A 113067-nucleotide genomic window follows, 5' to 3' on the forward strand; every position below is an offset into this window, starting at 1 on the left:
ACCCTCCGGTGTGCGAGAGCCTGAGCCGGCCCTCGTCGTCGTAACTCACGTTCCAGCCCAGGCCGTAGAAGCCGGTCCGCCCGGCCGGGGCGTGCGGCGGGTTCGACACCGACTCGGGCCAGTGGGTGCGCTCCAGGGCGTCGGCGTTGATGATCTGCTTGCCGTCGAGCTTGCCGTTGCCGAGCTGCAGCTTCAGCCAGGTGGTCATGTCACGGGCACTGGAGCTGACTCCGCCGGCGGGGGACTGGGCGTCCGGCTGCCGTACGAACTCGGCCTTCCAGGCGCCGTCGACCTTGGCGTGGCCCCAGGCCCGGTCGGTGGCGTTCGCGAAGTCGTCGAACCGGGAACTGGTGGAGTTCATGCCGGCCGGCTTGTAGAGCGTGTCGTCGGAGAGCTTCTCCCAGGACACGCCCTTCTCGTTGGCGACCGCCTGAGCGGCGGCCGTGAGGCCGAAGTTGGTGTATGCGTAGCTGGCACGGAACGGGGTGAGGGGCTCGTAGCGCAGATGGGACAGGACGTACGCGCGGTCGTAGCCGAGGTCTTCGAGCAGGTCCCCCGCGTGGTCGGGGAGGCCGCTGCGGTGCGCGAACAGGTCGGCGGCCGTCACGTGGGAGGTGACCCACGGGTCCTTGAGCGCGAAGTCCGGCAGGTTCGGGGCGACCGGCTTCGCCCAGCCGTCGACACCGATGGCTCCGGCCATCACGGTGGAGGCGACCGGCTTCGACACGGAGGCCAGCTGGAACACGGTGTCGGCGTCGACGGTGGCGCTCTCGCCGACCTTCCGCACGCCGAAGCCCTTCAGGTAGATGACCTTGCCGTCGTGGACGACTCCGACGGCGACACCCGGCACGCCGGTGCGCTGCATGGCCTCCTTGACGACTCCGTCGAGCTGGTCGACGGCACGTTGCACGTCCGCGTCGTCGAGCTGGGGCGGGGGTTGCGGGGGAGGCGGCGTGGGGCTGGGTGCTGCGGCGCCTACAAGAGCTGCCGCCAGTCCTGCCGCGGCAAGCCATCGAACGGTGCTCATACTTCCATTCAAAGCTCTGCGGGGACGCCTGTCGCGCTGCCGGTCGGGGTCGCTCCGTGGCCGGCGGTAGACTCGACGACCGTGGCGGATACCCAGTACGAAGACTTGTTGAAAATGGTGCTCACCTCCGGAACGGCCAAGGCCGACCGAACGGGCACAGGCACCCGGAGTGTCTTCGGGCACCAGCTCCGCTACGACCTCTCGCAGGGCTTCCCGCTGGTCACCACCAAGAAGGTGCACCTCAAGTCCATCGTGTACGAGCTGCTGTGGTTCCTCCGCGGCGACTCGAACGTCGGCTGGCTCCAGGAGAACGGCGTCAGCATCTGGGACGAGTGGGCCGACGACAAGGGCGAGCTCGGCCCCGTCTACGGCGTGCAGTGGCGCTCCTGGCCCACCCCCGACGGCCGGCACATCGACCAGATCAGCCAGCTCCTCGACACCCTGAACCGCGACCCCGACTCCCGCCGGATGATCGTGTCCGCCTGGAACGTCGCCGAGCTCGACCGGATGGCGCTCGCCCCCTGCCACGCCTTCTTCCAGTTCTACGTCGCGGACGGCAGGCTCTCCTGCCAGCTGTACCAGCGCAGTGCGGACCTCTTCCTCGGCGTCCCGTTCAACATCGCCAGCTACGCCCTCCTCACCCACATGGTGGCGCAGCAGACCGGCCTCGAACCGGGCGACTTCATCTGGACCGGCGGCGACTGCCACATCTACGACAACCACGTGGAGCAGGTCACCGAGCAGCTCTCGCGCACGCCGTACGAGTTCCCCGAGCTGAAGCTGCACAAGGCCGACTCGCTGTTCGACTACGCCTACGCCGACGTGGAGATCGTGGGCTACCAGCACCACCCGGCGATCAAGGCTCCGGTCGCCGTATGAGCGAGCGCATGCACGACCGTACGGCCATCGGGCTCATCTGGGCGCAGACCACCGACGGGGTGATCGGCGCCGACAACGCCATCCCGTGGCGGCTCCCCGAGGACATGGCGCACTTCAAGGCGACCACCCTCGGCCACCCCGTGATCATGGGCCGCAAGACCTGGGACTCGCTGCCCCCGCGCTTCCGCCCCCTCGTCGGCCGCCGCAACATCGTGGTGACGCGCGACGCGGAGTGGACGGCCGAGGGCGCGGAGCGCGCCGGGTCGATCGAGGCGGCGCTCGACCTGGCGGCCGGGTCGCAGGAGCCGGGCGGCGGTGCCGCCTGGGTGATCGGCGGTGGCGAGATCTACCGAGCCACCCTGCCCCACGCCACGACGCTCTCGGTGACGGAGGTCGACAGCCCGACGGCCGGCGACACCTACGCCCCGGCCCTCGACGCCGACTGGCGGCTCTCGGAGGACACCGGCTGGCAGGACTCCACGACGGGCCTGCGGTACCGGATCCGCCGGTACGACCGTCCGTAATCAGCCGTTACGCCCCTTTGTGGGCCAGGGGGTCGCCCTGGCCGTCAGCGTTCCTCGCGAATCCCGAGGACGTACGTGGCGGTCAGCGCGACCGCGCGGTCCTCGTCCTGGGACAGGTCCGCGAGGGCGTGGGACGCCGTGCTTCCCGGGATGTCCGCGAGGGCCTGAACGAGGCGGAGGCGCGCGGGCGGCAGCGTGTCCTCGTGGGCGAGGCGGTCCACGAGCAGGCCGGTGATCCGGTCCGCGCGCGCGGGACGGCTCGCCAGGGCGCCCAGCGCGTCGGCCGCGGGCACGTCGTTCACCTCCTCGACGATCATGTCGAGGAGCGTGGGGACGGCCTCGTCCGCGCCCCGTACCCCCAGCTCCAGGGCTGCGTACCTCCGCACCGCGGCGTCGTCGGCCGCGAGCGCCTCCCGCAGCAGCTCCGTCGCCCGGTCGCCGGGGATCTCGACGATGGACCGGACCGCGCGTGTCCGCACATCGGCCTGCCGTGAGCCGAGCCCACGGGCGAGGAGCGGCAGCCCGGCCTCGCCCGATCGTGCGAGGGCCCAGCGGAGGGCCCCCGCCACGCTCGGGTCCGTCTCGCTCAGCACCGCCTCGACCAGTGCCTCCACCGGCACCGGGGCCTCCTCGGCGGAGGACAGGGCCGCGCGCTGCCTCCTCTCGGGGCTCTTCGACCCGAGGGCCTGGAGGAGCGCGACGATCTGGAGGACGTCCTGCCAGCCGGCGGGTTCCGCGGAGTCGATCCGGCGCAGCCGCGTGAGCAGCTCCGTCTCGGCCGCGATGCGTGCGCGCGTCTGCCGGACGAGATCGGCGACGAGCTCCGCGGGCGCGAAACCGGGATCGTCGAGCGCACGCCCGACCTCCCGCAGCGAGAGCCCCAGGGAGCGCAGGCTCTCGATGTGGAAGACGCGCCGGATGTCCGCGTCGGAGTACTCCCGGTAGCCGCCGCCCGTACGACCTGTCGGCCGCACCAGGCCGAGGGACTCGTAGTGCCGGAGCATGCGGGCACTGACCCCGGAGTGCCGCGCGACATCACCGATCAACACGGGCTCTCACTCCTCCTGGCCGGTCGGGCCGAGGGCCACGATCCGCTTGGCCTCCTCGATCGCGAAGTCGAAGCCGGCGTCCGGGTCGCGCGACAGCTTCTCCGTGGCGATCGCGTGCCGGCGCACGTGGGGACGGGAATCCGACACGGCCGCGCGCAGGACCGGTGTCATCGCCTCGCCGAGCGCGATCAGCGCCCTGCTCAGGCTCAGCTGCGTCTCCCGCCCGCCGCGCCCGAGCTGGCTCGCCAGCGTTCCGGCCAGCTCGGGCCCCTCGCCTTCGGGGACGAGTACGACGGCCGCCCGCCAGGCGCTCCGTGCCACCTCGTCGTCGGCGTCGGTCAGGAGCTCCCGGGTGATCGCCGGCCAGGCCCGCCCGTCGCCGATCTTGGACAGCGTGTGCAGGGCCTGGCTGCGCGCCTGGGCCCGGTCCGAGCGGAGCTCGCCGAGGAGCCGGGGGAGCGTCAGCGCGGACGCGTGGCGGGTGAGGGCCCAGGTGAGCATTTCGCGGACCTGGAAGTCGGGCTCGATCGCGCACCGCCCGACGAGCCCGTCGACGTACCGCGAGTCGGGCGCCGTGCCCACCGCGAGCGCCGCCCGCAGCCGGACCGACGCGCTGTCGTCGTCGAGCCCCCGCAGAGCCCGCATCACCGTCGTGCCCTCGTTCGTCATGGTCATCGGGACCACCTCCTGGGCCACAGTGAAGACCTTGTCACCGTGTCAAGGTCAAACGAGGCCGCGCGGGCGGCCCTGCGGGGGAGCGGGGTTCAGTAGGTGTGTCCGATGTGGGCGAGGGCCTGCTTGAGGAGCGTTCCCCGGCCGCCCGGCATCTCGTTCTGCACGGCAGGGGAGGCCGCCTCCTGCGGGCTGAACCACACCAGGTCGAGGGCGTCCTGCCGCGGGCGGCAGTCGCCGGTGACCGGGACGATGTACGCCAGGGACACGGCGTGCTGGCGCGGGTCGTGGAAGGCGGTGACGCCGGCCGTGGGGAAGTACTCGGCGACGGTGAAGGGCTGCAGGGAGGCGGGGACGCGCGGCAGGGCCACGGGGCCGAGGTCCTTCTCCAGGTGGCGGAGGAGTGCGTCACGGACCCGCTCGTGGTACATGACACGGCCGGACACCAGGGTGCGGCTGATCGTCCCCTCCGCGCCGATCCGCAGGAGCAGTCCGATGCTGGTGACCTCGCCGCTGTCGTCCACGCGCACGGGGACGGCCTCGACGTAGAGGATCGGCATCCGGGCCCTGGCCGTGCCCAGTTCGTCCGCGGTCAGCCAGCCGGGCGTGGTCTCAGTCATGTCAGACATCGCTTGATCATACTTTCCGGGTCGCGCTTCGGCCCCGGGCAGCGTGTCTGCCAGCCGGGTGGGAGTTCGGGGTGGCCGCCGTGGGAGGGGCGGTCAGAGGGGCTTGATCCGGGTCCGCAGCAGGCAGAACTCGTTGCCCTCCGGGTCGGCGAGGACGTGCCAGCTGACGGTGGAGTCCTGGCCGACGTCGGCGGTCTTGGCACCGAGGGCGAGCAGGCGCTCCAGCTCCGCGTCCTGGTCGCGGTCGGTGGCGTTGACGTCGATGTGCAGGGGGAGCTTCCCGGCCCGCGGGTCGCTGCTGAGGCTGAGGAGCAGGGTGGGCTGCGGCCCGCCCCAGCCGGCGCCGGGCGGTCCGATCTGGATGCTTCCGTCGTCCTCCCGGCCGATCTCGACGTACCCGAGGACCTCGCTCCAGAACGCGGCGAGCCGCTCGGGATCGGCGCAGTCGAGGACCAGTTCGGTGATGCGGCATGCCATGTCCACGAGTGTACGTGTCGACTCATGATGACGTGCTGTCATATCGGCACCCGGGAAACCGGGTTGGGCGCGGCGGCGGTCCCCCGCGACACGTGTTCCACCGGGTTCGGGAGGCCCTCACCTCCCCCACGCGTGAGGAAGGCCGATGCGCCGGGGCCCGCCCCGGGCACATCCCGCTCCCCGCATCCGAGTGCCGCCACGCCGGGGAAGAAGTGGCACAGGGCGTGTACGCCACGGCGATCGGCGAAACGGATCAGCGCATGGACACTCCCACACCGTCCGAGGGCGTCCGGTGCCTTGTCACCGGCGCGAGCGGCTACATCGGGGGCCGCCTCGTCCCGGAACTGCTCGACGGCGGCTTTCGCGTGCGCTGTCTCGCGCGGCACCCGGACAAGCTCCGCGACTTCCCCTGGGCCGACCGTGCGGAGACGGTGCGCGGGGACGTCACCGACGCGGCGAGCCTCCGCGAGGCGTTCGCCGGCGTCGACGTCGCGTACTACCTCGTGCACTCCATGAGCTCGACGGCGGACTTCGAGGACACCGACCGGCTCGCCGCCCGCACCTTCGCCGCGGAGGCCCGCTCCGCCGGGATCCGGCGCATCGTCTACCTGGGCGGCCTCGCTCCCCTCGGGGCGAGGGACGACGAGCTCTCGCCCCACCTGCGCTCCCGTGCCGAGGTGGGCCGCATCCTCCTCGACTCGGGCGTCCCGACCACCGTGCTGCGGGCCGCCGTCGTCATCGGCTCCGGATCGGCCTCCTTCGAGATGCTGCGGTACCTGACCGAACGGCTGCCGGTCATGGTCACGCCGAGCTGGGTCGGCAGCAGGGTCCAGCCCATCGCGGTCCGCGACGTGCTGCGGTACCTGGTGGGGAGCGCCGGCATGCCCCCCGACGTCAGCCGGACCTTCGACATCGGCGGCCCCGACGTGCTCACCTACCGGAAGATGATGGTGCTGTACGCACAGGTCGCCGGGCTCCGCACACGCCTGATCGTCCCCGTGCCGGTCCTGACGCCGAGGCTGTCCAGCCAGTGGATCGGTCTCGTCACGCCGGTCCCGGCCTCCCTGGCCCGGCCGCTCACCGAATCGCTCCGGCACGAGGTGGTCTGCACCGAGAACGACATCACGCGGTACGTTCCGGACGGCCCCGGGAGGCCCATCCCCTTCGAGGAGTCCCTGCGGCTCGCCCTGCGCCGCGTGCGCGAAGCGCGGGTCACCACCCGCTGGACCTCGGCCTCGCCGCCGGGGGCGCCGAGCGATCCGCTGCCGACCGACCCGGACTGGGCGGGCGGCAGCCTGTACACGGACGAACGGACGCGCACCGTCGACGCGAGCCCGGAGTCGCTGTGGCGCGTCATCGAGGGCGTGGGCGGGGAGAACGGCTGGTACTCCTTCCCGCTGGCCTGGGCCGTCCGGGGCTGGGCGGACCGCTTCGTCGGGGGAGTGGGACTGCGCCGGGGCCGCCGGGACGCGGCGCGTCTCCGGGTCGGTGACGCGCTGGACTTCTGGCGCGTCGAGGAGATCGACCGCGGACGCCTCCTGCGCCTCCGGGCGGAGATGCGCCTGCCGGGCCTCGCGTGGCTGGAGATGGCCGTCGACCAGGACGAACGGGGCCGGACCTCGTACCGGCAGAGGGCGCTCTTCCACCCCAGAGGCCTCGCGGGGCAGACGTACTGGTGGAGCGTGGCCCCGTTCCACGCCGTGGTCTTCGGCGGCATGGCCAGGAACATCGCCCGGACCGCCGAGACGGAGCGAGCGCCGGGGCGCACCGGGAGCGGAGGTGATCACTGACACCGGGCGAACGCGGCTCCGCGCGAGCACCGGACGCGCCCGAGGACACCGGCCCGCGCGGCGCGACGGTCCGGGACCCGTCCCGGCGCCGAGTCGGTTCCGTGTCCGTCACGACGTCCGCATAGGCTGGCCGGGTGGACGACGGGCATGCGGGGGCGATCGTGGCGGACGACGGGAGCAGGGCCGATCTGCAGAAGTTCGCGGTCGCGCTGCGCCGGACCGTCGGAGAGGTGAACCGTCTGGTCCACGGCTTCGCGTCCACCGAGAACCTGCATCCCACCGACGTCCACGCGCTCTCGTTCGTGCTCGACCATCCCGATACGGCCACCCCGGGACTGCTGAGGGAGCATCTCGGTCTGACCTCCGGAGCGGTCACCGCCTGCCTCGACCGTCTGGAGAAGGCCGGTCACATCCGTCGCAGCAGGGCCGACGACGACCGGCGCGTCGTACGCATCCACTACGTTCCGGGGGCCCGGGCAGCGGCACGGACCCACTTCATGCCGCTCGCGCAGGCGGCGGACCGTGCGCGCGACCGGTTCACGGAGGACGAGCTCGCAGTCGTCCTGAGGTACCTCGACGCCCTGAACGAGGAGCTCGGCGAGCTGCGCGCGCCCCGCAGCTGACGCTGCCCGCCGCGGTTCGCCCCGCCGGCGCGGCCGTCCGGACGTCACGCCCGGCGGTGTTCCCTCCCTGTGTCCGTGCTTCAATCTCTCTCGATCATTGAGATAATCAATCGTCGAGAGACATTGCGAGGAGTTCCCATGCCCTCATCCCTCCGGTGGGTGAGCAGACTGCTGCCGCTGCTGGTGCTGGTCGCGTGGCTCGTCATCGGGGGAGGGCTCGGTCCCTACGCCGGCAGGCTCGGCGACGTGGCGACCAACGACCAGTCCGCCTTCCTGCCGCGTACCGCGGAATCCACCCTGGTCCTGCGGGAGCAGGAGGCCTTCCGTCAGGAGGAGACCCTGCCGGCCCTGGTCGTCTGGACCGCCGAGGGAGGCGGGCGCGTCCCCCCGTCGGCGCAGGCGGCCGCCACGCGGGCCCTGACCGCCCTCAAGGGCGCGCACGGCGTGGTGGGAGCCCCCACCCCGGCGTTCCCGTCCGAGGACGGCGAGGCCCTGCGGGGAATCGTCCAGCTCCGCCCCGACCTCGGCGACGAACTGCCCGCGACGCTGGACGAGATCGAGGCCGCGGTGTCCGCCGTGCAGGGGACCGAGGCATGGCTGGCCGGTCCCGCCGCGACGCAGGAGGACCTCCGCGACGCCTTCGCCGGCATCGACGGCCTCCTCCTCGTCGTCGCGCTGGTGACCGTCCTGGTGATCCTCCTCCTGGTCTACCGGAGCGTCCTGCTGCCGCTGCTGATCATCGTCGGTGCCGTCTTCGCCCTCGGCCTGGCCTGCGCCGTCGTCTACGTCCTGGCGGACCACGACCTCGTCCGGGTCGACGGCCAGGTGCAGGGCATCCTGTCCATCCTCGTGATCGGCGCGGCGACGGACTACGCCCTCCTGCTGGCCGCCCGCTACCGGGAGGAGCTCGGCGCACGCGACGGGGACAGGGTTCCGGCCATGCGCGCCGCCCTGAGGCAGTCCGTCGGCCCGGTCACGGCCAGCGCCGCCACGGTCGCGCTCGGCCTGCTCGCCCTGCTGCTCAGCGATCTCACCAACAACCGGGCGCTCGGCCCCGTCGGCGCCATCGGCATCGCCTGCGCCGTCCTCAGCGCGGTGACCTTCCTCCCCGCGGCCCTGGTCCTGCTCGGGCGGGCCGCGTACTGGCCGGCCCGCCTTAAGGCGACGGCCGACGGCGAGGCGCATCCCGTCTGGCGCAAGGTCGCGTCCCTCGTCGACCGCGCACCCCGCAAGGTCTGGGCCGTCGCCCTCGCCGCTCTGCTCCTCTGCGCCGCCTTCTCTCCCGCGCTCGCGTCGAAGGGAGTCCCGCTGGACGAGATCTTCGTCAACGACGCCCCCTCCGTCGCCGCCCAGGCGCGCCTGGGCGAGCACTTCCCCGGGGGCGCGGGCAACCCCGCCGTCGTCATCGCCGACGAGGCGGCCGCCCAGGAGGTGCGCACCGCCGCGCAGGAGGTCGACGGAGTCGACTCCGCGACGTTCTTCGCCGCTCCCGGCACCGCACGGCCGCTCGTCGCGGACCGGCGTGTCCGGATCGACGTCACCCTCGAGGACGCCGCGGACTCCGATGCGGCCAAGGACACCGTGGCGCGCCTGCGCGCCACGGTGCACGCCGTACCGGGAGGCGACGCCCTCGTCGGCGGCTACACCGCCCAGCAGTACGACACCAGGGTCACGGCCGAACGGGACAGGGCGCTCATCGTCCCGGTCGTGCTGGCGATCATCCTGGTGATCCTCGTCGGCCTGCTGCGCTCCCTGCTGCTGCCCGTGCTGCTGGTGGCGACGGTGGGGCTCAACTTCCTGGCCACGCTGGGCGTCTCCGCCCTCGTGTTCGAGCACGTCTTCGGGTTCACCGGAACCGACTCGGCCGTCCCCTTGTACGGATTCGTCTTCCTGGTCGCCCTCGGTGTCGACTACAACATCTTCCTCATGTCGCGGGTGCGCGAGGAGACGACCGTGCACGGCACGCGCGAGGGAATGCGCCGCGGGCTGGTCGCCACGGGCGGGGTCATCACCTCGGCCGGCGTCGTCCTCGCCGCCACCTTCGCCGCACTGGGCGTCATCCCGCTGGCGTTCCTGGTCCAGATCGCCTTCATCGTGGCCTTCGGCGTCCTGCTCGACACCCTCGTGGTCCGCTCGCTCCTGGTTCCCGCCCTCGTCCGGGACATCGGCCCAGCGGTCTGGTGGCCGGGCTCGCTGAGGCACCGCCCCTGACTGCCGGCCGCGGCGGGTGCATCCGCCGCGCGGGGTTTCGGGGAACCGCGGATGCAGGAGTCCGAAACCAGTACGCCGACGCGACCCGTTCGCGACCGGCGTCCGAACAGGGAGGGCGCGATGACCGTCTCCGTCGTTCTGTACACCGCAGACCTCAGGGTCCACGACCATCCGCCGCTGAGGGCCGCGCTCGAAGGAGCGCAGGAAGTGGTTCCGCTGTTCGTCCGCGACCCGGCCGTGGACCGCGCGGGGTTCGCGGCCCCCAACCGGCTGGCCTTCCTCGCCGACTGCCTCGCGGACCTGGACCGCGGGCTGGCGGACCGCGGCGGCCGCCTCGTGGTGCGGGAGGGCGACACGGTGTCCGAGGTGCGGACCCTGGTGCGGCAGACGGGGGCCGACGAGGTGCACATGGCCGCCGGCGTGACGGCCTTCGCCAGGGAACGGGAGGCACGACTGCGCAAGGCGCTGGAGGACGACGGCTGTCGGCTGTACGTACACGACGGCGTGGTCACCGTCGTGCCACCCGGCGACGTCCTTCCCCACGGATCGGATCACTTCGCGGTGTTCACGCCCTACTACAGACGCTGGACCGCCGAGCCGCTCCGGACGCCGCTGTCCGCCCCCGCATCGCTGCGCGTCCCCTCGGACGTGCGGTCCGAGCGCATCCGGCGGCGTTCCGCGGTCGCGGACGTGTCGCCCGGCCTCGCCGTGGGCGGGGAGAGCGAGGGGCGCAGGCTGCTCGGCTCGTGGCTCGCGCGGCATCTCGACACGTACCAGGAGCGCCACGACGACCTGGCGGGTGACGTCACGTCCCGCCTCTCGCCCCATCTCCACTTCGGTGCCGTCTCCGCGACCGAGGCGGTGCACCGGGCGGGCAGGCGCGGCGGTGAGGGGGCCGAAGCCTTCGTGCGCCAGCTGTGCTGGCGCGACTTCCACCACCAGGTCCTGGCCGCGCGGCCCGAGGCGGCGGGCGCGGACTACCGTCCGCGTCAGGACCGTTGGAGGCGGGGTGCCGACGCCGAAGCGGACCTCGCTGCCTGGCGGGAGGGACGAACCGGCTATCCCGTCGTCGACGCCGCCATGCGGCAACTCGCCCACGAGGGATGGATGCACAACCGCGGCCGGTTGATCACCGCGTCCTTCCTGGTGAAGACGCTCTACATCGACTGGAGGGAGGGGGCGCGTCACTTCCTGTCGCTGCTGGTGGACGGTGACGTCGCGAACAACCAGCTCAACTGGCAGTGGGTGGCGGGTACGGGCACGGACACCAGGCCGCAGCGCGTCCTCAACCCGGTGCGGCAGGCCAAGCGGTACGACCCCGACGGCAGCTACGTCCGGCGTTGGGTTCCGGAGCTCGCGGACCTCGACGGACCGGCCGTCCACGAGCCCTGGCGGCTCACCGGACTCGACCGGGCGTCGGTCGACTACCCGGACCCGCTGGTCGAGCTCCCCGAGGCCCTGGAGCGGTTCCGGCAGGCCCGGAGCGCGGCCTGACCCGATGTCCTCGCTCCGAACCGGTGCGCACCGGGATTTCGATGCAAGAACGATGCGAATTGCGTCGAAGGGTGTGCGGGGCGGACCGTGAGGGTGTGCGGGGCCGGTGAACTCCCGACGCCGCTCCCGCCGCGGCAAGCCCCCGGTGGACGTCCACACCACCGCCCCGAGGAGGGAAGCGTCATGACCGCACACCGGCTCACCGGCTGCTCGGCCCGCCAGTCGGAACGGCCCCCCGGTCACACGCCGCCCGGCGACGGCGACGACTGGATCGCCCATGGCCTGGTCCGCGGCGACGAGCACTGCCTGGCCGCGGCCTACCGACGCTGGGGCGGCCTGGTCCACACCCTGGCGGTCCGGGCACTGGGGGACCCCCGCGAGGCGGAGGACGTCACCCAGCAGGTGTTCGTCGCCGCGTGGAGCGGACGAGGCAACTTCCGCCCCGAACGCGGCCCCCTGCCGGCGTGGCTCACCGGCATCACCCGCCGGAAGATCGCCGACGCGCTGACCGCCCGCACCCGCCGCACCGAGCTCGCGGCGACCCTCGGGGCCACCCTGGAGCACGAGGCCCGGACGGGCGATCAGCCCGAGCGGCTCCTCGACCGGATGGTCGTCACCGACGAACTGGCCAGACTGCCCCGCGTCCAGCGCGACGTGCTGCGACTCGCCTACTTCGCCGACCTGACCCAGACGCAGATCGCCGCCCGCACCGGCCTGCCCCTGGGCACCGTCAAGAGCCATGCGCGGCGCGGCCTCCAGCGCATGCGCCACAGCCTGGAGCTCGCCGCCGCCGGCGGCTGACCGGGCCCGTACGGCCGCCCGGGGCTCCGAAGACCCGACACGAAACAGGCCCGCCGCCTCGACCGGCCGGCGGCACGCACAAGGGGTGGAGACGATGAACGGACGAAGCGTCGCGGTGGTGGGAGCGGGGGTGGCGGGACTCACCGCCGCCCATCTCCTGTCCCGCGTCCACGACGTGGTGCTGTACGAATCGGAGGACCGGCTCGGCGGCCACGCGCACACGCACGAGCTGCCCGCCGCCGAGGGCGGGACGCTCCACGTGGACACCGGCTTCATCGTCCACAACGAGAGGACCTACCCCCACCTCCTGCGCCTCTTCCGCGAACTCGGCGTCGCCACGCAGGACTCCGAGATGAGCATGTCCGTCCGCTGTGACGGATGCGGCCTGGAATACGCCGGCGCGCGCGGGATCGGCGGCCTCCTCGGCGGCGGCAACGCCCGCCGCGGCCGCCACCTGCGGATGCTCGCCGAGGTCCCCCGCTTCCACCGGCTCGCGCGCCGCCTGATGTCCGCCGACGACACCACATCGACCCTCGGGGACTTCCTGCGGGCCCACCGCTTCTCCGCCCACTTCGTCGGCCACTTCGCGATCCCCCTCGTCTCCGCCGTCTGGTCCTGCGCCCCCGACACCGCCCTTCGCCACCCGGCCGCGTACCTGTTCCGCTTCCTCCACCACCACGGTCTGCTCTCCGTGACCGGATCGCCCCGGTGGAAGACCGTCACCGGCGGATCGGCCGCCTACGTCGAACGGATCGCGAAGGGGCTCTCCTCCGTACGGACCGCGACCCCGGTGCGCACCGTCGTGCGCGGAGCCGACCGCGCGACCGTCGTCACCGCCGACGGCGAGGCGGCCGAACACGCCGCCGTCGTGATCGCCGTCCACCCCGACCAGGCCCTGCGCCTCCTGGCCGATCCCACCGCACACGAACGGCGCGTCCTCGGCGCCTTCACCTACTCCCGCAACCCGACGGTCCTGCACCGCGACACCACCCTCCTGCCGCGCGCGCCGCACGCCAGGGCCTCCTGGAACTACTGGCTGCCCTCCTGCACGGCGCGCCCGGGATCCGTCCAGGTCAGCTACGACATGAACCGGCTGCAGCGACTCCCGGACAGCCGACCGCACATCGTCACCCTCAACCCCGGCGACCGCGTCGACGAGTCCACCGTCCTGGCCCGCATGACGTACGAACACCCCGTTCACACGCCCGAGTCCGTGGCCGCGCAGCGCCTTCTGCCCGCCCTGCGCACCCCGGTGACCGCCTACGCCGGCGCCTACCACGGCTGGGGCTTCCACGAGGACGGCTGCCGCTCCGGCGTCGAGGCCGCCCGCCACCTGGGAGCGGACGCCTCATGAACAGCGCAGCCCCACCGCCCGTCCCCGCCCTCTACGAGACCGAGGTCGCCCACACCCGCGTCACCCCCCTCCGCCACGCGCTCCGCCACCGCACGTACCTGTGGCTGGTCGACCTCGACGACCTGCCCGTCCTTCCCCGGCCCTTGCGCCCCCTCGCCCGCTTCGACCCGTCCGACCACTTCGACGGCGGCGCCCCCACCCTGCGGGCCGGCCTGGAGGCCTGCCTCGCGGCCCACGGCGTGGCGGACGCGGACGGTCGGGTGCTGATGCTCGCCCACGCACGCGTCCTCGGACACGTCTTCAACCCACTCACCCTGTACTGGTGCCACGACCGGGCCGGACGCCCCCGCTGCGTCGTCGCCGAGGTGCACAACACCTACGGCGGGCGCCACACCTATCTGCTGCACCCCGACGCACGGGGCCGTGCGGTGACGGCCAAGGAGTTCTACGTCTCGCCGTTCCTCGACGTCGAGGGCGCCTACCGCATGCGGCTGCCGCTCCCCGGCGACCGCCTCGACCTGACCGTCCAGCTCCGCCACACGGACGGCTCCCGCCCCCTGACGGCCACCGTCCGCGGCACCCGTCGGCCCGCCCGCCCGAGCACCCTGCTCGCGGCGGCGGTCCGCCACCCCTGGTCGACCGCCTCGGTCTCCCTCGGCATCCGTCGCCACGGCATCCGGCTCTACCTCAAGGGGCTCCGCGTCCGCCCCCGTCCCCGTACCGCCCCCGCCCCGCAGGAAGGCACCCCGTGACCCTCTCCCTTCCGCAGGCCGCGCCGTTCGCCGACCGCGTTCCGGTGGACCCGGACCGCTGGCCCGACGTAGCCCGGCTGCCTCGCACCTCCGCCGTGCGCACCGCCGTCGCCCGCCGGCTCGTGGAGCGTGCGCTCGCCCGGCTGCCCCTGCGGACGAGCACCGGCCGGGGCGCGCCCCCCGGAAACCGGCGGACCGGCGCCGACGGCGACGTGCCGACCCTCGTGCTCCACGATCCGGAGGCCTTCCACCGGCGGATCGGCGCCGGCGGACTGATCGGCTTCGGCGAGTCGTACATGGCCGGTGAATGGGACGCCGACGACCTCGTCGGCGTCCTCACCGTCCTCGCCCGCCACGTCGACGACCTCGTTCCCGCCCCGCTGCACCGGTTCCGGGGTGCCTGGGTCCGGCACAGGCCCGTGGCCGACCGCAACACGCCCGACGGGGCGCGGGAGAACGTCCACCGCCACTACGACCTCTCCAACGAGCTCTTCGCCCTCTTCCTCGACCCCGGTCTCAGCTACTCCTCGGCAGTCTTCGACCCCCTCCGGGCAGAGCCCGGGATCCTCTCCGACGCGCACTTCACCGCCGCCCAGCACCGCAAGATCGACCGGCTCCTCGACCTGGCCGGGACCGGTCCGGGCACCGAGCTCCTGGAGATCGGCACCGGCTGGGGCGAACTCGCGATCCGTGCCGCCGCCCGGGGCGCCCGCGTCCGCACCGTCACCCTCTCCGAGGAACAGCTCGCCCTCGCGCGCCGACGAGTCGCGCGTGCCGGCGCCGACGACCGCGTGACCGTCGAACTGCTCGACTACCGTCAGGTCCGCGGCGGTTACGACGCGATCGTGAGCGTCGAGATGATCGAGGCCGTCGGCGCCGAGTACTGGTCCGACTACTTCACCGCGCTCCGCCGCCTCCTCGCTCCGGGCGGCCGCGTCGCGCTCCAGGCCATCACCATGCCGCACGCACGCATGCTCGCCACCGCCCGAACCCACACATGGATCAGCAAGTACGTCTTCCCCGGCGGCCTGATCCCCTCCCCACGGGCCATCGCACGCGAGAGCGCCGCCGCCGGCCTGCGCATCACCCACCGGGCGAGCTACGGCGACCACTACGCCGAGACCCTCCGCCAATGGCGCGCACGCTTCCTCCGCGAGGAGTCCGCCGTGGCCGCGCTCGGCTTCGACCCCGTCTTCCGGCGCATGTGGGATTTCTACCTCGCCTACTCCGAGGCCGGATTCCGCTCCCGTTACCTCGACGTCCTCCAACTCCGGCTCACGGCCGACGACTCGGAGGCCGCAGGATGAGCCCCGTGGACCGCAGGCCCGAGTCCGCCGCCACCGCCCGTCGGCGCGGGGAGGGCCCATGAGCGGCGTCGACACGGAGACCCTCGGCCCCGTCCTCGCCGCCTCGGCGGCCACCGCGCTGACGGTCATGCTGGGCACCTTCGCGATCGGCACCGCGAAGCGTCTGCACCGGATCGTCGACATCGCCTGGGGCGTCGCCTTCGCCGCCGTCGCCGTCGTGGCCTGGCTCCTGTCGGCCGGCCACGGCGACGACGTCCGCCGGACCGTCGTCGCGCTCGCCACCGTCGTCTGGGGACTACGGCTCGCGACCCACATCGCCCGCCGCGGGCGCGGTCACGGGGAGGACCCCAGGTACGCCCGGATGCTCGCCCGCGCCCGCGGCAACCCCACCCTCCACGCACTGCGGAAGGTGTACCTCCTCCAGGGCGCCCTCGTGTGGCTCGTCTCCCTCCCGGTCCAGGTCGCGGTCCTGCTGCCCGGACCGCTGACGGCGACCGACTGCGTGGGCCTCGCCGTGTGGGCGGTGGGCCTCGCCTTCGAAGCGGTGGGGGACCGGCAGCTCGCCCGGTTCAAGGCCGACCCGGCGAACCGGGGCCGCGTCATGGACCAGGGGCTGTGGAGCTGGACCCGGCACCCCAACTACTTCGGCGACTTCCTCGTGTGGTGGGGCCTGTACCTCACGGCCTGTGCCACCTGGCGGACCGCCGCCCTCACCCTCGTCTCCCCGCTCGTCATGAGCGCCCTGCTGATCTGGGGCAGCGGAAAGCGGCTCCTGGAGGCCCACATGGCCGGCCGCCCCGGGTACGCGGCCCATCAGGCGCGCACGAGCGGCTTCCTCCCCCGGCCTCCCCGCCCGCTGCCGGACGCGGAACGGGTGGACGACGGCCCGACCGGGAGGCCGGTGCGCCCTCCTCGTCCGTAGAGGAGGACGCCCTGTCAGCCTGCGGCGTCTCCGGCCGGCCCCCCGTACAGCCGGGAGATCACGCCGATCGCCTCGCGCAGTCCGGTGGGACGCACCGTGCCGGGAGCGGGCGGCCGTCCGAGCCAGCCGGGGCCCGCGAGGAGGACCAGAGGAGCCGTGCGTGCCCCCCGGACGCCGAAGGCCGTGGTCGCGACGTGCCGGGCCAGCGCGTGGTCGGCGGTGGATCTCGCCTGGGACCAGAGGGCGACGGCAGCCGGCCCGGACCGACGCACCGCCGCGTCGAGGGCTTCCGCGGGCACGGCCGCGCCGAACATCCGCGTCGGCAGGCCCCTTTCCGCGAGTCCCGCGGCGAGCGCCTCCAGGGGCAGCGTGTGCTGCTCCGCGGGCACGCAGGCCAGGACGACCGGAGCGGTCGGGGAAGCGATCGCCGGTCCGGTCGAGGCGGCCCGCCGCAGCGCCGTGGAGACGTGCCAGGAGAGCAGGTGCTCCACCTCGACGTAGCGGTCGTCGGACGATTCCCACTTCCGGCCCACCGCGTGCAGCGTCGGGGCCATGACCTCCTCCCACGCGGTGACCAGCCCGTGCTCCGCGAGCACCTCCCGGAGCAGCCTTTCCATGGCCGGGGCGTCGAGGCGCACGGCGGCACGGGCGAGTCCGCGGCACTCCTGCCGTACGTCACCCAGAGGCAGGCCGCTGCCGGGACCGGCGCGCCCGGTCCTTGCCGGAGGCACGTCCACGGCGGTCTCCGCGCCGGTCCGGACCTGCTGGGCGGCCCGTGCCGCCTCGGCGGGCGGGACGCCCGACGCCGTGAGCCGGCACATCTCCTCGAGCATCGCGACGTCGGCGGGGCTCCACCGCCTGTGGCGTCCGTCCACCCGCGCGGCGGGTCCGATGCCGTACCGCTGGTCCCAGGAACGCACGGTGGTGGGGGAGACGCCCAGCCGCCGTGCCACGGCGCCCGTCGTGATCCCGTGGGCTGTGTCGGACATGCTCCCACCATACGATGCGGAATCGATGCGAAGGTCAGGCACGGGGACGCGAAGCGTTTCGGAATCGGGCCACGTCGGACGCGGGAGCCGGCCCCTCAGGGCCCGTGGCCGGCGAGGTCCTCGAGCACCTCGCGGGCCGCACACGCCCCCGAGGCCAGCGCCCCCTGGAGCGAACCGGTGGCCCGGTGGTCCCCCCACACGTACCGACCGGGGGCGAACCGCGTGGTCCGTGACAGCGGGACGGGGCCGTCCATCGCGGGCAGTGCGCCGGGGACGGTGACGCGGTGGACGAGCTCCCAGTGACTCGTCTCCGCGCCGTACACCTCGCCCACGGCCCGCAGGACCGCCGCCGTCTCCGCCGGGCCGGGGGAGCCGAGCACCGAAGTGGACACCAGGGCCCTGCCGTCGGGCGAGAACCCGGGCTGGACGGCGCTCGGGACACAGGTGTTCAGGAACCGGCGCCGGGAGTCGACGAAGAGGAGGGGTTCCGTCGTGGGCGGTTCGGCCGGGGCGTGGTAGAGCGTCGTGACCGTTCGGCCCTCCGGCACACGGAGGCCCGGGAGCAGGCCGGCCGCGCAGGCGAGCCCGGCGGCCCCCGCCCCGATGATCACCGCGTCGTACCGCACGGCATCCGACGAGCCCATGGCGACACCTCCTCTTCGTCCCTGGCGCGGTGGCGCCCGTCCGCCGGACCGGCGCCTGCCGGCGTCCCCGGTCCGGCGGTGTCCGTCACCTACGACTTCCGGGCGCGAGGGCGGCGCGGATGCGGCCGGGGCTCGTGGCGGGTGAGGTGCTCCCGGTGTCACATCAGCAGGGAGCCGGGATCCCTGACCAGGGGGGCGGTGCCGACCGAGTTGCTGACGTTGAAGGTGACGCTGCCCGCGCGGTAGCGGTCCTCGGTCCATTCGATCGGGCGGCCGTCCTGGTTGCTCGTCAGGTGGCGCTGGCGCAGCAGCGGGCTGCCCCGGCGGACGCGGAGCAGACGGGCGTCGTCGCTCCCGGCGGGGACGGCGTCGATGAGGTGCTCGCCGTAGTGGGCGATGATCCCCGCGTCCTCGGCCATGCTGTCCATGATGGAGGCGCAGTCGACGGGCAGGGATTCGACGCTGGGCGCGACCCACTCCGCGTACGCGGTGCGTTCCACCATCACCGGTTCGTCGTCCAGGCAGCGCAGCCGCAGGACGTCCAGGACCGCGGCGCCCTCCGGGAGCGCGAGGCGGCGTGCCTCCTCGGGCGTGGCCCGGCGGCGCTCGCGGTGGAGGAAGCGGCTCGCCGACCGGTAACCCATCGTGCGGGCCCACTGGGCGAAGCTGTGGAGCTCGGCGAAGCTGTGCCGGCGTTCCCGGCGGAGCACGATGCGCCGGGCGCCCTGCCGGGAGCCGATGATGCCCTCCGCGGTGAGCACGGCGACGGCCTGGCGCACCGTGCCGCGCGAGGCGGACCAGCGGTCGGCGAGGTCGCTCTCGGAGGGCAGGCGGGCGCCGACGGGGTACTCGCCGTTGAGGATCGAGCGGCGGAGTTCCTCCGCGATCTCCACGTAGAGCGTCGTCACAATGCCCCCATCTCGTCCTTGGCTGTGCGCAGCACGTCACGGCGCGTGCAGTCCCGACACCCACCCTAACCCGCCGATCAGGCACCGGATCGCTCTCCCGGTTCATCTCAAGTCCACGGACGTCACCCGGGGTTCACTGCACCCGGCTCTTCCGGGAGGCGACCGGATTCGGCCATGTCCCGTTCATTTTCCGGACAGGAAGCGCGGGCGAACTAAGGGCGGCTTGTTCAGACAAGTTCCGACCCTCGCTTCAGCCGCCCCATTTGCTTCTGGGAGAAACCCGTGCGCAGAACCCCCGTCCGCGGCGCCGCATTCCTGCTCGGCGCCGTCGTCCTCACCACCGTCACCGCCTGTGGTGCCGCTCCCGAGGGCGCCGCCGGCGCCGAGGGCGCGAAGTCGGCCACCGCGACGTCGGCCAAGGACTTCGGAGGCATGGACGCCCTCGTCAAGGCGGCGAAGCAGGAAGGCGCGCTGCACGTCATCGCGCTGCCGCCGGACTGGGCCAACTACGGCGAGCTGATCAAGGCGTTCGAGACGAAGTACGGCATCAAGGTCGAGAGCGAGAACCCGGACGCCGCCAGCGCCGACGAGATCGCCGCCGTCAAGTCCCGCAAGGGCCAGAAGCGCGCCCCCGACGTCCTCGACCTGGGCATCGCCTTCGCCCGCAGCGGCGCCGAGGAGGGCCTCTTCGCCCCGTACAAGGTCGAGCCCTGGGACAAGATCCCCGACGCGCAGAAGGACGCCGACGGCCGCTGGTACAACGACTACGGCGGCTACGTCTCCATCGGCTGCGACGCCAAGCGCATCCCGAACTGCCCCAAGACCTTCGCGGACCTCCTCAAGCCCGAGTACAAGGGCAAGGTCGCCCTCAACGGCAACCCGACCAAGTCCGGTTCCGCCTTCGGCGGCGTGTACGCGGCCAGCCTCGCCAACAAGGGCTCCTTCGCGGACATCCAGCCCGGCATCGACTTCTTCGGCAAGCTGAAGAAGAGCGGCAACTTCATCCCCGTCGAGTCCACCCCCGCCACGGTCGAGAAGGGCGAGACGCCCATCAGCATCGACTGGGACTACCTCAACGCCGGCTACGCCGACCAGTTCAAGGGCAAGGGCGTCGACTGGCAGGTCGCCGTCCCGACCGACGGCGTGTACGCCCAGTTCTACTCCCAGGCCCTCAACAAGGACGCCCCGCACCCCGCCGCCGCCCGCCTGTGGATGGAGTTCCTCTACAGCACCGAGGGCCAGAACCTCTGGCTCAAGGGCTACGCCCGCCCCGTCCTGCTGCCGGCCATGACCACCGACGGCACCGCCGACAAGACGCTCCTGGCCAAGCTCCCCAAGGTCGAGGGCACCCCCTCCTTCCCGGCCTCCGCCGAGCTCGACAAGGCCAAGGCCACCCTCGCCGAGAAGTGGGACAAGGCCCTCTCCTGATGTCCTCAGCCACCCCCACCGAGGGAACCGCCGGCGGCACCAGCCGCCGGCGGCGCGGCCCCCGCACCTGGCTCGCCGCCCTCCCCCTGATCGCCTTCACGGCCCTCGCCTTCGGACTGCCCCTCGGCGCCCTCCTGTTCGGCGCCGTCACCCGCACCGATCCGGCCACCGGCGCCACCGCCCTGACCGGCGAGCACCTGAGCCGCTCGCTCCAGGGCCCCTACCTCGGCTCCCTCGTCGGCAGCGTGCAACTCTCCGCGCTCACCGCCCTGATCGGCTCGGTCCTCGGCGTCCTCATCGCCCAGGCCGTCGTCACCTCCCGCTCCCAGGCCCTGCGCAGCGCCGTCCTCACCGCCTCCGGCGTCCTCGCCAACTTCGGCGGCGTCCCCCTCGCGTTCGCGTTCATCGCGACCGTCGGCATCTCCGGCGTCGTCACCCAGCTCGCCGACCTGACCAGCCTCGGCTGGAACCTGTACTCCTTCGGCGGCCTCGCCGTCGTCTACCTGTACTTCCTCATCCCCCTCATGGTCCTCGTGATCATGCCCGCCCTCGACGGCCTGCGCCCCCAGTGGCGGGAAGCCGCGCAGAACGCGGGCGCCGGCGGCCGGCAGTACTGGCGCCACGTCGGCATCCCGGTCCTCGCGCCCTCGCTGCTCGGCGGGTTCGTGCTGCTCTTCGGCAGCGCCTTCGCCGCCCACGCCACCGCGGCGGCCCTCGTCGGCGGCTCCGTACCGCTGGTCACCCTCAAGATCGCCGACGCCCTCTCCGGCAACGTCATGGTCGGCCAGGAGAACGTCGCCCTCGCCCTCGGCCTCGACATGATCCTGATCGCCGGCCTGGTCATGGCGATCTACCTCCCCCTCCAGCGCAGGAGCGCCCGATGGCTGCGATGACCCCCACCGCCCCGGACGTCACCCCGGAGTCCGGGACGCGCCCGGCGGCACGGTCCACCGCACCCGTACGGACCCGGCGCCGCCCCCGCGTGTGGCGCGGACTCGTCCTCGGCCTCGGCGGCGCGTACTTCCTCGTCCCGCTCGTCGCCTCGTTCGTGTTCACCGTGCACACCCCCGGCCAGGGCGTCTCCTTCGAGGCGTACACCGCGCTGCTCTCCGCCGACGGGTTCACCGAGAGCCTGCTGCTCTCCCTCGGCCTCGCCGCCGCCACCATCGCGCTGTCCCTGCTGCTCGCGGTGCCCGCCCTGGTGGCCGTCCGGCTCGGCGCGCCGCGCCTGCGGCCGGTCGTCGAGGTGATGTGCATGCTGCCGCTCGTGGTGCCGCCGATCGCCCTCGTCACCGGCATCAGCACCGTCCTGCGCTGGGGCCCCGACCACCTGTCGCGGACCCCGCTCTACCAGACGTTCCTCGCCGTCCAGAACGAGGACTTCCCCTTCGTCCTGGTCCTCGCGTACACCGTCATGGCCCTGCCGTTCGTGTACCGCTCCCTCGACGCGGGACTGCGCGCCGTCGACGTCCCCACGCTCGTCGAGGCCGCCCGCAACTGCGGAGCCTCCTGGCCGTACGTCATGCTGCGGGTGATCCTGCCCAACCTGCGCTCCTCGCTCGCCGGCGCCGCCTTCCTCACCCTCGCGCTCGTCCTCGGCGAGTTCACCACCGCCTCGATCCTCGGCTTCCGGCCCTTCGCCGTGTGGATCGTCTCCATCTCCGGAGCCCAGGCCCGCATGTCGGTGGCCGTCTCCCTCCTGAGCCTCCTCATCACCTGGGCACTGCTCCTCGTCCTGTCCCGGGCCGGAACCGCCCCGACCGGCACGCCCGGAGCCCCCCGCACCTCCCGCAAGGAGTCCTGACCCATGACCTCTGCCACAGCGGAACGGACGGAGTCCACCGCCGCCACCGGGGCCCGCGTCGAATTCCGCGGCCTGCGCCGCGCGTTCGGCACCACCACCGCCCTCGACGGCCTCGACCTGACCGTCGAACCCGGCGAACTCCTCGCGCTCCTCGGCCCGTCGGGCTGCGGCAAGACCACCGCCCTGCGGGTCCTGGCCGGCTTCGAACGGCCCGACTCCGGCGAGGTCCTCGTGGACGGGGCGGACATCACCCACGTACCGGCCAACCGCCGCGACGCCGGCATGGTCTTCCAGTCGTACAGCCTCTTCCCCAACCTCACCGCCCGCGACAACGTCGCCTTCGGCCTCCGCGTCCGCAAGGCCAAGGCGGCCGAGCGCCACGCCCGCGCCGCCGAACTCCTCGACCTCGTCGGCCTTCCCGAGCACGGCGACCGCTACCCGCACCAGATGTCCGGCGGCCAGCAGCAGCGCGTCGCCCTCGCCCGCGCCCTCGCGCTCCGGCCCCGCGTCCTGCTCCTGGACGAGCCGCTCTCGGCACTCGACGCCAAGGTCCGGCTCAGCCTGCGCGAGGAGATCCGACGGCTCCAGCTCTCCCTCGGCATCACCACCGTGTTCGTCACCCACGACCAGGAGGAGGCGCTGTCCATGGCGGACCGCGTCGCCGTCCTCAACGCCGGGAAGCTGGAGCAGTGCGCCGCCCCGGCCGAGCTGTACCGCCGGCCCGCGACCGCCTTCGTCGCCGAGTTCGTCGGCACCATGAACCGCCTCCCGGGCCACCTCACCGACTCCGGACACGTGGAGGCCGCGGGCAGCCGCCTCCCCGTCGACGGAGACGTCCCCGACACCCGCGACGTCGAGGTGCTCGTCCGCCCCGAGAACATCACCGTGACCGCCGACACCGAAGGCGAGGCCGTGATCGTCTCGACGTCCTTCTTCGGCTCCGTCACCCGCGTCCACCTCGACCACCGCGGTACGACGGTCAAGGCCGACCTCCCGTCGCGCGACGCCGGCGACCTCACCCCCGGCACCCGCGCCACCGTCGGCATCGCCCCGCACCCCGCACTCGTCGTCCCGAGGGCGGAGCGGTGAGCGGACTCGCCGCCGTCCTCTTCGACATGGACGGCACCCTCGTCGACACCGAGGTCCTGTGGTGGGAGGTCGTGGAGGAGATCGCCGCCGGGCTCGGCCACCGGCTCACCGAGACCGACGCGCCCGAGGTCGTCGGACGCGCCGTCGAGGACACCGCCGCCCACCTCGTGCGCACCACCGGCGCGAGCGACCCGGACGGTGTCGCGACGGCACTGACCACCGCCTTCCAGAAGCGCGTCGACGAGGGCGCCCCGATGCGCCCGGGAGCGGACCGCCTCCTCGCCGAACTGGACCGGGCCGGCCTGCCGTTCGCGCTGGTCAGCGCCTCGCCCCGCTCGGTCGTCGACTCGGTCGTCGGCGGCGCGCTCGCGCACGTCCCCTTCGCGCTCACGCTCTCCGCCGACGACACCGTACGGACCAAGCCGCACCCCGACCCGTACCGCGCGGCCGCCGAACGGCTCGGCGTCCCCACGGAGGCGTGCGTGGCCGTCGAGGACTCCCCGGACGGAGCGGCCTCGGCCGACGCCGCGGGCTGCGCCGTCCTGGTCGTCCCCTCCCTCCTGCCGGTGCCGCAGGGCCCCGGCCGGATCTTCGCCGAAAGCCTCGAGGACGTGACCCTCGACAGCCTGCGCCGCCACGTCCACGACGGGGCGGCGGCCAGAAGCGCGGTACAGGGCTGATCCGAACACGCGCGGCGGGCCCGTTCCGGGATCGAGCGATCCAGGAACGGGCCCGCGCCCTTCTCCGCCGGTCAGCCGGCCGTACGGGCGAAGACCCCGGGCTCGTACGAGCCGCCCAGGTTGCGCACGATCACGGCCATCCGGGTGGCCGCGTTGATCAGCGCCACGACGCAGACCAGCGCGCCGACCTGGTCGTCGTCGTAGTGCTTGCGCACCTCGGCCCAGGTCTCGTCGGACACGCCGTGCTCGCCGAGCCGCGTGCCCTCCTCGGCGAGCGCGAGCGCCGCCCGCTCCGCCTCGGTGAACACGGTGCTGTGCCGCCAGGCGGCGACCAGACTCAGCCGTACGGCAGACTCGCCCTCGGCCGCGGCCTCCTTCGCGTGGGCGTCCACGCAGAATCCGCAGCCGTTGATCTGGCCGACCCTCAGCTGCACCAGCTCCCGCAGGGACTTCGGCAGCGTCGACTCCTCCAGCGCCAGGGAGGCGTTGTAGAACCGCTTGGCGACCTTCGCGGAGGTGGGGCTGTCGAACAGGTTGAAACGGGGTTCCATGACGTCGTCCTCATCCGTGATGCCGTGCGCCGTCGCACGGGGTGACCACAAGACGCCGCCGCCCCGCTCCGTGTGACGGCACGGCACTGTGGCCTGGATCACCGGAACCGGGTGTCACAGAACGACGCCGGCCGGCGTCTGGTGCACGGCGCACACGAGAGCGAACGGGCGGGAGCGGGCGATGAACGACCGGAAGAGGGACGACCGGACGAGGCACGAGGGGACGAGGGACGACGGGACGAGGGGAGACCGTTCGAGGCAGGACGCGACGCGTGACGTCACCGAGGCGTTCGTCGCCCACCGCAGACTGCTCTTCACCGTCGCCTACGAGATGCTCGGCTCCGCCGCCGACGCCGAGGACGTCCTGCAGGAGACCTGGCTGCGCTGGGTGGGCGTCGACCCCGGCACCGTACGCGACCAGCGCGCGTACCTCGTCCGGATCACCACCCGCCAGGCGCTGACCCACCTGCGCACGCTCGGCCGCCGCAAGGAGTCCTACCTCGGCCCCTGGCTGCCCGAGCCGTTGCTGACGACGCCCGACGTCGCCGAGGACGCCGAACTGGCCGACAGCGTCTCGATGGCGATGCTGCTCGTCCTGGAGACCCTCACCCCGACCGAACGGGCGGTGTTCGTCCTGCGCGAGGTGTTCGACCTGGGACACGACGAGATCGCCGAAGCCGTCGGGAAGACCCCGGCCGCCGTCCGCCAGATCGCCCACCGGGCGCGGGCCCACGTCGCGGCGCGCCGGCCGCGCGGCGTCGCCTCCGCAGCGGAGACCCGCCGCACCGTCGACGCGTTCCGCCGCGCGGTCGAGACGGGAGACCTGCGACGCCTGCTCGACGTCCTCGCCCCGGACGTCGTCCTGCTGACCGACGGCGGCGGGGTCGTACGGGCCGCCCTGGCGCCCGTCGTGGGCGCCGACGAGGTGGTACGGGTCCTGGGCAGGATCGCCGCCGTGGCGGTACTCGAGCCGGCCGGGATCAACGGCGATCCGGCGCTGATCGTCCGGCTGGGCGGGGAGATCGACACCGTCCTCGCGATGCGCGTCGACGACGGCCTCATCACCGGCCTCTACGCCGTGCGCAACCCCGAGAAGCTGTCGTACCTGGCAGGCGAGACCGCCCTGAGCCGCTGAGCCCCCCGGCGAGCGCCCCGACTGTCCCCCCACCCCTTCTCCTTCCTATCCTGGAGGAAGGAGAGGTGAGGAGGGCCGCCGATGGCCGCCGTCGCCGTGCACAGCGCCGTCCTGGGGGAGGGGCGTCCGACGCTTCCGTACGCGGAGGCCGGCAGCCCGGGGGGCGTACCGCTCGTCCTGGTGCACGGCTATCTGGACTCCTGGTGGACGTTCGAGCCCCTCCTGCGCGGCCTGCCTCCCGGCCTGCACGCGTACGCCCCCACCCAGCGGGGCCACGGCGACGCCGACAAGCCGCCCGACGGCTACCTGCCGGAGGACTTCGCCGAGGACCTGGTCGCCTTCCTGGACAGCGTGGGCATCGAGCGGGCCGTACTGGTCGGAGGATCGAGCGGCGGGGTGCAGGCCCGCATCGTCGCGGGCCGCCGACCGGACCGCGTGGCCGGCCTCGTCCTGCTCGGCGTCCCGGCGACGCTCGCCGACAAGCCGCAGGCCGCCGCGTTCTGGGAGACCGTACGGGAGTTGCGGGACCCCGTGGATCCCGCACTCGCCATGGACTTCGCCGACGGTCTGACGGCGACCCCGGTGGCACGCGGCTTCCTGAAGACCGTCGCCGACGAGAACCTCAAGGCCCCGGCCCACGTCTGGCGCGAGACCCTGCGGGGACTCCTGGAGACCGACCTCCGGGCCACCCTCGCGGGGATCCTCGTGCCCACCCTGGTCGTCTGGGGCGACCGGGACCCCCTCCTGACCCGCGAGGACCAGCAGACGATCCTCGACACGATCCCCGACTCCCGCCTCCTGGTCTACGAGGGCGTGGGCCACGTCCCGTACTGGGAGGCCCCGGAGCGCGTGCTCCGGGACCTGACGGCCTTCATGGCCGACCGTATGTGAGGATGACGTGAGGACGACGCCTGCGCGTCAGGACCGGTCGGCGCTCGTCAGGGCGTCGGTGACCAGGCGGGTGGCGAAGTCCTCGTCGTCGGTGATCCGGTTGATGACCTCCGCCAGGAGGAACGCGGTGGCCTCCAGGGCGTTCATCTCGTCCCGGGTCCAGTCCCCGTACTGCTGACGCCACAGGCTCGGGCTGAGGCCGGTGCCCGCCGCGATGGCCAGGCCGGCCATGGTGGGGACGGCCGCGGGCCGGATGCTCCTCGACATCCGGAGCATCGTGGTCACCAGGTTGGGCACGACGTACTCGACCACGTCCTTGTCGTGCTCCTCGCAGGCCAACCGCAGCCACTTCATGTACATGAAGATGATCGTGCACACGCCGTCGAGTAGGTCCTGGGCCCCCGTGGGCCCGAGGGACGCGGTGAACTGCTCATCCAGCCTGCGCCGTTCGGGATCGATCTCGGTTCTGCCGTCGTAGATGGCTTTCAGCCGGGAGTCGACCAGCATCATCGCCGCACTCACATCACCGGCGGGGGCGTACTGGGGGTCGCAGGACGATGGCACAGGGTTCTCCTCGTATGACAGCGGCCGGCGGCATGGTATGCCAATACGCTAGACCGCTGACCTGCCCTGGGTCCGGTAAATCCCGAGGAAAGCCCCTGAGGGGTGACATCGGAGAGAAGTCCGTACCGCTCGCCGCGTCGTGGGCATAGCGTGGTGCGGCATGACGGTACTGATCGTCGGCGGCAGTGGTCACCTCGGCACCGAACTCGCCCGCCAGGGACGTGCGGCGGGCCGGGACACGGCCGCCACCTTCCACTCACGCCCGGGTGAGGCACCCGGGGTGACGTGGCATCGCCTGGATCTGCGCGATCCCACCCGCCTGCGGGAGCTCCTGGACGCGGTGGAGCCCAGCGCCGTGATCAACGCGAGCAGCGGCGGGGCGGACTGGGCGATCACCGCCGAGGGCGGCGTGCGTCTGGCCCGGACGGCCGCGGAACGGGGCATCCGGCTGGTGCACGTCTCCACCGACGCCGTGTTCGCGGGCCGCCCCGACCCGTACGACGAGACCTGCGAGCCGGACCCGGTCAGCCCGTACGGGGCGGCGAAGGCGACGGCCGAGACCGCCGTACGGCTGCTGTGCGCGGACGCGGTCGTCGCGCGGACCTCGCTGATCGTCGGCGACGGCCGGTCCGAGCACGAGCGCAGGGTCCACCACCTGGTGGCGGGCACACGTCGCGGAGTCCTGTTCACCGACGACGTCCGCTGCCCCGTCCACGTACGGGACCTGGCCGCCGCGCTCTGGGAACTCACCGGGTCCGACGCGACCGGCGTCTTCCACCTGGCAGGCCCGGAGGCCGTCACCCGACACGAACTCGGCACGCTCATCGCCCGGCGGGACGGCCTCGACGCCTCACGCCTCGCGACCGGCCGCCGCGCCGACACGGACCTGCCCGGCGGCCTCCGCATCGTCCTCGACGGCCGCGCGACCCGGCGCCGCCTCGCCACCCGCCTCAGGGGAGCACGGGAGTTCCTCGCCGGATGAGGTCACGCCGCCCGCGGCTCAGACCTCGGGCAGGGACGGATCGGGTGTCCACGGCCGTGGGGCGTTGACGGCCCAGCGCTCGTGGTCGCGCCAGTCCCCGTCGATGTAGAGGTAGGCGGGCGAGACCCCTTCGAAGCGGAAGCCCAGCCGCTGGACCAGGGCCAGGGACGCCTTGTTCCCCGGCTGGATGCAGGCCTCCAGGCGGTGGAGCCGCAGTTCGCTGAAGGCGTGCTGAAGGGTCAGGGCGACGCCCTCGGTCATGTACCCGGACCCGGCGGACGGGGCGAAGGCCGCGTAGCCGAGGGACGCGCCCTGGTAGCGGCCCCGGATGACCGAGTTGATGTTGACCATGCCGGCGGCCTCGCCGGTCTCCCGCACGCGTATCAGGAAGCCCAGGTTGCCGCCGTCGTCGAAGCGGTGCATCCAGTCCTGGAACTCCGCCGCGGTCGCGGGCAGCTGCATCCATGGATGGTGCAGCGTCGAGCTGGCCCGCACGAGCGTGCAGAACTCGTCCTGGTCGGAGTGCGTGAGCGGGTGCAGTGCCACCCGTGGCGTCGTCGTGGGCATGCCCCCACGTTAGGGCACGTGTCACTCCCCGCCCGGAGCTCCCTTTCTCCAGAAGGTGCGGGAGAAGACCTTCTGCGCGTGCTTGTTCTGTTCGTTCCTCAAGGCGTTCCTGAACCGCGGCCGACCGGAGGCCTGGCGGGTGAACAGGTCGGCGTCCTGCGCCAGTCCGGCCTGGGCCAGGGCGACCGCCAGATTCACCTGCTCGTCCACCTCCCAGCCGTCCACGACGGTCTCGACGATCCGGACGACGACGCTCTCGGCCCGTGGCTGACTGGGATGGTCGAGGTGGTGGAGCCGCTTGAGCAGCAGGACGAGGCCTCCCGGGTCCCGGCTGCCGGCGCAGCCCCGCGCCACCGCGTCGACGGCCGGGAAGAGACGGGCGGCGGCCAGCGCGAGCAGGAGGGGCGCCATCTCCGGCCCGGGGTCCGCGCACGCCCGGTCGTACAAGGCGGACTCCCGCATCACCGCGGCGTCCGACACGGCCAGCACCTGGAGGAAGAGCCCCGCGTATCCGGTCGGCCGCTGCTCCACGGTCTGCTGGAACACCGCCTCGGCCAGCGACGGAAGGCCACCGCGATCCAGGGACGTCAGCAGATACGCGGCCCGCTCGGGACTGCCCGAAGCGGAGACCATCTCCACCACCGCCTCGGCACCGGGGTACACGTCGTCCAGGTAGCGGAAGAGGAACCGCGTCGACTCGGCCGAAAGCCGCATGGCACCCATCAACGCCTGCGAGGCCTGCGAGAAGCAGTCCGTGCTGTAGAGGGCGGCGATCAGGCCGGCGATCTCGTCGACCTGCCAACGCTCCACGGCGCGATCCACGATCTCCGCCGCGGCCGCGCCGTATCCCGCCTGCACCAGACACCTCACCAGGGACAGCACGTGGGACACCCCCCGGTCCTGTGTCGCCGCGAGGATCCGGTCGGCGTCCTCGGTCAACCCCCGCGCCGTGAAGCACTCGACGGTGGTGACGACGTCCTTCGCCGCACCGCGGTCCGCCACCGCGTCGTGCAGGGACCGGGCGTGTCCGTCACGGCCCGCGTTGCGCAGGGCGACGGTGAGCTCCGCCAGCTCCTGCGCGCTGCGGTGACCCGCGGCAAGACCCAGCGCCGACAGGGTCGCCGGCTCGACCTCGGTGCCGGCGGCCCACACCACGACGGCGACCACGTCGGTCACCGTGCGCACGACGAAGGCGGCCCCGAGCAGGCTCTCCGCCAGCTCGCCCAGCTGATCCCGGTGCAGACCGAGACAGAGACCGATGATGTCGCACGGCGCGTGCAGCTCGACCGACGACCGCAGCAGCGTCGCCACCCCGTCCTCGAAGCCCGCCCGGTGCAGAGCGGCGGCGAGCGCGGCCGTCTCCGCCACGGGCCGTGTCATCACGAGAGCCGGCACCGCCGTCTCCGCATGGGCGTGGAGACCGGCCTGCCGTAAGCCCGAAAGGAGTGCCGCGACCTCCTCGACCCGGCGGGAACGGCTCGCCGACGACACGAGCTCCCGCGCCATCGCCTGCTGGGTACGGGCCTCCAGGTCACCCACGACCGCGACCAGTTCCGCGACGGAGGCGGTACGGTCGGCCGCCTCCAGCGCGGCCATCAACGACGACGCGCCCTCACCCGGACGCTCCAGCTCGGCGAGCGCGTCGAGTTCGGCCTCCAGGCGGTGGCACTGCTCCTCCGCCGCGATCAGCTCGGCCCTCGTGACGGCGAGCGCCTCCTGCAGGAAGAGCACCTCCTGGCGCAGGTCGCCGCACTCGCTCTGCAGCTGCTCGTACTCGCCCTCCCACAACGCCACATCCGCCCGATGGGCCGACTGCTGCTCGTCCAGCTTCAGTTCGAGGTTCTCGCAGCGCCGCAGCGAATCGGAGAGACTGCGCTCCCGGTCGAGCAGGGCCTCTTCCAGGGCGCGTTGCCGCGTCCTGATGCGACGGCTCTCCTCGTCGACGTCGGCCAGTTCGTCCTGCAGCTCCTGCACCTTGCTGCTGCGGCGGTTCGACTTCAGCGCCGTCCGGTGCGTCTCCCGCAGCGCGGCCTCGGCCTGGGGCGTCAACGGCGCGGAGACCTCCCGGACCGTGCCGACCAGGTCGGCGACGAACTCCCACGGCGGAACGCGCTCGCCGTTGAGGTAGCGGGTCACGGAACTCGCGTCGAGATGACGGCGCGCGGCGTACCGCCGGACACTGATGCCCAGCGCACCGAACAACGCTCGGAGATCCTCGGCCAGTGCGCGCTTCTCGGCGGGCAGGCCGTCCTTCAGCGCGGCCAACTGCGCGGGCTTCCGCCGCCGATCGGGATTCGTGTCCGTCATCTCGACTGTCCTGTCAGGCATTCCCGCAGTATCCGCCGCGCGACCGGGACGCGCCCTGGTGCGGGTGTTGCCACCTGAGTCGGCAACACGACCGCCGGCCGCGTCCCCGATGCCACCTCCAACCGGCAACACCGCAGCTCCCCCTTTCGCCTCACGGCCGGGCAACGATGGTCGCCACACACCACGAGCCGGGATCGTCGTCAGACGCCGACCCGGCGGACCCAGGAGGACCAGGAATGACCGGCACCGGCGACGTCGCACGCGAGCAGCCCAGCACACCCGTGTGGCGTCGCCTCATCCTGCAAGCCGCGATCGGTGCCGCGGGCGCCGCCGGATCCGCGGCCGTGACGTTTCTCGTGTACTGGCTTCAGCACCGGTGACCGGCACGGCTCCGCTGCCTCAGCCGAGCTCCGCCTGAGGGCCGGCGGGGATGTCGAGCCGCTCGGCAAGGCTGGTCAGGGCGGCTCCGAGGGGGAGGGCGATACGGGAGAGGGCGTGGCGGTCCCCGCGGGTCGGGTCCCGGTTGATGATCAGGACCGGGGTCCCGGCCTCGGCCGCCTGGCGGACGAAACGGAGCCCCGACATCACCGTGAGCGAGGAACCGAGCACCAGCAGTGAGGCCGCCTCGCGGACCAGGGCGCGGCAGTGCTCGACGCGCCGGGGCGGGACGGCCTCGCCGAAGAACACGACGTCGGGCTTGAGGACACCGCCGCAGTTCGCGCACGGCACCACACGGAAGTCGCCGACCTGCTCGTCGGTGAGGTCGGCGTCACCGTCGGGATTGATTCCGGCCGCCACCGGCTCGAAGCCCGCGTTGGCCTCCTCCAGGCGTGCCGCGAGCTCCCGGCGCGGACTGTACGTGCCGCAGGACAGGCAGACGACCCGCGCCAGGCTGCCGTGGAGCTCCACGACCCCTCCGCTGCCGGCCGCCTGGTGCAGACCGTCGACGTTCTGGGTGATCACGCCCGAGAGCAGTCCGTGCCGTGCGAAGGCGGCGACGGCCCGGTGCCCGGCGTTGGGCAGGGCGCGACCGAAGGTGCGCCAGCCGAGATGGCTGCGCGCCCAGTACCGCCGCCGGGCCTGCTCGCTGCCGGTGAAGTCCTGGTAGGTCATCGGAGTGTGCCGGCTGAGGCTTCCGCCCTCGCCCCGGTAGTCGGGGATGCCGGACTCCGTGGAGATCCCGGCGCCGCTGAGCACCAGCACGCCGCCGGCCTCCAGCGCGTCGGAGACCGGCCCCAGGTCCGTCGTACCCGGTGGCAGGTCCTCGTCCGGCGTCCAGCTCAAGGTGGGGCGCATGCGCATGCGGCCAGGGTACGGAAGGGGCGGCCCGTATGCGTTTCGGCGGGACGGGGGTGACGGTTCGCGACAGGGCTGTCACAGATCTCGGCCGTCGCTTGACCGCCGCCCGGAGCGGAAGGCCAGAGTGTTCGGATGTCCGAGACGTGTGTGATCTTCGATGTCGGCGGCGTGCTGGAGTTCACGCCGGAAACCGGATGGGTGGAACGGTGGGAGGAGCGGCTGGCACTGCCCCACGGCACCGTGGGCGAGCGGATGCGGGACGTGTGGGCGGCCGGCGGTGTCGGCACCATCGGTGAGCACGACGTGCACGCCGAGGTGGCGTCACGCCTGGGCCTCGACGCCCCCCGCGTCGAGGCCTTCATGGCCGATCTCTGGGCGGAGTATCTGGGCACCCCGAACAACGAGCTCATCGACCACGTCCGAGGACTGCGCGGACGGTGCAGGCTCGGCATCCTGAGCAACAGCTTCGTCGGCGCCCGGGAGCGGGAGACGGCGCTGTACGGCTTCGACGAACTGGTCGAGCGGATCGTCTACTCGCATGAGATCGGCATCGAGAAGCCCGACCCGCTTGCCTTCGAAGCCGTGTGCGCCGCCCTGGGCGTGCGGCCGGAGAGCTGCCTCTTCGTCGACGACGTCGCGGTCAACGTCGAGGCGGCCCGGGCGGTGGGCATGCAGGCCCATCTGTTCGAGGACAACGCCCGGACCCTCACCCGTATCGCGGCGCATCTCGACGCCGGACGACCCGTCAGTTCATGAGGAGCAGCCGGGTCTGGGAGACGAGCTTCCGGTTGACGCTGGTGCTCTGCACGAAGATGGTGAACTCGTCGTTGTGGTCGGGCCTGACCCGCGTCTCCACGTCCGGCAGACCCAGCAGGGCCCGGGCCTGGGGCCCCGTGTAGACCCGGTCCGTCGTCTTCTCGAGGACCGCTATCCGCTTGCGCGCCTGGATCTTCTCCGGCTTGCTCAGCTGGTAGAAGGCGCAGCCCGTGCGGTACGTGTGCCCGGACTCGACGACCCACTCCCGGATCGCCACGTCACGGGCCACCGGGAGCAGCTGGTACTCCGACGGGTCCACCGGCGTGAGCCCGGCCGCCTCGATCGTGTCCTTGTTGACCGCTTCCGCGCCCGTGGAGAACACCGCCCGCGATCCACGGATGCCCTTCGTGCGGCCCACCATGAACTTCTCGGTGGCCTCGCGGATGACCTGGCCGGCCTCCTCCAGGCCCTGGGTGCTCGTGGCGTCCCAGATCGCGATGTTCTCCTTCGGGAAGCCGCAGTTCATCGCCTCGCGCTTGCCCATCTGGTCGGGCACGAGGACGGCGAGGGTCCAGTTGTCCTCCTGGGCCGCGATCATCTCGGAGACGGCCTTCACCAGGTCGCGCGGCTTGCCGGAAGGGGCGTCGGGGCAGCGGTGACTGGCGTTCTCCTGACCGTCGGTCAGGACGAACGTCAGGAAGCTGTGGTCACCGTACAGCTGGGCGGTCTGCGCCAGCTCCCGCTGCGACTTCAGCGAGGCCGCGAGCAGGGCCGTCATGCCGCCGGCCCGGTACAGCTGCTTCAGCGACGGCATCCGCAGCACGTCCTTGTCGTAGATGACGCACTCCACCTTGTCGGCGAAGACGTACACCGTGACGCGGGTCTCCTGGTCGAGCTCCCCCGACCGGCGGGCGAGATAGGCGATCTGCTGGTCCGCGACCTCCACGACCTTGCGGCTCAGGTGCGACATGGACGAACTGGCGTCCAGGACAAGGGCGACGTGGTTGATGTAGTTCTGCGCTCCGGACAAGACAGTTTCCCCCTCTTTCCGTCTGGTGTTCCCACCGTCTCACCCACCACTGACAATCGGTCCTGGCTCCCGGAGGGGGCGCGGGAGGGTCGTCACTCGGGGCGGCTGAAGCGGTGTGCCGCCCACAGCAGGGCGAGTGCGCCGCCGGTCAGGAGGAGGGCCGCTTCGAGCGGCAGGGGCGGCTGCCGGCCGGCCCATTCGATACCGGCGGCGGCCGCCTGGTCCGGCACCCGCAGGGCGATGGTGCGGCGGAGCAGGTCGACCGCGTACGCCAGGGGGTTGACGTCGGACAGGACGCGGGTCCAGGCGGGCAGGGCCGTGAGCGGGAAGAAGGCGCCGGAGAGGAACAGCAGCGGCATCATCACCAGACCCATCAGCGTGTGGAACGTCTCGGGCCTGCTCAGGGTCACCGCGAGGGCGAGGGCGAGGGCGGTGATGGCGAAGGACGCCAGGATCATCCCGGCGAGCAGCAGGACCAGGAGGAGCGGGTCGTAGGGCAAGCCCGCCACGCCGGCCAGACTCAGCAGGACGGCGCCCTGCACGGTGGCCGTCAGGGTGCCGCCGGCGCAGCTGCCCAGGAGCAGGGTCGAGCGGTGGACCGGGGCCATCAGGAGCTCGCGCAGGTAGCCGCTCTGCCGGTCGGTGATCAGCCGGATGCCGACCATGACGGCGGGCGTCTGCACGGTCATCATCAGCATGCCGGGGAACAGGTAGGTCCGGTAGCCGACGCCCAGGGACGACTGGGGGATGAGCGCGGCGAGCCCGCCTCCGAGGATCAGGAGGTAGAGCACGGGGTGGATCAGCATCATCGCCGTATGGGTGCGCTGACCGGTGAGGCGCAGCAGATCGCGGTGGACCAGGGCGTGGACGGCACGCAGTTCGCGCCGCAGCCGGGTGGTCCGTCCGCCGTCGGCGGCCTCCGGGGACGTCCAGGCGAGGGCGGTCATCGGCCACCTCCGGTCCGCGTCGCGGCCGCGGCCGCCCGGCCGGGCTGTGCGGCGCCGATGCTGCGCCCGGTGTGGTGGAAGAACACGTCGTCGAGCGTCGGCGGGGTCGCCGAGGCGGAGTTCACCGCGATGCCGAGCGCCTCGAGCGCCGCACACAGGCGGGGGATCCAGGCGCTGCCGCCCGGCAGCCGCAGGGAGATGCCGTCCGCGTCGACGCCGACGGTGCGGTCGGGCGGCGCCAGGCGTCGTACGACCTCCTTGGCCGCGTCGTCGTCGTCGGTGCGCAGCACGACCCGGTCGTCCCCGATCGCGGCCTTGAGCGCGAGGGGCGTGCCCTGGGCCACCAGCCGTCCACGGTCGATGATGGCGAGCCGGTCGCAGTTCTCCGCCTCCTCCAGGTAGTGGGTGGTGACGAAGAGGGTGCTGCCGTGCCGTTCGCGCAGCGCGCGCAGATGCTCCCAGACCTCGGCCCGGGCATGGGGGTCGAGTCCGGTGGTCGGCTCGTCGAGGAACAGCACCCCGGGGGCGTGCAGCAGCTGGCGGGCGATCTCCAGTCGGCGCCGCATGCCGCCGGACAGCGTCCGTACGGGGGAGCGGCGCCGGTCGGTCAGCCCGGCCGTCTCCAGGACCTCGGCGGTGCGCCGGCGGGCGTCACGGCGGGGCAGGCCGTAGAGGCGTGCGTGGATGTGCAGGTTCTGCTCGGCCGTCAGATCGGGGTCCACCGCGCTGTGCTGGAAGAGCATCCCGACCCGCCGCCGTACCAGGTGGGGCTGGGTGAGGACGTCGGCGCCGGCCACCGTGGCCCGGCCCGAGGTGGGGCGGGCCAGCGCGCACAGCAGGGAGATGGTGGTGGACTTCCCCGCGCCGTTGGGTCCGAGGAAGGCGAACGTCTCGCCGCGCCGCACGTCCAGGTCGAGGCCGCTCACGGCGTGGGTGGTCGTGCCGTCCGGTCCCGGGTAGCTCTTGACCAGACCGCGCGTGCTGATCGCGCACGCGGGCTCGGGCGGGTCGTCCGCGGCGGGCGTACGCGCGAGGGCGGCCGTCCTGAGGGCCGCCGGGGCGAGATCGTCTTCACCGGCGTGTCGTTGCATGGGGTGCCGTCCTCGTCTACGGGTCGGCCGGCCACCAGGGATGCGTGGCCGGCCACGCGTTCCGGTCGTGGTTCCGGCCGGCGGCTGCCCGGGACAGCCGCCGGCCGGAGGGTGTGCCAGGCTTAGGCGCAGCTGATGCCGATGCAGACCGTGTTGAGGAGCGTCAGCAGGCCGATGCACTCGCACGTCGCGGCGAACGCCGCTCCGTCAGCGCCCACCGGGTCGGTCTCCGGGAGGGCGTGGAGGCGGGCCAGCAGCTCGAGGTCCTGGTTCTCCATGGGATTCTCCTTCTTCTGTGAGATGGCGGCAGCACTCTTCTGCCGCTCGACCCGGCATCCGGACCCTCCGGCACCGGGAGTCTGTGGGGCGCCACCGGTCGGCAGCGCTTCCGGCCGCTCGGTGCGACCGGCCGTTCAGCCCTGCCGTGCGACCATCCAGTGCCGGGGGCCGGCGTGGCGGAGCCGCAGGAGGAAGGCGAGGATTCCGGCGGAACCGTCGCTCCAGCTGGTCGACACGTCCCCGTACTCGTTGGGGAAGACCACGTGGCCCCGGCGATGGGCCCTCTCGGCCAGGAGGAGGCGGGCCAGTTCCTCGGCCATGTCCCGGTGGACGGGGTCTCCCGTGGCCTCGGCCAGGTCGAGGAGGAAGTCGCCGTTGCCCGCGAGGCCGTGGCACTGGGTGAGGGCGGAGCGGGAGGCGCGTTCCATGACGGCGTGCGCGCCGCGGCGGGCCGGGTCTCCGAACCTGTCGTCCCCGGTGGCCTGCCACAGCCGGACGAGGAAGGTGCCGATGCCGGCCGCGCCGTGGCACCAGTACGCGGCCGTGGGCACGTCTCCGGACTGGGCGGGCCACTGCGCCGCTTCGCCCGTGCGTACGGCGTCGGCGACGAGGAACTCGCCGACCTCCAGGGCCAGTTCCCTGTGCTCGGGGCGTTTCGAGAGGTCCGCGGCGGCGAGGAGGAAGCACCCGATGCCGGACGTCCCGTGGGCGAAGCCGAGGTAGCGTTTGCCGCCCTCCGGGGAGTCCGCCTCCGCGGGGACCGCCCAGCCCACCCCGGACGGCTCGCGCCGGACGGCGGCGGTCAGCCGGTCGGCCGCGTCGACGACGAGGTCGGCGAAACGCGTGTCACCGGTGCGCTGCCACAGGTGGAGGGCGGCGAGCCCGCTGCCCGCCGTGCCGTGCGTGATGTCGTGATGGGGCGTCACCAGCGGGGGCGCCAGGGCCAGCTCCACCGCGTGGTCGACGAGCCGCCGGTCGTCGACCACGCGCCCGGCGTCGTACAGCGCCCAGGCGGTGCCGAGGCCGCCGAAATGGAGGCCCGGGCGTGGGGAGCGGACGTCGGTGCGGTCCGCGATCCAGTGACCCGCCGTGGACAGCAGTCCGGGCAGGCGTGGGTCGCCGGTGACCTCGAAGTACCTCGTCATGACGGCCAGGACACCGGCCGCGCCCTGCTGCACGGTGCAGGGGTCGCTCTCCCCGGCCTGTGTCGACACGGGCCACAGCCGGTCGTCTCCCGGAGTCATCGACTCGACGAGGTGGTCCACGAGCCCGGCCACCACGTCATCCACCGCGGCACCGGTGGAAGACCCCGGCCGCACGGAGGGCTCGGCCGCGCTCCGGGGCCGCGAAGCCCGATCCGCCCGCCGCAGCGCCTCGCGGGCCCTGTGCGGATCCCACCGCTCGGCGGGATCGTCCCGCATCAGCCCCAGGATCATGTCCACCACACCGTCCGGCAGCCGAAGCGGCCGGGTGCAGGCCGTCAGCCACGCGGCGAGCCGTTGCTCGGTCGGCGTATCGGCGGGCTCCTCGGCCAGGAGGTTCGGGACCTTCCCGGCCAGGACGAAGCACGCGGTGGCGCCGAGGCTGTAGTAGTCGGCCGAAGGGCGGACCGGCGCGTCGGCCAGGCGTTCGGGCGCACTGAAACCGGGCGTCCCCACGCGGCTCGGCAGAGCGTCCTCGTCCTCGTGGACCGCGAGCTCCAGATCGATCAGGCGCAGTTCCCCGTCAGGGCGGACCATCACGTTGGCCGGAGTGAAGTCCCGCAGGACCAGGCCGCGGGCGTGCGCCGCCGCCACCAGGTCCACCAGACGCCCGACCTGCGCCAGCGCGTCGGCGCGGTAGTGCTCGCCACCCACGTCACGGAAGTGCTCGGCCACCCAGGTGCGCAGCGTCACGCCCGGCACCTCTTCCTGGGCCAGGAACAGATGGCCCCCGTGCTCGAACAGCGCCAGCGCTTCCGGGGCGAGACCCGTGTCCTTGAGCCGCTCCAGCGTCCGGGCCTCGCCGCGCAGCCAGTCCCGGACGTCGCCGCCGGAGGCGTCGCCCTCCACATGGGGCCGGGCCTCCTTGATCACCACGCCCGCACCCGTACGGGCATCGCTGCCCCGGTACACGCCGCCCTTGTTCGTCTGCCGGATCGCCTCGCGTACCGCGAAGCGCCCACCGAGCACCACCGGACGGCTCGTCGCCTCCCCGCCACGCGGCACCGCAGGCACCGTGGCGGGGAACGGACAGACGGCCCAGGACGGCGGGGAGTACTGGCCGGTGCGCTTGTCCTCCACGGGGTTGCCGTCGGGGTCCTCGATGAACCACACCAGCAGACCGTCCTTGGACAGCCGGCGCCGTCCGACGAAGGCGCCGTAGCGGTAGTGCACCAGACTGCGCACGGCGTAGGGCTGGTCGGACAGGATCCGCGGCCCTGCCAGCCCGGCCGTGGCCGCGTGCAGCTCCTGGGCGAGCCCGGCCGCCTCGGCGTCGGAGCGCGGATAGACGGTGATGAACTTGCCCGAGCTGCCCCGCGGGGTCGCTCGCGAGTTCAGCGCACCGACCTGCTCGAGGGAACGGGCGAACTTGAACCCCGACTGCTCCCGCAGCAGCACGCGCAGCGCCCTGGTCAGGACCGCCGGCGCGGAGGCGGACGTGGCCGACACGTGCAGCTTCCACCCCTGCGTGCGCCGCGTCCCGGCCACGGGCGCGACCCGGCACCACGTCTCGTCCGCCTCGACAGTCCAGCGCGCGTCCGTACCCATGGCGTGCAGCGCCTGACGGAGGAGGTCCTCCAGATCAACTTCGGTCGTGTGGCTCGTCATTGCGTGTCCCTCTCAACGGCTGAACCGCCGAGGGGAAGGTGCCCGGTGACATAAACGGACCAACACACACGCACCTCGATTCACTTCATCCAGCGAGCGCACAGCGCTGTAACACCGGAAGGAAGCGCGCCCGGCGCAGTGGGAGGCGCATTTCGATCATTGAGTTTGCAGATGCGAAATCTCCACGGACAGCGCCTCCCGCAACAGCTCACGGGCATGGGGCGAGGTCAGGGCGCCGCTGAGCCAGCGGGTGCTGAGCCCCTCCAGGAGGGCCGTCAGCCGTTCGGCGGACGCCGTGAGCACCGGGGCGGGCACGTCGGGACACACCTGGGCCAGCAGCGCCGCGACGTCATGGACCCAGGTCAGGGAGGCCCGGGCCAGGTCCGCGCGGAGGTCCGGTTCGAAGATCGCGCTGGCGCGCAGCTCGCCCCAGGCCGTGCTGTTCTCACGGACCTCGGGGGTGTCCTGGAACTCGAGCAGCAGCGACCGCTCCAGCTCCTGGCGCGGGTCGGAAGGCCCGGTCGTCCCCTCCGCGGCGGCGGTGTAGCGCTCGGCCCGGTCGCCGATGAACTCCAGGGTGTGGCGCAGGACGCCCGCCCGGTCCTTGAAGTGGTAGTAGACCAGGGCGGTCGAAACCCCTGCCTCTGCCGCCAGCTCCTCCACTCTCAGCCCGCGGACGCCCCGCCGGGCTATGACGCGGGCGGCGCCTTCCAGGATGGCCGCTCGGCGGTCGGTCGTCATGTCACCCCTCGTGGTCCCCCTCGCGGTCGTCCACCCGTCAGGCGGCGGGCTTGCCGGGCTGGTCGTGGGTGGAGCAGTGGATGCCCCCGCCACCGGAGGCGATGGTGTCGATCCGGACCGGGACGATGTCGCGCTTGGGGAAGTGCTCCTGGAGGATGCTCTTCGCCCGCTGGTCGGCCTTCGTGTCGCCGAACCTCGGCATGAAGACGGCGTCGTTCGCGATGTAGAAGTTCGCGTACGTCGACACGAAGTCGTCGCCCTCGCCGGTGATCCTGTCGAGGTCGGGCTGCGGCAGGTCGATGATCTCGAAGCGCCGGCCCCGGGCGTCGGTCGCCTTGCTGAGCACGGATCGGGCCTGGTCGGCCGAGCGGGACCAGGAGTCCGGGGGCGTACCGGGGAACGCCTGGTCGAGCAGGACCACGCCGGGCGCGGTGAACCGTACGAGACTGTCCACGTGCGCGTCGGTGATGTCCTCGCCGCGGACACCGGCCAGCCAGACGACCTTCTCGACGCCGAGGGTCTCGATCAGCTCGTCCTCGATCTGGTCCCGGGTCTTGCCGGGGTTGCGGTTGGCGTTGACGATCGAGCTCTCGGTGATGAGGAGGGTTCCCTCGTCCTCGCCGAACGCGCACGCCCCTACGTGAGCGCCTACCAGGTCCAGGGCCACTCGGCCCTCCAGATCGGGCTGCGCCACATCCTGCCCAACATCGCCCCCGTCGTCCTCGCCCAGTCCACCATCAACTTCGGCTACGCCCTCATGGACCTCGCCGGCCTCTCCTTCCTCGGCCTCGGCGTCCCGGCGCTGACCCCCGACTGGGGCCGCATGGTCTTCGACGGCCAGACCGCGGTCCAGCAGGGCTACCCGCTGTCCGCGATCCTGCCGAGCGCCTTCATCGTCCTGACGGTGGTCGCGTTCAACGTGGTCGGGGAACGGTGGGTGGACCGCGTCGCCAGGAGAGACCGATGAACACACCATCCGACCGGCCGGTACTGGAGATCCGCGGGCTCCGGATCGACCTGCCCGGCACCGCGCGCCCCGTCCTCGTCGACGGGCACGACGTCCTCGCCCTGGACGCCGACCGGCTCCGTGCCCTGCGCACGGGGACCGCGGCGATGATCTTCCAGGACCCGCGGGCGGCCATCAACCCGCTGCGGCGCATCGGGGACTTCCTCACCGAGAGCGTCTGCCTCACCGGGACGACGACCGTCAAGGCGGCCCGTGCCCGGGCCGTCGAACTCCTGGAGGCGGTCGGCCTGGACGCCTCCGCCCTGGCGAAGTACCCCGGCCAGGTCTCCGGCGGCATGCTGCAACGCGTCATGATCGCCGCCGCGCTGATGGGCGACCCGGTCCTGCTCCTCGCCGACGAACCCACCACCGCCCTCGACGTCACCACACAGGCCGAGGTCATCGCGCTCCTCGGAAAGCTGCGCGAACGATTCGGCACCGGGCTGCTGTTCGTCACCCATGACCTCGACCTCGCGGCGGCGATCAGCGACCGCGTGTACGTCATGTACGCCGGGCGGATCGCCGAGAGCGGGCCCGCCGACGAGGTCTTCGAGCGCCCGCGCCACCCGTACACGGCCGCGCTCCTGGCCTCCACCCCCCGCATGGAGAACCCGCGGGGGCGGCTCGCCGCCGTCGACGGACAGCCTCCCGACCTCAGGGCGGAACTCACCGGCTGCGCCTTCGCCGCCCGCTGCGCGCTGGCCACCGAGATCTGCGACCGGCAGGCACCGCCGTCACTCCCCGCCCCGGGCAGGCCGGACCACAAGGCGGCCTGCCACCACAGCGATCGGCTCGGAAGGACGGCGGTCGATGCCTGAGAACGACGAGAAGTCCCCTTACGGCGACAACGCCGAGCACGTCCTCGTGGTGAAGGGCCTGCGCAGGACCTTCGGAGCCGTACGGGCCGTGGACGACGTGTCCTTCACCCTCCCGCCCGGCGGATCGCTCGGCATCGTCGGCGAGTCCGGCTCCGGCAAGACCACCACGGCCCGGATCGTCGTCGGCCTGGAGCGGGCGGACGAGGGCGAGGTCCACGTACGAGGCCGGTCGAGGACCGCGCGGGGCCGGGGCCGGGCACACCGGCTCGCCCGCGCCCGCGAGGTCCAGATGGTCTTCCAGGACCCGCTCCTGTCGCTCGACCCCCGGACCGGCGTCGAGGCGGCCCTCCGGGAGACGCTCCGGCTCCACTTCCCCGACCGGGACCACGGCCTGCGGATACGGGAACTGCTCGACCAGGTGGGCCTCGGAACGCGCGCCGCCGACGCGCTGCCCCGGCAGCTCTCCGGCGGACAGCGCCAGCGCGTGGCCATCGCGCGGGCCCTGGCCGTGGAGCCGGCCGTGCTGGTCCTGGACGAGGCGGTCGCGGCCCTGGACGTCTCGGTGCAGGCACAGATCCTGAACCTCCTCGCGGACATCAGGGAGCAGACCTCGATCGGCTACCTGTTCATCACCCACGACCTCGGCGTGGTCCGGTGCGTCACCGACGACGTCATCGTCATGCGGCACGGCGCCGTCGTCGAGGCCGGGCCGACCGCCGAGGTGTTCGCCGGGCCCCGCCACCCGTACACCCGGCTCCTCCTGGAGTCCGTGCCCAGGCCGGGCTGGGACCCGGAGCGGATCGCCGTCGCCCGCCGGGCACTCTGAAGCCCGCTCAGGCCCCGGCGGCGAGCGTGCGGACCAGGGCCCGGAGGGCGGCCCCGCCGTCGACCTCCGCGCCGAGGGAGTCCATCGCCGCCAGTCCGTCGACGGCCGCGGCCACGGCCTCGCCCAGCGGCCGGGGGTCGAGGTCCCCGCCGCGCTCGTCGGCCAGGACCTGGAACAGGGACACGAAACAGGCGCGCCAGCGGCGGTACTCGGCCTCCAGGGACTCGCGCACCCGGTCGTCGTTCAACGCGTGCCAGTGCAGCGCGGAGTGGAGGTGCGCAAGGTCCGTCCCCTCGGGCCTGCTCAGCAGGTCGAGCACGCGCTCGGCACGCTCGGCGAAGGTGCCGGGGGCGGCCACCGACTCCTCCAGGGGGGAGATCCACTCGGGGCGGATGTCCGCGACGACGGCGACGATCAGGTCGGTCCGGTCCTGGAAGTGGTAGTGGCACATCCCGTGGGAAACCCCGCACAGTGCCGCCACGTTGCGCGTGGTGAACCGCTCGCTCATCTCGCCCGCGAGCAGCGTGCGGGCCGCCGCGATCAGCCGTGCGCGCGTCTGCTCGCCCTTCGCCGAGGCGCGGGCCCGCGGCGTCGCGCCCGTCCTGGGCGGGGGAGCGGTGAGGTTCCGGGGGTCCTTCGCGGATGCAGCCATGGCCTCACTCTAATCAGGCGCCCCGCCCGTCACCTGGGGGTTCGGCCCCACTCGGAAGATCGCGCGGGCAGGGCACGTCCGCAGGCCCCGCACCGTATGTCCGCGGGCTCGAACCACCCTCGCCCAAAATATTGACCGAGCGCTCGGTCAGTTTTAGTTTTCATCCCACCGCGGAAGCCCCGCGGGGGAGTTGACGCAGGAGGTACACGTGAACGATCACGCCGAGAGCCACGCCGACGGCACCGGGGGGTCGGGCAGGCGCCGGTTCCTCAAGCTCGCCGGACTGGCCGCCGTCGGAACCACCCTCGCCACGACCGGGGCCCGGGCCGGCGCCGCGTCTCTGCCGCAACCGACCGCGGCGGGCGCCTTCGCCGTCCCGATCGAGGACGTCCCCCACACCCGCACCTGGATGGCCTGGCCGGACAGCACCGCGATCTGGGGCGGCAAGCTCAGCGGCGTCCAGGCGGACATCGCCCTGATCGCCCGTACGATCGCGAAGTACGAGCCGGTCGTGATGTGCGCCAACTCCGGCGGCGCGGCCAGGGCCCGCTCGCTGTGCGGCTCCACCGTCACCGTCATCAGCTCCATCCCCGTCGACGACTGCTGGATGCGCGACACCGGGCCCGTCTTCCGTACCGACGGGGCCGGCGGTCTCGACGCCGTCGGCCTCAACTTCAACGGCTGGGGCAACAAGCAGACACACGCCAGGGACGCCCTCGTCGCCGAGCGGATCGCCTCCTACGTCGGCGTCCCCTTCACCTACGCCGACCTGGTCGGCGAGGGCGGCGCCGTCGAACAGGACGGCGCCGGCACGCTCATGGCCACCCGCAGCAGCCTGGTCAACAGCAACCGCAACCCCGGGATGACCGAGCGGCAGATCGAGGCGGCGATGTGCGCCGCTTACGGCGCGACCAAGGTCATCTGGTTCGACGGCGTCCGCGGCCAGGACATCACCGACGACCACGTCGACGCGACGTCACGCTTCCTCGCCCCCGGCCAGGCGGTCGTGCAGATGCCGCTGTCCACCGACACGGACGCCTACGCCCGCGACGCGCGGCAGCAGTACAACATCCTGAACGCGTCCACGACGTCCGGCGGCGCCCCGATGGAGGTGAGCAGGATCCAGGGCCCCGACTACTACAAGATCCGCTCCACCAACCGGGACTTCCTCGCCTCCTACGCCAACTACTACCTGTGCAACGGGGCGGTCGTCTCCGGCCAGTTCGGGGACACCCAGGCCGACGCGGCCGCCCGCGCCACCCTGGCCCGGCTCTACCCGGACCGCGTCATCGAGCAGCTGAACATCGACCGCCTCGGCACGGGCGGCGGCGGCATCCACTGCGTCACCCAGCAGCAGCCCGTCAGGTAGACGGCCGTTCGGCACTCGCCGGCTGGGGAGCGCTCCAGTCGGCGAGGAGCCGGAGGGACCGGGCGGTCGGGGAGCCCGGCTCGACGTTGTACACGCACAGGGTCTGCTCGGTGTCGCCGGGGACCTGGAAGGACTCGTAGGAGAAGTGGAGTTCGCCGGCGACCGGGTGCTGGTAGTGCTTGGCGCCGTGGGTCCGGCGCAGCACCCGGTGGTCGTTCCACCACGTGGCGAACTCCGCGGACTTCACCGTGAGTTCTCCGACGAGGTCGGCGAGACGCCGGTCGTGCGTGCTGCGTCCGGCCTCCAGACGGAGGATGGCGACGGTTTCGGCGGCCACGCGCTCCCAGTCGCCGACACGTGCGCGGGCCTCGGGGTCGAGGAGGTAGTAGCGGGCGAGGTTGCGGTGCGGCGCCGGCAAGGCCTCGAAGTCGGTGAGGACCTCGCGGGCCAGACGGTTGGACGCCAGGACGTCGGTGCGCCTGCCCAGGATGAACGCGGGCACGTGGTCGAGCGTCTGCAGCATCAGATGCAGTCCGGGCCGCACACGCTGGGGCGCGGCCGGGGCACGGCGCGACGGTGCGGGCCGGGCCAGCAGGTCCGTGAGGTGCTCCCGCTCGGAGGGGTCCAACCGCAGCGCGACGGTGAGGGATTCGACGACTTCGGGGGAGGGGTTCTGCGCCCGGCCCTGTTCGAGGCGGGTGTAGTACTCCGTACTGACCCCGGCGAGCCTGGCGACCTCGTCACGGCGCAGGCCGGGCACGCGACGCGCGCGGCCGTCCTCGGGCAGCCCCGCCTGGTCGGGGGTCACCCGGGCACGGCGGGTGCGCAGGAAATCGGCGAGTTCGCGACCACGGTCATTCATCTCCCCAGTGTGACGCGGACGAGCGGGCCCCACCCCGCCCCCGGGTGGTACTGCCGGTACCTGCCTCGGGGATACCTGCCTGGTCAGGGCCCTTTCCGGCCTCATGCGAGGGGTCCCGGAGTGGTGTTCTTGTTCAGGGGCCGACGGCGAAGGCCGCAGCCCCGCATCCCTCCACCCCGCCTCGAAAGGCCTCTCCCATGAGCACGCACACCTCCGTCCGTCCCCTGTCCGGCCGCGTCGCGGTGGTCACCGGCGCCTCCAGTGGCATCGGTGAGGCCACGGCCGGGCACCTTGCCGGTCTCGGCGCCCGCGTCGTCGTCATGGCCAGGCGGGAGGACCGCCTGGTGGACCTCGTCGCCCGTATCGAGAAGGACGGCGGCGAGGCCCTGGCGCTTCCGGTCGACGTGACCGACCGGGCGGCCGTACGGGCGGCCGCGGAGCGGATCGCCGCCGAACTCGGCGGCGCCGACCTGCTGTTCAACAACGCGGGCGTCATGCTGCCGGCACCCGTCGAGGAGCTGGCCACCGAGCAGTGGCAGCGGCAGATCGACCTCAACGTCACCGGCCTGATGAACGTGATCGGCGCGTTCACCCCGCAGCTGGTCGAGACGGCCGCCTCCCGTGGCGTCGCGGACCTGATCAACACCTCGTCGATCGCGGCGCAGAACATCTTCCCGAACTTCGCCGTCTACTCCGCGACCAAGGCGTACGTCACCCACCTCTCCCGTCACCTGCGAGCCGAACTGGGCGCGAAGAACGTCCGGGTGTCGGCCGTCGAGCCGGGCATCGTCGGGACCGAACTGCAGAGCCACGTCACCGACGCGGGCGCCCTGGCCTGGCTGGAGGACTCGAAGGAGACCATGGAGTGGCTCACCCCCGAGGACGTCGCGCGGACCGTCGGCTTCGTCGCGAGCCTCCCGCCGCGGGCCAACCTCCAGCAGGTCACCCTCATGCCCACGGCCCAGGCCGCCTGATCCAGGAAAAGGAGCGGGCCCGGGGGCGTAGCCTGCCCCCGGACCCTGTCGATGCCGCTCACATCACACGCCGGCACACTTGAGGGCCCGGGGCATTCGTCATTGCGTCGCGTCCTGCCTTCGGACCACCGCCGATCGAGCTCGGCGGACCAGATGCGAACTGGCATTTCGACGCACCAGGGTCGACTCGGGCGGCAGTTGCTCGCCCTCCTCGTCCTTCGGCTGGTACGTACGGGAGATGCCGGCGAGCAACGCGGGCTCCTGCAGACCGTGATGCGCCGCCGTCAGGTCCTGGTGCGCCCGGGGCTTGACGCCCTTCTCCACTCCGATGATCTGGTTCAGAAACGTTCGAGAATCGCGTGATTCGCTTCAGGTTGGTTTTGGCTGCCTGACCCGAGAGAACATCAACTTCGAGCCCTCGCCTCGGCGGGGGCTCTTCTCATGGGAGGACTCATGCCCCACGAGAAGTGGCGGATGGACCTGAAGGGGAATCCGCTCACGACCAGCAACGCCGCCACCGGCTAGGACTGCTCCCATGACCAGCATCGACCGTCTCACGGACCTCTGTCCCCCGCCGCCCGCCGCCCCGTCGACGGACTGGTCCTCGACTGAGCGAGCCCTCGGCATGCCGCTGCCGACGGACTACAAGCAGATCGCCGACGCCTACGGACCAGGCGCCTTCTGCGGCTTCCTCCACCTCTACCACCCCCATGCGCCAACCCGGTGGACAAGCCTCACCGGCCCCATGCCGGCCACGATCCGCACCCAGCTCCATCACGACCGCGACAGCGGCACCCACCCGGTTCCGCATGACCCGAGGCACCTCTTCGCGATGGGCGTGACGGACAACGGCGAGTACCTCTTCTGGATCACCGAATCCGCCGGTGCCCCGGAGAAGTGGACCATCGCCGCGAACGAGGCCCGAGGGCCGCAGTGGTACACCTACGGTGGCGGCCTCGCAGACTTCCTCACCGCCCTCCTCTCAGGCCGCGAAACCGTCCCTCTCTTCCCCGACAGCCTCCTCACCCAAGGAGTCTTCTTCACCCCCACCGCACCCGCCCCGACACCCGCACCAGTCGACACGGCGCCGCAGCCGCGGACGGGCATGACGGCAGACGCGAGCGACATCCGCGCTTGGGCACGGGCCAACGGCTACGACGTTCCCGACCGCGGCCGCATCCCTGTCGCGATCCTCGAAGCCTGGGAGAAGGCCGGAAACGGATAGCCGCAACGTCGCCACTGTCGGCAGAGACACGGGAGTCCGACCCTAAGGGCTCGCAGGGAATCAAGCTATGGGTTCTGTGCCTTGACACAGCAGGTCAGCGAGCTGCTCGTCCACATGTTGCTCTTCGGCGAGCCCTAACGAGCTCATGCATGGTAGGGCCGTCGCAGACCGTCCAGGGCGATCTCCACGAACCGGCGCCAGTCTCCGATCTCATTGTGGCTGAGCATCGCTACGGCACCCACGCTCATATACAGGTCCGCGACCGTCACGTCGGCACGCAGCGTGCCGTCCGATCGCCCCCGCTCGACCAGCCGCGCCCCCATCGCGAGCAGTGCCTCACCGACCTCGCCCCGCGGGGCCATGCCGCCGAACGACGCCTCGATCACGCCCGAGACCGCGCGCCCCTCCTCGTGCATCTCACCCACGCGCGTCAGAAGCGCCTCCACCGCCCCGCACGCGTCGGGCCGCGCCGGACATTCCTCCTCCAGGAACGAGAGGACCTTCGCGAATCGCTGCTCGGCGACGGCCCCGACGAGGGCCTGCCGGGTCGGGAAGTGCCGGTAGACGGTTCCGACGCCGACCCCGGCGGCCCGGGCGACCTCCGCCATCTGCACCTCGTCGCCGCGCTCGGCGAACAGCTCGTGCGCAACGTTCAGCACGCGCAGGCGATTTCGCTCCGCGTCGGTCCGGGAGGGTCTTGACATGCCGCTGTTTCCTCTGCTCACCTTTAAACGGAATCGGATTCCGATTCCGCAGTCGTTGAGGGAAGGATACTCATGTCCGAAGACCGATTCATCCTGCTCGACCCCGGCGCCTCCCGCCCCACTCGCGTACCGCTCCCCCCTGCGATGACCGTGAAGGCGAGGACGGAGGACACCGAGGGCCGTTTCTCCTGCATGGAGGTAGTCGTCGCCCAGGAGATCCCGCGCCACGTCCACCACGTGGCCGACGAGTGCATCTACGTGCTGTCAGGGTCCCTCGGCGTGGAATTCGACGACACGGACCGCACAGTGACGGCCGGCCAGTTCGTCCTGCTGCCGCACGGCGTCCCGCACGCCCTGCGTCCCGTGAGCACCCCGCCGCCCCATGTCCTCCAGATTTCCTCGCCCGGCGGCTGGGAGTGCTACCTGGAGGACCTGTCCGAGCACTTGTCCGGAGCCGGCCACCGGAGCCGCCTCGACGCCACGGCGCTGAACCGGATCGCCGCCCCGTACCAGATCACCTACGAGGAGCCCGCCGCCCCCGCCTAATACTCCAGCTCAGGACGCGATCCGCTGCTGGAGTACTAACCCGCCCGTTAGGCGGGTGCTGCGACCGTCAAGGCGTCGGTCGGCTCAGGCCCGACCGGTTTCTCGGAGCGCTTGCTCGTCGGGGGCGGCCTGCCCAAGTAGCTTCCGGGGCCGAGTCGGCACGGTTCTGCGAGCTGTGCCCGGCCCTTCCGCATCTGCTGACCGTTTCTGCGGCAGATCCGGGAAGGTACCCAGGAACTCTCGGAGTACTTCGAGGGCTTCGTGTGCGGCGGACCGTTCGTACTGCGGCTTGTACGAGACCGTTTTGGAGACGGACCGTGCTCTCGCCTTTCCCCCCACCAACCCCTCGTACCCGGTACGCATCGTGGTGGTCCCGAAGGAGCACGTGCCGTCGCTGCCGGATCTGGGCAATGCCGACCCGAACCTGCTGTACGAGATCGTCGGCTTGGTGCGCGAGGTGGCAGCAGTGGGCGAGAAAGAGTATGAGTCGTGCTCGGGGACCACTGACTTGGGGCTGTACCCGGATTCCAAGCACATGCACTGGCATGTGGTCCTCCGAGGTGAGAGCGCGGAGCAGACCCTCGACACCTACAGTCACCACGACGACTGAGGCTATCCGCGTCGGCGTCGTGAAGTCCTGGCATCCATCGTGATCTGCGCGATCCGGATGGCGGCGGCGTGGACCCACTCCCGGTTGGTGTTGGGGTGCCGATCGCGGGAGCGAGGTCCTCGCGTGCTCCGGTGAGTGCGGTCCCCGCCCGCGAGCTGGTCGTCGTCTGTGACGACCAGGCATCGTTCGCGTCGCCGAGCTGCGTACGCCTGGGCGTTCCCGATCTGGTCTCCTGGGCCGGCCGAGACCGACAAGGACGACCCGGAGTGTCAGGTGCGCCTGTCGTTCCTTTGGGTGGCGGGGGTACTGCGAGACCGTGGGCGGGATTCCCTGCCGCACCCGACGGTTTGCTCTGAGCACGGGCGCTGTGACGCGCGAACGAAACTCCATCTGGCGGAGATCCGCGAGGCGGACGGCTGCCGCGACGACCTGATTTCGGCGCGCGAGCGACAAGGCCGAGGAACTCGACGCCTGGCGCTGGTTCTCGCCGCGCGCTGACGGGTCGTCGACGCCCCGGGCTGCATCGGGCTTTGGGCCCGACTGCCCGAGGAGTCAGCCGGTCTGCTGATCGCGGACGTACGATGCCGCCGCACCCCTGCCCACCAGGAACTCACCCGTCCACTGCCGTCATCGCCGCCATCGACCGTGCGTTGGAGGCGTAAGCCAGGGCCGGCGACCGCTCCCGAAGCCAGGGGTAGGGCGCTCCGATCAGCTCGTCAGGGACGTCCACACGGTCAGGGGGCGGTCCTCGACCGTGATCTGGTCCTCGTGGCCATGGCCGTCGCGAATCACGATGATCCGGTACTTGTCCTGGTGGAACACCCAGAACAGACTCATGCCGTTGATCCGCTGCATGTCCGGTACCGCGAGGAACTCGTCGACGCGCGTGATCCCGGTCAGTGAGCGCCACAGGTCGAGCCCGCGGTCGCCGCGCTCGATGACGTCCTGGTGCGCGCTGCCGTCGGCGATCGAGATGAGGCGGTAGACCTGGGCGCCCATCTGGGTGTGGAACACCCAGTACCAGCTCTTGCCGTTGACCCGCTGCATGTCGGGGACCGGCAGGAAGGCGTCGACCTGCTCGACGCCGCTGAACGAGGCCCAGGCGGAGAGGGGGCGGTCGGGGCGGTCTACCCGGCCGGCCTGCTCGGGCGGGAGTCCGGTCTCGGCGCCGTCGGCGATCGAGATGAGCCGGTAGACCTGCCGGCCCTCGACGGTGTGGAACAGCCAGAACCGGCTGCGGCCGTTGATCCGCTGTTCGTCCGGAACGGGCAGAATCGCGTCGACCTTCGTCACCCCGGCGTAGCACGGCCAGGTGCTCAGCGACCGGTCGGGGCGTTCGCGGACGTCCCTGTGCTCGTCCCCGTCGGCGATGGAGACGGTCCGGCAGACGCCGCCGTCGCCGCCCGTCCCGTACGCCCAGTACCAGCTCTTGCCATCGGCCCGCTGCATGTCGGGGATGGGCAGGAAGGCGTCGGTCGGCCGGACCACGGCGGGCGGCTTGTCGGTGAGCCGGCCGTCACCGAGCAGTCGCAGCAGGGTCAGCGACGGCACGAAGGCGTAGACGGACCCCTCGGTGTTGACGAACTGGCTCAGGGTCAGCTGAGTGGTCTTGCCGGGGGTCTCGTAGCTGAGCTGCCCGGCGGCGCCGACCATGCCGTCGGGGCCGGGCTTGTTGGCCCGGTTGGGAGGAAAGTCCGGGCTGTCGATCCACCTCTTCTGGATGAACTCGAACTGCTCCACAAGGTCCGACTGGTAGCAGACGAAGAGCAGACCGCGCTTCTCGTCCGGCCCGCCGGGACCCTCCGAGGCGGGGTCGAAGGGCGCGCCGTACGGGGCGCCGCGGCGGATGATCCGGCGGCGGTCCATCACCGGGTTCTCGTCGAACGGCGGGTCGCCCGGCTTCTCCTGGAGGCCGTCACGGGGGTTGGTACAGCGCAGGTGCGAGAAGAGCGGGGTGATGTAGCCCTCGGGGTCGTTGCGGAAGCCGAAGTCGTTGTCCTCACCGGCCAGCGCGTTGGAGGGACGGTCGGCGTGAGGGCACGTGGCGACGGGGGTGCCGGAGCGCCACCGGCCGACGAGGCGGGCCGCCAGCCACTCCGATGTGGCCTCGGGCGGCACCACCTTGGCCTTCTTGAGCACCTTCAGCTGCCCGGCGACCTGTGACCAGAACCCCGGAACGTCCTGGCCGAGCCGACGCACCACCTGGAAGCTGCCGTTGTCGGCCCAGTCGGGCGTCTTGAGCGGTACGCCGTCGACCCGGTCGAGGCCGACGACGAACTCGCCGGGCGGGATGAGCCGGGTGCCGTGCTTGCCCTTGACGAACTCGGGCTTGACGGGGTCCGGCTCGTCGAAGCCGATCACTCCGGGCTCGCTGACGCCGTCCTTGAAGCCGAAGTGCTCCTTGCCCCTCCGGGTCCCGGGCAGGGTGGCGCCGTCCTGCTGGAACACGATCACGATCTTGGACGCGGCACAGGCCTCGCGCTGCTGTCTGAGCGCCGCCTGGAGGTCCTGGACCGTGTCCGAGGCGATGGTGAGCACGGCGTGAATGGGCTGGCCCTTGCCGTTGCCGAAGAGCCACATCTCCGGCGAGCTGTCGCCGGTGTCCCCGAGTGCCCGCTTGTCCGAACCCTGCTTGAAGGCCTCCAGGCCGCTCATGGGCTCGACGGAGGGCAGCGGGTCCTTTCCTGCGAGTTCCCGAAGGCCCTCATAAGTGAAACTGACGTTGGTCCAGGTGGCCTTCAGCGACTTCGGGTCGTCTCCGGCCGAGGCCTCCCTGGCCTTGCGGAAGGCGGCGTTGAAGGCCGCCACCTGCCGCGTCGTCGAGATCTGCGGTTCGAGCCCCTTGACCCAGGTACGAGCCCGCGCCGCGTCCTCGAACTTGAGGAACAGCAGCGTCATCTGGTCCTTCTTGAAGCCGGCGATGACATCGCCCTGGATGTCGTCGCTGTCACGCAGTTTGAGTTCGTCCATCGGGCTCTCCAGAAGATCGACACTTCAGCATCTGGTTGCACTGAGTGATCTAGAAATTACGTACAATCGGCATGTCCTTCCATTCCAGGGGCAGTGGACTGGGCCATATGCCACGGGCTGTCGTCGGAAAATGTGCAGGTACTGGCCTCGGCGAGGCCTTCGGAAGAGCCGGGTCACCCGGCTGCATGTCTCGGGGCGACAGTCGGCCGCCCCGCCGTAACACTGGTGATCGTCACTGTGCGTGAACGTGTGGCAGCCCCGGCGCAGCCTTGTCCCCGATGCGCCCTCCTGTCGGAGCCGCTGCCCCGTCCTCTTCGCAGCAAGGAGTCCCATGTCCCGCAGTAATCCGCCGACGCCCGCCCGGCGAAGGCTCACCACGGCGATCTCGGTCTGCGCCGCCACCGCGATGGCCGCGTCCATGGCCCTGGCGTCGGCCGCTCCGGCACTCGCCCACACCGGTCACGGGGACGGCGGCGACGCCGTCCCGTACGGCCCCGCCTCCCGGGCGGCGAAGGCACCCGTCACCGTCGACCCCGCCGAGGCGGCGACGCTGGGCGAGGAGCACGCCGAGGAACACGCCCGCACCCGGAAGGCCCTGGCCGACGTCGGCGAGTACCCGCAGACCACCCGTACGGAGCGGCTCAAGTCGCTGACGGCCTCCCAGGAGAAGGCCAACGCTTCGTTCGACGCGGCCGAGTTCGGCCGGTTCCGTGAGTACTTCCAGTCCCCGGACTTCGCGGCCCATGTCGCGCTGCTGCCGTCCGGCAAGGTCCTGCTGTTCTCCTTCGAGCGGATCGAGGTCAACCCGCAGAAGGAGCCCGCCCCGACCGACACGATCGGCAAGCAGAACGCCGGCCGCGCCTGGATCTGGGACCCCGCCAAGGGAACCGGCGCCGGCGCGTTCACCGAGAAGAAGCCGCCGGTCGTCAACATGCCCGACGGCAAGAACGAGCCCCGCCCGGCCCCGTTCTTCTGCGCCGGCCACTCGTTCCTGCCCAACGGCATGCTCGGCGTCTTCGGTGGCAACCTCGGCGGCAACGGAGGCAGCGGGGCGAAGTTGAGCCTGGTCTTCGACCCGTGGGCGGAGGAGTGGTACCTGAACAAGGACATGTCCGTCGGCCGCTGGTACCCCAGCGTGGTCACCGGCGCCGACGGACGTCAGGTGATCATGTCCGGCCAGTCGGAGCTCGGCTGGGGCACGCCCACCCCGGTCGTCGAGCGCTTCCCCGCCGCGGACCAGCCAGTGCCCTTCGACAAGTCGGTCAAGCCGATCGGTTGGGGGGTGGACAAGCTCAAGACCGAGGCCCCGTTCAAGTGGGACTATCCGCACCTGTTCTCGCTGCGCGACGGGAAGATCTACGGGCTCGGCCGCTCCGTGGACCAGCAATGGCTCTTCGACACCGCCGCCGACACCAAGACGGACCTGCCGGACCGTCCGGACGTCAACAAGGCCAAGCCCGGCCCGGACGGCGGCCAGTGGCGGCGCAACTACGGCTCTGCGGTCCCCCTGCCGGCCGGCTTCCGGGGCCCCGACTCGGTCCTGGTCCTGGGCGGCGACCGCAACGACCCGAACACCTACCGGCTGGCCGGCGGCAAGTGGAGCACCGAGAAACCCCGCGCCTTCGGCCGTACCCAGGACGACACCCTGCTCCTGCCGAACGGCAACCTGCTCACGGTCAACGGCGCCTTCGACATCCGCGACTACGGCAACGGGCCGTACAACCCCAATGCCGACCTGAAGTACCGCCAGGTCGAACTGCGTGACGAGAACGGCGACTGGAAGCTCGGCCCCGTCCAGCGGCTGCCGCGCGGCTACCACTCGAACGGCGTCGTCCTCCCGGACGGCCGCGTCATGATCACCGGCGACGAGCTCCAGCAACTCGCCAACGACCCCGACATCACCGACAACAACAACGGCAGCATCGAGATCTACGAGCCGGCCTATCTCCACCAGGGCAGCCGCCCCTCGCTCGGCCTGATCTTCAACCCGAGCGTCGGCTACAACGAGAAGATCACGGTGAGCACCAGCACGCCGAGCGACGTCACCCGGGCCGTGCTGCTGGCCCCGACCACCGCGACCCACTCGGTCAACACCAGCCAGCGCCACCTCGAGCTGCGCATCAAGAGCCGCAGCGGCAACTTCCTGGAGCTCCAGGCACCGCCGAGCGCCGCCGCGGCCCCGCCCGGCTACTACATGCTCTTCCTGCTCAACGAAGAGGGCGCACCGAGCACGGCCGGCTGGGTCCAGCTGAAGCCCCCGGCGGCCACCGCGAAGGGTGCCACCGGAGTCGAGGCGAAGCCCGGCGACTGACGCCCGCAGCCTTCTGCGGGGTGCGCCCCCAGCCGGTTCGGCTGCCGCAGCGTCCTCTTGCCGGCTTCCTGAGGACAGAGCAGCAGGTGTGTCGTGGGGACCAGTTGGGGACCACACCATACGCGCGACGGTGTACGACACGCTTCTTCGCACTGGGGGGGGGCAGGGGGCGCAGGTTCAAATCCTGTCGTCCCGACCATGCGGAAACGAAGGTCGGAGGCCGTTCTCTCATCCATGAGAGGGCGGCCTTTCGTGCATTCGGACGCGTGGTGGCGGCGCGGGGTGAGATGGCGACCCGGCCTTTGCTCGACCGGGTCTTGGGCGTGGCGAGGACGAGAGGGGCGTGGTCGACGGAGGTGGGCGGCGCACATAGAGCATGCCCTGGTCGAGGCGGACGTCGTCTCAATGCAGGCCGAGCGCTTCGTCTTCGCCCATTCCCGGGGCGAGGCTCTCCACGCCCGGCGACTGCTGGACTCCGAGAAGTCCTCCTACGAGGTCGGTGACTGCGGCTACACGAGCGACGGCCACCACGGCACGCCCAACCAGCGATTCGCCGCCTCCTCCTGGGGAGCGAGCCTCGCCGACGACGCGGCCAACCAGGGCCACGTCCTGCCCTCACGCACGGTCGACGAGCTGTTCGAGGTCAAGCCCCCCGACATCGTGAAGCCCGACACGGCCGGCTGAGCCGGATCCGTGGGAGGTCAGGAGCGCGAACCGTGGCCGTGTTCACCGGTTCACCAGGAGTCGCGGAAGGGCGGTGCCGTGGGCGCCGGGCCCAGTGTGGTGGTGCCCGGCGCCGCCCGGTGGCCGAGGCCGGTGCGGTACGCGTCGAGCGCGGCCTCCGTACGGCCCGTGCGCCGCAGCAGATCGCCCAGCAGCCGGCACAGATCGGCCAGATCGCCCGCCGCCCCGGTGCGCTCCAGCAGGGCGAGCGCCATGACGTAGTGCTCCTCGGCGCGCTCGTCCGCGCCCTCCTCCTCGGCGATCAGCCCCAGCAGCCGGTGGGCGCCCGCGGCGTGGACGGCGCCGCGTCCGTCACCGAGGTCCGTACCGAGCTCCAGCAACCGGGACAGCAGGGCCACCGCCTCCTCGCGCTTTCCCCGGCGGCGCAGCACATCGGCCAGTTCGACCTCGACCTGTGCGGTGTAGAGGGCGGCGCTGCGGGCGGCGAGCATCTCGCGGGCGGTGCGCAGCTCGCGCTCGGCGTCTCCCAGGTCGCCGTTCTGGGCGTGCACATAGCCGCGCATCCAGTGGCAGTGGGCCAGCTCGGTACGGGTCTGCAGTTGCTGGTAGAGGTCCTGAGCCTTGGCGAGTGAGGCGTCGGCCTCGGCGATCCGCCCCTCGGCGAGCAGGGTGCGCGCCACGCTGCGATGCATGCCGGCGACGAGGGCCGGGTCGGAGACCTGCGGGGCCAGTGCCAGGGCGAGTTCGGCGGCCTGGGCGGCGCGGGCGTGCGCTCCCATGTCCATGTACGGGCCGATGGAGGAGGCGTACAGCAGTACGAGGGCATCCGGATCGTGCAGGCCCTGGGCGTTCAGTTCGTCGATGGCGGCCTCCAGGAGGTAACAGGCGTACCGCAGTTCACCGGCGAGAAGGTGTGTGACGGCCCGGCCGCGCAGGGCGCGGACCCGGCGGGGGAGCGGCTCACCGGCCGCGGCGAGGGTCCGCTCCGCCGCCTCGAAGTGCTCGCGGGCGGCGGTCAGTTCACCGCTCTCCAGGGCGCATTCGCCGAGCCCGGTGAGTGCTTCGACCCGCTCGGACGCCAAGTCGAGCTCCTCGGCCTCGGCGAGCAGTTCCCGGTAGCGGGCGGCCGCCTCGCCGAGGGTGCCGGTGGCGAGCAGACGGCGGGCGTCGGTAAGGGCCAGGCGCAACTCGGTGGCGAGGCGGGCGGGACGGCCGGTGGCCAGTTCTTCGTACGTCGTGCCGAGCCGCTCGGCCAGGAAGCGCAGGGCGGTCTCGGAGGGGCGGACCTTGCCGGACTCCAGTGTCGAGATGTACGCGGCCGTGTACGCGGGCTCGGCCAGTTGGCGCTGCGTCAGGCCTCGTCCCGTACGCAGGCGCTGCACACGCTGCCCGATGACGGCCGATTCGTCCATGGTGCGGCCCTCTCCCTGCGGTTTCCCCTCCGCAAGGGCATTGTGCGGCACTGACGGAGGGCCCTAAGTTAAGCGTCTTGTTAAGCGCATTGATACGCGTACTTAAGTTGCTTGCTCCGGGGAGAGACCGTTGCGCCCGTCCATACGCAGATCCATGGCGGCGGCCACGGTGGCCGCCGCCGTCATGACCACCCTCGCCGTCGCCCCCGGCTCCGCTTCCGCGGGCCCCGGCCCGGAGGCGACCGGTCGGGTCAAGGTCGAGATACCCGGCCGCGAACACGCCGCGAGCGGGGAACACGGCCACCACGAGGCCGGCTCCGGCTACACCTGGGTACCGTCCGCCAAGGGCGGCCCCGGGGCCCGTGCCTCCGCCCCGCTCTCCGCGGCCGAGGCCCGGGCCGACGGCGACGTCACCCGGGTCATCGGCAACGGCCCCACCGCCGACCGCCTCGACGTGGTCATCGTCGGTGACGGCTACACCGCCTCCGAACAGGCGCAGTTCCGCGCCGACGCCATGCAGAAGTGGGCCGAGGTGGCGGCCGTCGAGCCGTACACCACCTATCAGAACCTCTTCAACGTCTGGACCGTCGACGCCGTCTCGAACGACTCGGGCGTCTCCGGCGACCCGGGCCGCGACGTCGTCAAGGACACCGCACTCGGCTCGTACTTCTGGTGCGGGGACGTCGAGCGGCTGCTCTGCGTCGACGAGCAGAAGGTCGACTCGTACGTCGCCAAGGCCCCCGAGGCGGATCTCGTCATCGTCCTCGCCAACAGCACCAAGTACGGCGGCGCCGGCTACAACACGCCCAGCAAGACGCTCGGTTACGAGGGCATCTCCACCGCCTCCGCCCGTAACGACAGGTCCGGCCAGGTCGCCATCCACGAGACCGGCCACTCCCTCGGCAAGCTCGCCGACGAGTACTTCTACTCCGGCTACCCCGGCTACGAGCAGTACACCGGCGAGGAGCCGGACGAATCCAACATCTCCACCCTGAGTGCCGACTCCATGGCCGCTCGGCGGACCAAGTGGTACCGCTGGCTCGGCGAGACCTCTCCGGACGGCGGCACGGTCGGTGCGTACGAGGGCGGCGGCTACTACGTGGCGGGCCTCGACCGGCCGACCGACGCCTCGATCATGCGGGTGCTCGGCAAGCCCTTCAGCCTCCCCGGCCGCGAAGCGATGATCGCCGGCTTCTACCGCCACGCCTCCCTCGCGACCCCCGTCACCCCCACCGACCGCACTCTGCGCCAGCTCGACACGGCGCGCGTCGCGGTGCCGCGGCTGGTGGGCGAGCGGCAGCCCGACATCCGGTGGTACCTCGACGGCGAGCCGCTGGCCGCTCAGGCGGGCCGGACCGCCGTGCCCGTCGCCGCGCTCCACCTGGACTCGCGGGACGTCCGCAGCCACCGCCTCACCGTCGTCGTCACCGACCGCACGGACGCCGTGCGCGCCCCGGAGATCGCCGCGACCCTCAAGGACCGGCAGTCCTGGACGGTCCGCCACTGACGACCGCCATCGGGCGCTCCGTGCACACCACGGAGCGCCCGATGGCGGATTTCGGAAATTCTTTGCCGTGTGCATGACAATCCCATGCAAAGCTGGCACCCTTTCAATCAATCGCTGCAGAAGCCCCCCACGAAGGCACGCGCACCACACGATGCGGTGATCACTTCGGACACCATGCGTCCCACTCGCACCTCCAGCTCTACCGGGCGGCAACATCCCCGCCGGCCCGGCTGATCCCGGCCGCACATAACCGGCCGTCGCAAAAGGAGTTCTGCGTGACCAGATCACCCCGAAAGGCCGTCGCCGCGAGCGCGTTGATGGCCGGCGCCGCGATGATCGCGGCCGTGCTGCCCTCCGGTGTCGCCGCCGCCGACGTCGCGAGCCAGAGCACGGCCCAGGCCAAGGCTCAGGCCCGCGCCGGCGCGCTGCCGGTGCGGTTGTCGCCGTCGCAGCGTGGTGAGTTGCTGGCCGCGGCGAACGCGTCCCGGGCGGCGACCGCCCGGTCGCTGCACCTGAGCTCGCAGGAGGCACTGGTCGTCAAGTCCGTCCTGAAGGACGCGGACGGCACCCTGCACACCCGCTACGAGCGCACCTTCGCCGGACTGCCGGTCCTGGGCGGCGACCTGGTCGTCCACACCGCCGCGAACGGCTCCGCCAAGGGCGTCACCAAGGCCACCGACGCGACCCTCACCGTCGCCTCCACCACCGCCGCCCAGAGCGCCGGCTCCGCGAAGGCCTTCGCGCTGGGCCGCGCCAAGGCCAAGGGCGTCGCGAAGGCTAAGGCCGGCACCGCCCGCAAGGTCGTCTGGGCCGCCTCCGGCACCCCGACCCTGGCCTGGGAGATGGTGGTCGGCGGCACCCAGACCGACGGCACCCCCTCCGAGCTGCACGTCATCACCGACGCCAAGACCGGCAAGAAGCTGTTCGAGTACCAGGGCATCGAGACCGGCATCGGCAACAGCAAGTACTCCGGCCAGGTCACCATCGGCACCACACCGGCCGACGGCGGCTACTCGATGACCGACGGCACCCGCGGCGGCCACAAGACCTACGACCTGGGCGGCGGCAGCTCCGGCACCGGCACGCTGTTCACCGACCCGGACGACACCTGGGGCGACGGCGCCACCGGCGACCGGCAGACCGCCGGCGTGGACGCCGCCTACGGCGCCCAGCTCACCTGGGACTACTACCAGGACGTCCACGGCCGCAACGGCATCAAGGACGACGGCGTCGGCGCCTACTCGCGCGTCCACTACGGCAACAACTACGTCAACGCGTTCTGGTCCGACGCCTGCTTCTGCATGACCTACGGCGACGGCACCGGCAACACCAAGCCGCTCACCTCCATCGACGTCGGCGCCCACGAGATGACCCACGGCGTCACCTCCCACACCGCGGGCCTGATCTACCGCGGCGAGTCCGGCGGCCTCAACGAGGCCACCTCCGACATCATGGCCGCCGCCGTGGAGTTCTACGCCGACAACGCCTCCGACGTCGGCGACTACCTGGTCGGCGAGAAGATCGACATCCGCGGCAACGGCACCCCGCTGCGCTACATGGACAAGCCGTCCAAAGACGGACGGTCCGCCGACGCCTGGTCCTCCACCCTCGGCTCCCTCGACGTCCACTACTCCTCGGGCCCGGCCAACCACTGGTTCTACCTGGCCTCCGAGGGCAGCGGCGCCAAGACCGTCAACGGCGTGGACTACGACTCCCCGACCTCCGACGGCCTGCCGGTCACCGCGATCGGCCGGGACGCCGCCGCCAAGATCTGGTATCGGGCCCTCGCCACGTACATGACCTCGTCCACCGACTACGCCGGCGCCCGCACCGCCACCCTCCAGGCCGCCGCCGACCTGTACGGGCTGGGCAGCGACACCTACGTCAACACCGCCAACGCCTGGGCCGCCATCAACGTCGGCCCCCGCGTCGTCGACGGCATCATGCTGACCACCCCCGGCGACCAGACCAGCAAGGTCGACGCCGCCGCCAGCCTCCAGATCCAGGCCACCGGCTTCAACCCCGGCGTCCTCACCTACTTCGCCGCCGGCCTCCCCGACGGCCTGAAGATCAACCACGTCACCGGCCTCATCACCGGCACCCCGACCACGCTCGGCACCAGCGACGTCACCATCACCGTCAGAGGCTCCGTGCACGGCGTCAGCACGGCGAGCTTCACCTGGAGCATCAGGAACATCTTCGAGAACACCACCGACGTGCCGATCCCGGACGCGGGCGCCGCGGCCTTCTCGGACATCGACGTCACCACGCTCTCGGGCCAGGCACCGAGCGACCTCAAGGTGGCCGTGGACATCAAGCACACCTACCGTGGTGACCTGGTCATCGACCTGGTCGCCCCCGACGGCACGCTGTACCCGCTGAAGAAGATCAACGCGTCCGACTCGGCCGACAACGTGCTCGAGACCTACACGGTGGACGCCTCCAGCCAGGTCGCCAACGGCACCTGGAGGCTCCAGGTCCGGGACGCGTACCGCCTCGACACGGGCTACATCGACGGCTGGAAGCTCCTCTTCTAGGACGTTCGCGATGTCGTGATCGACCTTGCCAATCCGGATCCGCCTGGAAGGGCGGATCCGGTGGGGCGCCTCGCCGAACGCGCTCAGAAGAAGGGAGGCGTCGCTGATCGAACTGTTTTTCCCGGGCCGGATGTGGGACCCCCGGGGCCAACCGTGGTGAATTCGGAAAGGCTCCGTCACAGAACCGTGAACCAGGCGCGCGAAGCTGGTGTTCACCACAGCGCAGCACGTGCGCTGCCATCGGGGGGAGTACCACCATGAGTTCCGTTCGCAGAGCCGCCGCCGTCCTGGTCGCCGTGTCCGCGCTGGCCCTGACCGCCTGCGGGCCTTCCGAGGACGGAGCCGCGGGCGGCAGCGGTGCGCCGAGCGTCACGCCCCCCGTTTCCACCGCCCCGTCCACTCCGGTGAAGCCGACGCCCACGAAGCCCACGAAGCCCGCCGAGTCGGCGGAGCCGTCGGGGCCCGCCACGCCGTCGAAGCCCGTCAAGCCGTCGACGCCCGCCAAGCCGGGCTCGCCGTCGACCGATCCCGACTACGACGTCTTCCCGTGCAGCACGTACGACGTGACGTTCACGGCGAGTCTGGCGGAGTCCACCACCAGCAGCTACCTGCTGAAGGTCACCAACAAGTCCGGCAAGCCGTGCCGGGTGCTCGACCACCCGATCGTGACCTTCGGCGATCTGGACGGGCGGGCGAACGAGCGCGGCGCCGCCCCCGGCATCGAGGACGCCATCCGGCTCGCCCCGGGCGAGTCCGCCTACGCGGGGCTCATGGGCGGCCTGAAGGGGGCCACGAGCAAGACGGTCTCCTCGATCGCGATGACCATGAACACCGAGTCCGACCTGAAGCAGGTGCCGCTCAAGGCCTCGACGCCCGGGTTCAACGTCTCCCCGGACAACTCCGTCACCGCGTGGATGGACAACGCCGAGGACGCCCTCAGCCTGTAGGCGTGGGTTCTTCCGCAGCCGGCCGCAGGGGGTGCTCCGCGGCCGGCTGCGGCGTTTCCTCCGCCTGCGGCCGCAGCCGTACGCAGCATCGCCCGGGGCCGGGGGCCAGGCACGCCTCGAAGTTGGTTTCGGCGATGCCCCTGAGCACCCCGCGCAGCAGGTGCAGGTTCATGCCGCAGACCGTCTCGGTGTGGTCCTGGGCGAGCGCGTGGAAGGGGCAGTTGGCGAGGGTGACGGCCCCGTCCTCGCGGTGCGGCTCGAAGCCGTACCGCTCCAGGAGTGCGAAGACGTCGGTCCGGCTCTGTTCGCCCAGCTGGGTGCCGAGCTCCTCGGCCTTGCGGTGCAGCACCCGCCGTACGGGCTCGCCCGTCGCGTCGGACTCCTCCACCGCCTGGGCGAGCAGCCGCCCCGCCAGCTCGTAGCGGCGGTCCGGGAGATTGACGGTGACCTGCTTCGCCGAGCGCCGGTAGAGCTTCGCCGGCCGTCCCGCACCGGGTCCCGAGCGGCCGCTGCGGCGCTCGTAGACGACGTCGAGCAGGGACTCGTCCGCCAGCCGGTCCAGGTGGAACGCGGCGGTCTTGCGGGCGAGCCCGAGAGCGGCGGCGGCCTCGTCCCGGCTCACCGGGGCCGACTCGCGCACCACGTGGTCGTACAGCCTCCGGCGGGTCGGCTCGTCGAGAGCCGCGACGGCGGAGACGTCGGCGTCGTGCGGGCCGGGCTCGCGTACGTCGGCCTCGGCTACTTCCTTCGGGGTGTCCACGAACACCAGTGTAAAACCCACTCCCATTGACTAAAGAGAGAAGGAGGTCTTCTATGGGAAATGAAGCTTGCCGATAGAAGGAGGGGGCCATGTCCTCCGTCACCACCACCAGCAGCAGCTCCACCGCCCGGCGGCGAGCGGCGCTCGCCGACCCCGGCTATCAGGCGTTCGTGATCCTCCGTACGGGATTCACGGTCGCGCCGATCCTCTTCGGTCTCGACAAGTTCGCGAACCTGCTCGTGGACTGGCCCGCCTACCTCGCGCCGTGGATCAACGACATCGTCCCCGGCAGCGCCCAGACGGCCATGTACGTGGTCGGCGTGATCGAGATCGTGGCCGGGATCGCCGTGGCCCTCGCCCCCCGCTTCGGCGGCTGGCTCGTGGCCGGCTGGCTGGCCGGGATCATCGTGAACCTGCTGACCATCCAGGGGTACTGCGACGTCGCGCTGCGCGACTTCGGGCTGCTCCTCGGCGCCGTCGCGCTCGCCCGGCTCGCGCAGAAGTACCACGCCGAGCGGTCCTGACGCGGAAAAGCGGGTGATGCCTCACGGCATCACCCGCTCGCACCGCCGCCCCGGGTGGGGCGGCCGGGGTCAGGCGAGCGCGAGGAAGAGCTTCTCCAGCTCCTCCTGCGTCATGGGCGGGGTGTCGGAGTCGTCGTCGAGGCACTGCCGCATCCCGCTCGCCACGATCTTGAAACCGGCCCGGTCGAGGGCCCGGGAGACGGCGGCCAGCTGGGTCACGACGTCCTTGCAGTCGCGGCCCGACTCGACCATCGAGATCACGGCGGCCAGCTGTCCCTGGGCGCGCCGCAGACGGTTCAGGACGGGGCGCATCGCTTCGTCGTCCACTTGCACGGAAACCTCCTTCACCCCCTCCGGTCAGGATACCCCGCGGGGTATAAATCAGGACTTTGCCGGGTGCTCCCGGCGTCCCCCTGTCGATCGGGCTGTCCGCCACCACCGAAAGGCGACCGCACCGGTCAGGGCGGCCCCGAGGGCCGCCCACGTGGCCGGGTGGGCCCACACGGCGGTGTCGATCTGCTGCGAGAGCACGAAGACACCCATGACCACGACGAACCAGCCGAACGCCGTCCGCAGCGCGTCCTGCGGTATGCGGCCCGCGAGACGGCCGCCCACGAGGCTGCCGACCACCGCCGCGGCGGTCACGGTCAGCGCCAGACCCCAGTCGATCCCGACGCCCGAGAGGTGCCCGGCGAGCCCCGCGAAGGAGTTCATCCCGATCACGAGGAGCGAGGTGCCGACCGCCATGCCCATCGGCAGCCCGCCGAGCAGGGCGAGGGCCGGGACGACGAGGAAACCGCCTCCCGAACCGACCAGGCCCGTCACCGCGCCGACGGCGAGACCCTCCGCCGCGATCTGCCGCACGGGCAGCTCGGCGTGGATCCGCGGCGCCGCCTCCCGGCCGCGCCGGGGCTTGCGGAGCATCGCGACCGCCGTCGCCAGCATCATCAGCGCGAAGGCGACGAGCAGGGCAGTACCGGGGACGTACTCGGCGACCCTGCCGCCGCCGTACGCGCCGGCCATGCTGAACCCGCCGAAGAGCAGGCCCGTCCGCCAGCGGACCCGGCGGGCCCGGGCGTGCGGGACCAGCGCGGCGAGGCTGGTCACACCGACCACGAACAGCGAGGTCGTGATCGCCTCCTTGGTGTCCTGCCCGGCCAGGTAGATCAGGATCGGCACGGTCAGGATCGAGCCGCCGCCCCCGAGGGCGCCGAGGCTGAGGCCGACGAGCAGGGACGCCGCGACGACCAGGGCGGTCACGAAGCGCTCCGCAGCTCCGTGATCACCGTGCGGATGTCGGCCCGCGGCCCGCGGTTGTACGGCAGCTTGGACAGCAGGACGCCCATGGCGCAGGAGTTGCTGACGGCCGCGTAGGTCAGGCCCGCGCCGACGGCGGTGCCGATCAGGTGGGCGCCGGGGACGAACACCCCGACCAGGCCGGTGGCCAGGACGATCGAGCCGGCCACCAGTCGGACCTGGCGCTCCATGTCCCACCGCTCGGGGCCGCGGTTGACGGGCGCGCCCGCCGCCTCCCAGGCGACGATGCCGCCCTCCAGGACGCGGAGGTTCGGCAGTCCGGCCTCGGCCAGGGCCTTCTCGGCCTGGCCGGCGCGCTGGCCGGAACGACAGACGAGGACGACGTCCTCGTCGAGGTGGTTCAGGAGCTCGGCGCGGTGCTCGCGCAGGGTGTCCAGGGGCACGTTGTACGAGCCGGGGATGTGCGCCGTACGGAACTCACCCGGTGTACGCACGTCGAGCAGGCGCGGGGCGCTCCCGTCCTGGACGAGCCGGTGCAGTGCGGCGGGGGTGAGGGAGGGGGCGGGTGCGGGGGTGGTGCTCATGGGATTCCACTTCGGGTCGGTCCTTATACCCAGGGGGGTATATAAGAGGCTGTGAGGGGCCCCGGCGGGCGACGAGGCCCCGGGGGAGTGGGGAGAGGCGGGGGGATCAGGCGTCGGCGGGCTCGGCCGCCGGCTCCGTCAGGGCCCAGGCGGCGTATCCGCCGAGGATGTCGGAGACGTCCCGGAAGCCGCGCTGCCGCAGCAGGCTCGCGGCGATGGAGGAGCGGTGGCCGCCGGCGCAGTGCAGGACGAGAGGCCGGTCGGCGGGCAACTCGGCAGCGCGGTCGGGGAGTTCGCTGAGCGGGATGTGGAGCGCGGACTCGATGAAGCCGTTCGCCGCGCGCTCGCCGCAGGTGCGCACGTCCACGATGACCGGCGGCTGCTCGCCCGCGAGGGCCGTACGGAGGTGCGCGGCGGTGACCCGGCTCGCGGGGGTGACCTCGCCGGCCAGCGCCTCCAGGGCGTCCTCGGGGTTGCGCAGGTAACCGACGACCCGGTCGAAGCCGATCCGGGCGAGGCGGGTGACGACCTCCTCCTCCCGGTTCTGCGGGGCCATGACGACCAGCTCGGCGGCCGGGTGGAGCACGGTGCCGGCCTGCTCGGCGAAGCGGCCGTCGGCGGGCACGTTCACCGCGCCGCGCAGATGCCCGCCCGCGAACTCCTGCGGATCGCGCGCGTCCACCACGATCGCGCCGCCGGCCCGCAGTTCGCCGAACTCGGCGAGCGTCAGCGGGCGAGGGGCGGAGGCGTCGTAGCGGGCGCGGTCCTTGCGGTTCAGCTCGGCGTCGTACGCGAAGTAGCCGGGCGCGGCCGACTGGCCGGCGGTCACGAGCGCGACGAACTCCTCGCGGCCCATCGGGGCGCAGGCGTAGTTGGTCGCCCGCTGCTCGCCGATCGTCGACTGCTTCTCCGTCGACAGGTTCTTGCCGCAGGCCGATCCGGCGCCGTGCGCGGGGAAGACCCGCACCTCGTCCGGCAGCCCCATCAGCTTGTTCTGCACGCTGTCGTGGAGCATCGCGCCGAGCTCCTCGGCGGTCACGCCCACCGAGGCGAGCAGGTCGGGGCGGCCGACGTCGCCGATGAACAGCGCGTCGCCGGTCAGGACGCCGTACGGCACCTCGTCCTCGGCCCGCTCGTACACGAGGACGCTGATCGACTCCGGGGTGTGCCCGGGCGTCTCCAGGATCTCCAGCGTGACGTCGCCGAGGGAGACCCGCTCGCCCTCGGCGAGCTTGCGGATCGGGTACTCGGTCTCGGCGCGCCGGCCGTAACCGATCCACGCGCCCGTCTCGTCCGCCATCTCCAGGTGGCCGGCGACGAAGTCGGCGTGGAAGTGGGTGTTGATCACGCCGACGACGTCGAAGCCGTGCGCGGCCGCGTCGGCGAGGTACTCGGAGACGTCCCGGCGGGGGTCGACGACCACGGCCCGGCCGGTGCGCTCGTCGGCGATCATGTAGGACGCCTGGGAGAGGCAGTCCAGGTAGTACTGGGTGAAGAACACGGCCATCCCTTCGATACCCCCATGGGTATTTACGCACTCGACCGTAAGGGGGCTCCCGCGGCGAAGTCAAATACCCCCCTGGGTATCCGGGATTTTTGCCGGACCGGCAACAGCGATGGCGTGACCGGCACGCGGTGGGCGACGGTGCCTGCGTGACTGACGACATCGCGGCGGGAACGCCCGCCTCCACCCGTACGCCCCCGCCCGCCGACGGATACGTCGGAGACCCCGCGGTGCGGGCGAAGTGGGACGACGTGTACGCCGACCGCGAGCGGCTGTGGAGCGGCCGGCCGAACGGCGCCCTCGTGGCCGGGACCGCCGGACTCACCCCCGGCCGGGTGCTCGACGTCGGCTGCGGCGAGGGCGCGGACGCCGTCTGGCTCGCCCGCGGCGGCTGGGACGTGACCGCGCTCGAAGTGTCGGGAGTGGCCCTTGAACGGGCGACCGGGCACGCCCGGGACGCCGGCGTCACCGTCCACTGGGTCCACGCCGGCCTGGCGGAGGCGGCGCTCCCGCCGGCCTCCTTCGACCTGGTCTCCGCCCAGTACCCGGCGCTGCTGCGCACCCCCGACGCCGCCGCCGAACGTGCGCTGATCTCGGCCGTCGCGCCCGGCGGCGTCCTGCTGCTCGTCCACCACGCGGGGATGGAGACCCGGCAGGCGGACGAGGGCGACTTCGACCCGGCCGACTACGTCTGGCCCTCGATGGTCGCGGCCCTGCTCGACGACGACTGGACGGTGGAGGTCGACGAGGAACGGCCCCGCGTGATCCCCGAGGGCGGAGCCGGCGCGCACCACACCCACGACGTGGTGCTCCGCGCCCGCCGACTGCGCTGAAGGCCGAAGCCCGTTTCCGGGATCGGGACAGCCTGTTTCCGGGATCGGGACCCAGTGCCCCGACCCGTGGTCACCCGTGCGCGGGGCCCGTCACCTCCGTTACCGCTGCGCCACTGCCGTGAAGGCGGCCTTGGGTTCCCATTCCATGTCGGGGTAGGTCTGTCCCCGGCGTCCTTCGAGGAGCTTGACGATGCCCAGGCCGGCCCGGTCCAAGTCGTCCCTGGGGTCGCCGTCCGGGCGGTGCGGATAGCCGGGCAAGGCGAACAAGAACACGAACGCGCTGTCCACGCCCTCGGTCTCGAAGATCTCCAGCAGTTCGCTCAGATACGCGGCCTGGCCGGCCTCGTCACGCTCGTACGTGCCGTCCAGCCGTACGGGGGTCTTGGTCTCCGGGTCGTACTCGACCACTTCCAGCACCCGCCCGCCGCGGTCTCCCGCGCCGCGGTAGGCCGCGGTTCCGAACCCGGTGATGGCGAGCGGCTTCGGGCCTTGGGTCAGGGTGCGCACCGCGTCCCGGAACCGGTCGGCGACCTCCGCGGAGCGGATCAGCTCGAACGTCACGATGTCGAAGGGGGTCCAGTCGACCTGCTCGAACCGGATGGACGCGTAGGTGAGCCTGCCCTGGAACCGCTCGCGGACCGTGGCCGCGGCATCGCGGAGGAACGCGTTGACGCGCACGCTGAGCTCGCGCATCGCTTCGGCCCGCCGCTCGGGTGGGCTCATCAGCTGCTCGACCCGCTCCTCGGGGCTCTCCCCGGGCAGGAACCCGCGGTTCATCACGCTCAGCTCGACCCCTGCGACGAACACGACCGCGGCCCCCTGCTGCCGGAGCCGTTCCGCGCGCTCGGCGCAGTCGCGGAAGAGCGCGAGGACCTGCCCCGGATCCAGCTCCAGCGGATAGGGCGAGAACCAGACCTCCATGCCGAGCTCGGCGGCGGCACCGGCGGCCAGTTCGAGTCGGTCCGGGTCGCCGCCGATGATCTGGACCGCGTTGCAGTGCAGGTCGTCGCGGATGACGGCGAGCTCGCGCCGGACCACCGCGGGGTCGAACTGCTCGCGGGACATCCGGCCGTGCACGACGAATCCGGTGTCGTAGGTCATTCCTCTTGCTCGCATGGCGACGCCCTCTCTGTCGGTCTCGGTCAGGGCGAGGCCGACAGTAAAAGTGCGTGCACGCAAGTTTGCGCTGGCGTAATTTTGCGCTGCCGTAACTTTGCGCGTACGCAGCTCTGTGTGGAACGCTGACACCGTGACGACACCACCATCAGGGCTGCGTGAGCGGAAGAAGCAGGCCACGCGCGAGGCGCTACGCGAGGCGGCCCTGCGCCTGGCCGTGGAGCGCGGACCCGACCAGGTGCGGGTCGAGGACATCGCTGCGGCGGCCGGGGTCTCGCCGCGCACCTACAACAACTACTTCGCCAGCCGCGAGCAGGCGATCGTCTCTGCTGTCACCGCGGACCGGGAGGCGCGCATCGCGGCGGCGGTCGCGGCCCGGCCCGCAGGAGTGCGCCTGGCCGACGCCGTCACCGAAGCGGTGGTCGCGCAGTACACGAACACCGGCGAGCGCGCCCACAAGGCGCTGCTGCTGATCACCACCCAGACCGCACTGCGTGACGCGTTCCTCGACACCACCGCCGGCATCGAGCCTCCTCTCACGGCGGTGATCGCCGAACGCCTGGGCGACGCCGGAGCGCGCACGGCCCGCGTTCTCGCGGCGAGCGTGGCCGCGGCGGTTCGCATCGCGTTGGAGGGCTGGCTCCGGCCGCCGGGGAACGCGGAGGCCACCGAGGATTTCGCCGCCGGAGGACTGGTCGTGCCCTCCGGCTCGCTGCCCGACCAGCTCCGCACGGCGCTGGCCCCGCTCGCGCCCGCGTTCGACGCCGCCGAGCAGCGCACCCAGCCGTGAGGCCGACCCGACCTGCGTATCCGCGTCGCGATCCACGACGGGAGTACTAGGCGGACTCCAGCAGCCCCTTGAGCCGGGCCAGGTCGGCGGCGACCGTGTCGGCGTCACGCTCGAACTCGGCGTCGCTCATCTCCGGCCGGCGGAGGAGGGTGAACACCACCTCGCTCCCCGTCTCGGTGGCGATCACCCGGACCGGGTTGTGGAAGGTCTGCCCGGAGGGGAGCGTGACGTCGTGGTCGAGCACGCCCAGGTCGTTGCGCGGCACGAACCTGACCGTGACGCGCCCCAGCGGGGAGGAGTCCGCGACCCATTCGTCGCCGACCTTCTCGATGGTTTTCCCCAGGCCATGGGCCCAGGCGGGCAGGTTCACCGGATCCGACGCGTAGGCGTAGACGTCGGCGACGGAGCGGTCGATGGAGATGCTGACGTGGCGTGATTCCTTGTCGGTGACGTTCATGGCGTCGACGCTAGTGGCCCGGCCCCGCCTTCCGCTTGAACGAATCAGACATCGGTGCCGAGCTCCCCGGCCAGCAGGGCAGCCGTCCCGGCCACCAGCGGATCGTCGGCGGGGGCGTCCTCCTCGGCCTTGGTGGTGAGGACCGCGAGGACGATCGGCGTGCCGTCCGGCCGCCAGGCCACGCCCACGTCGTCGGCGCCGCCGTGGCGCCCCGATCCGGTCTTGTCGGCCAGGAGCCAGTCGGCGGGCAGCCCGCGCCGGAACCGCTCGGCGCTGGTCGTGTTGCGGAGCAGCCAGCCGGTGAGCCGCTCCCGGTCGTGGCGCTCCAGCGCGTCACCGAGCACGAGACGCGCGCAGCCGACGCCGATGGCGTACGGCGAGGTGGTGTCGGTGACCCGCCAGGGCTCCGCCGAGTTGAGCTCGGGCTCCCACCGGTCGAGCCGGGTGACGCGGTCCCCGATCGAGCGGCAGAAGCGGGTGAGGGCGGTGGGGCCGCCCAGCTCCCCGAGGAGCAGGTTGGCGGCGGTGTTGTCGCTGAAGCGGAGCGCGGCGTCGCAGAGGGCGGAGACGGTCATGCCGCCCGCGACGTTCTCGGCGCGCCCGGTGATCGGCGAGTAGCCCGACCTCTCGACGTACGCCGTCGTGTAGCGGAGGCGCCGGGCGAGGAACTCCCCGTCGTGGTCGAGGTCCCGCAGCACGGCCGCGACGGCGAGCGTCTTGAACACCGAGGCCATGGGGAAGCGCTCGTTCGCCCGGTACGCCACGGTCCTGCCCGAGCGCATGTCGCGCGCGAACACGCCGAGCCGTGCGCTGTGTTCGCGCTCCAGCCGCCGCAGCCGCGCGACGACGCCTCCGGTCTCCGGCGAGGCCTGCGCGGTGCCGTCGCCCACGGCGAGCGCGGCCGTGAGCGCCGTACCGGCACCCAGGGCCAGCGCGGAACGGCGGGACAGGTCGGGTACGTCGGCGTGCACGGTGTTCCCTTCCGCAGTGATCACTGTCGTACGTGTACACCGCCCGACGCCCCGGCCGCCTCAGCCACGCGGACCGGCGCGGCACAGGGAACAGACGCGTCAGCCCAGTTGGCGCCGGACCAGCTCATGGAAGAGCCCGGTCGTGTCCGCGAGGAGCTCGGCAGGCGTGCCCTCCTGGACGACGCGGCCGTCCGCCAGGGCGATCACCCGGTCCGCGTCCATGATGGTGGACAGGCGGTGGGCGATCACGACACGGGTCGCGTTCAGCGCGCGGGTCGACTCGATCACCGTCCGCTGCGCCTCGTTGTCGAGAGCGCTCGTCGCCTCGTCGAAGAAGAGGACACGAGGCCTGCGGATGAGCGCCTGAGCGATCATCAGCCGCTGGCGCTGACCGCCCGAGACGGTGCCTCCGCCGTCCGACAGCATCGTGTGCATGCCCATGGGCATCGCCTTGACGTCCTCCGCCAGGCCCGCCATCGCGGCGGCGGCCCACGCGTCCTCCAGCGGATACGATCCGGCGCCCCGGATGCAGTCGAGGACGGAACCGGAGAACGGCTGGGCGTTCTGGAGGACGACACCGCACTGGCGGCGCACCGCCGCCTGGTCGAGGGCCGCGAGGTCCTGACCGTCGTACCGCACGGTGCCGGAGGACGGCCGGTCGAAGCCGATGAGCAGCCGCAGGAGCGTGGACTTGCCGCACCCGCTGGCCCCGACGATCGCGACGAACTCGCCCGGCCGCACCCGGAGACTGACCCCGTCGAGGACGAGCGGGCCGTCCTCGGCGTAGCGGTAGGACAGGTTCTCGGCCTCGATCGCCCCGGTCAGCTCACCCGGCGGGGCGCTGGAGGCGCGGACTTCGGGTGTCTCCCGGAACACCGGCCTGATCTGTTCGAACATGGGCTGTACGGCGGCCGCCGAGAGGAGCGCGCCGGTCAGCTGCGTCACCGAGGACAGCATCATCGTGACGCTGGTGCTGAAGGTGAGGAACTCGCTCGCGGACAGGGTGCCCCGGGCCGGGCCGGCCAGGAGCGCGAACATCACGAGCGTGCACAGCGGCAGACAGACCGCGCCGAGGACCGCGAGGACGTTCTTGATCCTCCCGATGCGCCGGTGCAGCTCCCGGGTCCGCGCGAACTGCCCCGCCCACGCGGCGTACGCGAAGCTCTCGGCCGCCGCGACGCGCAGTTTGGGCAGTCCGCGCAGGGTCTGGAAGGCCTGGTTGTTCAGCTTGTTGCCGAGCCGGATCAGCTGTCGCTGGTACCGCAGCTGCCAGAGGCCCAGGCCCAGGAAGACCACGGCGGTGGCGAGCAGCAGGGCGAGCGCGACGAGGGCCAGGGGCACGCTGTAGACGAGGAGCAGCACCAGGTTCACCGTGCCGACGGTGCCCGCCTGGACGACCACCGGGCCGATGCCGGACAGGACCTGGCGGATGGCGCTGATGCCCATGGCCGCACTGGCCAGTTCACCGGTGGACCGCCCGGCGAAGAACGTCGTCGGCAGGCGAAGCAGCCGGTCCCAGACGGCCGGCTGGAGCGTGGCCTCGATGCGGCCCTCCATACGGAGGATCGCGGTGTTCTGCAGCAGCATGAAGGCGGCCGACACGATGCTGGTCGCGATGATCGCGAAGCCGGCCTGGACGATGAGCCCGGTCTCCGCCGCCGGTACGTACGCGCCGAGCACCTTGCCGGTGGCGACGGGCACGAGGGCGCCGAGGGCAACCGCGACGAGCCCCCCGAGGAGCAGGTCGCGGAGCTCCGCCCGCGTGCCCCGGGCGCTGAACCGGAGCAGCCGCAGCAGGCCGAGGGGGCGGTCGGGCAGCGGCCGGTAGAACATGACGGCGCGCGGCGCGAACGCGGCGGCGCCGCTCCGGCCGACGCGCTCCCGCTCACCGGTGGCGGGGTCGAAGGCCGTGTACCGGCCACGTCGCCACAGCAGCGCGACGGGCGTCCCGTCCTTCGCGCGGTGGCCCACCAGGGGCCCGCTGTCCTCGCGCCACCACCGGTCGCCGAGCCGGACGCCCCGGGTGCGGATCCGGGAGGCGAGCGCGATGCGTTCGACGGGGTCGGGGTGTCCGGGGTCCGGGGCCATGCCGCCGGGCTCGGCGAGGGCGATGCGCGCGTCGTGGGCGACGGCCTGGCACACGGCGTAGGTCGCGTCGTCGGCACGGTCCCGGGGGACGCCGCCGGAGCGGCCGATGGAGGCGAGCAGCGTGTGGTCGGCGCGCGTACGGGCGGCGTGCCCGGCCTCGATCCCGGCGGCCGCGCGGTCCTCGTGGTCGCGTTCGAGCTGCTCGATCCGGTCGTCCAGGGCGTACAGCAGCCGGTACTGCTGGTCGACCATGCCCTGCCAGGTCGCGGGGTCGACGAGAAGGGTCCCGGCGCCATGGCCACTGTCGTACGTCTCGTAGCCGTCGTACGCCGCGTAGCCCTGGTGGCTCGTCGCGTAGGCGGCTCCGTACGCGATGCTGCCGGGGGTGATCCGCATCCAGAGGACGTCGTCGTCGGCCGCACCGGGGGCGTCGCCGGGGCTGCCGTCCAGGACCGCCTGGTACAGGACGCGCAGCCCGCGGCCGATGCCGAGGCTGAAGGCGTGCTCCAGGGGGCTGAGCGGGGCGCTCTGGTCCCCGTACCACTGATCCTCGTACCACTGGCCGCCGCTGGACACCTCCTGCCCGTACGACTGGCCGACCGCGTACGGCAGTTCGCGCAGCTCGACGCGGCGCAGCAGGCAGCCCTGTGCGGGACGGCCGATCAGGGTGTGCGTCGGCCCGTCGACCGGGCCGAGCAGCAGCGTGCCCGGTTCGAGGCGGCCCAGGAAGTGCCAGGGGCCGAGCCGCGCCGCGTCGACGGCGAACAGGTCGAGCCCGCCCCCGACGACGAGCCAGAGGACGTGCGGGCCTTCCAGGGCGAAGCTGCGCAGGCCGGCGCAGTCGACCGCGGTGCCGAGGGCGCCGAGGGCGGCGACGACCGGGTCCGGGGCGACCGGGGCCGGGGCGAGGCCGTCGTGCCGGCCGGTGGGCGGATGGGGGACGTTCACCTCAGTGCTCCTTGACCAGACCGGCGTACGTGCCCCGCGCGGCGAGGAGTTCCTCGTGCCGCCCGCGTTCCACGACCGTGCCCCGGTCGAGCACGACGATCTCGTCGCTGTCGCGCACGGTGCTCAGCCGGTGGGCGATGACCACGCAGGCGCAGCCGCGACGCCGCAGGTTGTCGATGACGATCTGCTCGGTCGCCGCGTCGAGCGCGCTGGTCACCTCGTCGAGGATCAGGACGCTCGGGCGGCGCACCAGCGCGCGGGCGATCTCCAGGCGCTGTCGCTGGCCGCCGGAGAAGTTGCGGCCGTCCTGCTCGACGCGGCTGCGGATCCCGCCGGGGCGGCGGGCCACCTCGTCGTACACGGCGGCGTCCTGGAGGGCGGCGACGACGGCCTCGTCGGGGACGGACGGGTCCCAGAGGGCCACGTTGTCGCGGACCGTGCCCTCGAAGAGGAAGACGTCCTGGTCGACGAAGGAGACGGAGGCGGCGAGGGCACTGCGCGGGATGTCCTCCAGGCGCATCCCGTCGATGCGGATCGCACCTTCCCACGGCGTGTAGAGCCCGGACATCAGCCGTGACACGGTGGACTTGCCGCTGCCGGAGCCGCCGACCAGGGCGACCTGCTGCCCGGGTCCGACGGTGAGCCGGAAGTCCTTGAGCAGCGGGGCGTCGAGCGGGCTGTAGCCGAAGGTGACGCCCTCCAGTTCGACGTGGCCGGTGAGGCGGCGGGTGGCGGCGTCCGGGGCGCGCCGGGTGTGGACCGGGTCGACGGGGAAGTTCTCGACGTCACGGAGGCGGGCGATGTCGGCGGCGAAGTCCTGGACGCGGCCCGCCACGCCGTTGAGCCGGGTGATCGGGGCGGTGAAGCCGGTCACGAGGGCCTGGAAGGCGACGAGCAGGCCGACGGTGAGGTGCCCCTCCACCGCCCGCACGCCGCCGATCATGAGGATGAGCGCGCTGTTGAGCGCGGCGAGGGTGGGCGCGACGACCGCGAGCCAGGCGCTGGGCACGCCGAGCCGCTGCTGCACGTCGAGGGTGGTGGCGTGCTGTCCGGCCCAGCGCCGGAAGAAGCCGTCCTCGCCGCCGGTCGCCTTCATCGTCTCGATGAGCTGGAGTCCGCTGTACGCGGTGTTGGTGAGGCGGGCGCTCTCGGCGCGCAGCTTCTGCGTGCCGGTGGCCCGCAGGTGGACGACGATCCGGAGTGCGACGACGTTGAGCAGGGCGATCAGCACGCCGACGACGGTGAGTTGGGGGTCGTACGCCCAGAGCAGTACGGCGTAGAGCAGGACGACGACGGCGTCGACGGCCGCCGCGGCCAGGTCGCGTGCCAGCGTCTCGGCGACGGCGTCGTTCGTCTGCAGGCGTTGGACGAGGTCGGCCGGGTTCCGCTGGGCGTAGAAGGCGAGCGGGAGCCGGAGCAGGTGCCGCAGGAAACGGGCGCTGCCCAGGGTGGAGGCGATGATCCGCCCGCGCAGCAGATTGGCCTGCTGGAGGGCGGTGAGGGTCGCGGTGAGGACGAGGGCGGTCGCCATCGCCGCGAAGACCACGCCGAGCAGGGACGTCTGGTTCCCGATCAGGAACATGTCGATGTACGTGCGGCTCAGGGCGGGCACCCACGCGCCGACGGCCACCAGGAGGAGGCTCGCGACGACCGCGGCGGCCATCGTGCCCGACGTGCCGCGCAGCCGGGCGGGCAGGGCGGCGAGGACACCGGGCCGGGTGCCGCCGCGACGGAAGCCGGCGCCCGGTTCGAAGGTCAGCACGATGCCGGTGAAGCTGGTGTCGAACTGGTCCATGGGGACGAAACGGCGCCCGCTGCCGGGGTCGTTGATGTACACCCCCGGCCGGCCGAGGCGGCGCCCCGTGCCCTCGTACACGACGTAGTGGTTGAACTCCCAGAAGAGCACGGCCGGAGCGGTCACCTCGGTGAGCGCGGCCAGGTCCATCTGCATGCCCTTGGCCTGGAGGCCGTAACCGCGCGCCGCCTTCAGGAGGTTGCCGGCCCGGGAACCGTCACGGGAGACGCCGCAGGCGATCCGGAGCTCTTCCAGCGGGACGAACCTGCCGTGGTGCCCGAGGACCATCGCGAGCGCGGCGGCGCCGCACTCGACCGCCTCCATCTGGAGCACGGTGGGGGTACGGACGGTACGGGGCCGTCGGCCCTTGGCGGCGGGTGTACGGCGTCGGGACCGGCCCGCCGGTGGGAGCCGGCGGTCCGTGGACCGGGCCCGGGAGGGAGCGGTCGCCCGTGCCGCGCTCACGGCAGCAGCCAGTCGACGGGGCGCTGCGCGGACAGGTGGACGGCGCCGGTGACGGGCGTGCCGGACTCGGGGGCGTGCGGCGGCCCGTCCGAGGACGACCAGGCGTATCCGGAGGCGGTGGCGGGGGAGCGGTCCAGGGTCACCAGGACGGCGACCGGATCGCCCGCGCGGGAGAACCGCGCGGCGAGCCCGGCGTCTCCGAGGAAGGCACCGAGTTGCGCCTGCGTCTGCGGGGTGCGGCCGACGGCGGCGACACGGCCGCGGAGCACGCCGTACCGGTCGCGCGGGACGGACTGGACGCCGAGGTCGACGGGGGCGCCCACGCGGAGCGCGGCGGCGGTGTCCCCCGGCAGGTACAGGACGGCCCTCAACGGGGCGTCCGGGTCGGTCACGCGCTCGACGGTCGCCACATCGGCGCCGGTGGTGACGACCGAACCCAGCCTGGCGTACAGCGTGGTGACGCGACCGCCGGCCACGGCACGGACGCGCCGGTCGCCCTGTTCCGTGCGGACGGTCAGCAGCGGCGCGCCGGGGGCGACGGGCCGCCCCTCCTCGGCGAGGACCTCGGTGACCTGCCCGGCGACCGGGCTCTGCAGCAGATAGGTGCCCTCGGCGTGGGTGAGGAGGCCGGGCGCGTTCACCTTGGACGTCACCGTGCCGGTGAGGGCCCAGAAGCCCGCGGCGGCCATGACGACGACGGTGACGGCGAGCACGAGACGGCCCTGGGGGCGCGCGAAACGCACGGGGACGTCGAGTTCTTCGGGTGATTGCAGCTTGGAAAGCGCATTGCGGCGGAACTGCACGGACTATTCCTTCGGCTGCATTCAATCGATTGTTTCTGTCGGGTCTTCGAGGCCGTTTTTGGGCGTCCGTGAACCCCGGAACCGGAGAGGTTCCGGGGTTCACGGACAGTGCTCTGTCGGATACCGAATCAGATGGTGACTCGGTTGCCGAATCAGATACCGGCGATACCGGTGACGCCCGCGGTGTTCACCGAGACGCCGGTGATGCCGGAGGCCAGGCCCGGGACGCCGGAGACGAGGCCCTCGACGCCCTGGACCGTCTGCAGGGAGCCGACGGTGCCGAGGAGGTTGGTGACGTCGCTGGTCGCAGCGCCGACGAGACCGCCGGAGATGGTGACGAGACCGCCGGAGACGGCGTCGAGGTCGGCGTCGGAGATCTCAGCGGTCTCAAGGTCGTGACGCATGATGCGCACCCTTCGTTCATGGGGGGGGAATCCGTCTTCTGCGGCCGCAGCGGGATTGATCAAATCACGTGAACGGCTGGCCGGAGAAATTCGGTTGACGCTTCCGCTCGGGTGTTTCTGCACTGCGGGAAGCGGCCGTGCACCCACATTCACCGAATGGCGACACCTTCTCCTCGGAACCGAGTAACGGATTCGGCGCCCCCGCCTCGCGCGAGGAACTTAAACGGACAGAAGGGTTCCGTCCGGGCGGCCCAGGACCCCTGGCTGTCGGGGAACGGTGAAGGCGCCGCTCCTCGACACGCACACGTTGTGCAGGTTTCCGGCAGGCGCGCGGCGCCCTCTCCGGGGCGCTCCGGCCGGACTCAGGCCTCGGGGGCCATGTCGTACGTGACCCACATCGTGCGCGTGGCCACCTGGTCGTACTTGGACCGGGCGCGGTGGTTGTCGTCGGCGGTGATCCAGCGGACGACGCTCCAGCCGCGCTCGGCCCCGATCCCGCGCAGGGCCCCGAGCAGCAGGTCCGCCACACCGGAGCCGCGCTCGGCCGGATCCACGAAGAGGTCGTCGAGCCAGCCGCCGACGGTCGCGGACAGCGGGCGCGCGAAGGGCCGGAAGTGCGCGAGTCCGACGAGCCGCCCGTCGGCGGCCTCGGCCACGAGGCCCTCCACCTCGTGGTCCGGGTCGTGGATCCAGGACCAGACGAGCCGCGCGGCCTCCTCGGTCTGCTTGACCCGGTAGAAGTCGGCGTAGCCCCGGTACAGGGCGCGCCACTGGTCGAAGTCGCCCTCCCGGACCGGACGGATCGAGACGGCGGCGGTGTCGGACATGTCTTCACGCTCCTCACGCACCGCTCCCTGCGGTGCGGACCAAGTGGATCACGTAGGGGATGACCTGCGGAGTTCGGACCGGGCGCCGCTACGGCGGCCTTTTTCAGGGGGTACTCACACGGGCGTGCGATAGGTTCCGGACCATGACTCAGCTCGGCCCGGCCGCTTGGCCACCCGCCCCGATGAAGACCGAACGGCTCGTGCTCCGGGAGTCCGAGGCCCGGGACCGCGCGGCGTTCGTCGCACTCTTCTCGTCGCCGGAGGTGGGCACCTACGTCGGCGGCCACCGTCCCGGCGACGAAGTCGACCGCGCGATGCCCGAGGTGCCCGGGCGGCGCCCCCGCCTCTTCGTGATCGAACTCGACGGAGCGATGATCGGCATGGTCACGCTGGACCGGCGCGGCGCGGACCGCCGGGGGCACGTCCGTCCGGAAGCCGAAGAGGCCGAACTCGGTTATATGTTCCTGCCGGAGGCCTGGGGACGTGGGTACGCCGCCGAGGCGTGCGCGGCGGCACTCACCTGGTTCGCCGGCGCACACCCCGGCGAGCCGGTGGTCCTCTCCACCCAGACCGCCAACACCCGCGCCGTGCGCCTCGCGGCGAAGCTGGGCTTCACCGAGGTGGAGCGGTTCGAGGAGTACGGCGCGGAGCAGTGGTTCGGGGTGTGGTCGGAGGGCACGCCGTCGGGTTGAGCCGGTGAGGTCAGTCCGACGGCGCGTCGTCGTCCGGCACGTATCGCCGCACGATCGCGAGGTGGCCGCGGGCGCTGACGGTGTGGGGGTGGTCGCCGCCCAGCACCCGCTCACGGTCGGCCACCACCTTCTGCAAGAGGCGGAAGGCTTCGCCGGTGCGCCCCGCCAGCGAGTAGCACACGGCGAGGTTCGTGCGGGTGGTCAGGGTGTCGGGGTGGTCGTCGCCCAGCACCCGTTCGCGGACCGTCGCCACCTGCTCGCCGATCTCGATCGCTTCGTCGACGCGTCCTCCCTCGGCGTAGGAGACGGCGAGGTTGGATCGGGCGTTGAGGGTGTCGGGGTGGTCGACGCCGAGGAGCTGCCGGCGGTGCGTCGCCGCCTGCTCGCCGATCTCGATCGCCTCGTCGAAGCGCCCCGCCTTCTGGTAGGCGGAGGCGAGGTTGACGCGGGTGGTGAGGGTGTCCGGGTGCAGGTCGCCCAGGAGCCGAACGCGGTCCTCCAGCACCTGCTCCCCGAGGACGATCGCGTCATCGACGCGTCCCGTCTCCCAGTAGGAGACGGCGAGGTTGGAGCGGGCGGTGACGGTGTGGGGATGGTCGTCACCAAGGAGCCGCCGGCGGTCTGAGAGCACCTGCTCCTCTATGGCGATGGTCTCGTCGATGCGTCCGGCCTGCCCGTAGGACATCCCGAGGTTGCTTCTGGCGGTGAGGGTGTCGGGGTGGCCGTCGCCGAGGACCCGTCGGCTGTCCGACAGCACCTGCTCCTCGATGACGATGGCCTCGCCCACGCGCCCCCCGTTCCGGTAGGAGGCGGCCAGGTTGCCCCAGGCGCGGAGGGTGTCGGGGTGGTCGTGGCCCAGGAGCCGCTTGCTGTCGGCCACCACCTGCTCCTCGATGGCCGTGGCTTCGCCCGTACGCCCGGCCTGCCAGTAGGCGGTGGCGAGGTTGGCGCGGGCAGTGCGGGTGTCGGGGTGGTCCTGGCCGAGTACCCGCTCTCGAATCGCCACCACCTGCTCCCCCAAGGAGATCGCTTCTCCGGTGCGTCCTGCCCGCTGGTAGCAGGTGGCCAGGTTGGCGCGGACGGTCAACAGGTTGGGGTGGTCGTCGCCCAGCACCCGTCCGCCGTCGGCCAGGATGCGCTCCCCGATGGTGATGGCGTCGTAGGTGTGCCCGGCCTGATAGTAGGCAGGGGCGAGAGTGGCCAGGGAACCGAGGGTGTCGGGGTGGTCAGGGCCGAGCATCCGCTCCTGGTCAGCCACCACCCGCTCCCCGAGGGCGACGGCCTCGCGGGTGCGTCCGGCCTGCCAGTAGGAGGTGGACAGGTTGGCGCGGGCGCTGACCGTAGCGGGATGGTCGTCCCCCAGAGCCCGTTCAGCGGCGGCCACCACATGCTCTCCGATGGTGACGGCCTTACCGATGAGGCCCGCGTTCCGGTGGGCGATGGCGAGGCAATTGCGGGCCGAGAACGTATCGACGTGGTCGTCGCCGCGTAGTCGTTCGGCGGTGTCGGTCACCTGCTGCCAGTAGGAGGTGGCGGCGTCGGCCAGGCCCGCGTCGAGGAGGCTCTTGCCGGCGCGGTACATGACCCGACCTCCCGGGGAGTCCCAGAGCCGGTCCCCGCCGTGGTCGGTGAGGGCCTCGGTGTTGGCGCGCAGCGCGGCGGCCAAGTCCGGGTGCGGCTGGTCGACGTCGGGCCAGACGTGCAGAAGCGCCTCGGCAGCCGTGTCGACGAGGCCCGCCAGGTCGGCCTCCGGGGTGTTCTCCCGGACCGCGCGGGCGGTGAGGGCGTGGATGCGGATCGCCCGGGGCTCGGCGCGGGTGTCACAGGTCAGCAGGGCGTAGCGGTGCAGCAGCCGCAGCACCGAGTGGGCTCGGACGGGGGTGACCTCGGGGTCGTACGGGGTGAGACGGTGGAGCAGGGGCCCGGAGGCCCACAGGGCGTGAGGGTGGCCCGCGGGGTCCAGGAGGGCGGCCAGACGCAGGGCCTGGAGGGCGAGGCCGGTCGTGTCGGCGGCTCGTGCGGCGTCGAGGGACAGCAGCAGCGCCACGGTGATCTGCCGGCCGTAGCCCTCGGTGTCGGCCGTACCGGGCAGGGCGTCCTCGAGCCGTGTCCGGCGGTCGGCGAAGATCCGCAGGTACGCGGTGCAGGTGAGTTCCTCGTTGATCATGTGGGCCGCCGCAAGGCCCAGGGCCAGCGGGAGGTGCCCCAGGGCCTCGGCGAGCGCCGGGGCGCGGTCGTCGAGGAGGTGGCCCATGCGGTCGCCGTGCAGACGGTCCCGCAGATAGGCGTCGGCTTCGTCCGTGGTGTAGACGTCGATGTCGACGCGGGTCCTGCCGCCTCCGGTCAGGCGTGCGTCGTTGAGCCGGGTGGTGGCCAGGACCCACCCCGTTCCCGTACGGCTGACGGGCCACCAGCCGTTGAGCGCGTCGGGACGGGTGATGTCGTCGAGGACCACCAGCCACCGCCGGTCCGTCGAGGCCAGCCACTTCAGCAGGGCCCGGGCATCGCCCTCCGGGTCGTCGCCGGTCGCGCCGGGCAGCCGGATCTCGGCGGCGACCTGGGCGTACTGGGTGATCACCTGCTGCACCTCGGTCGCGGACACCCACACCACCAGGTCGACACCCTGTTCGCGGGCGTCGGTGGCGCAGGCGGCGGCGAGCTGCGTCTTGCCGAACCCGCCGCCGCCGGACAGCACCTGGGTGAGCACCACCGCCCCGCCGTCCGACCGGGCCGTGTCGATCAGGCCGCGCAGGGCAGCGCGGGGCTGGAACGCGGAGGCGAGGGTGGGCACCGGGCCCACCTCGACGGGCCACGCCACCCCGTTCGGGCCCGGTGGCGTCCCGCCGCCCCCGAGCAGGTCCTCGAGCGCGGTCGTGGTCCCGGGGTGCCCGTGCCGCGTGACGAGACGGGCGAAGCCGGGCAGGCCGAGGGCCTCGTGGACGGGGACGGCGTGGAGACGGCGCCAGCCCATGGGCCGGTCGTCCTCGACCGCGACCCCGACGAGGCGCCCGTCGCAGAAGACCGCCGAGCCGGACGCTCCCGCCCACGGCCGAGTCCCGTCGAGGCGAGCGGCCGGCCAGACCGCGCAGTCGAGCACCCACCCGGCCAGGGACGTGGAGACGACCGACAGGTCGCCGTGCAGGTCCTCGACCTGGGCGGGGCTTCCGGCGTCGGCCGCGAAGGCGGGGAAGCCCGCTCCCTTGAACGGGATCCGCGCGGTGCCACCGGGCCGGCCCCACCGCACCGGGTCAGGGCCCGTCGGCACCGGTTCGTCGAGCCAGAGCAGCGCGATGTCCAGGGCGTCCGGGGGAGGCGTGCCGTCACGGGGGTCCGGCCAGCACACCTGCGCCGGTCTCCGTACGAGGTCCCCGAACCGCGGGTGACCCACCCGCGCCTCCACGCGCCCGGCCCAGCGGCCATCGGCCAGTACGACGTGAAGGGCCGTGAGGACCAACTGGGGCCCCACGAGATAGCCGGAGCCGGAGCCGGAGCCGGAGCCAGAGCCGGAGCCGGAGCCGGACTCCGCATCCCTCGCCCCGCAGCTACGGACCCACACCAGCCGCCGGGGGTCCACGTCACACCTCCCAGGGCCGCAGCCCGGCACCGTCCCCGGCAGAATCAGAGCCCCGCTCCGCAGGAAGGACGCCCGAAGAGCCGTCCGAGCCTTCGGCCGGGCCGCTGTCCAGGCCTCTCCCGTCGCCCCGCCGGATCCTGGCCCGGTCGCCGCCCAGGGCCTCGTCGCGGACCTGCAGGGTGAGCGTCAGCGTCTGCCGCCGCGTACTGCCGAAACCGCCACCGGCCTCGCCGCCGACCTTGGCGCCCAGAGCGCCGACCTCGACCTTCGCCTTGCCGTCGGCGTCCCGCCGGAACTCCACCTCAAGGGTGAGCTCCGCCTGCTCGACCTCGAACCGGAACTGCTCACGAGCCCCTTCGACCTGCGCGGCGTACAACTCCTGACGCAGCTCCCTGAGAGCCTCGCTCAGCGAGATCCCCTCGTCCACGCTTCCCCCTCGTCCGCAGGCGTCCGGCACCGACGCCCCGGTCCGAAGTCTGTCCCAACGCCCCCGCCCGCCGCAGCCGTTCACCTCCAGGAACGCGGAAGCCCCCGGCTGTCTCCCGCCGGAGACGGGAGACGGCCGGGGGCGTACCCCAGGACGGTTACCTCGCGAAGCCGTAGTCCAGGAGCTTCTTGACGTCGGCCGCCCTGTTCGCCTCGGACGGCGAGGCGAGCACCGTGCCGATGACCGTCTTCGTGCCACGGGTGGCGGCGAAGACGAGGCAGTACTTGGCCTGCGGACCCGAACCGGTCTTCACGCCGATCGCACCGCTGTACGTGCTCAGGAGCTTGTTCGTGTTGGTCCACGACATGTACCGGTAACCACCGCTCTTGGTGGTCACCTTCTGCTGCGTGGACTTCGTCTTGACGACGGTGCGGAACGTGGAGTTCTTCATCGCGCTGCTGGCGATCTTCGTCAGATCACGCGGAGTCGAGTAGTTCTGCCCACCCCCTATTCCGTCGAACGAGTCGAAGTGGGTGTTGCGCAGGCCGAGCCGCCGCGCCTCGTCGTTCATCTTCCCGATGAACGACTTGACCCGGGCGTCCCGCGTGGTGCCGGTGCCGAACTTGTCGGCCAGCGCGTACGCGGCGTCGCAGCCCGACGGCAGCATGAGGCCGTAGAGGAGCTGTCGGACGGTCACCTTGTCCCCGACGATGAGCCGGGCGGAGGAGGCGTTCTTGGCGACGATGTAGTCGCTGTAGGCCTTCTGGACCGTGACCTTGGCGTCGAGGTTGAGGTTCGGCTGGGAGAGCACGACCTTCGCGGTCATGATCTTCGTGGTGGACCCGGTCGACCGGCGGGTGTCCGCGGCCTTCCCGTACAGGGTCGTACCCGTCCCGTTGTTCATGACGAACCCGCCCGGTGCGGTGATCGACGGGACGGGCGTGGCGGCTTGCGCCTGGCCGGCGAAGAGGCCGCCGGCCAGCACGGCCGAGGCCGTCAGCGAGACGGTCACGGCACTGCGCAGGCCGAGTGTCGGAGTCAGCAAAGTCTTCTGTCCTTGGTAGAGATGGACGTCTTCCCAGGGGAGACGTACGAAAGCGCTCCAAGGATGCACCGAAGGGGCCGTGATCTTTCTCGCGCTCCCGGACACGCTCCCGGAGCGTGTCCGGGAACGTGTCCGGACACGCTCCGGGACCGGCCGGGAAGACCGCTGAGAGCGGGCGGTTGCAATGGCGCGGCCTCGCCACCTGCTGCCTACTACGGCAAGACCGCCACCATCTCACTCATCCGACGTAGAAGGAGAACCTCAGTACCGGAGGTCCTTCTGATCGGTGATCACGCGACCGGCGATGTACAGGTTGCCGTCGGAGTCGAGCACTCCGATGATCTTCTTCGTGGAGCCGTGGTGGGTCGTGAAGTAGATCTTGTCCGCCTCCTGGGAGGAGGAGTAGTTCGTGTTCACTGACAGCTCGATGCTCACGGGGGAGCTGATGAGTACGTCCTTCTTCGGCGAGCTCGGGTAGACCTGGTTCTGCCGCAGCTTGACGCGGCCGTGGGTGTCGCCCTCGTCCCAGTCCGAAGCCACTCCGAGATCGATGTCAGCCATGCTGCTTCCTCTCCTGTGGCGGTGAAAGAACTTTCAGGCTCGGGCCGTCACGCGACCTCCCGAACTGCTCCAGAACCTATGCAGTTCGTTCACATCGCGGCACCAAGTGTCATGACTATGACTGGATTTGACTCAGGTCAGTCGCGAATCAGTGCTTAGGGCTGTAGAGGCAAGGAAAGTCCGAAAAGTCGCCGTGGCAAGAGTCGAAGTGGCGGCTACGTGCGGTGCGCGCCCGGCGAGTGGTCGGGCCACCAGGTGGCCCGTCGGGATGTTGTGTTCCTGCGCTCGAATGTAGTACTTCTTATATATGAGCGAGCAGGTACACAACAGGCTGGCGGTTGTCAGGGCAGAGCGGAAAGTGTCGCGTCAGGCACTCGCCGAGGCAGTGGGTGTCCACTACCAGACCATCGGCTACATCGAACGCGGCCAGTACAACCCCAGCCTCGACCTGGCCCTGAAAGTGGCCCGGTTCTTCGGACTGCCGGTGGAGGCGCTGTTCTCCCTGGAGCCGTTCCAGCCGCTCACCGACGAGGTCTACGGGAGGAAGCAGTGATGACCGCGACGCGCTACGACCGACGGATGTACGCCGTGATGAACGACCGCCGGGCGGCCGCGGCCTATGCCACCGTGCCCAGGCGACGACTGATCGTGGGAGCGCACATCGCCCTCACCGTCACCGGAGTGGGCGCCTGGATCAGCACCGTGTTCGGGTCCGGATACGGCTTGCTGGTCCTGGTCGCCGCGGTGATGCTTCCCTGGATGCTGCTCACCGGCCTGCTCAACGGCTCCACGCGCGGACTCCTGGAGCTGCGCGGCCGGATGCTCGACGAGCGCCAGCTGGTCGAGCGCGACCGGGTGCGCGCCCTGGCCCACCGCATCACCCTGTGGCTGCTCGTCGCCACGGCGTTCGGCGTCGGGGCCTACGGCGTTTTGGCGGACGCACCCCTCCAGACCGCCGTGGCCCCGGTCCTCGTCGGCGTGCTCGCGGCGCACTGGATGATGCCGCTGTGGGTGGCGGGGCTGCGGGTCCAGGACGACCTGGGCGACGACGAGGAGTGACACCGGCCGCTCCGGGACGGGCTCTCAGGCCCCGTGCGGGGCTCAGGCCCCGTGCGGGGCGGCCGACTTCGCCGCCGTGACGAACGTACGGATCAGATCGTGGTCCTTGACGCCCGGGGCGGACTCGACCCCGCTGGACACGTCGACGCCCCAGGGGCGGGCACGGCCGATCGCCTCGCCGACGTTGTGCGGCGCGAGCCCGCCGGCGAGCAGCCAGGCCCCCTCGGGCCGGGCCGTCTCCAGCAGGGACAGGTCCCACGGCTCTCCGGAACCAGCCCGCGGCGAGTCGAGGAGGAGGACCTCCTCGCCGTAGGCGCCGACCCGCGTATCGGGCCGGTCGCTCAAGGACGTGGCGCGCCACAGCCGCGGGAAGATCCCGGCCGCGGCCGCGAAGTCCTCCTCGCCGTACGCCTTCCCGTGCAGTTGGAGGGCCCCGAAACCGAGCTCACTCGCGATCCGGGCGGCTTCGGCGGCAGGGGTGTCGTTGACCACCAGGACGGAGAGGACACCCTCGGGCACGTGAGCGGCGAGCCGTGCCGCGTGGTCCCGCTCGAGTCCGCGGACGCTGGTCCCGCTGATCACCAGACCGACGGCATCCGCCCCGGCCGCGACCGCCGCATCGATGTCGGCGGGCGTCTTGAGCCCGCACACCTTCACGAACACGTGTCTCTCCTCTGCTGGCACCGGCGCGGCCCCCCGAGCCTACTCAATCTCCGCGCAGCAGCCGAAACCGCAGGGCTCAGACCTGGGCGTCGGCTCCGGTCCGCGCGTCGGCGCCGTCCGTGTCCAGGCCCGCCAGGAGGCGCAGCCCGTCCTCGGCGGGGCTGCCGGGGGCCGCGGACAGCACCAACAGCTCCATGCCGGACTCGTCCGGCAGCGCGAAGTTCTCGTGGTGCAGTTCGAGCAGGCCGACGAGCGGATGCCGGTACGCCTTGCGCCCGTGGGCACGGGCGCGCACGTCCGCACGCGCCCAGAGGCGGCGGAAGCGTTCGCTGCCCATGGCGAGCTCGCCGACGAGGGAGGCGAGACGGGGATCGTCGGGGTGTTTGCCGGCGGCCAGGCGCAGATGCCCGACGACGTCGAGGGTGCACGTCTCCCAGTCCGCGTAGAGCCCGCGCTCGGCCTCCTCCAGGAAGAGGTGCCGGGCGGTGTTCAGGCCGGGGATCGGCCGGCCGTAGAGGAGCCGGGCGAGGCGGTTGCCGGCGAGGACGTCCAGGCGGTGGTTCATGATCAGCGCGGGTGCGTCGCCCACCAGGTCCAGGACGCGCAGCACCTCGGGCCGCAGGCGCCCCGTCGGCGCCTTCGCCGGGCGGCGGCGCTGCCCGGCGAGCCGGTGGAGGTGCCCGCGCTCGGTCTCGTCGAGGCCCAGGACGCGGGCGAGCGCGTCGAGCACCTGGGCCGACGGCTGGGTCGCGCGACCCTGCTCCAGGCGTACGTAGTAGTCGACGCTGACCCCCGACAGGTGCGCGACCTCCTCGCGGCGCAGCCCCTCGACCCGGCGGCGGCTGTCGGTCGGGATGCCGACGGCGGCGGGGTCGATACGGGAACGCCGGGTCCGCAGGAAGCCCGCAAGATCGTCCATGCCCCCCAGTATGGCCGCGGCGGCTCCCGCGAAGGTGGCCCTGCCATTACCAGGAAGCGCGGTCCGACGGAAGAAGCGTCCCTGAACACCTGCCGCCGCGACGCCCAGGATCGAAGACATCCACATCGAAGCCATCCGCATCGAAGTCACCCGATCCGAAGGAGTCCCCCATGAAGACGCTGATCGTCCACGCCCACCCGGAGCCCAAGTCGCTCAACAGCTCACTGAAGGACCTCGCCGTGTCCACCCTGGAGTCCGCGGGGCACGAGGTACGGGTGAGCGATCTGTACGCGATGAACTGGAAGGCCGTCGTGGACGCCGCCGACTACGGCCCCGCCGCCTCCAGCCCGCTGAAGGTCGCCCTCGACTCCGGCCGGGCCTTCGACGCCGGGACGCTCACCCCGGACGTCGCGGCCGAGCAGGAGAAGTTGCTGTGGGCCGACACGATCATCTTCCAGTTCCCGCTCTGGTGGTACACGATGCCGGCGATCCTGAAGGGCTGGGTGGACCGGGTGTTCACCTACCACTTCGCGTACGGCGTCGGCGAGCACAGCGACACCAAGTACGGCGAGCGCTTCGGCGAAGGCACCCTCGCCGGCAGGAAGGCCCTCCTTTCGGTGACCGTCGGCGGCCCGCAGTCTCACTACGCCGCACGCGGGATCAACGGCCCCATCGACGACCTGCTGTTCCCGATCCACCACGGCATCCTCTACTACCCCGGCATCGAGCCGCTGCCGCCGTTCGTCCAGTACGGCAGCGACCGGATGACCGACGACGACTACCAGGGCGTCGCGAAGGCCTGGCGGCAGCGCCTGCTCACGCTGGAGTCGGCGGAGCCGATCCCCTTCCGCCGGCAGAACTTCGGCGACTACGAGATCCCCTCGCTGCACCTGAAGGAGGGCCTGGAGCCGGACGGCCGCACGGGATTCGCCCTGCACGTCCGCGACTGACACCGGCGCGGTCCGCTGCCCCGGGGATGACGCTCGACACCCTGCATCACTACGACGAGATCGGCCTCGTACAGCCGTCCGCGCGCACCACGGCCGGATGTCGGGCCTACGCGGCGGGCGACGTGGAACGCCTGCGGGAGGTGCTCGCCTATCGGCGGTTGGGCTTCGGACTGTGCGAGATCGCGGATCTCGTCGACGCCCCGACCACCGACGCGGCCGCGCACCTGCACCGGCTGCACGGCCTGCCGCTCGACCAGCGCGACCGCGCTGCCGCCATGGTGACGGCCATCGACAGGGAACCGGAGGCACGGGCAAGGGGGAGCCGTATGACGCCAGAGGAACAACTCAAGCTGTTCGGGCCGCAGTTGTACGAGGCCATCGGCGCCGCGTACCCGGCGACGCGGCGCACCGAGCCGCGGATCGCCGTGAGGGTCTGGGAGGCGCTCGGGGGGCGCGCGGACGGTACTGAACGTGAGTGCCGACACCGGCTCGTACGAGCCACCGGACCGCGATGTGACGGCGGTCGAGCCGTCGGCGGTGATGCGGGCCCAGCGTCCCGCGGGCACGGCGCCGTGCGTGGCGGCCGCCGCGGAGGGCCTGCCGTTCGAGGACCGGTCCTTCGACGCCGTGATGGCGTTCAGCACCGTTCACCACTGGCAGGACCCGATCGCCGGGCTGAGGGAGATGCGGCGGGTGGCCAAGCGCGTGGTGGTGTTCACGCACGACGCCGGCGATACCGGTTGGCGTCACCACTTCCGGCTCACCCGGGACTACCTCCCCGAGGTCGCCGGCCTGGTCGCCGGCCGGCCCTCGGTGGACCGGCCGGCCGGCGTGATCGGGGCCCGCCTGGAGCCGGTCCTCACCCCGTGGGACTGCGCCGACGGCTTCTTCGAGGCCCACTGGCGCCGTCCCGAGGCGTACCTGGACGACCATGTGCGCCGCGCGGTCTCGGTATGGACGAGAGTCGGAGCCGAGGCCGAGCAGCGCGCGGTGAACAAGCTGCGCGAGGACCTCTCCTCAAGCCGCTGGGTCGAACGAAACCCGGGACTCGCAGGCTTCGACGCGGCGGAGTCGGGCCTCCGTCTCCTGGTGGCCTGAGGAGCCCGACGGGACGTCGACAGCAGGGGCGACAGTATTTGAACCTGCGGTCTTCCGCTCCCCAAGTGGATGCGCTACCAAGCTGTGCTACATCCCGGCGATCTCCAGGGTTAAGGGGGACAGAACACCGGAGGTCAGCAGAGGCAGCAGGACTTGAACCTGCGCATGACGCGGTTTTGGGGACCGCCGCTCTACCAGTTGAGCTGTACTCCTACATCTTGCGTTTAGTCATCGTCGATGACGTCAAGCTTGTCCATCCACCATCCGAATTGGACCGCTGTTCGCTTGACGTGGCAGTTCGCACACCTGACGTCACACTTTTCGATCTCCAGTAACACGGTGTTCCAGGCGGTCGCCCTTCGAACCATGTCGCTGATTGTGCGCGCCTTCTGTGTCGGCTCCCTGTGATCGAATTGCAGGACACGGAAGTCCAATTCCCCGCAGTCCACGCACGGATGTTCAGCCAAGTAGGTCAGAAGTTCCTTGCGGGTGCTCGCTCGGATCTTATTGTTCCGGTCTTTCGCTCGATCCAAGTAAGGCTGTTTGTTCCTATTGTAGTGCTCTCTCCGATACGTCTTCATGCACTCTCGGCAGTACCCCTGAAGTCCATCCTTCCGGGCCCGATTGACGCTGAACTCGGAGGTGGGAAGGCTTCGTTCGCACCGAAGGCGGTCCTTTGTCCACATGGCTCCAATGTATCGCGGAATCTTTGGAGACCGATGCTCTGGCCAACTGAGCCACGTTCCTTCGGTGTGCACAGCCCGGCACGATGCCGGATGCGCGCGCCGCCCGTTTTCGCCGCGGTCCGGCACCAGGGTCACGTGCCAAGTTCGACGACGTCCCCTACGGTCGGTCCATGGTGATCGCATGGGGCGAGCCGCGCAGGCTCGGTGTTCCGGACTCCGAGGCGCGGTTGCGCTTCGCGGCGGAGCGGCAGGAGGCGGGCGGCGGGCCGGGGCGCGGTTGCTCGTCGTCGACGGCGAACCGGCCTTCGAGCTCAGCGGCTGGTGCGGCACGTGCGCGTTCCTGTTCTCTCGGCTGGAGACCGTCACGCAGACGCTGTCGCCGGCAGGCGTGCAGGAGCAACTCGCCGGCACCCTGGACGATCCGGACGCGGGCGGCGTGATCGACGTGTTCAGTGCGTTGCTGCCGGCGGGGGAGTACCTCCCTGTGCTGCTCCGCATCGAGCCGCGACTGGTCGTTCCCGGCAAGGAAGGCGACTACTTCGGCGGCGAGCAGGTGGCCACGTGGGGACTCGACGACTTCTGGGGCTTCCCGCAGTACCCGCACACGCCGTACTACCGAACCTTCGAGACGGCGGTGGACGCATCGGCGCACCTCTACGAGTTCGTCGTGCCCATGGTTCCCCCGACGTGGAACGACAGGCGGCGCGTCGACGAGTACGCCGAACTCATGGGCCGGGGAACCGTCCCGACGGCGGTGGCGGTCTCGACGCCGGACGTGTGCGAACCCGCTTCCGCCCGGTCGACCGACCACTACCGCCACTGGGGCCTGACGCACTTCCTCCTCGACGGCCACCACAAACTGGAGGCCGCGGCCACCACGGGCCGCCCGGTGCGGCTGCTCTCGCTCCTGGCCCTGGGCGAGGGTCTGGCCGGGGCCGAGGAGCATGCCCGACTGCCGACCCTGCGCACGCGACCCCGCTCGGCCCGGGCGGACGGCACGTGAATCCGAGTCACGGCACCAGGTGGTTCTCCAGGTCGGTGAGCGTGGTGCGGAGCCAGGTGAGTTCCGTGCGGGTGGTGGCGCGGGCGATGGTCAGGATGCCCCGGCGGAACGGGTCGTCCAGTTCCTCGGCGCGCAGGGGGTGTTCGCCGGCGTAGAAGAAGCTGGCGGGTTCTTCGAGGAAGGTGAGGCGGCGGCGCAGGACGGTGGCCTGGGCGGTGGGGTCGTCCAGGTGCCGCAGGAAGGCCAGGAGGGTGAACCAGCGGTTCTCGTCGGTCACGTCGGGGCCTTCGGCGTCGGCGAGGCGGTGCCGGAGTTCGTCCCGGCCGGCGGGGGTCAGGGTGAGGACCTGGCGGGGCGCGGCGGCGGGGCCGGGCCGGGTCTCGCGGACCAGCAGGCCGGCCTTCTCCAGGCGCTTGATCGCCGGGTACAGCGTGGACTCGCCGACCGGGCGTACGTGGCCGGTGAGGGCGGTGATGCGTTTGCGCAGCTCGTAGCCGTGCAGCGGGGTCTCGTAGAGGAAACCGAGGATCGACAGTTCCAGCATGCCCGCATTCTCTCCCACGATGACGCTGCCGCAGTACTACGGTGACATAGTACTGTGATGCCGATGTATTCGAGAGGGGAGTGGACTGTGCGCGAGGCACGATTCGACGAGCGGGGCAGTGTCATCCGATGGACCGAGGCGGCCGGCGAAGGGCTCGCCGTGGTGTTCGTGCACGGCCTGGGCTCCGCGTCGACCGTCTACCACGCGCACATCGCGGCCCGGACCGAACTCGCCGGCCGGCAGGTCCTCTTCGTCGACCTGCCGGGACACGGCATCAGCGACCGGCCCGACGACTTCGCCTACCGCATCGAGGACCACGCGGACGCCCTCGCCGCCGCGCTCGACGCGGCCGGGGTGCGCGGCGGGGTGATCGCCGGGCACAGCATGGGTGGTGCGGTCGCCATCGTGCTCGCCCACCGCAGGCCCGACCTGGTGGGGCGGCTCGTCGTCACCGAGGGCAACCTCGACCCGTTGCCGGCGCCCACGGCAAGCAGCAGCGGGATCGCGTCGTACACGGAGGAGGAGTTCGTACGGGGCGGGGGCTTCGCCCGTGTCCTGGAACGGGTCGGCCCCACCTGGGCGGCCACCATGCGCCTCGCCGACCCGCTCGCGCTGCACCGGTCCGCCGTGCACCTGGTACAGGGCACCGATCCCGTGATGCGGGAGATGCTGATCCGTTCTTCCGTTCCGCGGGTGTACCTGCAGGGCGGACTGAGCGGCAAACTGCCGGGCGCGGAAGGGCTCCGGGAGGCCGGCGTGGACGTCGTGAACGTCCCCGGCGCCGGCCACAACGTCATGTTCGACGACCCCGACGCCTTCGCCGCCGCGGTGGCCGGCTAGCGGCTGCCCGCACCACCCGTCGGAGCACTGTCCCGGCGACCTCGCGGAGCCCTAGAGGGCGGGCTCCTGGACGGGATCCCGGGTTTCCGAAGCCGGGGCGGCGGCGCGCAGGGCCGCCTCGACCCGGCGGTTGCTGGTCATGGTCGCGGTGACGGCCGTCATGGTGAGGAGGAGGCCGGCGGCGGTGTAGAGCGGGGTGCGTACGTCGTAGGCGGTGGCCAGCCAGCCGCCGAGGAAGGCGCCGAACGGGGCGGCGCACATGGCGAGCATGCGGGAGGTGGAGGCCACCCGGCCCATCAGGTGGGCGGGGACGATCGTCTGTCGGAGGGAGGGGGCGAGCACCATCGTGGCGCCCATGGCCGCGCCGCAGACGGCGAGCGCCAGGCCGGCCGCGTACGGGTTCGGGGCGGCGGCGAGGCCCAGGATGGCGAGTCCTTCGACCGCGGCCGTGAAGGTCAGCGCGGCGCCGGTGCCGAGGCGCCGGCCGAGGAAGGAGGCGATGGCCGCGCCGAGCAGACCGCCGGTGGCCTCCGCAGTGAGGAGCAGGCCGAAGCCGAAGGCGCCGATGCCGAGACGGTCGTGCGCGAAGAGGGCGAGTACGGTCTCGACGGCGAGGAAGGCGATGTTCCCGACGGCCGGGCGCAGTGCGAGCCCGAGCAGCACCCGGTCGCGGAACACGTACGAGGCGCCGGCCCGCGCCTGCCGCAGCAGCGACTCACGGGCCTGCGGTACGGGCCGGGGAGCGGCGGGCAGCGATCGTACGAGCAGTGCCGAGACCGCGAACGAGACCGCGTCGGCGACCAGTGGAACCGCTCGCCCGAGCGTGAGCAGGGCGCTGCCCGCGGGCGGCCCGGCGAAGCCGGACATGGCGGTCTGGGCGCCGCGCAGGCGGGAGTTGGCGCGCTCCAGGAGCGCGGGGTCGCGGCCGAGCAGGTCCGGCAGGTAGGCCGTGGCGGCCGTGTCGAAGAAGAGCCCGCCGACGCCGAGGAAGAAGGCGACGGCCGCGAGCAGCGGAATGCTCAGCACGTCGAGCGCGGCCGCTGCCGCCGGTATCGCGAGCAGCGCCGCACGCGCCGCGTCCGCGACCCACATCGTGCGCCGGCGGTCCCAGCGGTCCACCAGTGCACCGCCGAGCACCCCGAAGAGCAGCCACGGCAGCGTTCCGGCGGCCGTGACGACGGCGAGCGCCAACGGATCCCGCGTCAGCGTCAACGCGAGCAGCGGCAGCGCGGCGTGCGTCACCCCGTCACCGAGCGAGGACACCGTCTGTGCGGTCCACAGCCGTCCGAACCCGGTCGGCAACTTCCTGAGGTCTGCGGTCACTTGGCCTCCCCTTCGGTCTGCTTGACGGCTGCCGGGTGGAACAGGGCGAAGACGAGCGAGGCGTCCGGCAGCGACGGATCGGACAGTGCCCGGTACTCGTTCGCCAGTGCCTCGAGCCGTGCCCCCAGCTCGGCGAACTGCTCTTCGGTGAGCCGGAGATGTGCCATCCCCACGTGCCGCTCGCCGTCCGCCGGCGATGCCTCCAGGTCCGCCACCGCGTGCCGCATCAGCACGTCCGGGCCTCCCTCGCCCGGATCCGGCAGCACGATCGACCGCGCGGCCATCGCGTAGTACCGCTCGGTGACGCCCCGGACCTTCCGGGTCCGCACCACCTTCACCAGGCCGGCCCGTTCGAGCAGTCGTACGTGGTAGCTGGAGCTCCCCTTCGCGAGGCCCACTCGTTCGGCGATCTGCGTGATCGTCGAGGGCTCGAAGCGGAGCACGGCCATGATCCGGTGACGCGTGAGGTTGGAGACGGCGCGTAGCTGTTCGTCAGTGGTGACGTGGAACGCCTCGGGAAGATCGTCGGTTGTCATGTCCTCAATGGTCAACACTTCTTGACCATTTGGCAAGGGGTTTGGTTCGGTCAACTCCCGGTTCAGGGGCTGACGTACTCGTACACGCCTCTGTGCGGGTGTCGACGGGGGAGTGCGGCAGCTGGGCCGAGGGGGCGAGCGGGGTGTTGGTGGCAACGGCGCGCCACTGCCAACACCCTTTCCTCAGCACTTACTTCACCCCTTGACGCAAGCTGGTCCAGACCTCTAGTTTCACGGTCGCACGACGACCCCGTTGTCCCCCGCCATCGGCCGACCCGTTCGGCAAGGAGTTCTGCGTGCCCATCAGCCTGCGATCCCTCCGCACCTGCCGCCGTCAGCGCGCCCGTTCGCTTCCGGTCCTCGTCGTCCTCTCCGTGGTTCTCTCCGCCGTCCTCTCCGCCCTGTTCGCCGTCGCGCCCGCCCAGGCCGCCGAGGGCTCCATCACCGGCCTCGCCGGCAAGTGCGTCGACGTCGCCGGCGCCTCCAGCGCCAACGGCACCGCCGTACAGCTCTACGCCTGCAACGGCACCAACGCCCAGCGGTGGTCCAACCCCGGTGACGGCACCCTGCGCGCGCTCGGCAAGTGCCTGGACGTCGTCGACCGCAGCACCGCGAGCGGAGCCTCGGTCCAGCTGTGGGACTGCTCCGGCGGCGCCAACCAGCAGTGGGTGGTCACCGCCGCGCACGACATCGTCAACCCGGCCGCCGACAAGTGCCTGGACGTCCGCGGCAACAACAGCGCCGACGGCACCCGGCTGCAGATCTGGACCTGCACGGGCGCGGCGAACCAGAAGTGGAACGCCCCCGCGAGCGGTGGCGGCACGCCGTCCGGTTTCGTCGTCACCGAGGCGCAGTTCAACCAGATGTTCCCGAACCGGAACTCCTTCTACACGTATGGCGGCCTCGTCGCCGCCCTCGGCGCCTACCCCGGCTTCGCCAACACCGGCAGCGACACGGTGAAGAAGCAGGAGGCCGCGGCGTTCCTCGCCAACGTGAACCACGAGACCGGCGGGCTCGTCCACATCGTCGAGCAGAACACCGCCAACTACCCGCACTACTGCGACTGGGGCCAGCCGTACGGCTGCCCGGCCGGCCAGGCCGCCTACTACGGCCGCGGCCCCATCCAGCTCAGCTGGAACTTCAACTACAAGGCGGCGGGCGACGCCCTCGGCATCGACCTCCTGAACGACCCCTACCGCGTCGAGCGCGACGCGGCCGTCGCCTGGAAGACCGGCCTCTGGTACTGGAACACCCAGTCCGGTCCCGGCACGATGACCCCGCACAACGCCATGGTCAACGGCGCCGGCTTCGGCCAGACGATCCGCAGCATCAACGGCTCCCTGGAGTGCGACGGCCGCAACCCCGCGCAGGTGCAGAGCCGCGTGGACGCGTACAACCGGTTCACCGGGATCCTGGGGGTGGCGCCGGGCGGCAACCTCTACTGCTGAGCCGTCCGGCGAGGCAGCAGGCGGCCGGTGGTCGGTGGCCGTAGTCTCGGACCTGTTCCGGAGGAGGACTTCTCATGCGCAAGGTGACCTACTCGATGGGCGTCTCACTCGACGGCTACATCGTCGGGCCGGACGGCAGGTTCGACTGGACGGCGCCCTCCGAGGAGGTCTTCCGCTTCTGGATCGACGAGATCCGCGAGGTCGGCGTCCACCTCCTCGGCCGACGGCTGTACGAGACGATGCTGTACTGGGAGACCGCCGACCAGGACCAGTCGCCCGACGAGCTGGAGTGGGCCGCGCTCTGGAAGCCGCTCCCCAAGGTCGTGTTCTCCACCACGCTGTCGACGGTGCAGGGCCATGCCCGCCTGGCCTCCGGCAGCGTGGCGGAGGAGATCGAGCGGCTGCGGGCCGAACCGGGGGAGGGCGACATCGCGATCGGCGGCGCGACCCTCGCCGCCGAGGCTGCCGCACTGGGCCTGATCGACGAGTACCGGACCGTGGTCCACCCGGTGCTCGTCGGCGGCGGCATCCCGTACTTCCCCCGGAACGAGCGCCGAGTGGACCTCGAACTCGTCGAGACCCGCACCTTCGGCTCAGGAGTCGTCTACCTCCGCCACCGCGTGGCCGGCGCTGACGAGTCCTGACTCGTAGGCGCTGATCACCAGTTGAGCGCGGTCGCGCGCCCCCGGCTTGCTCAGCAGCCGACCGATGTACGTCTTGACGGTGCCGCCGCTGATCAGCAGGTACGCGGCGATGTCCGCGTTCGAGAGGCCGCGCGCGACCAGCACCAGGACCTCGCGCTCGCGCTCCGTGAGCCCGTCGAGGACGGGACCCCGCGTGTGGTGGGCGGGGGGCATACGAGCGAACTCGGCGATCAGGCGCCGGGTCACCGACGGCGCGAGGAGCGACTCTCCGGCGGCGACCGTACGGATGCCCTCGAGGAGCGCCTCGGGGGAGGTGTCCTTGAGCAGGAAGCCCGCCGCCCCGGCGCGCAGCGCGCCGTACACGTACTCGTCGAGGTCGAACGTCGTCAGGATGAGGACGCGCGTCCCGGCCGTCTCGGGAGATCCGGCGATGTGCCGTGTCGCGGCGATGCCGTCCATGCCGGGCATCCTGATGTCCATCAGCACCACGTCCGGGCGCAACCGCCGCGTGCTGTCGACGGCTTCGGTGCCGGTGCCGGCCTCGCCGACCGCGGTCAGCCCCGGGGCGGTGTCGATGAGCACCCGGAAGCTTCCCCGGAGCAGGGACTGGTCGTCGGCGACGAGCACCCGGATCGGTTCGGTCACGCTGTCCTCTCCTGTCGGCGAGCGGCCGGGCCGGCCGTCGCGGGCCCGACGGGAAGACGAGCCGACACGGCGAAACCACCACCGTGCCGTGGATTGGCCTCCAGCGTCCCGCCGTACATCATCACGCGTTCCCGCATCCCCACGAGGCCGTGGCCGCCCTGGAGGCCGGAGCGGTCGGACACGGCCGCGTCCCCGCCCCCGTCGTCCACCACCTCGATGTGCACGCCGCCACGCGAGTCCCCTGTGACCGTCACCCGGCAGTGCGCCCCGTCGCCGGCGTGCTTGATCACATTCGTCAGCGACTCCTGCACGATCCGGTAGACCGTCAGTGCGGTGCCGGCGGGGAGGGAGTCGGCCAACCGGGTGCGGAGCGCCGTACGGACGCCCGCCTGCTCCGCGCGCCGGGGCCGCGCCCGTCCGGCCCTGCGGTGTCGCCGCGCAGTACGCCCAGGGCGCGCCGCATCTCGGTGAGCGCCTCCCGGCCCGTCCGCTCGATCGCCTGCAGGGCGTCGCACGTCTCCTCCGGGCGTTCCGCCGCCACGTGGTCGGCGACCGCCGCCTTGACGACGATCACGCTGAGGCTGTGCGAGACGATGTCGTGCAGTTCTCTGGTGATGCGCAGGCGTTCCTCGGCGAGCGCGTCCTCGGCCAGGCGCCGCTGCGCCCTGACGGCTCGCTCCCGCCGTTCGCGTACGACTCGGCCCGCGGCCCAGGGGGAGCCGACGACCAGCCAGACGAGCGCCGCGGTCCCGGCGGCCTCCGACCAGGGGCCGGACGGGGTCACGACCGCCTCACCGGTGAGGACGGCGGCCGCCGGGACGGCCAGGGTCACGGCCAGCGCCGTCCGGGCCCGGCGCACCGGCTCGACGAGCGCCACCGCGTAGACGGCCAGGGCCACGGCCACGTACGGATCGCGCGTGATGTCGAGGAGCGTCGCCGCCGCCGAAGCGCCGAGAACCACGGCGAGGACGGGCAGGGGCCACAGCCGACGGACGGCCGGCGGCGCCCCCACCCCCACCCCCACGGCCACCAGCCAGCCCACCCACGGCGGGCCGGAGAACCGGGGCAGGGCGTCGGACGCGTCCTGGCCGGCCAGCGCCGCGTAGGCCACGACCACGGCGACCGCCGTGCAGGCATCGAGGACCAGCAGATGCGCACCTGCACGCAGGCGCCACCGCGCCATGTGCATCGCACGACGATACCCAGCGCGGCGATGCCCGGCGCCGCTCATCCGACCCGCCCGAGAAGAACCATCGCGAGGCCCACGACCCCCACGAGAAGAACCCTTCCGCCGACCGTGGCGGCTCGTGGCGCCGGCCCCGTGCGCCAAGCGGCCACGCCCAGGGGAACGAGTGCGACGCACAGGCCCGCGGCGGCAGCGATCGACCAGGCGGTCGTGCCCTTCAGTACGCCCAGCGGCATCGCCGACGCCAGGGCCAGCGCCGTCGCACGCAGCGGGCCGAGCACCCGCGCACGGTAGGCGCCCACGGCAAGCAGCACCCAGCCGCCCATGACCGCGGCGTTCAGCGTGCTGAAGACGTGGAACGCGCCGTACGTCTCACTCGCCGTACGAGTCGCCGACGACGCCCCCTGGACGGTCACCAGCTGGAAGGCCAGGTGGTCGACGCCGGCGTGGAACGTCCGGGCGAACAGGCCGAGGACGGTGAGGACGCCGCCCCACACCGCCGGCTCCCGGTGACGCTCACCGACCCTGGCGGCGAGCAGCGCGACGCCCGGCCAGAGCAGCACCCAGCCGGCGGCGACGAGGCTGTACGAGGCCCTCATGAGGTCGGGACGCTGCTCGTACGCGCTCAACTGCGCCGGGAAGAAGAAGTCGAAGCGGAGACGCAGCAGTACGCCGGTGAGTACGAGCAGGGGCCCGACGACGAGGGAGGCGCCGCCCACCCGGCGTCCGGGAAAGACGGGGTGCGGAGGCGTGAGGGCCGGAGGCGTGAGGGTCGCGGTCGTGACGGTCATGGGGGAACGATGCCGCCGCCGTGCGCACCGAGTCGTCGGAGAACGGACCACACTTGGAGGTCGGACCCCGGTCGTACCCGAGTGATCGGTGTACGCCTCCGGTCCGATCCGCCAGGAGGCCGCCGGTCGCTCAGGTCGCCGTCGGCCCTGCCGCGGTCCCGCCGGTGCCGCTGAAGTGCGCCGTCGCCAGGACCGTGCCGTCCGCGGCCACCAGGCGCGCGCCGCTCAGGGTGTGGGGGTCCACGGGGGCCGGGGCGCCCCAGTAGCCGTAGCCGCCGCTGACCGGGAACGAGCCGAGTGCCACGGTGGATCCGTCGGCCCGCACGAGGAGGCACCGCACCGGGCCGGCGGGCGCCGGTCCGTCACCCAGGTCGACCGACATGTACACCCAGCCGTTCCCGCCCGTGGCGTCCCCCGGGTGCGCGAAGATCCGGCCCACCTCCCGGCCGCTCCCGTCCCCGGCCCGGTCCGGGGAGACCAGCGCCGCCTCCAGGACGCGCGGCGACGGGGCCACCACCTGGGGCGCGCTCTCCACCACGGTCCCGACCGCCCAGCCGCCGAACCCGAAGGCCACGGCCGTGGCCACGCCCGCCGCCGCGTTCCGGAAGCGGTGCCTGCGCACACGGCGCCGGGCCGCGGGAGGGGACGCGGGGGCTTCGGGCGCGAGTGCGGGGGCTTCGGGTGCGGGGGCCATCGCCCGTACCACCCGGCTCTCGAACCCCACCGGCGGCTCCGCCCCCAGCAGTCCGAGCAGCCCGTCCCCGACCGCCGTCAGGCGCTCCACGTACGCCCGGCAGTCCGGGCAGCGGTCCAGGTGGGCCACCGCCTCGGCCCGCTCGCGCGCGGGGAGGACCCCGAGCGCCAGCTCGGCGCCCTCCTCACGCAGCCGCTCGCAGTCCATGCCGTTCACCGCGTCTCCTCGCTCTCCAGGAGCGCCCGCACCTTGATCGTTCCGGTCCTGATCCGCGTCTTCGCCGTGCCCAGCGGCACACCCTCGAAGGCGGCGACCTCCCGCGCCGTCATCCCGTAGATCCCGGCCATGACCAGTGCCCGCGCCTGCTCCCGGGGCAGTGCCGCCACCGCCCGCCGGACCCGCTCGGCCGCGTCGTCGGCGAGCGCGTGCCGCTCCGGGGTCTCCGACACGATCCCGACCAGCGCCTCGAGGTCCTCCGGCGCCACCGGGGTCGCGCGGCGGGCCCGCACCGCGTCGATCGCCAGGTTGTGCGCGATGGCCGTGAGCCAGGTCCGTACGGATCCGCGCCGGCCGTCGTACACCTGGGCGTGCCGCCACGCCCGTTCGAAGGTCTGCTGGGCCACGTCCTCGGCGAGCCGCGGATCGCCGAGGACGGCGACGGCCACGCCGTAGACCGAACGCTGGAAACGGCGCACGAACGCCACCGCGATCTCCGGATCGCCCGTGGCGAGACCGGAGAGCAGTGCCTCGTCGGGAACCCGCTCCAGCGGAAGGCCCATGCGTCCCACACCCGTGGATACGTACGACGTCCCCGAAGGGATCGCCTCCGCCCATTGTCCGCCCGGATCGTCCGCCCGGAACCGCAATCCCGGCGCGGCCCGGCCCCGTACCCCCTGTGGGGGACCGAACCGGAGGACCGATCCGGAGGACAGAACGATGAGGGAACCACGTACGCGCGCGCTGCTCGTCCTGTCGGCCGCCGCGCTGGCCGGCCTCCTGGCCGCCTGCGGAGGCGGAAACGGCGGCGGTTCGAGCAGCGGCACCACGACACCGCCCCCCACCCAGAACAGCACGGTCCCCGCGGGCACGACCCGGGTGACCGCGGACCTGGCCGACTTCAAGATCACGCTGTCCCAGAAGACGTTCACTCCCGGCGCGTACGCCTTCGTCGCGACGAACACCGGGAAGCACGACCACGCCCTGGAGGTCGAGGGACCGGGCGGCGAGAACCGCTCCAGCACCGTCTCCCCGGGCGAGTCCACCACCCTCACGGTGAACCTGAAATCGGGGAAGTACGAGATCTACTGCCCGGTCGACGGGCACAAGGACCTGGGCATGAAGACCGAGATCACGGTGGCCGGCGCCCCCGTCAACCAGCCGAGCACCCCCACGTCTCCGACCACTCCCACCTCTCCGGGCAATGGTTACTGACCGGACCCGCCGCACCGCCGTACTCCTGCTGCGGCTGGTCGCCGCGGGCCTCACAGCGACGATGGGTGCCATCCACCTCAGCCTGTGGGCCGACGGCTACCGCGACCTGGCCACCATCGGCCCCCTGTTCCTGCTGAACGGCATCGTCGGGTGCCTCCTCGCCGTGGCGCTGCTCGTCACCCCGTACCGCTGGGTCGCACTGGTCGCCACAGCCACCGCGCTGTTCACGGCGGGCACCCTCGGGGCGCTCTTCCTCAGCCTCACCACAGGCCTGTTCGGCTTCGAGGAGTCGACGGACGCGGAGCTGGTCCGCCCCACCCTCGCCGTCGAGACGGCGGGCATCGTCGTCCTGACCACCCTGGCGGTGGCGGGCCTGAGCCACCGGCACCGCCCAGTGGCGACCGGCACGGGGAGGTGACGGCGGGAGTGCCGGCCATCCGGACGCCGGACAGCCGGGCGACTGTCGGTCACGGGCCTCCGGTCCGGCCGACGGCTGCGGCGCCCACCCACACCCTGACCTCGCCTTATCGTTACCTTGAGCTATTGCAGAGAGTGACCGCTTCGGGAATGATCTCCCGCCGTGACCGTCTTCCTCTGCCTCCTGCTCGGCGTGCTCCTCGTCGTGCTGTACCGCCTCTTCATCACTCCGCGCCGTGCCGGGAGCTGGGGCGGGGACGCCTTCGAGGCCTCCGCCTACGGCCTTCCGCCCCGTGCGGCACTCGACCCGCGGCGCCCCGGACCGCCCCCGCCGGCCCACCGTACGGAGGAGCGGCAGGCGGTCGCCGACGCCGCCTGGGGCGGGGACTGGAAGGCCGCGGAGCGGTACGTGCGGACAGCGGGCGATGACTGGGACGAGCGGTGGGCCCGGCTGGAGGTGCTCCAGCAGATCGCCCGCGAGGACGACGCCTGGCTCGACGCCTGGCGCGCCGCCGCGCCCGGCGACTGCGACGCGGCCACCCTCCACGCGAGCATCATGGTCCACCGCGCCTGGGAGATCCGGGGCAGCGGCTACGCCCACGAGGTCATGACCTCGGACATGGACCGCTTCCGGGCCATGCTCCCGGCCGCGATCGAGGAGGCGCGGCAGGCCTCCCTGCTCGATCCGGCGAACCCGGGCCCCTGGGTCGTCATGATCACCGCGGCGCGCGGGGCCCAGTACCGCCGCGCGCAGTTCAAGCCGCTCTGGGAAGGGCTCGTCGCCCGCGCGCCGCACCACTACGAGGGGCACTGGCAGGCCATGCAGTACTGGTGCGCCAAGTGGTTCGGCAGCGACCGGCGCATGATGCGGTTCGCCCGGCAGGCGGTACGCAAGGCCCCGCCCGGCAGCCCGCTCGCCGGGATCTACCTCCACGCGCTGACCGAGGCCGGCGACCGGTCCGCCGCCGTCACGCCGATGTCGAGGAGCGTGCTGAAGCGGATCGCCGCCTCGTTCGAACTGGTCGCCCCCGACGACGAGCGCCTGCCGGCCCTGCGCCACCTCCTGGCCCACTCCATGGTCCGCTCGATGCTGTACGCACCCGCGCTGGAACAGTTCCGCCTGATCGGACCGTGGTGCGGCGCCCAGCCGTGGAGGAAGAACGGCAACCCGATCGCGGCCTTCGACGCGGCCCGCGCCACGGCGGCGAAACTGTCCCGAACCCGCCCCGCCCCGACGCCGCCGGTCCAGGGCATGGCCCGCTAGGGGGCGTGCGCTGGTTGAGGAATGGCCGGATCGGCAAGCCGGTCATGCGTGACACGCAGGTCGGCGAGACGGTGCCGCTCAACGGCCGAGGCCCGCGTCCGTACCGGTCCGGTGTCCCCGTCGAGGCGGACATCGGACCGGAAGGGGAGGACGTCAGCCGCGGTTGATCGTCTCGCAGGTGTTCGTGACCTGGTCGAGGGCGACGACGTCCGCCGTGACGGTGTCGTTGGTGCCGCCCTCGCACTCGACGCGGTCGTAGCCGCCGTTGCGGCTGATGATGACGTCGTTGCCCGCGAGGCCGCGGAAGGTGGCCCGGTCGGGTCTGGCGAGCCAGCCGTCGGGGTCCGTCAGGTGGTCGTCGGCGGTGCCCCCGACGAGGACGTCCTGGCCGGGGCCGCCGTTGAAGTCGACGGGGATGTCGAGGTCGGCACCGGCCGCGAGCCGGTCGTCACCGTCGCCGCCGTCGGCGTGGATGGCGGTGATGCCGGCGATCTCTCCGCAGGTCGCCGTGCGCGGGCTGGTCTGGGTGCAGCCGGGGCCCGCGGTGATCCCGGCCGGGTCGGACACCCGCAGGAGCGGGGCGGTGGCGACGTAGAAGGTGACCTGGTTGTTCACGCCCGGCCGCGCTTCGAACGTGACGACCCCACCGGAGCGGCTGACCGTCCCGGTGGTACATGCCGCGGCGGGGGTTGCGGAAAGCAAGGGCATGGCCAAAGCCGCGGCCAGTGCGGGCACGATGAGGCCACGTCGCCCACGGTCGGTGTACAAGCGCATTCCTGACTCCTGTCCAGATTGTCTGACATCGCCTGAAAAGCACTTTTTATGGACCCCCGGTGGATGTCAAACGCACGCAGTGCGATGCGGTGACTCCCGCGCCCGGCGTCGATGTCGCTGAGTGTTCGTCAGATGTCTGCCGGGGCGACCCCCTTGCTCGCACGCAAGTCCACCACGACACGCCCGGCATATGACTGCCGGATGTAAATCCCGTGAAGGTGCGATCGCGCCGCCATCGCACTGACAGGGGGACATGTGGGGGCCGTGGGAACGAGCGCGGGCACGGGCGGGACCGCTCTGCCGACACTGAACGTCGCGGCACTGCTGCTGGTCCTCGCCGGACCGATCGTCCGGCGGGTCGACCGGAACAGCGTCACCGTATGGCTGGCCCTCAAGGCCCCGCGCAAGGTGACGCTCGACGTGTACGAAGGGGCCACGGGCGCGCTGCCCGCGACCCCCACCCTGACGGGCACCCGGGTCACCGCGCGGATCGGCGAGAACCTGCACATCGTCGCGGTGACCGCCACCGTCCCCTCCGGAGGGACGCTCAAGTCCGGCACCATCTACCGGTATGCGTGCCGCTTCGGCGAGGACCTCTCGGCGCCGACGACGCCCGCGCCCGCCGCTGCCCCCGACCTCTTCGGCCCGACGATCGTCGCGGCGGACCGGGACGCCGCCCGCAAGGCCCTGCTCTACACCGGCACTTCGGGAGCGCCCGACATGCCGAGCTTCGTCACCCCACCGGACCGGCCCGCCGGACTCCGGCTCTTCCACGCCTCCTGCCGCAAGCCGCACGCCGAGGGCACGGACGCCCTGTCGATCCTCGACGAGGTCCTGGCGGCCGACGCCGGATCGGCGGTCCCAGCAGCTGATCCTGACAGGCGACCAGATCTACGCGGACGACGTCGCCGACGGCCTGCTGCACATGTGCACCGTGTACGGCAAGGCGCTGCTCGGCCGCGACGAGTCCTTCGCGACGATCGCTCCCGGCCCCCGGAAGTGGCGGCCCGGAAGGCGCCAGCAGATGATCCTCGACGAGTTCCACATGACGAGCACCGCCGCGCGCAGCCATCTGCTGCGCTTCTCCGAGTTCCTCGCCATGTACCTCTTCGTCTGGTCGCCGACCCTGTGGACGGTGGCGTCACCGGTCGGGTGCTTCGGCGAGCTGTTCCCGGAGGAGTCCGCCGCCCTCGGCAACCCCGACCACAAGGAGTTCTTCGGGCTGCGGAACAAGCCGGAGTACACCGAGGCGCACAAGACGCTCATGGCGTACGTGGCCGAGTGCGACCAGCTGGAGACCTTCCACGCCACCCTGGGCATGGTGCGCCGGGCGCTCGCCAACACCGCCACGTACATGATGTTCGACGACCACGAGATCACCGACGACTGGTTCATCTCCAAGAAGTGGGTGAACGAGGTCTGCGGCACCGCCCACGGGCGCCAGCTCCTCGGCAACGGCATGGCCGCGTACGCGGTCTGCCAGGGCTGGGGCAACACCCCCGAGCAGTTCGTCGACGGGCCGCGCGGGGAGGCGGGCCGCGAGCTGCTCACGGCGCTCGCCGCGCCCGACCACACCGCGGCCGGTCCCGCGGCGGTCATCGCCCGCCGCACCGGCGTCCCCTCCGGGGCCGACTCCGCCGGCCGGATCACCCGCCAGGACGGCGTGCTGACCTGGCACTACAGCATCACCTGGACCGGCCACCAGCTGGTGGCCGTGGACACCCGCACCCAGCGCGTCTTCCGCGGCGGCTCCGAGGACCCGCCGTCCCTCATCTACTCCGACGCGGCCTTCACCTCGATGGTGGAGTCGGCCGAGGACCAGGGTCTCGACAAGGTGACCGTGCTGCTCTCCCCGTGCCCGGTGCTCGGCGACCCGGCCATCGAGGAGGTCGCCCAGCCCGCCGTGCGCCGCATCCAGGGGTACGACGGCCAGCTCGAACAGGACTACGAGGCCTGGGGCCACGACCCGCGCGCCTTCGAGGAGTTCATCGCCAGGGTCCTCGGCCACGCCAAGCCCGGCGCCGACGGCGTCCGGCGCCGCCGCGTGATCTCCCTAGCAAGGCCCTCGACTCGGTGCTCTTCCCGCGCGACCCGCTCTCCCGCGCCCCCGAGATCGTCGCCACCCTCGGCGCCGTCTTCCCGCCCACACCCGGACGGCACGTCGTCGGCCCGATGGCCCGGATCGGCTGGGGCACCCCCACCCTCCTCACCCTCGACCTGGCCCTCCTCCTCGAACTGCCCACGCCCGTACGACTCGTGCTCCTCGGCCGGCTGCGGATGGCGCTGCCCACCGAGGAGGCCGCCGCCGTCGTCGTCAACATGGACGTCCTCGGCGTCATCGACTTCGAACGCGGCGAGGCCTCCGTCGACGCGACCCTCTACGACTCCCGGATCGCGGCCTTCACGCTGACCGGCGACATGGCGATGCGCGCCCGCTGGAAGGGCCGGCCGACGTCGCGCTCTCGGCGGGCGGCTTCCACCCACGCTTCCAGCGCCCCGAGGGCTTCCCCGAACTGCGCCGGCTCAACCTGTCGCTGCTCCAGAGCGACAACCCGCGGGTGCGCCTCGAAGCGTACTTCGCCCTCACCGCCAACACCGTGCAGTTCGGTGCGCGCCTGGAGCTGTACGCGGCGGCGCTCGGCTTCAGCGTGGAGGGACTCCTCACCTTCGACGCGCTGGTCCGCTTCGAGCCCTTCGGCTTCGAGGTCGACATCGCCGGGCACGTGACCCTCAAGCGGGGCAGCCGCACGCTCATGGGCGTCGCGGTGGAACTCGCCCTGTCCGGCCCCGAACCGTGGCACGTACGCGGCCGCGCCCGCTTCGAGATCCTCTTCCTCAGCGCCGAGATCAGCTTCGACCGCACCTTCGGAGAGCGGGCCGCGCCCGCCGCGCTGCCGCAGCCCGTCGACGTCGCGGCCAAGGTGGAGGAGGCCCTCGCCGACCCGAGGAACCGGACCGCGCAGCTCACCGGCGCGGGCCGCACCGTCGTCACGCTCCGGGAGCTCCCGGACGCCGACGGCCGGCTCGTCGTCCACCCGCTCGGCGGGCTCTCCTTCACCCAGCGCGTCGCACCGCTCGGCATCACCCTCACCCGGTACGGCACCTCGCCCGTGGCGGGCGACCCGCGGCTCGACCTGGAGCGGGAGCTCACGGTCGACGACGCCGACCCGGCGACCGCGCCGGTGACGGTGCCGCTCACACCGACGCGCGAGTACTTCGCGCCCGCCCAGTTCCTCGACCTCACGGACGACCAGAAGCTGTCCGCCCCCTCGTTCGAACTGCTCACGGCGGGCGCGAGCGCCGAGGGCGTGACGGGCCGGGCGCGGGAGCGGGCCGGAGTGTTCGCCTCCACCGTCGACTACGAAGAGGTCCTCCAGGACGGCCCCCACCGCGTCGAGGGCGACGCCGGAACCCCGGTCGCCTTCGGTACGGCGGGCCTGCGCACCGCCGCCGGACCCGCCGCCCGCGCGGCCACCCGCCGCACCGGACGGCAGCGCTTCACCGCCGCCCCCCGTGACCTCGGCGTCCGCGACACCCGCTGGACCGTGTCCGGCGCCGAACCCGAGACGACGGCGGGCCTGCGCCGGGCCGCCGCGCCGACCGGCACGACCTGGACGGAAGCCGCCGAACAGCGCCGCACCGGGACGACACCGGTCCTGCGCCTCACCCCCGTGGGGGGTACGCGGTGACCTCCCGCACTCCCACGCCGCGGGCCGGCCGAGCCTTCTCCCGTACCCCTCTGTGCCCGACCATCCCCATCACTCCCGGAGGGACCCGTTGAGCGGCCTGACCTTCCTGTCCTGGGTCCGTGAGGGCCTCGCCGCCGCCGGCGGAGCCGTCGACCCCCTCACCGGGCCCATGACCTCCCGTACGAACGTGACGCTGCGGCCCCGGCTGACCGGGCGCGACGCCGTCGCCGTGCCGGCGAGGCTGCTCGGGCCCGGGGACGTGACCGGGATCGACACCGGCCAGGTCCTGAGGGTGTTCCCGGCGGCCGACACGGCCGACGCGGAGCCGCACCTGTTCCCGGCGGTCGAGTTCGACCGGCCGGACCTGCCGTGGATGTTCACCCCGGCCGCCGCCACCGAGACCGGCCGGCTGCGGCCCTGGCTGGTGCTCGTCGTGGTCGAGGAGCGACACGCCGAACTGCTGCCGTCCGACGGCGGCCTGCCCCGACTGCGCTGCCCCCGCTCCGAGCTGCCCGTCCTCGCCGAGTCCTGGGCGTGGGCGCACGCCCAGGTGGCCACGGACGAGGGCGCGGGCGAGGCCGAGGTGGACCGGATCCTGGCCGAGGAGCCGGACCGCACCCTGTCCCGGCTGCTCTCCCCGCGCCGGCTGCGACCCCGCACCCGCTACGTCGCCGCCGTGGTGCCCGCCTTCGACGCGGGCCGGCTCGCCGGGCTCGGACTGCCCGTGCCCGACGGCGAACTGCGGCCGGCGTGGCCCGCCCCCGGCGAGCGGCCCGAGGTGACCGAATGGGCCCTGCCCGTCTACCACCACTGGCGGTTCGGCACCGGCCTCGACGGCGACTTCGAGTCCCTCGTCCGCGGCCTGACACCGCGCGCCCTGCCCGGCGACGTCGGCACCCGCCCGATGGACGTGGGCGCGGCGGGCGGCGGACTGCCCGAGCTGCCTGCCGGACACCCGGGGCGGCTCCTCGACCTGGAGGGCGCGCTGCGCTCGGCGGGCACCGAGCCGCGCCCGTAGCACCCGGAGACCGCCGCCTCGTTCCGTACGGCCTACAAGGCGGCGCTCGACCCCGGCCCGCTCAACACCGAACTGACCGCGCCCGTCTACGGCTCCGCGCAGGCCGGCGCCGACGGCCGGCTGCCGCCCCCGCAGGCGGGCCCCACGTGGCTGCGCGAACTGAACCTCGACCCCCGCCACCGCGCGGCCGCGGCCCTCGGCGCGGAGGTCGTGCGCCGCAACCAGGAGGACCTGGTGGCCGCGGCCTGGGACCAGGCGGCGGAGCTGCGGCGCGCCAACGAGGTCCTGCGGCAGGGCCAGTTGGCCCGTACGGTCGCCGACAGCCTGCACCGGCGCCTGCCCGGCGCCGCATCCGGCACCGCCGACGAACGCCTCGACGCGCGGATGCTCCAGATGACCTCCGCCGTCCGGGACGCCGTCGACTACGGCGACGGCACCGCGGCCGACGAGCTGGGCCGCAACGAGGAGGCCGGCGCACCGGCCTGTTCGTGCCGCCGGTCCTGGTCGGCGGCCTGGAATCCGACCTGGTGGAGGAGGTGCTCCTCGCCCGCGACGAGGGCGCCAACCAGGCCTGGGCGGTGGAGCGCCGCGTACCGACGCCGCAAGGCGGTTCCCTCGACCGCAGCCGCACGGCTCCGACACCACGCCCGGCCCCGGCGGCGACGGGCGGAACGGCCGCGTACCGGCTGATGAGCGACGTACCGGACCACTGGTTCCCGCTGCTCCCCCTGGAACCGCGCCCCGGCGCGTACGTCTTCCGTCTGGGCCACCTCGACGGCCCCGACGGCGAACCGCTGCGCCCGCCCGGGCCGGGGCGAGGCCCAGTCGGGCCTGCGCTTCGACCGGACGGAGGGATGACGGGCCGCCCGTAGGGGCCCGGGTCGGCGGGCGGCCGACCCGGGCGCGGGACGTCAGAACCCGATGGCCTCGCGCAGCAGCAGGACGGTGCCGCGTCCGGGCTGCGGCTCGGCGTTGAGAACGAGGAGACGGTTGACCGCGCTCGGCCGACCGTAGGCCGCCAGAGCGCGCTCGCTCTCCAGCACGAGGGCGTGCTCCTGGACGCGGCGCAGCGCGGTGTCCAGGTCGGGCACCACCTTCTGCGCCCCGACGACCCAGATCGCCCGCGCGGCGCCGCCGGCGGAGGCGGGGAGCTGGCTGCCGCTGCCGGAGGCGATGACGAGCGTCCCGGTCTCGGTGACGGCGTTGACGCTGGCGACGAAGACGTCGGGGGTGGCCGCAAGGCGTCGGATCTCGTCGGACTCGGTGGCGCGGTCCATCATCAGGACGCGCGGCCGGATGGCCTCGTAGCGGTCGCCCGCCTCGATGTCCTTCTCGATGCCGGAGAGCCGAAGCGTCTCGCTGGCCCCGGTGAAGACGCCCGAACCCTCCGGGATCAGGTCCTTGATGCGGGCGCGGGCGGCTTCGGCGTCGTCGAGGAGCTCGGCCGTGAAGCCGTTGGCGCGCAGCGCTGAGATCGTACGGTCAAGGCTTTCGGCGGACGCCGGTGCGGTGAAGTCGTCGCCCGCCCGCGTCTCCGGCATCTCGGCCGCACCGGAGCCGGACGGCGCGGCACCGGCCAGCGGGGTGGTGTCGACGTACCGGACCTCGTAGACCCGCTCGGAGAACCGCCAACCCTCCTCGGTACGCCGGTAGGTGTCGTGGTAGACGGCGAAGTTCATGCCCGACCGGCCGTCGAGCAGCCGCGCGACCTCCTGCACGTAGGTACGGCCGGTGGCGGTGTCGCCGTCGATCCGGATCGTGCCCGGGTGGCTGTTCTGCACGAAGAAGTCCCACTGCTCCTGCAGGCGCTCGCCCCCGGCCCTGATCTCCTCACGGCCGACGAACTCGACGGGGACGTCGGGCATGCGCAGAACGGCATCGGGAGTGAACAGCGCGGCAAGGCGGGAACGGTCGCGCATCATCGCGGCATCGGTGAACTCGCCGCGCAGCGCCTCGATCTCGACGCGGTCGGCGATCGACTGGAAGTCGTTCATGGTCGGAGTCCTGTCCTGTGAAGGGCGTTCTCGGTCTGTACGACTCCGACAACGCAGCCCCGCCGCATGTGAGGCGAGCGGCGGACCTCACATTCCGCCGCTCTGTTCTGTCGTCATGGAGAGGGAACGGAACGAGGAGCCGGAGAGCGAATGACCCCCGAGCCACGACGGAAACACGAGTGGGCGGACGAGCAGCAGGATGCGGGCCTGAGCGCGATCATGAGCGAGCGCCGGCAGCTGCTGAATCTCGCCTACCGGCTGCTGGGCTCGCTGGCCGACGCGGAGGACGCGGTCCAGGAGACGTACACCCGCTGGTACGCGATGTCGCGGGCGGAGCAGGAGGCCGTCGAGTCGCCGGGCGCCTGGCTGACGAAGGTGGCCGGACGCATCTGCCTGAACGTGCTGGGCTCGGCGCGCACGCGCAGGGAGACGTACGTCGGAGAGTGGATCCCGGAGCCGCTGCCCGGCAGGGACGGGTGGACCGCCGGGGCACCGGGCGGCGCGGGCGCGGACCCGGCCGACCGGATCACCCTCGACGAGTCGGTGACGATGGCGTTCCTGGTCGTGTTCGAGGCGATGACCCCGGCCGAACGTGTCGCCTTCGTCCTGCACGACGTCTTCCGCTACCCGTTCGCCGAGGTGGCCGAGATCGTCGGCCGCACCCCGGCGGCCTGCCGCCAACTGGCCTCCTCGGCCCGCCGCCGCGTCGCCGCCACGCGGGCCGAAGCGGGCCCGACGGCCACCCGACAGGCGGTCGTCGTGCGCCGGTTCAAGGAGGCCTGGGAGGCACTGGACATCGAAGCGCTGATCGGCGTCCTCGACCCGGCCGCGACCGCGGTCTCCGACGGCGGCGGCCGCGCCGTCGCCCACCTGCAGCCGCTGGAGGGCGCGGAACGCATCGCCCGCCTCTACCTGACCATCGCCCGCCTCGCCCCGCCCCGCACGGTCCTGGAGACCCCGGTCAACGGGCTCCCAGGCCTGGCGGTGGAGTCCGATGGCCGGATCGAGACGGTCTTCGCGTTCGAGGTCTCCACCGACGACCGCATCACCCGCATCTGGGCGGTACGCAACCCGGACAAGCTGCGCCCATGGCAACGGCAGTGACCACCGCATGTCCGGGCGGCGTCCCAGGGGGCCACCCACCCCCGACGTCCACCGGCACCTCTGGCGCGCCGTCAGGACGCCGACGTCCTGTCAGCCGATGGTGCCGGAGGACGACGAGGGCAGGTACCGCGGTGCACGCCAGGCGTCGAGTCGCTGCTCGACCGCCGCCCCCAGCGACAGCAGCGCGGTGTCCTGCCGGTCGCCGGCCATCAGGAGCAGACCGACCGGCAACTCGCCGACGAAGCCGGCGGGTACGGACAGGGAGGGGTACCCGGCGACGGCGGCCGGGGTCGAGGACGGGATCACGTCGTTGTCGCCCCGCGCGCAGTCGGTCGTCCAGGCGGGCGGGTTCGCCGGGGAGGCGATCGCGTCCAGGTCGTGCGCGGCCATGGTCTCGTCGATGGACCGCCGGGACAGGTCGTTCAGTTCGGCGCGCATGGCCCGGTAGCCCGGGTCCGTGGTCGACGGCGCGGCCAGGGCCTGCTCGAACAGTTCCTGACCGGCGAAGCAGGTCCGTTCGGCCGGGTGCGTGCGGTTGAACTCGATCAGCCCGGCGAGGTCGCGAGGTCCCTCACGGGACGCGAGGTAGGTGTCGACGTCCCGGTGGAACTCGCTCAGCAGGGCCGGGAACTCGAGCTCGGCGAGCCTGTCCTGGTACGGCGGTGTGACCTCGACGACCTGCGCACCCGCGGCACGCAACCGCTCCGCGGTACGGGTCATCAGGGCGTCCACGCCGGCGCCGAGCGACGGGAGCCGCCACAGTCCGATCCGCTTGCCGCGCAGACCACCAGGGCGCGTCACCGCGGTGTCGTCGCCGCTGAGCGCCGAGAGGGTGAGCGCGGTGTCGACGACGTTGCGCGCCATGGGGCCGGCCGTGTCCTGCTCGGCGGAGATGGGGACGACGCCGGACTGGCTGACCAGCCCGAGGCTGGGCTTGTGGCCGACGATCCCGTTCATCCCGGCCGGGCACACGATGGAGCCGTCCGTCTCGGTGCCGACCGCCACCTGCGCGAGAGAGGCGGCGATGGCGGCCGCCGAACCCGAGGACGATCCGCACGGGTTGCGGTCCAGGACGTACGGGTTGTGCGTCTGCCCGCCCACCGCCGACCAGCCCGATGTCGGCCTCGCCGCCCGGAAGTTGGCCCATTCCGACATGTTGGTCTTGCCGAGGATCACCGCCCCGGCCGCACGCAGTCGTCCGACGAGCTCCGCGTCCGTGGCCGGCGGACTTCCGGCCAGTGCCAGCGACCCGGCCGTCGTCGGCATGTCGCGGGTGTTCACGTTGTCCTTCAGCAGGACGGGGATGCCGTCGAGCGGGCCGCGCACCTTCCCGAGACGATGCCTGACATCACTGGCGGCCGCCTGGCTCAGGGCCGTAGGGCTGATGCGAAGCACCGCGTCGATCTTCGGGTCGACAGCCTTGATCCGCTGGAGGTACGCCCGCGTCAGCGCCGACGAGGTCAGGGACCCGCTCTTCATCCGTACCTGCAACTCGGGGATGGTCACCGTGTCCAGGTCCACTCCGCGCAGCGGGGTGGAACTCTCGGCACCGGACTCGACGGCCATCGCACCCTGCCCCGGCACGCCCGATGCCACGAGGGCCGCCACGGCGAGGGCCGCGGTCACTGTCGCCACACTTCTCTTCGTCATGGGCGACAGCCCACTGCAGGAGGACCGCCGGGCACAAGAAGCTTCTCCGCCTCTCCACCCGCCGACGCCATGCGGCCGACCGAGCGCGCCCGAACGGGTCGACTTCACATCAGGTATGCGTTTTATGTATGTGGATTGATAGAGTGGCATGCGTGTTGGGTACGGAAGAGATCCTCAGGCTCACGGTGGCGGCGCTCATGTCGCGGTCGGGGGAGCGGCAGGGGGACCTGGCCGCCGGGCTCGGCCTGTCGCAGGCCCAGGTGTCCCGCAAGCAGTCCGGAAGCGCGCACTGGTCCCTTGAGGACGTCG

Annotated in this window: 108 protein-coding genes, 1 tRNA gene and 4 pseudogenes (2 of these 113 running past the window's edge); 55 read left to right on the forward strand and 58 right to left on the reverse strand. The window is 72.1% G+C overall.

Annotation, left to right across the window (positions count from 1 at the left end; translation table 11 throughout):
• A protein-coding gene (locus GGE06_RS36395) for a serine hydrolase (protein ID WP_184932794.1) crosses the window boundary here: on the reverse strand, positions 1–1027 show its 5' portion. 530 nt of this gene lie to the left of the window's left edge; the window shows 1027 of its 1557 coding nt (coding positions 1–1027); it begins with the start codon at positions 1025–1027; its stop codon lies beyond the left edge, outside the window.
• An 81-nt stretch (positions 1028–1108) separates the two neighbouring features.
• On the opposite strand from GGE06_RS36395, the gene GGE06_RS36400 reads away from it, so the two are divergent.
• Both GGE06_RS36400 and GGE06_RS36405 read left to right on the forward strand, forming a co-directional pair.
• Entirely contained in the window at positions 1109–1906 is a 798-nt protein-coding gene (locus GGE06_RS36400) for a thymidylate synthase (RefSeq protein WP_116163369.1), read from the forward strand.
• Positions 1903–2430, forward strand: coding sequence for a dihydrofolate reductase (locus tag GGE06_RS36405; protein ID WP_246532955.1), 528 nt, complete (start codon positions 1903–1905; stop codon positions 2428–2430). The genes GGE06_RS36400 and GGE06_RS36405 overlap by 4 nt, the downstream gene beginning before the upstream one ends.
• Positions 2431–2474: 44 nt before the next feature.
• Here GGE06_RS36405 and GGE06_RS36410 read toward each other — a convergent pair whose 3' ends face one another.
• The 4 genes from GGE06_RS36410 to GGE06_RS36425 all read right to left on the reverse strand — a co-directional run bounded on the left by GGE06_RS36410 (position 2475) and on the right by GGE06_RS36425 (position 5257).
• On the reverse strand, positions 2475–3479 hold the full coding sequence (locus GGE06_RS36410) for a MerR family transcriptional regulator (protein ID WP_116163376.1): 1005 nt from the start codon (positions 3477–3479) through the stop codon (positions 2475–2477).
• A gap of 6 nt (positions 3480–3485) precedes the next feature.
• Complete coding sequence (locus tag GGE06_RS36415) at positions 3486–4154, reverse strand: HEAT repeat domain-containing protein (RefSeq protein ID WP_184932795.1); 669 nt, start codon at positions 4152–4154, stop codon at positions 3486–3488.
• Positions 4155–4243: 89 nt separating this feature from the next.
• Positions 4244–4771 (reverse strand): NUDIX hydrolase family protein, encoded by a 528-nt coding sequence (locus GGE06_RS36420; RefSeq protein WP_116163378.1) that lies wholly within the window; start codon positions 4769–4771, stop codon positions 4244–4246.
• A gap of 102 nt (positions 4772–4873) precedes the next feature.
• On the reverse strand, positions 4874–5257 hold the full coding sequence (locus GGE06_RS36425; protein WP_184932796.1) for a VOC family protein: 384 nt from the start codon (positions 5255–5257) through the stop codon (positions 4874–4876).
• Between the two features lie 260 nt (positions 5258–5517).
• Here GGE06_RS36425 and GGE06_RS36430 point away from each other — a divergent pair, with 260 nt between their 5' ends.
• From GGE06_RS36430 to GGE06_RS36470, 9 genes are all read left to right on the forward strand, one after another.
• Positions 5518–7047 (forward strand): SDR family oxidoreductase, encoded by a 1530-nt coding sequence (locus GGE06_RS36430; RefSeq protein ID WP_184932797.1) that lies wholly within the window; start codon positions 5518–5520, stop codon positions 7045–7047.
• 134 nt (positions 7048–7181) lie between these two features.
• Positions 7182–7670 (forward strand): MarR family winged helix-turn-helix transcriptional regulator, encoded by a 489-nt coding sequence (locus GGE06_RS36435; RefSeq protein WP_116163380.1) that lies wholly within the window; start codon positions 7182–7184, stop codon positions 7668–7670.
• A gap of 138 nt (positions 7671–7808) precedes the next feature.
• Positions 7809–9881, forward strand: a complete 2073-nt coding sequence (locus tag GGE06_RS36440) for an MMPL family transporter (RefSeq protein WP_184932798.1) — start codon at positions 7809–7811, stop codon at positions 9879–9881.
• A gap of 120 nt (positions 9882–10001) precedes the next feature.
• On the forward strand, positions 10002–11375 hold the full coding sequence (locus GGE06_RS36445; protein WP_116163384.1) for a cryptochrome/photolyase family protein: 1374 nt from the start codon (positions 10002–10004) through the stop codon (positions 11373–11375).
• Between the two features lie 183 nt (positions 11376–11558).
• Complete coding sequence (locus GGE06_RS36450; protein ID WP_184932799.1) at positions 11559–12176, forward strand: sigma-70 family RNA polymerase sigma factor; 618 nt, start codon at positions 11559–11561, stop codon at positions 12174–12176.
• Positions 12177–12270: 94 nt separating this feature from the next.
• Positions 12271–13530: an NAD(P)/FAD-dependent oxidoreductase gene (locus GGE06_RS36455; protein ID WP_116163388.1), complete on the forward strand. Its 1260-nt coding sequence runs from the start codon at positions 12271–12273 to the stop codon at positions 13528–13530.
• Positions 13527–14282 carry a DUF1365 domain-containing protein gene (locus GGE06_RS36460; RefSeq protein ID WP_184932800.1) on the forward strand — a complete coding sequence of 252 codons (756 nt, stop codon included), beginning with the start codon at positions 13527–13529 and terminating at the stop codon, positions 14280–14282. Before GGE06_RS36455 ends, GGE06_RS36460 begins: the two co-directional genes overlap by 4 nt.
• Positions 14279–15589, forward strand: coding sequence for an SAM-dependent methyltransferase (locus GGE06_RS36465; protein ID WP_116163393.1), 1311 nt, complete (start codon positions 14279–14281; stop codon positions 15587–15589). The genes GGE06_RS36460 and GGE06_RS36465 overlap by 4 nt, the downstream gene beginning before the upstream one ends.
• A gap of 58 nt (positions 15590–15647) precedes the next feature.
• Positions 15648–16511, forward strand: coding sequence for a DUF1295 domain-containing protein (locus tag GGE06_RS36470; protein ID WP_184932801.1), 864 nt, complete (start codon positions 15648–15650; stop codon positions 16509–16511).
• Positions 16512–16525: 14 nt separating this feature from the next.
• Here the strand turns inward: GGE06_RS36470 and GGE06_RS36475 are convergent, their stop codons facing one another.
• From GGE06_RS36475 to GGE06_RS36485, 3 genes are all read right to left on the reverse strand, one after another.
• On the reverse strand, positions 16526–17500 hold the full coding sequence (locus tag GGE06_RS36475; RefSeq protein ID WP_116163398.1) for a MerR family transcriptional regulator: 975 nt from the start codon (positions 17498–17500) through the stop codon (positions 16526–16528).
• 95 nt (positions 17501–17595) lie between these two features.
• Positions 17596–18144, reverse strand: a complete 549-nt coding sequence (locus GGE06_RS36480) for a hypothetical protein (RefSeq protein WP_184932802.1) — start codon at positions 18142–18144, stop codon at positions 17596–17598.
• A 158-nt stretch (positions 18145–18302) separates the two neighbouring features.
• Positions 18303–19052, reverse strand: coding sequence for a GntR family transcriptional regulator (locus GGE06_RS36485; RefSeq protein WP_376773625.1), 750 nt, complete (start codon positions 19050–19052; stop codon positions 18303–18305).
• Positions 19053–19367: 315 nt separating this feature from the next.
• Between GGE06_RS36485 and GGE06_RS36490 the strand changes: the two genes are divergently transcribed.
• The 5 genes from GGE06_RS36490 to GGE06_RS36510 are packed head-to-tail and all read left to right on the forward strand — an operon-like array spanning position 19368 to position 24053.
• Complete coding sequence (locus tag GGE06_RS36490) at positions 19368–20480, forward strand: ABC transporter substrate-binding protein (RefSeq protein ID WP_181924911.1); 1113 nt, start codon at positions 19368–19370, stop codon at positions 20478–20480.
• Positions 20480–21373, forward strand: coding sequence for an ABC transporter permease (locus GGE06_RS36495; protein ID WP_116163406.1), 894 nt, complete (start codon positions 20480–20482; stop codon positions 21371–21373). Before GGE06_RS36490 ends, GGE06_RS36495 begins: the two co-directional genes overlap by 1 nt.
• Complete coding sequence (locus GGE06_RS36500) at positions 21361–22284, forward strand: ABC transporter permease (RefSeq protein ID WP_181924740.1); 924 nt, start codon at positions 21361–21363, stop codon at positions 22282–22284. The genes GGE06_RS36495 and GGE06_RS36500 overlap by 13 nt, the downstream gene beginning before the upstream one ends.
• Positions 22285–22287: 3 nt before the next feature.
• Positions 22288–23373 (forward strand): ABC transporter ATP-binding protein, encoded by a 1086-nt coding sequence (locus GGE06_RS36505; RefSeq protein ID WP_116163411.1) that lies wholly within the window; start codon positions 22288–22290, stop codon positions 23371–23373.
• The gene (locus GGE06_RS36510) at positions 23370–24053 is read left to right on the forward strand and encodes an HAD family hydrolase (protein WP_376773627.1); all 684 of its coding nucleotides are present in this window, start codon (positions 23370–23372) and stop codon (positions 24051–24053) included. The genes GGE06_RS36505 and GGE06_RS36510 overlap by 4 nt, the downstream gene beginning before the upstream one ends.
• 71 nt (positions 24054–24124) lie before the next feature.
• Here the strand turns inward: GGE06_RS36510 and GGE06_RS36515 are convergent, their stop codons facing one another.
• Positions 24125–24604, reverse strand: coding sequence for a carboxymuconolactone decarboxylase family protein (locus GGE06_RS36515; protein ID WP_184932803.1), 480 nt, complete (start codon positions 24602–24604; stop codon positions 24125–24127).
• Positions 24605–24785: 181 nt separating this feature from the next.
• Here GGE06_RS36515 and GGE06_RS36520 point away from each other — a divergent pair, with 181 nt between their 5' ends.
• Positions 24786–25739, forward strand: a complete 954-nt coding sequence (locus tag GGE06_RS36520; protein ID WP_116163415.1) for an RNA polymerase sigma-70 factor — start codon at positions 24786–24788, stop codon at positions 25737–25739.
• An 81-nt stretch (positions 25740–25820) separates the two neighbouring features.
• Entirely contained in the window at positions 25821–26630 is an 810-nt protein-coding gene (locus GGE06_RS36525; protein WP_116163417.1) for an alpha/beta fold hydrolase, read from the forward strand.
• 27 nt (positions 26631–26657) lie between these two features.
• On the opposite strand, the gene GGE06_RS36530 is transcribed toward GGE06_RS36525, so the two are convergent.
• Positions 26658–27194, reverse strand: a complete 537-nt coding sequence (locus tag GGE06_RS36530) for a hypothetical protein (RefSeq protein WP_116163419.1) — start codon at positions 27192–27194, stop codon at positions 26658–26660.
• A 160-nt stretch (positions 27195–27354) separates the two neighbouring features.
• On the opposite strand from GGE06_RS36530, the gene GGE06_RS36535 reads away from it, so the two are divergent.
• Positions 27355–28176 (forward strand): SDR family oxidoreductase, encoded by an 822-nt coding sequence (locus tag GGE06_RS36535; RefSeq protein WP_184932804.1) that lies wholly within the window; start codon positions 27355–27357, stop codon positions 28174–28176.
• Between the two features lie 18 nt (positions 28177–28194).
• On the opposite strand, the gene GGE06_RS36540 is transcribed toward GGE06_RS36535, so the two are convergent.
• Together GGE06_RS36540 and GGE06_RS36545 are read right to left on the reverse strand one after the other, a co-directional pair.
• Positions 28195–28743, reverse strand: a complete 549-nt coding sequence (locus GGE06_RS36540; protein WP_184932805.1) for a GNAT family N-acetyltransferase — start codon at positions 28741–28743, stop codon at positions 28195–28197.
• 21 nt (positions 28744–28764) lie between these two features.
• Positions 28765–31071: a coiled-coil domain-containing protein gene (locus tag GGE06_RS36545; RefSeq protein WP_184932806.1), complete on the reverse strand. Its 2307-nt coding sequence runs from the start codon at positions 31069–31071 to the stop codon at positions 28765–28767.
• 215 nt (positions 31072–31286) lie between these two features.
• Here GGE06_RS36545 and GGE06_RS36550 point away from each other — a divergent pair, with 215 nt between their 5' ends.
• The gene (locus GGE06_RS36550) at positions 31287–31430 is read left to right on the forward strand and encodes a hypothetical protein (RefSeq protein ID WP_181924741.1); all 144 of its coding nucleotides are present in this window, start codon (positions 31287–31289) and stop codon (positions 31428–31430) included.
• A gap of 19 nt (positions 31431–31449) precedes the next feature.
• Here the strand turns inward: GGE06_RS36550 and GGE06_RS36555 are convergent, their stop codons facing one another.
• Entirely contained in the window at positions 31450–32352 is a 903-nt protein-coding gene (locus GGE06_RS36555; RefSeq protein WP_116163427.1) for an NAD-dependent protein deacetylase, read from the reverse strand.
• Positions 32353–32481: 129 nt separating this feature from the next.
• Between GGE06_RS36555 and GGE06_RS36560 the strand changes: the two genes are divergently transcribed.
• Entirely contained in the window at positions 32482–33105 is a 624-nt protein-coding gene (locus GGE06_RS36560) for an HAD family hydrolase (RefSeq protein WP_116163429.1), read from the forward strand.
• Here the strand turns inward: GGE06_RS36560 and GGE06_RS36565 are convergent.
• The 7 genes and pseudogenes from GGE06_RS36565 to GGE06_RS36595 all read right to left on the reverse strand — a co-directional run.
• The gene (locus GGE06_RS36565; protein ID WP_184932807.1) at positions 33095–34135 is read right to left on the reverse strand and encodes a vWA domain-containing protein; all 1041 of its coding nucleotides are present in this window, start codon (positions 34133–34135) and stop codon (positions 33095–33097) included. The two genes, GGE06_RS36560 and GGE06_RS36565, sit on opposite strands and share 11 nt — an antisense overlap.
• A gap of 92 nt (positions 34136–34227) precedes the next feature.
• Positions 34228–35082 carry an ABC transporter permease gene (locus GGE06_RS36570; RefSeq protein WP_116163433.1) on the reverse strand — a complete coding sequence of 285 codons (855 nt, stop codon included), beginning with the start codon at positions 35080–35082 and terminating at the stop codon, positions 34228–34230.
• Positions 35079–36173: an ATP-binding cassette domain-containing protein gene (locus GGE06_RS36575; RefSeq protein WP_116163435.1), complete on the reverse strand. Its 1095-nt coding sequence runs from the start codon at positions 36171–36173 to the stop codon at positions 35079–35081. Before GGE06_RS36575 ends, GGE06_RS36570 begins: the two co-directional genes overlap by 4 nt.
• 122 nt (positions 36174–36295) lie before the next feature.
• Positions 36296–36451 (reverse strand): VenA family class IV lanthipeptide, encoded by a 156-nt coding sequence (locus tag GGE06_RS36580; RefSeq protein WP_181924742.1) that lies wholly within the window; start codon positions 36449–36451, stop codon positions 36296–36298.
• 135 nt (positions 36452–36586) lie between these two features.
• Entirely contained in the window at positions 36587–39262 is a 2676-nt protein-coding gene (lanL, locus tag GGE06_RS36585; protein ID WP_184932808.1) for a class IV lanthionine synthetase LanL, read from the reverse strand.
• A gap of 156 nt (positions 39263–39418) precedes the next feature.
• Positions 39419–40003, reverse strand: coding sequence for a TetR/AcrR family transcriptional regulator (locus GGE06_RS36590; protein WP_184932809.1), 585 nt, complete (start codon positions 40001–40003; stop codon positions 39419–39421).
• Between the two features lie 37 nt (positions 40004–40040).
• Positions 40041–40622 (reverse strand): annotated as a pseudogene (locus GGE06_RS36595) (agmatine deiminase family protein); the annotation flags it as partial.
• 21 nt (positions 40623–40643) lie between these two features.
• Between GGE06_RS36595 and GGE06_RS36600 the strand changes: the two are divergent.
• The 3 genes from GGE06_RS36600 to GGE06_RS36610 are packed head-to-tail and all read left to right on the forward strand — an operon-like array spanning position 40644 to position 42653.
• Positions 40644–40970, forward strand: coding sequence for an ABC transporter permease subunit (locus tag GGE06_RS36600; RefSeq protein WP_312883424.1), 327 nt, complete (start codon positions 40644–40646; stop codon positions 40968–40970).
• Positions 40967–41827 (forward strand): ABC transporter ATP-binding protein, encoded by an 861-nt coding sequence (locus tag GGE06_RS36605; RefSeq protein ID WP_184932810.1) that lies wholly within the window; start codon positions 40967–40969, stop codon positions 41825–41827. Before GGE06_RS36600 ends, GGE06_RS36605 begins: the two co-directional genes overlap by 4 nt.
• Positions 41820–42653 (forward strand): ABC transporter ATP-binding protein, encoded by an 834-nt coding sequence (locus tag GGE06_RS36610; protein ID WP_184932811.1) that lies wholly within the window; start codon positions 41820–41822, stop codon positions 42651–42653. Before GGE06_RS36605 ends, GGE06_RS36610 begins: the two co-directional genes overlap by 8 nt.
• Before the next feature lie 7 nt (positions 42654–42660).
• On the opposite strand, the gene GGE06_RS36615 is transcribed toward GGE06_RS36610, so the two are convergent.
• Positions 42661–43305 carry a TetR/AcrR family transcriptional regulator gene (locus tag GGE06_RS36615; protein WP_184932812.1) on the reverse strand — a complete coding sequence of 215 codons (645 nt, stop codon included), beginning with the start codon at positions 43303–43305 and terminating at the stop codon, positions 42661–42663.
• Between the two features lie 208 nt (positions 43306–43513).
• Here GGE06_RS36615 and GGE06_RS36620 point away from each other — a divergent pair, with 208 nt between their 5' ends.
• Positions 43514–44674, forward strand: a complete 1161-nt coding sequence (locus tag GGE06_RS36620; RefSeq protein WP_184932813.1) for an agmatine deiminase family protein — start codon at positions 43514–43516, stop codon at positions 44672–44674.
• Here the strand turns inward: GGE06_RS36620 and GGE06_RS36625 are convergent.
• Positions 44667–45536 (reverse strand): helix-turn-helix transcriptional regulator, encoded by an 870-nt coding sequence (locus GGE06_RS36625; protein ID WP_116163449.1) that lies wholly within the window; start codon positions 45534–45536, stop codon positions 44667–44669. The genes GGE06_RS36620 and GGE06_RS36625 overlap by 8 nt on opposite strands.
• Positions 45537–45733: 197 nt before the next feature.
• On the opposite strand from GGE06_RS36625, the gene GGE06_RS36630 reads away from it, so the two are divergent.
• Positions 45734–46510 carry an SDR family oxidoreductase gene (locus GGE06_RS36630; protein WP_116163451.1) on the forward strand — a complete coding sequence of 259 codons (777 nt, stop codon included), beginning with the start codon at positions 45734–45736 and terminating at the stop codon, positions 46508–46510.
• Between the two features lie 105 nt (positions 46511–46615).
• On the opposite strand, the pseudogene GGE06_RS36635 reads toward GGE06_RS36630, so the two are convergent.
• Positions 46616–46852, reverse strand: a pseudogene (locus tag GGE06_RS36635) (DUF7873 family protein); the annotation flags it as partial.
• A 193-nt stretch (positions 46853–47045) separates the two neighbouring features.
• Between GGE06_RS36635 and GGE06_RS44135 the strand changes: the two are divergent.
• Entirely contained in the window at positions 47046–47735 is a 690-nt protein-coding gene (locus GGE06_RS44135) for an Lsr2 family DNA-binding protein (protein ID WP_116163455.1), read from the forward strand.
• Between the two features lie 143 nt (positions 47736–47878).
• Here the strand turns inward: GGE06_RS44135 and GGE06_RS36645 are convergent, their stop codons facing one another.
• On the reverse strand, positions 47879–48439 hold the full coding sequence (locus GGE06_RS36645) for a TetR/AcrR family transcriptional regulator (RefSeq protein ID WP_116163457.1): 561 nt from the start codon (positions 48437–48439) through the stop codon (positions 47879–47881).
• 72 nt (positions 48440–48511) lie between these two features.
• Between GGE06_RS36645 and GGE06_RS36650 the strand changes: the two genes are divergently transcribed.
• The gene (locus GGE06_RS36650; RefSeq protein WP_116163459.1) at positions 48512–48985 is read left to right on the forward strand and encodes a cupin domain-containing protein; all 474 of its coding nucleotides are present in this window, start codon (positions 48512–48514) and stop codon (positions 48983–48985) included.
• 289 nt (positions 48986–49274) lie between these two features.
• Entirely contained in the window at positions 49275–49595 is a 321-nt protein-coding gene (locus tag GGE06_RS36655; protein ID WP_184932814.1) for an HIT family protein, read from the forward strand.
• 708 nt (positions 49596–50303) lie between these two features.
• Here GGE06_RS36655 and GGE06_RS36660 read toward each other — a convergent pair.
• Positions 50304–52565: a Dyp-type peroxidase gene (locus GGE06_RS36660; RefSeq protein WP_246532956.1), complete on the reverse strand. Its 2262-nt coding sequence runs from the start codon at positions 52563–52565 to the stop codon at positions 50304–50306.
• Between the two features lie 331 nt (positions 52566–52896).
• Between GGE06_RS36660 and GGE06_RS36665 the strand changes: the two genes are divergently transcribed.
• Positions 52897–54876: a galactose oxidase early set domain-containing protein gene (locus GGE06_RS36665; protein WP_246532957.1), complete on the forward strand. Its 1980-nt coding sequence runs from the start codon at positions 52897–52899 to the stop codon at positions 54874–54876.
• A 405-nt stretch (positions 54877–55281) separates the two neighbouring features.
• Complete coding sequence (locus GGE06_RS36670; protein WP_116163463.1) at positions 55282–55560, forward strand: hypothetical protein; 279 nt, start codon at positions 55282–55284, stop codon at positions 55558–55560.
• 50 nt (positions 55561–55610) lie between these two features.
• Here the strand turns inward: GGE06_RS36670 and GGE06_RS36675 are convergent, their stop codons facing one another.
• Positions 55611–56972, reverse strand: coding sequence for a helix-turn-helix domain-containing protein (locus GGE06_RS36675; protein WP_184932815.1), 1362 nt, complete (start codon positions 56970–56972; stop codon positions 55611–55613).
• Positions 56973–57126: 154 nt separating this feature from the next.
• Between GGE06_RS36675 and GGE06_RS36680 the strand changes: the two genes are divergently transcribed.
• From GGE06_RS36680 to GGE06_RS36690, 3 genes are all read left to right on the forward strand, one after another.
• On the forward strand, positions 57127–58479 hold the full coding sequence (locus tag GGE06_RS36680; RefSeq protein ID WP_184932816.1) for a M64 family metallopeptidase: 1353 nt from the start codon (positions 57127–57129) through the stop codon (positions 58477–58479).
• Positions 58480–58811: 332 nt separating this feature from the next.
• Positions 58812–61016 carry a M4 family metallopeptidase gene (locus GGE06_RS36685; RefSeq protein WP_184932897.1) on the forward strand — a complete coding sequence of 735 codons (2205 nt, stop codon included), beginning with the start codon at positions 58812–58814 and terminating at the stop codon, positions 61014–61016.
• A gap of 257 nt (positions 61017–61273) precedes the next feature.
• Positions 61274–61963 carry a DUF4232 domain-containing protein gene (locus GGE06_RS36690; protein WP_184932817.1) on the forward strand — a complete coding sequence of 230 codons (690 nt, stop codon included), beginning with the start codon at positions 61274–61276 and terminating at the stop codon, positions 61961–61963.
• Here the strand turns inward: GGE06_RS36690 and GGE06_RS36695 are convergent.
• Complete coding sequence (locus GGE06_RS36695) at positions 61953–62729, reverse strand: helix-turn-helix transcriptional regulator (RefSeq protein WP_376773633.1); 777 nt, start codon at positions 62727–62729, stop codon at positions 61953–61955. The genes GGE06_RS36690 and GGE06_RS36695 overlap by 11 nt on opposite strands.
• A gap of 83 nt (positions 62730–62812) precedes the next feature.
• Here GGE06_RS36695 and GGE06_RS36700 point away from each other — a divergent pair, with 83 nt between their 5' ends.
• On the forward strand, positions 62813–63247 hold the full coding sequence (locus GGE06_RS36700) for a hypothetical protein (RefSeq protein ID WP_184932818.1): 435 nt from the start codon (positions 62813–62815) through the stop codon (positions 63245–63247).
• 69 nt (positions 63248–63316) lie between these two features.
• Here the strand turns inward: GGE06_RS36700 and GGE06_RS36705 are convergent, their stop codons facing one another.
• The 4 genes from GGE06_RS36705 to GGE06_RS36720 all read right to left on the reverse strand — a co-directional run bounded on the left by GGE06_RS36705 (position 63317) and on the right by GGE06_RS36720 (position 66589).
• Complete coding sequence (locus GGE06_RS36705; protein WP_116163477.1) at positions 63317–63580, reverse strand: metal-sensitive transcriptional regulator; 264 nt, start codon at positions 63578–63580, stop codon at positions 63317–63319.
• Positions 63581–63628: 48 nt separating this feature from the next.
• Positions 63629–64507, reverse strand: a complete 879-nt coding sequence (locus GGE06_RS36710; RefSeq protein ID WP_116163479.1) for a sulfite exporter TauE/SafE family protein — start codon at positions 64505–64507, stop codon at positions 63629–63631.
• Entirely contained in the window at positions 64504–65088 is a 585-nt protein-coding gene (locus GGE06_RS36715; RefSeq protein WP_184932819.1) for a rhodanese-like domain-containing protein, read from the reverse strand. Before GGE06_RS36715 ends, GGE06_RS36710 begins: the two co-directional genes overlap by 4 nt.
• 106 nt (positions 65089–65194) lie before the next feature.
• Positions 65195–66589 carry an MBL fold metallo-hydrolase gene (locus GGE06_RS36720; RefSeq protein ID WP_184932898.1) on the reverse strand — a complete coding sequence of 465 codons (1395 nt, stop codon included), beginning with the start codon at positions 66587–66589 and terminating at the stop codon, positions 65195–65197.
• A gap of 152 nt (positions 66590–66741) precedes the next feature.
• Here GGE06_RS36720 and GGE06_RS36725 point away from each other — a divergent pair, with 152 nt between their 5' ends.
• Positions 66742–67425 (forward strand): class I SAM-dependent methyltransferase, encoded by a 684-nt coding sequence (locus GGE06_RS36725; RefSeq protein WP_116165714.1) that lies wholly within the window; start codon positions 66742–66744, stop codon positions 67423–67425.
• Between the two features lie 99 nt (positions 67426–67524).
• Here GGE06_RS36725 and GGE06_RS36730 read toward each other — a convergent pair whose 3' ends face one another.
• Positions 67525–68526: a hypothetical protein gene (locus GGE06_RS36730; protein WP_184932820.1), complete on the reverse strand. Its 1002-nt coding sequence runs from the start codon at positions 68524–68526 to the stop codon at positions 67525–67527.
• A 148-nt stretch (positions 68527–68674) separates the two neighbouring features.
• Between GGE06_RS36730 and GGE06_RS36735 the strand changes: the two genes are divergently transcribed.
• Positions 68675–69331 (forward strand): TetR/AcrR family transcriptional regulator, encoded by a 657-nt coding sequence (locus GGE06_RS36735; protein ID WP_116163485.1) that lies wholly within the window; start codon positions 68675–68677, stop codon positions 69329–69331.
• Between the two features lie 46 nt (positions 69332–69377).
• Here the strand turns inward: GGE06_RS36735 and GGE06_RS36740 are convergent, their stop codons facing one another.
• The 7 genes from GGE06_RS36740 to GGE06_RS36770 form a co-directional block, all read right to left on the reverse strand.
• Positions 69378–69788 carry an SRPBCC family protein gene (locus tag GGE06_RS36740; protein WP_116163487.1) on the reverse strand — a complete coding sequence of 137 codons (411 nt, stop codon included), beginning with the start codon at positions 69786–69788 and terminating at the stop codon, positions 69378–69380.
• 44 nt (positions 69789–69832) lie between these two features.
• Positions 69833–70759, reverse strand: a complete 927-nt coding sequence (gene bla / locus GGE06_RS36745; protein WP_312883426.1) for a class A beta-lactamase — start codon at positions 70757–70759, stop codon at positions 69833–69835.
• 99 nt (positions 70760–70858) lie between these two features.
• Positions 70859–73795 (reverse strand): NHLP bacteriocin export ABC transporter permease/ATPase subunit, encoded by a 2937-nt coding sequence (locus tag GGE06_RS36750; protein WP_116163491.1) that lies wholly within the window; start codon positions 73793–73795, stop codon positions 70859–70861.
• 1 nt (position 73796) lies between these two features.
• Entirely contained in the window at positions 73797–76055 is a 2259-nt protein-coding gene (locus GGE06_RS36755; protein WP_312883427.1) for an NHLP family bacteriocin export ABC transporter peptidase/permease/ATPase subunit, read from the reverse strand.
• Positions 76052–76858, reverse strand: a complete 807-nt coding sequence (locus GGE06_RS36760; RefSeq protein WP_116163493.1) for an HlyD family efflux transporter periplasmic adaptor subunit — start codon at positions 76856–76858, stop codon at positions 76052–76054. Before GGE06_RS36760 ends, GGE06_RS36755 begins: the two co-directional genes overlap by 4 nt.
• A 152-nt stretch (positions 76859–77010) precedes the next feature.
• A complete protein-coding gene (locus GGE06_RS36765) occupies positions 77011–77262 on the reverse strand; it encodes a hypothetical protein (protein ID WP_116165716.1) in 252 nt (83 codons plus the stop codon).
• Positions 77263–77624: 362 nt separating this feature from the next.
• Positions 77625–78089, reverse strand: coding sequence for a GNAT family N-acetyltransferase (locus tag GGE06_RS36770; RefSeq protein ID WP_116163495.1), 465 nt, complete (start codon positions 78087–78089; stop codon positions 77625–77627).
• A 143-nt stretch (positions 78090–78232) separates the two neighbouring features.
• On the opposite strand from GGE06_RS36770, the gene GGE06_RS36775 reads away from it, so the two are divergent.
• A complete protein-coding gene (locus tag GGE06_RS36775; RefSeq protein WP_116163497.1) occupies positions 78233–78781 on the forward strand; it encodes a GNAT family N-acetyltransferase in 549 nt (182 codons plus the stop codon).
• Positions 78782–78791: 10 nt separating this feature from the next.
• Here GGE06_RS36775 and GGE06_RS36780 read toward each other — a convergent pair whose 3' ends face one another.
• From GGE06_RS36780 to GGE06_RS36795, 4 genes are all read right to left on the reverse strand, one after another.
• Positions 78792–82385 (reverse strand): tetratricopeptide repeat protein, encoded by a 3594-nt coding sequence (locus GGE06_RS36780; RefSeq protein ID WP_376773631.1) that lies wholly within the window; start codon positions 82383–82385, stop codon positions 78792–78794.
• Positions 82357–82782, reverse strand: coding sequence for a trypco2 family protein (locus GGE06_RS42130; protein ID WP_312883428.1), 426 nt, complete (start codon positions 82780–82782; stop codon positions 82357–82359). Before GGE06_RS42130 ends, GGE06_RS36780 begins: the two co-directional genes overlap by 29 nt.
• A gap of 157 nt (positions 82783–82939) precedes the next feature.
• Complete coding sequence (locus GGE06_RS36790; RefSeq protein ID WP_184932899.1) at positions 82940–83806, reverse strand: D-alanyl-D-alanine carboxypeptidase family protein; 867 nt, start codon at positions 83804–83806, stop codon at positions 82940–82942.
• Positions 83807–84088: 282 nt separating this feature from the next.
• Positions 84089–84388, reverse strand: a complete 300-nt coding sequence (locus tag GGE06_RS36795; protein WP_116163499.1) for a DUF6342 family protein — start codon at positions 84386–84388, stop codon at positions 84089–84091.
• Between the two features lie 307 nt (positions 84389–84695).
• On the opposite strand from GGE06_RS36795, the gene GGE06_RS36800 reads away from it, so the two are divergent.
• Together GGE06_RS36800 and GGE06_RS36805 are read left to right on the forward strand one after the other, a co-directional pair.
• The gene (locus GGE06_RS36800) at positions 84696–84941 is read left to right on the forward strand and encodes a helix-turn-helix transcriptional regulator (RefSeq protein ID WP_055639523.1); all 246 of its coding nucleotides are present in this window, start codon (positions 84696–84698) and stop codon (positions 84939–84941) included.
• The gene (locus GGE06_RS36805; RefSeq protein ID WP_184932822.1) at positions 84941–85447 is read left to right on the forward strand and encodes a hypothetical protein; all 507 of its coding nucleotides are present in this window, start codon (positions 84941–84943) and stop codon (positions 85445–85447) included. The genes GGE06_RS36800 and GGE06_RS36805 overlap by 1 nt, the downstream gene beginning before the upstream one ends.
• Positions 85448–85489: 42 nt before the next feature.
• Here GGE06_RS36805 and GGE06_RS36810 read toward each other — a convergent pair whose 3' ends face one another.
• Together GGE06_RS36810 and GGE06_RS36815 are read right to left on the reverse strand one after the other, a co-directional pair.
• On the reverse strand, positions 85490–86110 hold the full coding sequence (locus GGE06_RS36810) for a phosphoribosylanthranilate isomerase (RefSeq protein ID WP_184932823.1): 621 nt from the start codon (positions 86108–86110) through the stop codon (positions 85490–85492).
• Between the two features lie 76 nt (positions 86111–86186).
• On the reverse strand, positions 86187–87029 hold the full coding sequence (locus GGE06_RS36815) for a helix-turn-helix transcriptional regulator (protein WP_116163505.1): 843 nt from the start codon (positions 87027–87029) through the stop codon (positions 86187–86189).
• A 170-nt stretch (positions 87030–87199) separates the two neighbouring features.
• Here GGE06_RS36815 and GGE06_RS36820 point away from each other — a divergent pair, with 170 nt between their 5' ends.
• Both GGE06_RS36820 and GGE06_RS36825 read left to right on the forward strand, forming a co-directional pair.
• Entirely contained in the window at positions 87200–87979 is a 780-nt protein-coding gene (locus GGE06_RS36820) for an NAD(P)H-dependent oxidoreductase (RefSeq protein ID WP_184932824.1), read from the forward strand.
• Positions 87980–88005: 26 nt separating this feature from the next.
• Positions 88006–89077 (forward strand): annotated as a pseudogene (locus tag GGE06_RS36825) (MerR family transcriptional regulator).
• A 138-nt stretch (positions 89078–89215) separates the two neighbouring features.
• Here GGE06_RS36825 and GGE06_RS36830 read toward each other — a convergent pair.
• Positions 89216–89290, reverse strand: a tRNA-Trp gene (locus tag GGE06_RS36830).
• Between the two features lie 750 nt (positions 89291–90040).
• Here GGE06_RS36830 and GGE06_RS36835 point away from each other — a divergent pair.
• Positions 90041–90766: a hypothetical protein gene (locus GGE06_RS36835; RefSeq protein WP_246532959.1), complete on the forward strand. Its 726-nt coding sequence runs from the start codon at positions 90041–90043 to the stop codon at positions 90764–90766.
• Positions 90767–90773: 7 nt separating this feature from the next.
• Here the strand turns inward: GGE06_RS36835 and GGE06_RS36840 are convergent, their stop codons facing one another.
• Positions 90774–91310 carry a PadR family transcriptional regulator gene (locus tag GGE06_RS36840; protein ID WP_116163511.1) on the reverse strand — a complete coding sequence of 179 codons (537 nt, stop codon included), beginning with the start codon at positions 91308–91310 and terminating at the stop codon, positions 90774–90776.
• 87 nt (positions 91311–91397) lie between these two features.
• On the opposite strand from GGE06_RS36840, the gene GGE06_RS36845 reads away from it, so the two are divergent.
• A complete protein-coding gene (locus GGE06_RS36845; protein WP_184932825.1) occupies positions 91398–92150 on the forward strand; it encodes an alpha/beta fold hydrolase in 753 nt (250 codons plus the stop codon).
• Positions 92151–92201: 51 nt separating this feature from the next.
• On the opposite strand, the gene GGE06_RS36850 is transcribed toward GGE06_RS36845, so the two are convergent.
• Complete coding sequence (locus tag GGE06_RS36850) at positions 92202–93473, reverse strand: MFS transporter (RefSeq protein ID WP_184932826.1); 1272 nt, start codon at positions 93471–93473, stop codon at positions 92202–92204.
• The gene (locus GGE06_RS36855) at positions 93470–94009 is read right to left on the reverse strand and encodes an ArsR/SmtB family transcription factor (protein ID WP_184932827.1); all 540 of its coding nucleotides are present in this window, start codon (positions 94007–94009) and stop codon (positions 93470–93472) included. Before GGE06_RS36855 ends, GGE06_RS36850 begins: the two co-directional genes overlap by 4 nt.
• A 374-nt stretch (positions 94010–94383) precedes the next feature.
• Between GGE06_RS36855 and GGE06_RS36860 the strand changes: the two genes are divergently transcribed.
• Positions 94384–95457: a glycoside hydrolase family 19 protein gene (locus tag GGE06_RS36860; RefSeq protein ID WP_220378608.1), complete on the forward strand. Its 1074-nt coding sequence runs from the start codon at positions 94384–94386 to the stop codon at positions 95455–95457.
• Between the two features lie 74 nt (positions 95458–95531).
• Positions 95532–96101, forward strand: a complete 570-nt coding sequence (locus tag GGE06_RS36865) for a dihydrofolate reductase family protein (protein ID WP_116163519.1) — start codon at positions 95532–95534, stop codon at positions 96099–96101.
• Here the strand turns inward: GGE06_RS36865 and GGE06_RS36870 are convergent.
• The 6 genes from GGE06_RS36870 to GGE06_RS36895 form a co-directional block, all read right to left on the reverse strand.
• The gene (locus GGE06_RS36870) at positions 96051–96746 is read right to left on the reverse strand and encodes a response regulator (protein ID WP_184932828.1); all 696 of its coding nucleotides are present in this window, start codon (positions 96744–96746) and stop codon (positions 96051–96053) included. The genes GGE06_RS36865 and GGE06_RS36870 overlap by 51 nt on opposite strands.
• Entirely contained in the window at positions 96743–97105 is a 363-nt protein-coding gene (locus tag GGE06_RS36875) for a sensor histidine kinase (protein ID WP_181924933.1), read from the reverse strand. Before GGE06_RS36875 ends, GGE06_RS36870 begins: the two co-directional genes overlap by 4 nt.
• The gene (locus GGE06_RS36880) at positions 97072–97935 is read right to left on the reverse strand and encodes a sensor histidine kinase (RefSeq protein ID WP_184932829.1); all 864 of its coding nucleotides are present in this window, start codon (positions 97933–97935) and stop codon (positions 97072–97074) included. Before GGE06_RS36880 ends, GGE06_RS36875 begins: the two co-directional genes overlap by 34 nt.
• Positions 97936–97973: 38 nt before the next feature.
• Positions 97974–98723 carry a hypothetical protein gene (locus GGE06_RS36885; RefSeq protein WP_184932830.1) on the reverse strand — a complete coding sequence of 250 codons (750 nt, stop codon included), beginning with the start codon at positions 98721–98723 and terminating at the stop codon, positions 97974–97976.
• Positions 98724–98853: 130 nt separating this feature from the next.
• Complete coding sequence (locus GGE06_RS36890) at positions 98854–99624, reverse strand: anti-sigma factor family protein (protein WP_221518953.1); 771 nt, start codon at positions 99622–99624, stop codon at positions 98854–98856.
• 5 nt (positions 99625–99629) lie between these two features.
• Entirely contained in the window at positions 99630–100196 is a 567-nt protein-coding gene (locus GGE06_RS36895) for an RNA polymerase sigma factor (RefSeq protein ID WP_116163523.1), read from the reverse strand.
• A gap of 157 nt (positions 100197–100353) precedes the next feature.
• Here GGE06_RS36895 and GGE06_RS36900 point away from each other — a divergent pair, with 157 nt between their 5' ends.
• From GGE06_RS36900 to GGE06_RS36910, 3 genes are all read left to right on the forward strand, one after another.
• Positions 100354–100848 carry a plastocyanin/azurin family copper-binding protein gene (locus GGE06_RS36900; protein ID WP_116163525.1) on the forward strand — a complete coding sequence of 165 codons (495 nt, stop codon included), beginning with the start codon at positions 100354–100356 and terminating at the stop codon, positions 100846–100848.
• A complete protein-coding gene (locus tag GGE06_RS36905) occupies positions 100838–101266 on the forward strand; it encodes a hypothetical protein (RefSeq protein ID WP_116163527.1) in 429 nt (142 codons plus the stop codon). The genes GGE06_RS36900 and GGE06_RS36905 overlap by 11 nt, the downstream gene beginning before the upstream one ends.
• 162 nt (positions 101267–101428) lie before the next feature.
• Positions 101429–102529: a hypothetical protein gene (locus tag GGE06_RS36910; protein ID WP_184932832.1), complete on the forward strand. Its 1101-nt coding sequence runs from the start codon at positions 101429–101431 to the stop codon at positions 102527–102529.
• A 153-nt stretch (positions 102530–102682) separates the two neighbouring features.
• On the opposite strand, the gene GGE06_RS36915 is transcribed toward GGE06_RS36910, so the two are convergent.
• Positions 102683–103144: a hypothetical protein gene (locus tag GGE06_RS36915; RefSeq protein WP_184932833.1), complete on the reverse strand. Its 462-nt coding sequence runs from the start codon at positions 103142–103144 to the stop codon at positions 102683–102685.
• Between the two features lie 879 nt (positions 103145–104023).
• Here GGE06_RS36915 and GGE06_RS36920 point away from each other — a divergent pair.
• The 4 genes and pseudogenes from GGE06_RS36920 to GGE06_RS36935 all read left to right on the forward strand — a co-directional run.
• Positions 104024–105688: pseudogene (locus GGE06_RS36920) on the forward strand (DUF6603 domain-containing protein); the annotation flags it as partial.
• 50 nt (positions 105689–105738) lie between these two features.
• Complete coding sequence (locus GGE06_RS36925; protein ID WP_312883442.1) at positions 105739–106992, forward strand: DUF6603 domain-containing protein; 1254 nt, start codon at positions 105739–105741, stop codon at positions 106990–106992.
• A gap of 88 nt (positions 106993–107080) precedes the next feature.
• A complete protein-coding gene (locus tag GGE06_RS36930; RefSeq protein ID WP_184932836.1) occupies positions 107081–108010 on the forward strand; it encodes a hypothetical protein in 930 nt (309 codons plus the stop codon).
• Between the two features lie 210 nt (positions 108011–108220).
• Positions 108221–108700, forward strand: coding sequence for a hypothetical protein (locus GGE06_RS36935; RefSeq protein ID WP_116163537.1), 480 nt, complete (start codon positions 108221–108223; stop codon positions 108698–108700).
• Positions 108701–108921: 221 nt separating this feature from the next.
• On the opposite strand, the gene GGE06_RS36940 is transcribed toward GGE06_RS36935, so the two are convergent.
• A complete protein-coding gene (locus tag GGE06_RS36940) occupies positions 108922–110004 on the reverse strand; it encodes an LUD domain-containing protein (protein WP_184932837.1) in 1083 nt (360 codons plus the stop codon).
• 150 nt (positions 110005–110154) lie between these two features.
• Between GGE06_RS36940 and sigJ the strand changes: the two genes are divergently transcribed.
• Positions 110155–111108 (forward strand): RNA polymerase sigma factor SigJ, encoded by a 954-nt coding sequence (gene sigJ / locus GGE06_RS36945; RefSeq protein ID WP_116163539.1) that lies wholly within the window; start codon positions 110155–110157, stop codon positions 111106–111108.
• Positions 111109–111198: 90 nt separating this feature from the next.
• On the opposite strand, the gene GGE06_RS36950 is transcribed toward sigJ, so the two are convergent.
• A complete protein-coding gene (locus tag GGE06_RS36950; RefSeq protein WP_184932838.1) occupies positions 111199–112758 on the reverse strand; it encodes an amidase family protein in 1560 nt (519 codons plus the stop codon).
• Between the two features lie 152 nt (positions 112759–112910).
• Here GGE06_RS36950 and GGE06_RS36955 point away from each other — a divergent pair, with 152 nt between their 5' ends.
• A protein-coding gene (locus tag GGE06_RS36955; RefSeq protein WP_184932839.1) for an acyltransferase crosses the window boundary here: on the forward strand, positions 112911–113067 show its beginning. Its footprint extends 1427 nt past the window's final position; the window shows 157 of its 1584 coding nt (coding positions 1–157); its start codon is at positions 112911–112913; its stop codon lies beyond the right edge, outside the window.

This window comes from Streptomyces nymphaeiformis (assembly GCF_014203895.1).
Classification (GTDB): Bacteria; Actinomycetota; Actinomycetes; order Streptomycetales; family Streptomycetaceae; genus Streptomyces; species Streptomyces nymphaeiformis.

Coding starts and splice junctions, on each gene's coding strand:
- GGE06_RS36680 (WP_184932816.1), top strand. CDS start 57,127: ATGGCGGCGGCCACGGTGGCCGCCGCCGTCATGACCACCCTCGCCGTC.
- GGE06_RS36590 (WP_184932809.1), bottom strand. CDS start 40,003: ATGACGACCGACCGCCGAGCGGCCATCCTGGAAGGCGCCGCCCGCGTC.
- GGE06_RS36495 (WP_116163406.1), top strand. CDS start 20,480: ATGTCCTCAGCCACCCCCACCGAGGGAACCGCCGGCGGCACCAGCCGC.
- GGE06_RS36605 (WP_184932810.1), top strand. CDS start 40,967: ATGAACACACCATCCGACCGGCCGGTACTGGAGATCCGCGGGCTCCGG.
- GGE06_RS36645 (WP_116163457.1), bottom strand. CDS start 48,439: ATGTCAAGACCCTCCCGGACCGACGCGGAGCGAAATCGCCTGCGCGTG.
- GGE06_RS36865 (WP_116163519.1), top strand. CDS start 95,532: ATGCGCAAGGTGACCTACTCGATGGGCGTCTCACTCGACGGCTACATC.
- GGE06_RS36520 (WP_116163415.1), top strand. CDS start 24,786: ATGAACGACCGGAAGAGGGACGACCGGACGAGGCACGAGGGGACGAGG.
- GGE06_RS36840 (WP_116163511.1), bottom strand. CDS start 91,310: ATGCTGGAACTGTCGATCCTCGGTTTCCTCTACGAGACCCCGCTGCAC.
- GGE06_RS36420 (WP_116163378.1), bottom strand. CDS start 4,771: ATGACTGAGACCACGCCCGGCTGGCTGACCGCGGACGAACTGGGCACG.
- GGE06_RS36575 (WP_116163435.1), bottom strand. CDS start 36,173: ATGCAACGACACGCCGGTGAAGACGATCTCGCCCCGGCGGCCCTCAGG.
- GGE06_RS36460 (WP_184932800.1), top strand. CDS start 13,527: ATGAACAGCGCAGCCCCACCGCCCGTCCCCGCCCTCTACGAGACCGAG.
- GGE06_RS36480 (WP_184932802.1), bottom strand. CDS start 18,144: ATGGGCTCGTCGGATGCCGTGCGGTACGACGCGGTGATCATCGGGGCG.
- GGE06_RS36815 (WP_116163505.1), bottom strand. CDS start 87,029: ATGGACGATCTTGCGGGCTTCCTGCGGACCCGGCGTTCCCGTATCGAC.
- GGE06_RS36580 (WP_181924742.1), bottom strand. CDS start 36,451: ATGGAGAACCAGGACCTCGAGCTGCTGGCCCGCCTCCACGCCCTCCCG.
- lanL (WP_184932808.1), bottom strand. CDS start 39,262: ATGACGAGCCACACGACCGAAGTTGATCTGGAGGACCTCCTCCGTCAG.
- sigJ (WP_116163539.1), top strand. CDS start 110,155: ATGACCCCCGAGCCACGACGGAAACACGAGTGGGCGGACGAGCAGCAG.
- GGE06_RS36455 (WP_116163388.1), top strand. CDS start 12,271: ATGAACGGACGAAGCGTCGCGGTGGTGGGAGCGGGGGTGGCGGGACTC.
- GGE06_RS36665 (WP_246532957.1), top strand. CDS start 52,897: ATGTCCCGCAGTAATCCGCCGACGCCCGCCCGGCGAAGGCTCACCACG.
- GGE06_RS36415 (WP_184932795.1), bottom strand. CDS start 4,154: ATGACCATGACGAACGAGGGCACGACGGTGATGCGGGCTCTGCGGGGG.
- GGE06_RS36500 (WP_181924740.1), top strand. CDS start 21,361: ATGGCTGCGATGACCCCCACCGCCCCGGACGTCACCCCGGAGTCCGGG.
- GGE06_RS36550 (WP_181924741.1), top strand. CDS start 31,287: ATGACCGGCACCGGCGACGTCGCACGCGAGCAGCCCAGCACACCCGTG.
- GGE06_RS36475 (WP_116163398.1), bottom strand. CDS start 17,500: ATGTCCGACACAGCCCACGGGATCACGACGGGCGCCGTGGCACGGCGG.
- GGE06_RS36610 (WP_184932811.1), top strand. CDS start 41,820: ATGCCTGAGAACGACGAGAAGTCCCCTTACGGCGACAACGCCGAGCAC.
- GGE06_RS36880 (WP_184932829.1), bottom strand. CDS start 97,935: ATGCACATGGCGCGGTGGCGCCTGCGTGCAGGTGCGCATCTGCTGGTC.
- GGE06_RS36795 (WP_116163499.1), bottom strand. CDS start 84,388: ATGGCTGACATCGATCTCGGAGTGGCTTCGGACTGGGACGAGGGCGAC.
- GGE06_RS36555 (WP_116163427.1), bottom strand. CDS start 32,352: ATGCGCATGCGCCCCACCTTGAGCTGGACGCCGGACGAGGACCTGCCA.
- GGE06_RS36450 (WP_184932799.1), top strand. CDS start 11,559: ATGACCGCACACCGGCTCACCGGCTGCTCGGCCCGCCAGTCGGAACGG.
- GGE06_RS36525 (WP_116163417.1), top strand. CDS start 25,821: ATGGCCGCCGTCGCCGTGCACAGCGCCGTCCTGGGGGAGGGGCGTCCG.
- GGE06_RS36440 (WP_184932798.1), top strand. CDS start 7,809: ATGCCCTCATCCCTCCGGTGGGTGAGCAGACTGCTGCCGCTGCTGGTG.
- GGE06_RS36660 (WP_246532956.1), bottom strand. CDS start 52,565: ATGGACGAACTCAAACTGCGTGACAGCGACGACATCCAGGGCGATGTC.
- GGE06_RS44135 (WP_116163455.1), top strand. CDS start 47,046: ATGACCAGCATCGACCGTCTCACGGACCTCTGTCCCCCGCCGCCCGCC.
- GGE06_RS36670 (WP_116163463.1), top strand. CDS start 55,282: ATGCAGGCCGAGCGCTTCGTCTTCGCCCATTCCCGGGGCGAGGCTCTC.
- GGE06_RS36425 (WP_184932796.1), bottom strand. CDS start 5,257: ATGGCATGCCGCATCACCGAACTGGTCCTCGACTGCGCCGATCCCGAG.
- GGE06_RS36820 (WP_184932824.1), top strand. CDS start 87,200: ATGAAGACGCTGATCGTCCACGCCCACCCGGAGCCCAAGTCGCTCAAC.
- GGE06_RS36900 (WP_116163525.1), top strand. CDS start 100,354: ATGAGGGAACCACGTACGCGCGCGCTGCTCGTCCTGTCGGCCGCCGCG.
- GGE06_RS36700 (WP_184932818.1), top strand. CDS start 62,813: ATGTCCTCCGTCACCACCACCAGCAGCAGCTCCACCGCCCGGCGGCGA.
- GGE06_RS36505 (WP_116163411.1), top strand. CDS start 22,288: ATGACCTCTGCCACAGCGGAACGGACGGAGTCCACCGCCGCCACCGGG.
- GGE06_RS36940 (WP_184932837.1), bottom strand. CDS start 110,004: ATGAACGACTTCCAGTCGATCGCCGACCGCGTCGAGATCGAGGCGCTG.
- GGE06_RS36905 (WP_116163527.1), top strand. CDS start 100,838: ATGGTTACTGACCGGACCCGCCGCACCGCCGTACTCCTGCTGCGGCTG.
- GGE06_RS36470 (WP_184932801.1), top strand. CDS start 15,648: ATGAGCGGCGTCGACACGGAGACCCTCGGCCCCGTCCTCGCCGCCTCG.
- GGE06_RS36675 (WP_184932815.1), bottom strand. CDS start 56,972: ATGGACGAATCGGCCGTCATCGGGCAGCGTGTGCAGCGCCTGCGTACG.
- GGE06_RS36445 (WP_116163384.1), top strand. CDS start 10,002: ATGACCGTCTCCGTCGTTCTGTACACCGCAGACCTCAGGGTCCACGAC.
- GGE06_RS36715 (WP_184932819.1), bottom strand. CDS start 65,088: ATGAGCACCACCCCCGCACCCGCCCCCTCCCTCACCCCCGCCGCACTG.
- GGE06_RS36535 (WP_184932804.1), top strand. CDS start 27,355: ATGACGGTACTGATCGTCGGCGGCAGTGGTCACCTCGGCACCGAACTC.
- GGE06_RS36775 (WP_116163497.1), top strand. CDS start 78,233: ATGACTCAGCTCGGCCCGGCCGCTTGGCCACCCGCCCCGATGAAGACC.
- GGE06_RS36430 (WP_184932797.1), top strand. CDS start 5,518: ATGGACACTCCCACACCGTCCGAGGGCGTCCGGTGCCTTGTCACCGGC.
- GGE06_RS36855 (WP_184932827.1), bottom strand. CDS start 94,009: ATGACAACCGACGATCTTCCCGAGGCGTTCCACGTCACCACTGACGAA.
- GGE06_RS36625 (WP_116163449.1), bottom strand. CDS start 45,536: ATGAATGACCGTGGTCGCGAACTCGCCGATTTCCTGCGCACCCGCCGT.
- GGE06_RS36615 (WP_184932812.1), bottom strand. CDS start 43,305: ATGGCTGCATCCGCGAAGGACCCCCGGAACCTCACCGCTCCCCCGCCC.
- GGE06_RS36685 (WP_184932897.1), top strand. CDS start 58,812: ATGATCGCGGCCGTGCTGCCCTCCGGTGTCGCCGCCGCCGACGTCGCG.
- GGE06_RS36805 (WP_184932822.1), top strand. CDS start 84,941: ATGACCGCGACGCGCTACGACCGACGGATGTACGCCGTGATGAACGAC.
- GGE06_RS36560 (WP_116163429.1), top strand. CDS start 32,482: ATGTCCGAGACGTGTGTGATCTTCGATGTCGGCGGCGTGCTGGAGTTC.
- GGE06_RS36890 (WP_221518953.1), bottom strand. CDS start 99,624: ATGGACTGCGAGCGGCTGCGTGAGGAGGGCGCCGAGCTGGCGCTCGGG.
- GGE06_RS36730 (WP_184932820.1), bottom strand. CDS start 68,526: ATGACCTACGACACCGGATTCGTCGTGCACGGCCGGATGTCCCGCGAG.
- GGE06_RS36405 (WP_246532955.1), top strand. CDS start 1,903: ATGAGCGAGCGCATGCACGACCGTACGGCCATCGGGCTCATCTGGGCG.
- GGE06_RS36545 (WP_184932806.1), bottom strand. CDS start 31,071: ATGCCTGACAGGACAGTCGAGATGACGGACACGAATCCCGATCGGCGG.
- GGE06_RS36770 (WP_116163495.1), bottom strand. CDS start 78,089: ATGTCCGACACCGCCGCCGTCTCGATCCGTCCGGTCCGGGAGGGCGAC.
- GGE06_RS36895 (WP_116163523.1), bottom strand. CDS start 100,196: ATGGGCCTTCCGCTGGAGCGGGTTCCCGACGAGGCACTGCTCTCCGGT.
- GGE06_RS36800 (WP_055639523.1), top strand. CDS start 84,696: ATGAGCGAGCAGGTACACAACAGGCTGGCGGTTGTCAGGGCAGAGCGG.
- GGE06_RS36950 (WP_184932838.1), bottom strand. CDS start 112,758: ATGACGAAGAGAAGTGTGGCGACAGTGACCGCGGCCCTCGCCGTGGCG.
- GGE06_RS36885 (WP_184932830.1), bottom strand. CDS start 98,723: ATGACCGTCACGACCGCGACCCTCACGCCTCCGGCCCTCACGCCTCCG.
- GGE06_RS36765 (WP_116165716.1), bottom strand. CDS start 77,262: ATGCGTCACGACCTTGAGACCGCTGAGATCTCCGACGCCGACCTCGAC.
- GGE06_RS36540 (WP_184932805.1), bottom strand. CDS start 28,743: ATGCCCACGACGACGCCACGGGTGGCACTGCACCCGCTCACGCACTCC.
- GGE06_RS36570 (WP_116163433.1), bottom strand. CDS start 35,082: ATGACCGCCCTCGCCTGGACGTCCCCGGAGGCCGCCGACGGCGGACGG.
- GGE06_RS36690 (WP_184932817.1), top strand. CDS start 61,274: ATGAGTTCCGTTCGCAGAGCCGCCGCCGTCCTGGTCGCCGTGTCCGCG.
- GGE06_RS36740 (WP_116163487.1), bottom strand. CDS start 69,788: ATGAACGTCACCGACAAGGAATCACGCCACGTCAGCATCTCCATCGAC.
- GGE06_RS36515 (WP_184932803.1), bottom strand. CDS start 24,604: ATGGAACCCCGTTTCAACCTGTTCGACAGCCCCACCTCCGCGAAGGTC.
- GGE06_RS36650 (WP_116163459.1), top strand. CDS start 48,512: ATGTCCGAAGACCGATTCATCCTGCTCGACCCCGGCGCCTCCCGCCCC.
- GGE06_RS36630 (WP_116163451.1), top strand. CDS start 45,734: ATGAGCACGCACACCTCCGTCCGTCCCCTGTCCGGCCGCGTCGCGGTG.